Annotated in this window: 74 protein-coding genes and 3 pseudogenes; 28 read left to right on the top strand and 49 right to left on the bottom strand. The window is 63.5% G+C overall.

The window, feature by feature from the left end; genetic code table 11:
* Positions 1 to 107: 107 nt before the first annotated feature.
* Positions 108 to 830, bottom strand: a complete 723-nt coding sequence (locus tag A39O_RS0118555) for a Crp/Fnr family transcriptional regulator (protein ID WP_020506166.1) — start codon at positions 828 to 830, stop codon at positions 108 to 110.
* A 222-nt stretch (positions 831 to 1,052) separates the two neighbouring features.
* Here A39O_RS0118555 and A39O_RS34185 point away from each other — a divergent pair, with 222 nt between their 5' ends.
* The 4 genes from A39O_RS34185 to A39O_RS34195 are packed head-to-tail and all read left to right on the top strand — an operon-like array spanning position 1,053 to position 3,259.
* Positions 1,053 to 1,601, top strand: a complete 549-nt coding sequence (locus tag A39O_RS34185) for a TolC family protein (RefSeq protein WP_211211629.1) — start codon at positions 1,053 to 1,055, stop codon at positions 1,599 to 1,601.
* Positions 1,598 to 2,386, top strand: coding sequence for an efflux RND transporter periplasmic adaptor subunit (locus A39O_RS34190; protein WP_157640251.1), 789 nt, complete (start codon positions 1,598 to 1,600; stop codon positions 2,384 to 2,386). The genes A39O_RS34185 and A39O_RS34190 overlap by 4 nt, the downstream gene beginning before the upstream one ends.
* A gap of 41 nt (positions 2,387 to 2,427) precedes the next feature.
* Positions 2,428 to 2,637, top strand: a complete 210-nt coding sequence (locus A39O_RS43615) for a hypothetical protein (RefSeq protein WP_407635656.1) — start codon at positions 2,428 to 2,430, stop codon at positions 2,635 to 2,637.
* Positions 2,540 to 3,259, top strand: coding sequence for an FtsX-like permease family protein (locus A39O_RS34195; RefSeq protein WP_407635655.1), 720 nt, complete (start codon positions 2,540 to 2,542; stop codon positions 3,257 to 3,259). Before A39O_RS43615 ends, A39O_RS34195 begins: the two co-directional genes overlap by 98 nt.
* Positions 3,260 to 3,615: 356 nt before the next feature.
* Here A39O_RS34195 and A39O_RS43620 read toward each other — a convergent pair whose 3' ends face one another.
* Positions 3,616 to 3,711 (bottom strand): hypothetical protein, encoded by a 96-nt coding sequence (locus tag A39O_RS43620; RefSeq protein WP_083924772.1) that lies wholly within the window; start codon positions 3,709 to 3,711, stop codon positions 3,616 to 3,618.
* A gap of 487 nt (positions 3,712 to 4,198) precedes the next feature.
* Here A39O_RS43620 and A39O_RS0118580 point away from each other — a divergent pair, with 487 nt between their 5' ends.
* Positions 4,199 to 4,465, top strand: a complete 267-nt coding sequence (locus A39O_RS0118580) for a GlsB/YeaQ/YmgE family stress response membrane protein (RefSeq protein WP_026199523.1) — start codon at positions 4,199 to 4,201, stop codon at positions 4,463 to 4,465.
* Positions 4,466 to 4,796: 331 nt separating this feature from the next.
* Here the strand turns inward: A39O_RS0118580 and A39O_RS0118585 are convergent, their stop codons facing one another.
* The 11 genes from A39O_RS0118585 to grxC form a co-directional block, all read right to left on the bottom strand.
* On the bottom strand, positions 4,797 to 13,517 hold the full coding sequence (locus A39O_RS0118585) for a glycoside hydrolase family 94 protein (RefSeq protein WP_040528183.1): 8,721 nt from the start codon (positions 13,515 to 13,517) through the stop codon (positions 4,797 to 4,799).
* Positions 13,518 to 13,561: 44 nt separating this feature from the next.
* The gene (locus tag A39O_RS43210; protein ID WP_020506172.1) at positions 13,562 to 13,687 is read right to left on the bottom strand and encodes a hypothetical protein; all 126 of its coding nucleotides are present in this window, start codon (positions 13,685 to 13,687) and stop codon (positions 13,562 to 13,564) included.
* Between the two features lie 379 nt (positions 13,688 to 14,066).
* The gene (locus tag A39O_RS0118595) at positions 14,067 to 14,357 is read right to left on the bottom strand and encodes a sll1863 family stress response protein (protein ID WP_020506173.1); all 291 of its coding nucleotides are present in this window, start codon (positions 14,355 to 14,357) and stop codon (positions 14,067 to 14,069) included.
* Positions 14,358 to 14,814: 457 nt separating this feature from the next.
* On the bottom strand, positions 14,815 to 14,937 hold the full coding sequence (locus A39O_RS43215) for a hypothetical protein (protein ID WP_281170095.1): 123 nt from the start codon (positions 14,935 to 14,937) through the stop codon (positions 14,815 to 14,817).
* Between the two features lie 18 nt (positions 14,938 to 14,955).
* On the bottom strand, positions 14,956 to 16,029 hold the full coding sequence (locus A39O_RS0118605; RefSeq protein WP_020506174.1) for a DUF2333 family protein: 1,074 nt from the start codon (positions 16,027 to 16,029) through the stop codon (positions 14,956 to 14,958).
* Between the two features lie 59 nt (positions 16,030 to 16,088).
* A complete protein-coding gene (locus tag A39O_RS0118610; RefSeq protein ID WP_020506175.1) occupies positions 16,089 to 16,307 on the bottom strand; it encodes a hypothetical protein in 219 nt (72 codons plus the stop codon).
* Between the two features lie 41 nt (positions 16,308 to 16,348).
* The gene (locus tag A39O_RS0118615; RefSeq protein ID WP_026199524.1) at positions 16,349 to 16,537 is read right to left on the bottom strand and encodes a Thivi_2564 family membrane protein; all 189 of its coding nucleotides are present in this window, start codon (positions 16,535 to 16,537) and stop codon (positions 16,349 to 16,351) included.
* Between the two features lie 317 nt (positions 16,538 to 16,854).
* On the bottom strand, positions 16,855 to 17,064 hold the full coding sequence (locus A39O_RS0118620) for a DUF2061 domain-containing protein (protein WP_020506177.1): 210 nt from the start codon (positions 17,062 to 17,064) through the stop codon (positions 16,855 to 16,857).
* 239 nt (positions 17,065 to 17,303) lie between these two features.
* Positions 17,304 to 17,780, bottom strand: a complete 477-nt coding sequence (locus A39O_RS0118625) for a hypothetical protein (protein ID WP_020506178.1) — start codon at positions 17,778 to 17,780, stop codon at positions 17,304 to 17,306.
* 17 nt (positions 17,781 to 17,797) lie between these two features.
* A complete protein-coding gene (locus tag A39O_RS0118630; protein ID WP_020506179.1) occupies positions 17,798 to 18,193 on the bottom strand; it encodes an RNA-binding S4 domain-containing protein in 396 nt (131 codons plus the stop codon).
* Positions 18,190 to 18,444 (bottom strand): glutaredoxin 3, encoded by a 255-nt coding sequence (gene grxC, locus A39O_RS0118635; protein ID WP_020506180.1) that lies wholly within the window; start codon positions 18,442 to 18,444, stop codon positions 18,190 to 18,192. The genes A39O_RS0118630 and grxC overlap by 4 nt, the downstream gene beginning before the upstream one ends.
* A 160-nt stretch (positions 18,445 to 18,604) precedes the next feature.
* Here grxC and pepN point away from each other — a divergent pair, with 160 nt between their 5' ends.
* From pepN to A39O_RS0118650, 3 genes are all read left to right on the top strand, one after another.
* Positions 18,605 to 21,247 carry an aminopeptidase N gene (pepN, locus tag A39O_RS0118640; RefSeq protein ID WP_020506181.1) on the top strand — a complete coding sequence of 881 codons (2,643 nt, stop codon included), beginning with the start codon at positions 18,605 to 18,607 and terminating at the stop codon, positions 21,245 to 21,247.
* A 187-nt stretch (positions 21,248 to 21,434) separates the two neighbouring features.
* Positions 21,435 to 21,878: a DUF29 domain-containing protein gene (locus tag A39O_RS0118645; RefSeq protein WP_020506182.1), complete on the top strand. Its 444-nt coding sequence runs from the start codon at positions 21,435 to 21,437 to the stop codon at positions 21,876 to 21,878.
* 162 nt (positions 21,879 to 22,040) lie between these two features.
* On the top strand, positions 22,041 to 22,898 hold the full coding sequence (locus A39O_RS0118650) for a DMT family transporter (protein WP_020506183.1): 858 nt from the start codon (positions 22,041 to 22,043) through the stop codon (positions 22,896 to 22,898).
* A 108-nt stretch (positions 22,899 to 23,006) separates the two neighbouring features.
* Here A39O_RS0118650 and A39O_RS0118655 read toward each other — a convergent pair whose 3' ends face one another.
* From A39O_RS0118655 to tssA, 11 genes are all read right to left on the bottom strand, one after another.
* Positions 23,007 to 24,350 (bottom strand): tetratricopeptide repeat protein, encoded by a 1,344-nt coding sequence (locus A39O_RS0118655; RefSeq protein ID WP_051088851.1) that lies wholly within the window; start codon positions 24,348 to 24,350, stop codon positions 23,007 to 23,009.
* Positions 24,351 to 24,459: 109 nt separating this feature from the next.
* Entirely contained in the window at positions 24,460 to 25,008 is a 549-nt protein-coding gene (locus tag A39O_RS40965; RefSeq protein ID WP_157640253.1) for a hypothetical protein, read from the bottom strand.
* Between the two features lie 643 nt (positions 25,009 to 25,651).
* On the bottom strand, positions 25,652 to 28,393 hold the full coding sequence (tssH, locus tag A39O_RS0118670) for a type VI secretion system ATPase TssH (RefSeq protein WP_020506187.1): 2,742 nt from the start codon (positions 28,391 to 28,393) through the stop codon (positions 25,652 to 25,654).
* 74 nt (positions 28,394 to 28,467) lie between these two features.
* A complete protein-coding gene (gene tssG / locus A39O_RS0118675; RefSeq protein ID WP_157640254.1) occupies positions 28,468 to 29,604 on the bottom strand; it encodes a type VI secretion system baseplate subunit TssG in 1,137 nt (378 codons plus the stop codon).
* Positions 29,568 to 31,457, bottom strand: a complete 1,890-nt coding sequence (gene tssF / locus A39O_RS0118680) for a type VI secretion system baseplate subunit TssF (RefSeq protein ID WP_020506189.1) — start codon at positions 31,455 to 31,457, stop codon at positions 29,568 to 29,570. The genes tssG and tssF overlap by 37 nt, the downstream gene beginning before the upstream one ends.
* Before the next feature lie 10 nt (positions 31,458 to 31,467).
* Positions 31,468 to 31,971 carry a type VI secretion system baseplate subunit TssE gene (gene tssE / locus A39O_RS0118685; RefSeq protein ID WP_026199525.1) on the bottom strand — a complete coding sequence of 168 codons (504 nt, stop codon included), beginning with the start codon at positions 31,969 to 31,971 and terminating at the stop codon, positions 31,468 to 31,470.
* On the bottom strand, positions 31,964 to 32,800 hold the full coding sequence (locus A39O_RS0118690) for a type VI secretion system accessory protein TagJ (protein ID WP_020506191.1): 837 nt from the start codon (positions 32,798 to 32,800) through the stop codon (positions 31,964 to 31,966). Before A39O_RS0118690 ends, tssE begins: the two co-directional genes overlap by 8 nt.
* 108 nt (positions 32,801 to 32,908) lie before the next feature.
* A complete protein-coding gene (locus A39O_RS0118695; RefSeq protein WP_020506192.1) occupies positions 32,909 to 33,394 on the bottom strand; it encodes an Hcp family type VI secretion system effector in 486 nt (161 codons plus the stop codon).
* Positions 33,395 to 33,502: 108 nt separating this feature from the next.
* Positions 33,503 to 35,005, bottom strand: a complete 1,503-nt coding sequence (tssC, locus tag A39O_RS0118700; RefSeq protein WP_020506193.1) for a type VI secretion system contractile sheath large subunit — start codon at positions 35,003 to 35,005, stop codon at positions 33,503 to 33,505.
* A gap of 4 nt (positions 35,006 to 35,009) precedes the next feature.
* On the bottom strand, positions 35,010 to 35,549 hold the full coding sequence (tssB, locus tag A39O_RS0118705; protein WP_020506194.1) for a type VI secretion system contractile sheath small subunit: 540 nt from the start codon (positions 35,547 to 35,549) through the stop codon (positions 35,010 to 35,012).
* Positions 35,550 to 35,619: 70 nt separating this feature from the next.
* Positions 35,620 to 36,663: a type VI secretion system protein TssA gene (gene tssA / locus A39O_RS0118710; RefSeq protein ID WP_020506195.1), complete on the bottom strand. Its 1,044-nt coding sequence runs from the start codon at positions 36,661 to 36,663 to the stop codon at positions 35,620 to 35,622.
* Between the two features lie 600 nt (positions 36,664 to 37,263).
* Between tssA and yjjJ the strand changes: the two genes are divergently transcribed.
* On the top strand, positions 37,264 to 38,646 hold the full coding sequence (gene yjjJ / locus A39O_RS0118715; protein WP_020506196.1) for a type II toxin-antitoxin system HipA family toxin YjjJ: 1,383 nt from the start codon (positions 37,264 to 37,266) through the stop codon (positions 38,644 to 38,646).
* A 51-nt stretch (positions 38,647 to 38,697) separates the two neighbouring features.
* Here the strand turns inward: yjjJ and A39O_RS0118720 are convergent, their stop codons facing one another.
* The 5 genes from A39O_RS0118720 to A39O_RS34200 all read right to left on the bottom strand — a co-directional run bounded on the left by A39O_RS0118720 (position 38,698) and on the right by A39O_RS34200 (position 42,831).
* Positions 38,698 to 39,105 (bottom strand): VOC family protein, encoded by a 408-nt coding sequence (locus A39O_RS0118720; RefSeq protein ID WP_020506197.1) that lies wholly within the window; start codon positions 39,103 to 39,105, stop codon positions 38,698 to 38,700.
* A 200-nt stretch (positions 39,106 to 39,305) separates the two neighbouring features.
* On the bottom strand, positions 39,306 to 40,091 hold the full coding sequence (locus A39O_RS0118725) for a DUF2272 domain-containing protein (protein WP_020506198.1): 786 nt from the start codon (positions 40,089 to 40,091) through the stop codon (positions 39,306 to 39,308).
* Positions 40,092 to 40,175: 84 nt separating this feature from the next.
* Positions 40,176 to 41,963 carry a hypothetical protein gene (locus A39O_RS0118730; protein ID WP_020506199.1) on the bottom strand — a complete coding sequence of 596 codons (1,788 nt, stop codon included), beginning with the start codon at positions 41,961 to 41,963 and terminating at the stop codon, positions 40,176 to 40,178.
* A gap of 401 nt (positions 41,964 to 42,364) precedes the next feature.
* Entirely contained in the window at positions 42,365 to 42,562 is a 198-nt protein-coding gene (locus A39O_RS0118735) for a hypothetical protein (RefSeq protein ID WP_020506200.1), read from the bottom strand.
* Positions 42,550 to 42,831, bottom strand: coding sequence for a type II toxin-antitoxin system Phd/YefM family antitoxin (locus tag A39O_RS34200; protein ID WP_020506201.1), 282 nt, complete (start codon positions 42,829 to 42,831; stop codon positions 42,550 to 42,552). Before A39O_RS34200 ends, A39O_RS0118735 begins: the two co-directional genes overlap by 13 nt.
* Positions 42,832 to 42,980: 149 nt before the next feature.
* On the opposite strand from A39O_RS34200, the gene A39O_RS0118745 reads away from it, so the two are divergent.
* Together A39O_RS0118745 and A39O_RS34205 are read left to right on the top strand one after the other, a co-directional pair.
* On the top strand, positions 42,981 to 43,250 hold the full coding sequence (locus tag A39O_RS0118745; protein WP_026199527.1) for a type II toxin-antitoxin system Phd/YefM family antitoxin: 270 nt from the start codon (positions 42,981 to 42,983) through the stop codon (positions 43,248 to 43,250).
* A gap of 4 nt (positions 43,251 to 43,254) precedes the next feature.
* A pseudogene (locus tag A39O_RS34205) lies at positions 43,255 to 43,557 on the top strand (type II toxin-antitoxin system RelE/ParE family toxin); the annotation flags it as partial.
* 151 nt (positions 43,558 to 43,708) lie between these two features.
* Here A39O_RS34205 and A39O_RS38785 read toward each other — a convergent pair.
* The 3 genes from A39O_RS38785 to A39O_RS36835 form a co-directional block, all read right to left on the bottom strand.
* Positions 43,709 to 43,981 carry a transposase gene (locus tag A39O_RS38785; RefSeq protein WP_083924774.1) on the bottom strand — a complete coding sequence of 91 codons (273 nt, stop codon included), beginning with the start codon at positions 43,979 to 43,981 and terminating at the stop codon, positions 43,709 to 43,711.
* 387 nt (positions 43,982 to 44,368) lie between these two features.
* On the bottom strand, positions 44,369 to 44,764 hold the full coding sequence (locus A39O_RS36830) for a hypothetical protein (RefSeq protein WP_157640255.1): 396 nt from the start codon (positions 44,762 to 44,764) through the stop codon (positions 44,369 to 44,371).
* A gap of 878 nt (positions 44,765 to 45,642) precedes the next feature.
* Positions 45,643 to 47,709, bottom strand: coding sequence for a S8 family serine peptidase (locus tag A39O_RS36835; RefSeq protein WP_020506205.1), 2,067 nt, complete (start codon positions 47,707 to 47,709; stop codon positions 45,643 to 45,645).
* A gap of 172 nt (positions 47,710 to 47,881) precedes the next feature.
* On the opposite strand from A39O_RS36835, the gene A39O_RS0118765 reads away from it, so the two are divergent.
* Both A39O_RS0118765 and A39O_RS43625 read left to right on the top strand, forming a co-directional pair.
* Positions 47,882 to 48,118, top strand: coding sequence for a hypothetical protein (locus tag A39O_RS0118765; protein WP_169338462.1), 237 nt, complete (start codon positions 47,882 to 47,884; stop codon positions 48,116 to 48,118).
* Positions 48,119 to 48,486: 368 nt separating this feature from the next.
* A pseudogene (locus A39O_RS43625) lies at positions 48,487 to 48,693 on the top strand (winged helix-turn-helix domain-containing protein); the annotation flags it as partial.
* A 31-nt stretch (positions 48,694 to 48,724) separates the two neighbouring features.
* Here A39O_RS43625 and A39O_RS40975 read toward each other — a convergent pair.
* Both A39O_RS40975 and A39O_RS38795 read right to left on the bottom strand, forming a co-directional pair.
* Complete coding sequence (locus A39O_RS40975; RefSeq protein WP_020506207.1) at positions 48,725 to 49,027, bottom strand: DUF2252 family protein; 303 nt, start codon at positions 49,025 to 49,027, stop codon at positions 48,725 to 48,727.
* A 206-nt stretch (positions 49,028 to 49,233) separates the two neighbouring features.
* Complete coding sequence (locus A39O_RS38795; RefSeq protein WP_157640257.1) at positions 49,234 to 51,000, bottom strand: transcriptional regulator; 1,767 nt, start codon at positions 50,998 to 51,000, stop codon at positions 49,234 to 49,236.
* Positions 51,001 to 51,680: 680 nt separating this feature from the next.
* Between A39O_RS38795 and A39O_RS34225 the strand changes: the two are divergent.
* Positions 51,681 to 53,010: pseudogene (locus A39O_RS34225) on the top strand (IS701 family transposase).
* A gap of 451 nt (positions 53,011 to 53,461) precedes the next feature.
* On the opposite strand, the gene A39O_RS42770 reads toward A39O_RS34225, so the two are convergent.
* The gene (locus A39O_RS42770) at positions 53,462 to 53,644 is read right to left on the bottom strand and encodes a type II toxin-antitoxin system TacA family antitoxin (RefSeq protein WP_245561931.1); all 183 of its coding nucleotides are present in this window, start codon (positions 53,642 to 53,644) and stop codon (positions 53,462 to 53,464) included.
* A 144-nt stretch (positions 53,645 to 53,788) separates the two neighbouring features.
* Entirely contained in the window at positions 53,789 to 54,211 is a 423-nt protein-coding gene (locus tag A39O_RS0118795; protein WP_020506211.1) for a DUF29 family protein, read from the bottom strand.
* 301 nt (positions 54,212 to 54,512) lie between these two features.
* On the opposite strand from A39O_RS0118795, the gene A39O_RS0118800 reads away from it, so the two are divergent.
* On the top strand, positions 54,513 to 55,259 hold the full coding sequence (locus A39O_RS0118800; protein WP_020506212.1) for a DUF2202 domain-containing protein: 747 nt from the start codon (positions 54,513 to 54,515) through the stop codon (positions 55,257 to 55,259).
* A 72-nt stretch (positions 55,260 to 55,331) separates the two neighbouring features.
* Here A39O_RS0118800 and A39O_RS0118805 read toward each other — a convergent pair whose 3' ends face one another.
* Genes A39O_RS0118805 through A39O_RS0118820 form a run of 4 tightly spaced genes read right to left on the bottom strand, consistent with a single transcriptional unit; the run spans position 55,332 to position 59,559 of the window.
* Complete coding sequence (locus tag A39O_RS0118805) at positions 55,332 to 56,666, bottom strand: sigma-54-dependent transcriptional regulator (RefSeq protein WP_020506213.1); 1,335 nt, start codon at positions 56,664 to 56,666, stop codon at positions 55,332 to 55,334.
* A gap of 5 nt (positions 56,667 to 56,671) precedes the next feature.
* Positions 56,672 to 58,249, bottom strand: coding sequence for a sensor histidine kinase (locus tag A39O_RS0118810; RefSeq protein WP_020506214.1), 1,578 nt, complete (start codon positions 58,247 to 58,249; stop codon positions 56,672 to 56,674).
* A complete protein-coding gene (locus tag A39O_RS0118815) occupies positions 58,239 to 58,616 on the bottom strand; it encodes a hypothetical protein (protein ID WP_020506215.1) in 378 nt (125 codons plus the stop codon). Before A39O_RS0118815 ends, A39O_RS0118810 begins: the two co-directional genes overlap by 11 nt.
* 10 nt (positions 58,617 to 58,626) lie before the next feature.
* Complete coding sequence (locus tag A39O_RS0118820; protein ID WP_169338463.1) at positions 58,627 to 59,559, bottom strand: hypothetical protein; 933 nt, start codon at positions 59,557 to 59,559, stop codon at positions 58,627 to 58,629.
* Between the two features lie 591 nt (positions 59,560 to 60,150).
* On the opposite strand from A39O_RS0118820, the gene A39O_RS0118825 reads away from it, so the two are divergent.
* The 5 genes from A39O_RS0118825 to radC are packed head-to-tail and all read left to right on the top strand — an operon-like array spanning position 60,151 to position 68,181.
* The gene (locus A39O_RS0118825; protein WP_020506217.1) at positions 60,151 to 62,148 is read left to right on the top strand and encodes a type I restriction-modification system subunit M; all 1,998 of its coding nucleotides are present in this window, start codon (positions 60,151 to 60,153) and stop codon (positions 62,146 to 62,148) included.
* Positions 62,145 to 63,272 (top strand): PDDEXK nuclease domain-containing protein, encoded by a 1,128-nt coding sequence (locus A39O_RS0118830; protein WP_026199528.1) that lies wholly within the window; start codon positions 62,145 to 62,147, stop codon positions 63,270 to 63,272. Before A39O_RS0118825 ends, A39O_RS0118830 begins: the two co-directional genes overlap by 4 nt.
* Complete coding sequence (locus tag A39O_RS34235) at positions 63,272 to 64,603, top strand: restriction endonuclease subunit S (RefSeq protein ID WP_083924776.1); 1,332 nt, start codon at positions 63,272 to 63,274, stop codon at positions 64,601 to 64,603. Before A39O_RS0118830 ends, A39O_RS34235 begins: the two co-directional genes overlap by 1 nt.
* Positions 64,596 to 67,514, top strand: a complete 2,919-nt coding sequence (locus A39O_RS0118840) for a DEAD/DEAH box helicase family protein (RefSeq protein ID WP_020506220.1) — start codon at positions 64,596 to 64,598, stop codon at positions 67,512 to 67,514. Before A39O_RS34235 ends, A39O_RS0118840 begins: the two co-directional genes overlap by 8 nt.
* Before the next feature lie 4 nt (positions 67,515 to 67,518).
* A complete protein-coding gene (radC, locus tag A39O_RS0118845) occupies positions 67,519 to 68,181 on the top strand; it encodes a RadC family protein (protein ID WP_020506221.1) in 663 nt (220 codons plus the stop codon).
* Positions 68,182 to 68,194: 13 nt separating this feature from the next.
* Here radC and A39O_RS0118850 read toward each other — a convergent pair whose 3' ends face one another.
* The 4 genes from A39O_RS0118850 to A39O_RS0118865 all read right to left on the bottom strand — a co-directional run bounded on the left by A39O_RS0118850 (position 68,195) and on the right by A39O_RS0118865 (position 72,342).
* The gene (locus tag A39O_RS0118850) at positions 68,195 to 68,767 is read right to left on the bottom strand and encodes a hypothetical protein (protein WP_020506222.1); all 573 of its coding nucleotides are present in this window, start codon (positions 68,765 to 68,767) and stop codon (positions 68,195 to 68,197) included.
* Positions 68,768 to 68,990: 223 nt separating this feature from the next.
* Positions 68,991 to 69,644: an RloB family protein gene (locus tag A39O_RS34240; protein ID WP_051088852.1), complete on the bottom strand. Its 654-nt coding sequence runs from the start codon at positions 69,642 to 69,644 to the stop codon at positions 68,991 to 68,993.
* Positions 69,634 to 70,908: an AAA family ATPase gene (locus tag A39O_RS0118860; protein WP_020506224.1), complete on the bottom strand. Its 1,275-nt coding sequence runs from the start codon at positions 70,906 to 70,908 to the stop codon at positions 69,634 to 69,636. Before A39O_RS0118860 ends, A39O_RS34240 begins: the two co-directional genes overlap by 11 nt.
* A gap of 240 nt (positions 70,909 to 71,148) precedes the next feature.
* Complete coding sequence (locus tag A39O_RS0118865) at positions 71,149 to 72,342, bottom strand: dicarboxylate/amino acid:cation symporter (RefSeq protein WP_020506225.1); 1,194 nt, start codon at positions 72,340 to 72,342, stop codon at positions 71,149 to 71,151.
* Between the two features lie 165 nt (positions 72,343 to 72,507).
* Between A39O_RS0118865 and A39O_RS0118870 the strand changes: the two genes are divergently transcribed.
* The 3 genes from A39O_RS0118870 (at position 72,508) to A39O_RS0118880 (ending at position 76,943) form a co-directional block, all read left to right on the top strand.
* Positions 72,508 to 74,361, top strand: a complete 1,854-nt coding sequence (locus A39O_RS0118870) for a L,D-transpeptidase family protein (RefSeq protein ID WP_157640258.1) — start codon at positions 72,508 to 72,510, stop codon at positions 74,359 to 74,361.
* Between the two features lie 383 nt (positions 74,362 to 74,744).
* Entirely contained in the window at positions 74,745 to 75,170 is a 426-nt protein-coding gene (locus A39O_RS0118875; RefSeq protein WP_020506227.1) for a hypothetical protein, read from the top strand.
* 54 nt (positions 75,171 to 75,224) lie between these two features.
* Positions 75,225 to 76,943 carry an LruC domain-containing protein gene (locus A39O_RS0118880; RefSeq protein ID WP_020506228.1) on the top strand — a complete coding sequence of 573 codons (1,719 nt, stop codon included), beginning with the start codon at positions 75,225 to 75,227 and terminating at the stop codon, positions 76,941 to 76,943.
* A 463-nt stretch (positions 76,944 to 77,406) separates the two neighbouring features.
* Here the strand turns inward: A39O_RS0118880 and A39O_RS34245 are convergent, their stop codons facing one another.
* From A39O_RS34245 to A39O_RS0118895, 3 genes are read right to left on the bottom strand one after another with little or no spacing between them, the layout of a single operon-like run.
* On the bottom strand, positions 77,407 to 78,585 hold the full coding sequence (locus tag A39O_RS34245; RefSeq protein WP_020506229.1) for a DUF4340 domain-containing protein: 1,179 nt from the start codon (positions 78,583 to 78,585) through the stop codon (positions 77,407 to 77,409).
* Between the two features lie 3 nt (positions 78,586 to 78,588).
* The gene (locus tag A39O_RS0118890) at positions 78,589 to 81,534 is read right to left on the bottom strand and encodes a Gldg family protein (RefSeq protein WP_020506230.1); all 2,946 of its coding nucleotides are present in this window, start codon (positions 81,532 to 81,534) and stop codon (positions 78,589 to 78,591) included.
* Positions 81,527 to 82,498 (bottom strand): ABC transporter ATP-binding protein, encoded by a 972-nt coding sequence (locus A39O_RS0118895; RefSeq protein ID WP_020506231.1) that lies wholly within the window; start codon positions 82,496 to 82,498, stop codon positions 81,527 to 81,529. Before A39O_RS0118895 ends, A39O_RS0118890 begins: the two co-directional genes overlap by 8 nt.
* A gap of 405 nt (positions 82,499 to 82,903) precedes the next feature.
* Here A39O_RS0118895 and A39O_RS0118900 point away from each other — a divergent pair, with 405 nt between their 5' ends.
* The 3 genes from A39O_RS0118900 to A39O_RS34250 all read left to right on the top strand — a co-directional run bounded on the left by A39O_RS0118900 (position 82,904) and on the right by A39O_RS34250 (position 86,918).
* Complete coding sequence (locus A39O_RS0118900; protein ID WP_020506232.1) at positions 82,904 to 84,421, top strand: multiheme c-type cytochrome; 1,518 nt, start codon at positions 82,904 to 82,906, stop codon at positions 84,419 to 84,421.
* Positions 84,422 to 84,966: 545 nt separating this feature from the next.
* Entirely contained in the window at positions 84,967 to 85,662 is a 696-nt protein-coding gene (locus A39O_RS0118905) for a DUF6088 family protein (RefSeq protein WP_020506233.1), read from the top strand.
* A gap of 212 nt (positions 85,663 to 85,874) precedes the next feature.
* A complete protein-coding gene (locus A39O_RS34250; RefSeq protein WP_020506234.1) occupies positions 85,875 to 86,918 on the top strand; it encodes a nucleotidyl transferase AbiEii/AbiGii toxin family protein in 1,044 nt (347 codons plus the stop codon).
* An 806-nt stretch (positions 86,919 to 87,724) separates the two neighbouring features.
* On the opposite strand, the gene A39O_RS0118925 is transcribed toward A39O_RS34250, so the two are convergent.
* Positions 87,725 to 88,345, bottom strand: a complete 621-nt coding sequence (locus A39O_RS0118925; RefSeq protein WP_020506237.1) for a Uma2 family endonuclease — start codon at positions 88,343 to 88,345, stop codon at positions 87,725 to 87,727.
* A gap of 79 nt (positions 88,346 to 88,424) precedes the next feature.
* Complete coding sequence (locus A39O_RS0118930; RefSeq protein WP_211211630.1) at positions 88,425 to 88,712, bottom strand: helix-turn-helix domain-containing protein; 288 nt, start codon at positions 88,710 to 88,712, stop codon at positions 88,425 to 88,427.
* Positions 88,713 to 89,258: 546 nt separating this feature from the next.
* On the opposite strand from A39O_RS0118930, the gene A39O_RS40985 reads away from it, so the two are divergent.
* A complete protein-coding gene (locus tag A39O_RS40985; RefSeq protein ID WP_157640260.1) occupies positions 89,259 to 89,438 on the top strand; it encodes a hypothetical protein in 180 nt (59 codons plus the stop codon).
* 73 nt (positions 89,439 to 89,511) lie between these two features.
* Positions 89,512 to 90,678 carry a hypothetical protein gene (locus A39O_RS40990; RefSeq protein WP_157640261.1) on the top strand — a complete coding sequence of 389 codons (1,167 nt, stop codon included), beginning with the start codon at positions 89,512 to 89,514 and terminating at the stop codon, positions 90,676 to 90,678.
* Positions 90,679 to 90,773: the final 95 nt, after the last annotated feature.

Here is a 90,773-nt window from a genome sequence, read left to right on the forward strand (position 1 = left end):
CCCGCAGGGCGGTGTCTGGCTTTGGGCGGGGGCCACCGGCTAAAGCCTCGGCCTCCAGTTTGCAGCCAGTCACAACCGGAGGCCGAGGCTTTAGCCGGAGGATGCCGTCATTCCGCGGTGGCGTCGGGGAGTAGGCGGGAGAATTCCTTGCGGACCACCGCGTAGCACTCGCACACCCGCGCTTCCAGACCCGGCCGATCCAGCATGCGGATATGACCCCGGCTGTATTCAATCAAGCCGGCACTCTGCAACTTGCCGGCGGCGTCGGTCACGCCTTCGCGTCGCACGCCCAGCATGTTGGCGATCAACTCCTGGGTCATCGTCAGTTCGTTGGAGGGTAACCGGTCGAGACACAGGAGCAGCCAGCGACACAGTTGCTGGTCCACCGTATGGTGCCGATTGCACACCGCGGTCTGCGCCATCTGGGCCAACAGGGCCGAGGTGTAGCGCAGCAACAACCGCTGGAAGGCACCGGAGCTGTTGAACTCCTGCTTGAACACGGACCCCTTCAGCCGATAGGCCTGGCCCGCACTCTGCACTACGGCCCGATTCGGCATGGTCTCGCTGCCCAGGAACAGGGCGATGCCGACGAGACCGTCGTTGCCGATGACGGCGATTTCGGCGGACGCGCCGTTCTCCATGACGTTCAACAGGGACACGATGGCGTCGGTGGGGAAATAGACGTGGCTCAACCGGCCTCCGGATTCGTAGAGGGCCTCACCCAGCGGCAGCTCGACCAGTTCCAGGCGGGGCACCAGGCGCTCGAGGACGGCCGGGGGCAGCACGGCGAGCAAGTGGTTACCGCGTGGGCTGGGGGGGCCGGACGTCATGAATTGGAGCAGCCTGCAAAATGCGTTGGGATGGGCTCTATTTGGGGGGCACCGCGCGGTGCTTACAGTGCCCCGCCGCACAGACCGCCCCAGCGGTCAGCGCGCATCATACGTCGATCAACGCGCTGGGGTGAGGCCAACGCCGTGCATGCGGCAAAGCACTCGCGCGTGCAACAGTATAACACTAGCCGCCGGCCTGCCCGGAGTGCCGCGGTCGCCCTCGTGGCTCAGGCCGAGGCCGCGCGTGCACCGAACTTCACGATCAGCGGCTCGCTGGGTCTGAGCGCGCTGACGCTGGCCGCGCTGACCCACGGTGCCTCGTCGGTCAGTGTGTTGTTGGGCAGCGTGACGCTGCCGGTGTTCGACGGCGGTGCCCGGCGCGCCCAGGTGCGCGCCCAGCAGGCCGCGCTGGATCAGGCGGGTTCCGTCTATACAGCCACGGTGTTGACGGCGCTCAAAGACGTGGAAGACGCGCTGGTCGCGTTGCGCGGGGATCGCGAGCGTCTGGCGCACCTGCGGCTCGCCGCCGAGGCGGCCGCCAACTCCGCCATGCTGGCGCGTCAGCGCTACAGCGGCGGGGTCATCGACTTCCAGACCGTGCTCGACACCCAGCGCACCCAGCTCAGCACCCAGGATAGCGTGGTCACGGCCGGCGTCGACCTCAGCGCCGACCATGTGCGCCTGTACAAGGCGCTGGGCGGCGGTTGGCGCCCCGGCAGCGACGCGACTTCCGCCTCAACCGCCGACGCACCCGGAGTCCCCCGATCATGAGCACAGTCCCATCCCCCGTGGCCGTGCCCACGCTCGGCCCGGATGCCGAGGACGAAACCGCGATCGACCTCGCGACCTTGCTCGACGAGCCCGTCGCGCAACCCTGGTACCGCCGCCGCATGCCCTGGGCCATCCTGCTGTTGGCGGCGCTTGCGGCTGCCGGCTGGTGGTATTGGCAGACCGGTAAGGCCGCCGATACAGCACCCGGCTACACCACGGAGTCAGTGGTTCGCGGGAATCTGACGCTGACGGTCACCGCCAACGGGACCCTGCAACCGACCCGCTCGATCAATATCGGCAGCGAACTGTCCGGCACGGTGCTGAAGGTCAATGTCGACGTCAATGATCAGGTCAAGCAGGGCCAGGTACTGGTCGAGCTGGATACCGCGAAGCTGCGCGACCAGATCCTGCGTTCGCAAGCCACGCTGGCCGGGGCCAACGCCAAGGTCGCCCAGACGGTGGCGACGGTGAAGGAGGCGCAGGCCAGTCTGACCCGGCTCGACGAGGTGGCACGGCTGTCGGGCGGCAAGGTGCCGTCCAAGACCGAACTGGACATCGCCCACGCGGTGGCGGAGCGGGCAACCGCGGACGCGGCCAGCGCCCGCGCCAGTGTGGATGACGCCAAGGCGGCGCTGTCGACCGACGGCATCAACCTGACCAAGGCATCGATCAGCGCCCCGTCCGACGGCGTGGTGCTGACGCGCAGCGTCGACCCCGGCAACGCGGTGGCGGCGTCACTCTCGCACTGCGTTCGATCCGGCGCAACCTGCTGCGCTCCTTTCTGACCATTCTCGGGATCGTGATCGGCGTCAGCGCCGTAATCACCATGATGACCCTCGGCAACGGCGCCACCCAGGCAGTGCAGACCCAGATCGCGGGGCTGGGCAGCAATCTGCATCATCGGCGAGACGGTGCGGCGCGAGATCTATGGCGGCGCCGTGGGCACCAACGGCCTGGGCGAATACCTGCGTATCAAGCAGTTCTCCTGCGAGGTCATCGGCATACTCGCATCAAAGGGCCAGGCGGCGATGGGTAACGACCAGGACGACACCGTGCTGGTGCCGCTGCATACATTGCAACGCCGCGTCACCGGCAATCAAAAGGTCGCCACACTGCTGGTCTCGATGCAGGACGGCACCGACAGTGCCCGGGTCAAGGCCAGCCTCACCCAACTGCTGCGCGAGCGCCGCAAGCTCACCAACGCCGACGACGACAACTTCAACGTGCTCGACACGCAACAACTTGCCGAGACCCTGTCGGGCACGACGCAAGTCATGACCACACTATTGGGTGCCGTGGCCGCCGTGAGTCTGCTGGTCGGCGGTATCGGCATCATGAACATCATGCTGGTCAGTGTCACCGAGCGCACCCGCGAGATCGGCCTGCGCCTGGCCATCGGCGCGCTGGAGCGTGAGGTGCTCATGCAGTTCCTGATCGAAGCGGTCGTCCTGGCCGCACTCGGCGGACTCATCGGCATTGTCATCGCGACCGGCGCCTCCATCCTCCTGGCCGGCGTGATGGGCGTACCCTACCTGTTCAATCCGACGATCAATCTGCTGTCCTTCCTGTTCTCGGCCGCCATTGGCGTGCTATTTGGTTACTTTCCGGCCCGGCGGGCGGCGCGGATGGATCCGATCGAGGCGCTAAGACACGAGTGATTGGTCTGGGGGCAGCATAGCCAACTCACCTCGCTGGAAAACGCTTGCTGTGCCTGACATGATATCGCCTTCTCACCTGATATCCAGACAGACCCTTGGTGTAGGGGCGGGTTTGAAACCCGCCCCTAGCAGCCTGTCGGACTTTAGGCGATTTCCGAATAAGACGCTCCGTAGGAGCCCGCTTGCGGGCGACGTGACCTGCCGGAATCGCGTCATTGTGCCCCCNCCCGTCGCCCGCAAGCGGGCTCCTACGGGTTGGATTTTTCGCGGAAATCACCTTACGTTAGATTATGGAGCAACAAAAAGCCTTTATATTGACTCATGCTCTTATCCTAGGGGCTAAGTCCGACAGGCTGCTAGGTCTCAGGAAAATGCTCCTCGTCCAGCCCTGTTTCATTCGCTGCGGCGATGACAGCAGACGGGTAAACATCGGCGATGGACTCCGCCACCATCGATTTCAGACTGGGATTTTCCTGCAAGAGTTACCGTGAAAGTCGCGCAACGACCCTGTGGGAGCGGCGTCCCGCCGCGACGGGGCCGGGCGCGTAGCCCTACCGTTCGAGGTCACCGCGGCACCGCATCGCGGCGGGACGCCGCTCCCACGAGGGACACTCATCTTCCGGGGTGGCTGATGTTCCTTCCATGGCCGTTAACCGGACCAGGGCCGCGCCGGCGCGATGTCGACCCGCTAGAGACGATAATCAAGGCCGCACTGGTCCATGGTGCCTGGCATCGGCCCGACATGCACCTGGGTCAAAGTCTCAGCCAGGGACCTTGTTCTTGGCCGCATCAGGCAGGCAATCGTGCGCTACCGTACCGACACCACCTGGTCTTGCGGGTACACCGTGATGGTGTCCGTGATGTTTGGCATGGCGATGGAATGGCGCCCCCGACCATCACGGTTCTGTCCGACCTGTGTAACCTATGGAGGATGAGTCCATGTTTTCTTGGACAATCTTGATTTGGATCCTGATCGGCGCTTTCGCCGGTGTCGCTGGCCGTAAGCTGATTGGCGGGGACCCGCCTTTCGGTATGATCGGAGACGTCATTCTCGGCATGGTCGGCGGTGCCTTGGGCGGCACGCTGGTCGCCCTGGCCGCGGACGCGGCGAGCTTTGTGTGGTTCGTCGGCAGTGTCGTGACCGCTCTGCTCGGGGCCGCGCTGCTGATCTGGGTCGCCAGCTTCATCAAGCGTAAGCCCGTTTGAAGGTTGAAGGTTGAAGGTAAACCGAGGTGAGGCGCTGATCGCTTGGGTGGCTTCGGAGCACCGGAGACCACCCACCATCGGCTCGGATGCCGATGCGACTGCAGTCGCACCGACTCGGACGCAGGTACGACTGAAGTCGCACCTACACTGACCGGTATCCAAATTGTCGGAAATCGCCTTAGCCTTCGTAGGGTCGGGTTTGAATTCCGCCCCTACATACGAATATTGCAGTTTACGTCTATTCAACCGGCTATCAACCGCTGCGCGGTCGTCGGTCCACCACCACGGACCACGGAGTCAGGTCGCGTCTGCGGAACAGAAAAGGATCCGCTCACGGCCGGCCGGAACCATCCTCAAGGCCCACCCGCACCTCGACCGCATGTTCCCGGCCGTCGTCCACCAACGCAATCGACAGGTCATCACGCGCCGTGCCGTCGACGGTCACTCCCGGCTCGCCCTGCCCGGCGGAAAGCTGGATCACGACAATGTGGTAGAGCGTCTCGCGGTAGCGGTAGTGCACGGTGAATCCAGGCCAATCCGCGGGGATGCAGGGCGTCAGATGCAGCGTGTCGACGTCCAGACGCAGCCCCAGGATCGATTCGAGGATCAAACGGTACATCCAGCCCGCCGAGCCGGTGTACCAGGTCCAGCCGCCGCGGCCGCCATGGGGTGAAACCGCATAGACATCGGCCGCGACCACATAGGGCTCCACCTTATAGGTCGCAATGGCGTCGGGTGATTGTCCATGATTGATCGGATTGATCATCGAGAACAACTCCCAGGTCCGCGCACGGTCGCCCAGGGCCGCGAAGGCCATGGCCGCCCAGATTGCCGCGTGGGTGTATTGCCCGCCATTCTCCCGTACGCCGGGGACATAGCCTTTGATATAGCCAGGGTCCAACGCGGAGGTGTCGAAGGGCGGGTCCAGCAATTGGATCAGCCCCAGGTCGCGACGCACCAGGTGTGCGTCCAAGGCTTCCATGCCCAGCCGGGCGCGCTGCGGATCGCCGGCCCCCGACAGCACTGACCAGCTTTGCGCAATGGAGTCGATCCGGCATTCCGGATTGACCGCGGACCCCAACGGCAGACCGTCATCGAAGTAGGCGCGTCGATACCAGCCGCCGTCCCAACCGTGCTGATCGAGGTTTTCGCGCACCTGCGCCGCCGCGCTGCGGCACTGTTCGACGAAGGCCGCGTCGCCTTGTTGGCTTGCGATCGCGCTGAAGCGCATCAGGACCTCATAGAGGAAGAAGCCCAACCAGATACTCTCGCCCCGGCCCTGAATGCCCACCAGGTTCATGCCGTCGTTCCAGTCGCCCGAGCCCATCAGCGGCAGGCCGTGCTCGCCGAAGCGCAGGCCGTGGATGATGGCGCGTACGCAGTGTTGGTAAAGGCTTACGGTTTCGTCTGAGCGGCCCGGCAGATCGTAGTAGGAGTCGTCTCCCGCATTGACATAACGTCCTTGCAGGAAGGCCATCGGTTCATTCAGCACAGCGGTATCGCCGGTGCTCTGGACATAGCGACAGGTCGCCAATGGCAGCCACAGGTAATCGTCCGAACAGCGGGTGCGCACCCCGCGGCCGGTCGGCGGATGCCACCAGTGCTGCACATCGCCTTCGGGGAACTGGCGGCTCGCGCAGAGCAGCAGTTGTTCGCGCAATAGGCCTGGTTCAGCATGGATCAGCGCCATCACGTCCTGAAGCTGGTCGCGGAAACCGAAGGCTCCACCCGACTGATAGAAGCCGCTGCGCGCCCACAGGCGGCAGGCCAGCGTTTGGTAGAGGAGCCAGCCATTGGCCAGGCAGTCGAGTGCCGGGTCGGGGGTTTCGATCTGCACGGCGGAGAGCCGGTGTCGCCATTGCTGCTGCACGGCCGCCAGCACGTCGCGCGCGGCAATCGCGCCGCGGCGGCTATTGACCGTGTTGCCGGGGTCATCCGCGCCGCGGCGATCAGCCACGCCGAGGCGGAACACGATCTCGTGCGTCTGCCCGTTGTTCAGTTCGAAATAGACCTGGAGTGCAGTGCAGGGGTCCAGGGCCGCACCAACCTTGCCTGACAGACTCGTGCGCGCCAGCGCGGCCGGACTGTGCAGTGACCCGTTGCGCCCGATGAATTCGGTGCGGTCGCCGGTCAGCGTCCGGGTCGCGTCGTCCACATCGAAGAAGCCGATCCGGTGGGCGAATTCGGTGTTGTATGGGTTGCGCGCGAACAGTGCACCACTGACGGGGTCGATCTCAGTCACGATATAGGGCGTGGTCTTGGGTCGCAGGTCGCCCAGCACCCATTCCACGTAGCCGGTCGCGGAGAGCCGCCGCGTCTTGCCCGAGCGATTGCGCACCTTCAAGACCGTGAACTTGATGGGTGCGTTCGGCGCCACGTAGACCCACAATTCCGACTGGATGCCATCCTCGGTATGCTCGAAGCAGCTATAACCGAAGCCGTGTCGGGTGGTGTAGGGCGTGGTCCCGCGGCGGGGCAGCGGCGTAGGTGACCAGAACGCGCCGCTGTCTTCATCGCGCAGGTAAAAGGCTTCGCCGCTGCCGTCGCTCACCGGGTCATTGTGCCAGGGCGTGAGACGGAATTCGTGGGCGTTATCGCTCCAGGTGTAGGCCGCGCCGCTCTCCGAGACGATGGTCCCAAAGTGCGGGTTCGCCAGAACATTCACCCAGGGCGCGGGGGTCTCCTGAGTGGGTTTGGTGATGATGACGTATTCACGGCCGTCGGGGGCAAAGCCGCCCAGTCCGTTATCGAACAGGAGGGCCGGCCGGGCGTTGCCCGCCATGGCGGTCGCCGGTCGTGCGTCGGGCTGCTCTGGGGTGTCCCGCACCCAGGAATCGCTGTCGATCGGCCGCAGACGCGGCAAGCGTTTTTGCACGGGGGCGCGCCGATTGAGCTGTTCCGCGAGCGTCCCGCGGCTGTCGCTGAGGATGGCGCGTGCCACCGTTTGGAACAGGATACGGTCTTCGTTGGAGATTTGATCGGCCGGTCGAATGAAGATACCGCCGGGTCGATCCAGCACATGGGCACCGACGCCCGCGGCAATCAGGCCCAGGATTTGTTCGTGGAGCTGCTGCCGGTAACCGGCGCGGTCCTCGTTCCAGATCATGAGATCCACGGTCAGCCCCTTCAGGCGCCAATACGCATGCGCCTGGACCAACTGATGGACGAGTTCGATGTTTTCCGGGTCGGTGATCTGCAACAGCACCAGCGGGACATCACCGGAGACCGCGTGGCTCCACAGTCCGGATTGCCCGCGGCGGTTCTGCATCAGCACGCTCGCCTCGGCGCGCAGTGCGTCGTTGGCGTAGAGAATCGAGCTTGCCAGGTGACAATAGAGCTGGGCGTCGGCCGCCGTGGCATTGAGTTGGCGCAGGACCACCTGGCTGTGGGTCCAGGCCAGGTCGAAACAGCGGTCCGCCAGCCGTTGATCCTGATACTTCGCGATCAACTGCAAGGCACTGTCGCGGGTGTCGCCGATGCCGCAGACCAGATCGAGTGTGGCCGCCTGATCGGGTTCCAGGGTCAGGCAGTAGCGGATGGCGACGATCGGGTCCAGCACGGAACCCGCGCTGCCGCCAAGCGGCCCCTTGGTACTCAGGGCCTGGGGTGCCGCGACCGTGTGACCGCGGCCGACGAAGCGCAGTCGGTCCGTTTCGAAGGACGGGGGTGCGCATTGCGCTCCGCGCACCACCATCAGGTGGAACATCCAGGGCGACTGTTCGTCATGAGAACGCGGTCGGCGGTTGCAGAGGATCGCCGGCAGCGGGCTCAGGACTTCGGTTTGCACGAACAGATTGCTGAATGCCGGGTGCAGCGCGTCCGCGGCGGCCGGGGCGAGCACGACCTCGGCGTAACTGGTGACCTCGATGACGCGGCGCGTGCGGGAGCGGTTGGTGATGCGCACCCGGCGCAGTTCGATGTCGTCCTCGGGCGAGAGGACGATCTCGGTATAGGACTCGATCTCCAGATCGCGGCGGCGAAACTCCGCGCGGCCTTCCGAGAAGATCGCCTCGAATTGATCCGGCTGCTTGAGTGTCGGCTGATAGGTCGTCGACCAGAAGGTGCCGCGTGCCAGATCGCGGATGTAGCAGAAACTCCCCCAGTGGTCCCGCGTACTGTCCTCGCGCCAGCGAGTGACCGCCAGGTCCTGCCAGCGACTGTAGCCGCCACCGGCGTTGGTGAGCATGACATGGTAGCGGCCGTTCGAGAGCAACTGGACCTGGGGCAACCGGGTGTTGGGACTGGCGAAGACGCGCACCGGCGCCGCTGGAGTGCCGCCGGCAAGGCCGATGTCAGTGACATCGTCGCCGGTTTCGGAACGGAAGGAGGGGGTCTGGGGAATGCGCTCCTGGAGCAACAGCACCGTGGCCTGGAACAAGGGTGCCGCGGTGAAGCGCCGCTGCATCGGACGGTTGAGCAGCAGATAGGCCAGCGATAGGAAGGTCATCCCCTGATGGTGCGCCATAAATGACCGCACCAGGGCGCGCGTCTGCCCGCGGGGCAGCCGGGAGGGGGTGAAGTCGACCGCCTCGTAAAGGCCGAACTTGCCGGCGAACCCGCTGGCCGCCAGGCGCTGCAGATTCACGCAGGCCGCCTCGGGGGCCACCATCAGCGCGAGCGCACTGGCATAGGGCGCAATGACCAAGTCCTCGGCCAGTCCGCGCTTGAGCCCCAGCCCCGGCACCCCGAAGGCGCGGTACTGGTAGTTGAAGTGGGCGTCGACGGCGTTGTAGCCGGATTCGGACACGCCCCAGGGCACGTTGCGTGCGCTCCCATAGGCGATCTGTCTCGCAACAGCCGCGCGATAGGTCTGGTCGAGGATGGTGTTGTCGTACGTCGGCATCACCAGCAGCGGCATCAGGTACTCGAACATCGAACCGCTCCACGACAGGAGCGTCGGCTCGCCGGCCGCGCTGGTCAGCAGGCGCCCCAAGGCAAACCAGGATTCCTGCGGCAGTTGGCCTTGGGCGATGGCGACGAAACTGCCCAGGCGGGCCTCCGACGCGAGCAGGTCGTAGTAACTGGCATCCAGCCGCCGATCGGTCACGTTGTAGCCGATCGCCAGCAGATGACGGGCCTCGTCGTACAGGAAGTCGTAATCCATGCGGGCCAGTTCCCCGGCTTGCAGCGTCAGGAGTTCGAGCGTGCTGATCCGCTCGCGGGCGCGGCGGCAGCCTTCCTGAAGCAGCGGGAGCGCCGCATCCCCATGTGCCGAGAGCGGGGCCGGTGCGCCGTCCTGAGGCGCGGCGCCGGCGGTGCTCGCGGCCAACGCGCGCAGGGTTGGGATGCCATTGAACGGCGGTGCGTCGGGAAGGTCGGTCGGCACGCTCGGCAGGCCGAGCCAGGGTGCCAGATACAGCAACTCATCCAGCAGGGCGCGGCAGTGTCCGGCCAGCGCCTGCCCCCAGTCGGTGGCGGCGTTGCCATCCAATCCGCCGGATACCGCGGCCTCGGCCATGATCGCCAAGGTCTCCAGGCACCGGTATGCCGTCGTCAGTGTCGTCGGCGGCGCCAGCGCACAGGCGTCCAGGGATTGCCGAAACTGCATGAGCGGGGCGGGCAGGGCCGCCGGTAGCGCCTCGCACAGGCAGTGGAAACTGTCCCTGATGCCGTCCAGCCAGCGCGCGCTGAGGATCGGGTCATCGGCCAACGCGACCAGTCCCGGCTGCAAGGTCAACAGGTGGCCGGCGAGGTTGCCGCTGTCCACGGAAGAGATGTAGAGCGGGGCGAGCGGTTGCAGCGACTGGGTGTCGTACCAGTTGTAGAAGTGGCCGCGGTAGCGTGTCAGGTCCGCCATGGTGCCCAGCGCGTTGCCGGTGCGCTCGATGAGTCCGCCGGCGGGAAGGTAGCCGAAGTCGTAGGCGGCCAGGTTTGCCAGTAACGACAGGCCCATATTGGTCGGTGAGGTGCGATGCGCGATCGTGACCGCCGGGTGCTCCTGGAAGTTATCCGGCGGCAGCCAATGATCCGCCGGGCCGACGAAGGTCTCAAAGAAAGACCAGGTTTTGCGACTGAGCAGATGCAGGAAGCGGGTTTGGTCCGCACTCAACTGGGCGGGACGGCGCCGCAGGGGGCGGCTGATCCACCAGGCGACCGCCGGTGAGGCGAACCAGAGCAGTAAGAGCGGTCCGGCAGCGGTGAGGGCGGCCGGATTGACGGCCGCCAGGCCCAGTGCCGTGACCACGGCCAGTAGGGGGGCCACCCACATCTGGCGGTAGAAACCAAAGAAACCCCGCCGGTGATGCGTGTCGCCCGAGGCGGTCCACTCCAGCAGTCGGCGGTGACTGACCTGCATCCGCCACAGCGAGCGGACCATGGCGTCCAGACCAACGAACGCCTCATAGGGGAGGCAGGCGATGGTGAAGAGCGCCTGCGTCAACTGCCGGCCGGCCGAGTGCAGCGCGGCGGCCAGGTGTTGGCGCCACCGCACATCTCCCGCTTTCTGCAGCCCGTTCAGTATCGATGTCAGCAACGCAGGAATCAGTGCAATGCCGAGCACCGCGAGGGTCCATAACCAGGCCGGAGACACCAGGGCCCAGCCCAGCACGAACAGCAGCGTGACCGCCGCGGGCACCAGACTGCGCCGCAGGTTGTCAAAGAGTTTCCAATGCGACAGTTTCGACAGCGGATTCTTGCGTTGGATGCCGTGGAGGCCGGGGACCCGCGGCAACAGCCAGCCCGCAATTTGCCAGTCCCCGCGCATCCAGCGGTAGCGCCGACTCAGGTCCGCGCTGTAGCAGGCGGGATGCTCCTCGTATAGCTGCACGTCGGTGAGCAGGCCCGAGCGTGCGTAGCAGCCTTCCAGGAGGTCGTGGCTGAGGATTCGGTTCTCCGGCAGGCGCCCGGCCAGCGCCTGTTCAAAGGCCGCAACATCGTAAATGCCTTTCCCGATGAACGAGCCTTCCTGAAACCAATCCTGATAGACGTCCGAGACGACTTGTGTATAGGGGTCGATGCCGGCGTCGCTTGCATAGAGCCGGGCGTAGCGCGACCGGTTGGCGCCGGGCAGGCTCGCTGCCACGCGGGGTTGCAGGATGCCGTAGCCTTCGACGATGCGTTGGCGGTCCGCATCCCAGCGCGGGCGATTGAGCGGGTGCGTCATGGCGCCAACCAGTTCCAGCGCCGCGTCACGCGGGAGTTCGGTATCGGTGTCCAGCGTGATGACATAGCGGACGTTGGCGAGGATGGCGGTGTCGCCGACCACGCGCGCAAACGGGCTGATCGCGCCCTCCGGCAGGAACTCAGGCGTACTGCCGCGCAGCAACGCGTTGAGATCGGACAGCTTGCCGCGTTTGCGTTCGTAACCCATCCAGACCCCCTCTTGCGGATTCCAGCACCGCGGGCGGTGGAACAGGAAGAAGGTGTCGCCGCTGACCCGCGGGTATTTCTCATTGAGCGCCGCGATCCGTTCAGCGGCCAATTGCACCAGACCGGCGTCCTGCGGCAGCGTCTCGGCCGGCGCATCCCGCAGATCGGTCAGCAGACCGAAGTGCAGGCTGTCGTCCCGATTCGCCAGAAAGCGAACCTCCAGTGCCTCCACCAGGGTCTCGATAGTCGCGTCGCCGGTCAACATGGTCGGCGTCACGACCAGGGTGCGCGCCTCCACCGGAATGCCGCGGGACAGGTCCATCCGCGGCAGCGGCTGCGGCGTCGCCAACAGGGTCGCAAACCAATTCACCAGCGCCATCGCCAACTGACTGGTGCCCAGCACCGCGGGTACACAGAGCAGTGCGAGCAGCCAGCCAGGCCAGTTGTCGGCTGCCGCCTGTGTCAGCAAGCTCACCGTGAAGAGTGCCGTCAAGACCAGGATCGCGCTCAGATACAGGAACAAGGGGAAGCGCCGCCCCCGCCGTTGCAGGGCATCCGCCACACCCAGACGCGCCTGCGCCCGCCGTTCGAGCAGTGCCAAGCCGCGATCGATCAGGAAATAACCGACGTGCGCCGACCGCGTGTCGCCGCCGGGCTGGCCGACGCGATCCTGCGCCAGCTCAAGCGCGTGGCGCGCCACCTCGGCCTCGGAGAGTCGGCTGTGCTTGGCGATGCGCTCCACCACGTGCCGGTAGCGGTCACGGGTGGCAAAGTCCATCCGGCCGTAGGTACCGCCCGGGTCCTCCCGTAGCGTCCATTCGACCACGCTCATGGTCTCCACGAACTCGCGCCAGTCCATGGCGCCGAGAAAGCGCAGACTGCCGATGCTGTTACTGATGGACACCTGGTCCGCGGCCTGTTGCTGATTCTCCACCTGAACCAATTGGTCGATGGTCAGGCTCGTGTCGGCCAGATGCTGCTCGATCCAGGTCAGCGGCAAGGCCAGGGCGGAACTCTGGCCTTGCAGTCGGCGCGCGAACTCCGCCACAAAGGCGCTCGACATCGGCGGCTGCGACCGCGCCATATCCGCGATCACCAGGATGAGATTCTTCGGGTTACTCTCGGCCATGGCCACCATCTGATCGGCCCAACCATCGGCGAGGTTGTGGCCGGTTCGGCTGCCGGCGATGCGGGCCGCGACGCGGCGGAGATTCTCGATCAGCGCGAGTCGCAGCATGATCGGAATCGCCCATAGTTCACCCAGCTTCAGTGGGGTGACGCTCTGGTAGGCCGCGACGAAGCGACTGAGATTCTCCGGGTCGACCCGGCCGTCGCCGTGCGCGATGATCTCCAGTGCGATGTCATAGACGCGCGGTAATCCGGCCGATGGGCCGTTGCGCAATCGCGGCAGTTCCCGGCTGTAGTCTTTGGGAAGATGCCGCCGGGCAGTACGAATCTGTTCGTCGATCAGATAGAAATTGTCGAGCAGCCATTCTCCCGCCGGGGCGATACGGCGGTCTTGCTTCACGGCTTCCAACAACAGGGCACAGACATCGACCAGCGTCAGCTCATTCGCGTTGAGCCGCACCAGGAGCTGATCCGGAACATGGTGCGGAGCCAGCAGGTGGGCAGCAGCGAGACCCTTGCCGTGTTGCTCCATCTGGACCGCGCTGAATAACTCCGCGCGTAACGGCTGCTCGTCGCCGATATAGGTCTTGGCTAAACCATTGCCCAGGATCCGCATCCGTACCTGCAGCAGCGTTTCACGAATCGCTCGATGCCCGATGATCACTTGACCTGAATCTCGTTGATGACGGATACCACGCCCGCGGCCGTATTCGCCGCTTGTCCTTCCTCCGCGTCGGCGTATGACGATTCAAGCAACAGGGTCGCGAACTGGTTGAGTAACGGCATGATGGGACTCCGGTTGAATGTCAGCCTTAGGGACGGTTCACTAATAGGTTAAACAAGTCCAATCAGGGACGCTACTTGTGTCGCCGTCGTATTCGTTGTCGTAATCGCAATCGTAAGCTTAATCGACTTGACGATCCCCACAAGGACGCGTTGCTCCTGCACGTGCCAATCGAACCCTTTCAAACCCTTGGCAGCCTTGCCCGCCCAAGTTGTGTAGCGAATCGAAACCCGAGAGACAGCGGGCTGCTCATGCCAAACGCGAATCGTTTATCCGATTACGACAACGACAACGCTTGTATTGTTTGACGCCCCGCGGTCGGAGTTGGTGTTCCGGCCACGGGCGTCGCTGCCGCCAATCAAATCAATGGCGGATATCTGCTCAGGCCTTGTAATGGGTCTGGAAGGTATGCACGGAATCCTTGAATGCCCCCCAGAATTTATCGGCCTCCACCTTGACCTGCTCCCAGGCCGTCTCGCTGGCTTCGCGCATCTCTTGGAGCTTCTTCTCGCCTTCCTCGCGCTTGACGCGCAACGCGCTGAGCTGCTCTTCATATTTTTCCTTGACGTCATCCTTGACTTCGTGCGCCTTCTCCTGCAACGCATCGATTTCGACGCTCCATGCATCGAGCTGGGTCTTCATGGTTGCCACGTATTCGTCTTTGGTCGACATTGCATTTTACTCTGGTTACTGGTAGGTGATCCGGCGCGATGCCGGGGTTTCGCTGGTCTTGCCGCGGTCGTTGCTAGCGGAGGAATCCCGGTGACTCCTGATACGACCTCCGCAGCACTTTACCGCGTGCAGAGAGTGCCGTCTGTTCGCCAGCACACGGATGCGCAAGCGCACTCAACAGCCCGTCTGCCGGGAATCCCGCCCGAGGAATGCGGCAGAGACCGCGGCATTTTCCGACCGGACTCAGATCGCCATTCTGTATCTTTCCGGGATAACCGATTTCGGCCGACGAAAGTCCCCAGCCGGCAGCGATGATCAGTGCGACGGCTAAAATCTCGACTGCATTCATCACTCGATTCCATCGTATGAACAACATTGTTCGACCCGCCATCACGGAAGCCTTGATCGTCATCCCGGCCAGCGGCGTGCGTCGTCAGGGCTTCCAGCCCTGACGGTGTCAGGCCAGGATGGCCTGACTACGCACCCGGCGAGCCCAGGTGGCCGGAATCTTGATCGAGGCCATGGAGACTCCGATGCCCGCCTGGCCCGATCCTGATCTGTCGTCTCTCGCGCTAGCCATGGTGGCGGGTCACCGGGCTCAGCCGGTCTCGAGCAAACTGCGCAGGTCGGCAATCGCGGCGTTCACCCGCGAGATGTAGGAGGCCATCACCAGCGAGTGGTTGCTCATTGGTCCGAATCCGGTGCCATTGAGGATGAGCGGACTCCAGACGGTGTTCTGCGTATTCTGCAATTCGCGGTTGATCTGTTCCAGGGACACCAGAGCATTCTTATCCTTCAGCACGGGTTCAAAATCGAATCGCATCGCCTGCAGTGTGGCCAGCAGCGCCCAGGTATAGCCGCGTGCCTCGTAGAAAATGTCGTCGATCTTGAGCCACGGTGTCTTGGTGTTCGATTCCTGTGCGACCGGAGTCGACCGACGGGCGTTGGGGTCGCCGGCCAGATCCGTATTGAGACGCGCCTGGCCGACCGCATAAGAAAGGCGCTGGGCCAGACTTCCGAGCCGCTTCTCGACAACCAGCAGGTAAGCCGTCAGATTATCCGCACGCGCGAAGAACTGACCATCCTGTGCCTTCGCGTCGGTGAGTCGGTCGAAGTAGCGATGGAGTGCAGCAATGCCCTGGCGATACTCCGACTCGGTGGACGGCAGGATCCAGGAGTTCGCGTTGTAGTTGAACTGCGGCTGTGCGGTTTCCAGGTCGACATCTTCAACCGACTGGGATTGGGCGCGGCTGAAGTCGTTGCGCAGGGCGAGTGTGAGATCACGCAATTCGGTCAAGACACCGAATTCCCAATTCGGGATATTATCCAGATAGATACCTGGCGGACCGATGTCGTTGGACAGATAGCCGCCGGGTTTATCGAGCAAGGTCTCGGCGATGCCGAGAGCGGCAGCCGTGGTTGCGGTACCCGGCACCAGCTTGCTGGAGTCGTTATTGACCAACGCCAGTCGTTCCTCAGTCACATTGAGCATATCCGGCGTTCGTGACCAGATGATGCCGAAGATGAGGATGATCACCGTCGCGGTGATCAGAAACAGACCAGTGGTCCACCAGAAACCTTTCTCTTGCCAGATTTTTGGATTGTAGTAGTTGGCGACATGGCCTATCTTGGCCTTGAAAGTCGGCTTTTTCGGGAATGCGAGATCATTCATCGTGTTCTCCTGTAATCCCTCCCGAAGGAGGGAGCGGAAGTGCCCGTCGATGCGGGTCACTAGCTGGTTTTCGGCACCAGCAGCAGGAGCATGCCAGCCGCCAATGCCGCCACACCGGCCCATACCGGAATATTCACGGTCTGCCGTTCTTGGACCGTCAGTTCAATCGGGCCGAGCTGTGCCTGCTGTGTCTCTTTCGTATAGCTGAAGCTGCCATAGGCAAGGCCCATACCACCGGCGATGATCAGGGCGATAGCGACGATCTTCAAAGCGTTCATCTGGAATGTTCCTCCGAGTTGGCTGTGATGTATGGGAACCACTATCCGACGCGCAAATTGCCCAGCGAACCAAGCACCCCAAAGGCGGCCAGCAGCCACATGACGACAGCGATGACGACGACCACATTCAGGATCGTTTTGATCTTTCCATCCATTGGTACGTAGTTATTGATCAGCCAGAGGCCGACACCAACGACAACCAGGGTGATAATCAAAGAAATCAATGGCATTTGTATTCTCCAGTCAGCTTGCATTGACCGCATCGACGCGTGGGAATTTTCTGTCGCGGAACGATGCGGGCCAGCGCTCGGAGGATCGAGCGATAATGCAGAATCTACGCGCGGCTGTCCCTGCCGGTCTGTACGCCATCGCACGTAGAACAGCACGCGGTCTATACTCTGAAAGGCCAACCCACCGTCCGCGGAGGCCCGCCAACCGGCCCGGCAACTCCACCAGTTCTTTTCACATGATGGCGTTGAAAGGTGCGGAGATCCGCATGCCACCCATCCCGGGCGTTGCGTCGGCCATCCGCACGCTGCTCCAGATCTCAGGCAGCGAACCCAAGCGTGCTTGGGGCAGCGTCGCGGCGGGCGCGCCACCGTGCCCAGATTTTTTCATGGAAGTGATACGCGACCGTGTTGACGGCCGGTTCCACGAGTGCCAAGGTGCCGCCCACGACGATGTCTCCGGTCAGGGCGTAGGCGACACTGAAGGCCACGCTGAAGTGCATGAAGGCGAAGGACAAGGTCTTGGTCATGGCGGGCTACCCGTGCGCTGTTGGCGATGACCGAGATGATAATGATTCTCGATAATAACAAAAATGGATTGTTCTTACCAGAGTGATAGGTGGAGCCGATAGAGGGGTGCGGGTTACCGCCTGACCCGGTGGATTTCGCCAAGGGGTTCGTGAAAGCGTCGGCCTCCGGTCTCGTCGCCCCGGTCGCCGTAAGGTCGAACCGGTGTGGTACGAAGTGCTTCGGAAATCGCCTTAGCGCATCACTTGCGCGTCTTTAGTCCTCGCCGGCGGCCCTGGTAGGCGGCGATCTGTTTGATGATGTCCTGAAAGGGCAGGGCGTCCAGCCCACCGAAACGGGCCAGCGCGGTGCGGACGGTGTCGCGGATATCGGCGATGCGCACGGGGACGGGTTGGTCCGGCGTCAGCGCCGCCTGGAGTCCGCGCAGGCCGCCGACCTGGATGCGCATGGCCTTGGCGTGAGGCAAGGCATCGGCGCCGGGCGTCGCGTCCGCGGCGATGGTCTTGAGGGTGAAGCGCGCCTGGCGCCGCAGGGTGGTCAGGAGTTCGCTGCAATCGGCCAGGGCCGCGTCCGCCCCGCAGCGGACGCCCTCGCGCTCGGCGATGCAGAACTTTTGTGCCAGCGAACAGGCGCCATTGTTGGTGAGGATGGTTTTTTCGAACACACAGGCCCTGGTGTTGACCGCTCGGTAGGTGTCGCGGAAGGCGTCATTGTCCATGGCGGTTCCGGCTTCCGCTAGTCCGCGCTGGTGAAGCGCTGGATCTGGCGCCGATCGCGCTTGGTGGGCCGCTCGCCCGTGGTATCGACAGGTCCCGCCTCGCGCCGCCGGCGCAGCAGGTCCTGGCGCCGCAGCACGCTGGACTCGTCCTCTCGGTACAGCAGCGCGGCCTCGCCGGCGGGGCGGCGTTGATTGCTGACCGCCAGCACCTCGAGGTCCCAGGCAAAGGTGTCTTTGTGGATGGAGAGCCGGGTGCCGGCACGGATGCCGTGTCCGGGCTTGGCGCGTTGGCCGTTGACCTGGATTTTGCCGCCGGTGATGGCCTCCACCGCCAGGCGGCGCGTCTTGAAGAAGCGCGCGGCCCAGAGCCACTTGTCCAGGCGGACCTCGTCGGGTGGCGCGGCGCTGTTCATCGTCCGAGCAGCTGATCCAGTTCGCCCCGCGCATCCAGCCGGACCAGATCGTCATAGCCCCCCACGTGCCGGTCATCGATGAAGACCTGGGGAACCGTGCGGCGGCGGCTACGCTCGATCATGATCCGCAACTGGTCGCGGTCACGGTCGACCCGAATTTCGGCGAACTCGACCCCTTTGGCATGCAGCAGTTTCCGGGCGCGGGTGCAGTAGCTGCATAGCGCCTTGGCATACATCACGATCTGGGGCATCGAAGCGCTCCCTGTCGTTGCTTCTTGGTTGATGGTTCGTGGTTGCATGTTGAGCGGCCCGCGCCGGCATTTTGTCCTGAATCTTGAAATCTGGTTGCCGCGCCCGGAATACAATTGTCCCAAGGCAGACTGTCTCTGCCAAGGACCATACGAGTGCAGCATGTATCGAGACGCCCCCCACCCGACCCGCCTGGAAGATTATCGCCCGCCGGAGTTTCTGATCGACCAGGTGGACCTGCACTTCGACCTGGACCTGGATCTCACGCGGGTTGCGGCTGAGCTGACGATCCGCCGCAACCCGGCGGCGACCCGCGGCGACGGCAGCCTGACCCTGCAGGGTGAGCAGTTGGCGCTGGATCAGGTGGCCATCGACGGGCATCTCCTGACTCCGGCGGAATATCGGGTGGACACCGAGTCCCTGACCGTGCTGCGGGTGCCGGATCGCTTCCGCCTGCTGACCCGGGTGCATATCCATCCGGCCCGGAATACCGCGCTGGAGGGACTTTACCAGTCCGGCGAGATGTTGTGTACCCAGTGCGAGGCGGAGGGCTTCCGGCGCATCACCTATTTTCTCGATCGGCCGGACGTGATGGCGCGCTATACCGTGACCATCGACGCGAACCGTGTTCGTTTTCCGGTGCTTCTGTCCAACGGGAATCCGCTCGAGGCGCGTGATCTCGAGGGCGGCCGGCATCGGGTCCGGTGGGAGGACCCGTTTCCGAAACCGAGTTATCTGTTTGCGCTCATCGCCGGTGAACTGGGCGTGGTCGAGGAGACCTTCACTACCGCGTCCGGCCGGTCGGTCGGTCTGCGCATTTATGTCGAGCCCCAGAATCTGGACAAGTGCGATCACGCCATGCGTTCGCTCAAGAAGGCGATGCGCTGGGACGAGGAGCGCTACGGCCGTGAGTATGACCTCGATCTGTTCATGATCGTGGCGGTCAGTCATTTCAACATGGGGGCCATGGAGAATAAAGGGCTCAATGTCTTCAATGACAAGTTTGTCCTGGCGCGCCCGGAGACCGCGACCGATCAGGATTTCCTGGGTGTCGAGGGGGTCATTGCCCACGAGTATTTCCATAACTGGACGGGAAATCGGATTACCTGCCGCGATTGGTTTCAATTGAGTCTCAAAGAGGGCTTCACCGTCTTCCGCGATCAGGAGTTTTCGGCCGATATGGGCTCGCGGGGAGTCACGCGCATCAGTGACGTCCGCACCCTGCGTGCGGCGCAGTTTGCCGAGGACGGGGGTCCGATGGCCCACCCGGTACGACCGACGTCCTATATCGAGATCAACAATTTCTACACCTCGACGGTGTATGAGAAGGGCGCCGAGGTCGTGCGGATGCAAGCGACGCTGCTTGGCCCCGAGGTCTTTCGGCGGGCGACTGATCTTTACTTCGAGCGGCATGACGGTCAGGCGGTGACCACGGATGACTTCGTGACCTGCATGGAAGACGCGAGCGGTCGGGATCTCACGCAATTCCGGCGGTGGTACGCGCAGGCGGGAACGCCCCAATTGCGGGTGAAAGGGGAGTATGCCGCGGCGGACGGCAGCTATACGCTGACCGTGCGTCAACACACCCCGGCCACACCGGGTCAACCTCAAAAGGGGCCGCTGCACCTGCCGCTCGCGGTCGGACTGCTGGGTCGCGACGGTGAGGCTTTGCCATTGCGTCTCGATGGCGAGGACGAAGCCGTCGCCACGCGCGGTACCCGGATACTGGAAGTCCGCGCCGCACTGGAGCGGTTCCGTTTCGTCGGACTCCAAGAACGCCCGGTCCCCTCCTTGTTGCGTGGTTTCTCCGCCCCGGTCAAGCTGCAGTGTGACTTCACCGACGACGACTTGCAGTTCCTCATGGCGCATGACACCGACGGTTTCGCCCGTTGGGATGCCGCCCAGAGCCTGATGCAGCGCATTCTGCTCGGCTTGGTGGCGAGCCCGCGTAAGTCGGTACCGACGGCCTTCTTTGCGGCATTTCGTGACACCTTGCTGGACGCCCGGGGCGAGCCGGCACTGCGTGCCGAAGTGTTGACTCTGCCTGGGGAGTCCTATCTGGCGGATCAGATGGCGGTCGTGGACGTCGACGGTATCCACCGGGCCGGCGAGTCGTTGCGCCGTCGCATCGGAGAAGAACTCGCTGCGGACCTGCTGTCTGTTTACACCGCCCAGGCGGAGTCCGGACCCTATGCCTTCACGCCGGCGGCCATCGGTCGGCGTGCTCTGAAAAATCTGACACTCTCCTATCTGATGGCGGCCGATGCGCCAAACGCCGTGACACTGTGCCGCGACCAATTCGCCGCCGCCCATAACATGACGGATGTGATGGCCGCGCTGCGGCTGCTGGTCGACCACGGCGGTGCCGCGGGAGAGGAGGCGCTGGCCGCTTTCTACGATCGCTGGTCCGCGCAGCCACTGGTCATCGACAAATGGTTCAGTATCCAGGCGACCAGCAGCCGCGCGGATGTTCTGGAGCGCGTGGTGGGGTTGATGACGCACGCTGATTTCTCGATGCGCAATCCCAACCGGGTGCGCAGTCTCATCGGCGCCTTCTGTACCGCCAATCCGGTGCGCTTCCACGCCGCTGATGGGGCAGGTTACCGTTTTCTCGCTGACCGTATCCTCGAATTGGATCCGCTGAATCCGCAGATCGCCTCGCGACTGCTGAAATCGATGAGTCGCTGGCGGCGCTATGACCCGGCTCGTCAGGCCCTGATGCGCGCCGAGATCGCGCGTATCCTCGCGGTCGATGCGCTGTCGAAAGATGTCTATGAGGTGGCGGCAAAGACCTTGGAAGACTAGCGAGCGGGTGAGGATGCGGTCTTATAGTATTCGGATGTGATAACCGGACGTAGGGGCGGGTTTCAAACCCGCCCCTAGACCAAGGGTCCGTCTGGATATCAGGTACGAAGGCTATAGCAACGCGTCAAGAACAAGCCACGCTCAATCGTTGTCGTAATCGTAAGTGAAAAGCTGTTTGGAGGCAGGCATGACAGCGACGGCACGCTATGAAACAGATTTCCACGCGTGGGCGCTGCACAGCGCCCGGCTGCTGCGTGAAGGCAAGCTGACTCAACTGGATGCCGAGCACATTGCCGAGGAATTGGAAGGCATGAGTGCGAGTGAACGTCGCGAGTTGCTGAACCGCTTGCAAGTGTTGCTCTTGCACCTGCTCAAGCACCAGTATCAGCCTGAGCGCCGCAGCAAGAGCTGGCGATTGACCATCAATCACCAACGCACGGCCATCGAGCGTTTGTTGGAACAGTCGCCGAGTTTGAAGACCTTACTCAATGCTGATTCGCTCGTCAAGGTCTATGGTAAAGCGGTGCGCGATACGGTGATTGAAACGGATCTGGAGCAGCATCTTTTTCCGGTGCTATGTCCCTATCGCCTTGAGCAAATCCTGGATGAGGAGTGGTTGCCGGAGTCTTGATCGCGGGGCCTGCACCCTCAATGCGGAAATTGCTCATGGAGAATTGGTCGCGCTGTTTCGAATCCTTGCGCGAGGGCATGTTCGCCTCAGCGGTAAAAGTCACCATTCCCGTGCATCCGATTGCACGACTTGTCCCGCACATCGGCGCAGGCCCTCGTCCCCATGAAACATCTCCCCGCCTATCTTGCCGCCCTGGCGGTGGTCTGTGTCTGGTCCGGGTGGATCACCATCTCCCGTTACGGGGTGCAGACTGAGCTGCAACCCGCCGACATCACCCTGCTGCGCTATGTGACGGCGCTGATCGGGGTCTTGCCGCTGGTTTTGCGGCACGCGTGGCGGCGGTTTTCGATTGGTCAGTATCTGGTCGTCGGACTGGGCGTCGGGTTCCCCTACACACTGTTTTCTTTCTATGGACTCAAGGTCATCGGCGCGGCCCATGCCGGGGTTCTGGTCAACGGGCTGCTCCCGGTTTTCGGCGCGCTGGTGGCATGGCTCCTCTTTCACCAGACGCTCTCGCCGATCCGCTATCTGGCGATCGGCATCATCTTTGCCGCCAATCTGATGATGGCCGGCGGCGCTACCTTTTCCGCCGCGCATGCGCTCGGAATTCTGTATCTGCTGGCGGCGGCGCTATTCTATACGGGGCATATGACCGGTATACGACAATGGGGCTTCGGCTGGCGGGACGTGCTGGTCACGGTGCCGGTGGTCAATGTCCTGCTGTTTTTGCCGCTAATGGCCTTGTTTCCCACGGCGCTGACCCAGGCAGCGCCGGCGGATATCGCCATCCAGGCGCTGTACCAGGGAGTGATCGTCAATATCTTCGCGTTGATGTGTGTAGCCTACGCCATCAACCATCTCGGTACGATAACCGTCTCATTGTTTATGTCCTTTGTGCCGGTGACTACCGCCATACTCGCCTGGGTACTGCTCGGCGAGGTCCTGAGCATCAATCAAATTGCCGGTATCGTCGGCTGTTCACTGGGGCTGATGCTGTACGCGCGGGGGCGCTGGTGGTGATTGCTGGGGCGACGGTGGAAGATTACGCTGACCAAATGATTCTCGCTGACGGAGATTTTGTCGCTTCCTGCTTCCAGACCTGACTCCATCCCTTCCTTATCTTGCTCGCTAGACGGGCTTCCGGGCCAGGACCAGCCAGCCGGCGACCGGCTCGCCGCCCTCGCGGCGCGGTGACTTCTGCTCGATCTTGATGAGCGACAGACCCGCCGCCCCGAGTGCGGTCATTACATATCCCTCGGAATGGGCATAGCGTCCGTGATGGCACAACTGGTAATCGGTCGTCGCGTTCTCTGCGAGCGCCTCGAGCGTGAAGCACAGGTGACCCGCGGGGCGCAGTGTGCGGGCCGCGGCGCGCAACGCATCGTCGATTGCGCCGAAATAGATCAGGGCATCCGTGGATACGACCAGATCATAGCAATTCGGGTGCTCCTCCATAAAGGCGGTCAGTTCGGCCTGGTGTAGCGCGTCGTAGAGACTGCGCCGACGGGCCTGGCCCAGCATCCCGGAGGAGAGATCCACGCCCTCCAGCGTGGCCGCGTAGGGCCGCAGGAGGGCCGCGCACAGACCGGTCCCGCAGCCGGCGTCGAGCACCGCCAGGTCTGCGGCCGCGGCGCCGATGCAGGCGGCGACCATCTCGCCCGCCTGGGTCGGGGCAGCGTATTCGAGCGACGCCAAGCGCGAATCGAAGCTCTTGGAAAAGGTGTCGAAGACGGTTTGCACATAGGCATCGGATGCGCGCACCGGGACCCCGACACCGGTGCAGGCTGCCAGGAGGTGCGCCGGCTCGGGGTTGTCGGGTTCGATCGCGAGCCAGTCGCGGAAGACCCCGGCAGCCTTGTCGAGAAGCCCGAGCCGGATATAGGCCAGGCTCTGGATCCCGCGTGAACGGGCGTCCTGCGGCCGGCGCTTGAGCACCTTATCGCTGTGCTCCAGGGCTTCCTCGCTCCGCCCGGTCTGGGCATAGACGCTGGAGAGCGTGATGCAGGCGTCGGTGAAGTCCGGTGCGATCTGGATGGCCCGCAGCAGGCATCGCTCGGCCTGCGCATAGAGGCCGAGCGCCTTCAACAGCACCGCGTAATTATGGAGCGTGTCGGGCCTGTCCCGATCCAGCGCGAGCGCGGCGCGATACTCGCGGTCCGCATCCGCGAAGCGCTCGTTTTCGAGCATCAGGTTACCGAGATTGTTGTGAAAGACCGCATGGTTGGGGACCAACTCGACGGAACGGCTCATGAGTCGCAGCGCCTCGTCGGTGCGTCCCTGGGCATGGGCGACCATCCCCAGAAAATGGAGCGCGTCCGGATGCTCGGGCACCAATTCGAGGACGCGCCCGTAGATCGTGGCGGCAGGCCCGAGTTCGCCGGCCTCATGCAGCGCGCTGGCCAGCCCCAGCGCTTCGCCCACGCTCAGTTCTTGGATCGGTTCTATTGTCGGCTGAGCCGCGGTCGGTTCCATCGGAGCCAGGCCTCGAGTTTGTGTTTGCACCATAGGGTATCGGCGAGCGGCGGATAAAGGTCAGCCACGGACCCGCCGAAACTAAGATCAGGGACTCACGGGACATCGATCATCGTTCCGGTCGGAACCGAGCTAACGTCCGAAGCGTCCTTGGAACAGGTGCCCAATGCCCAAGGCGGAATGGATCCAACGCGCTAAAAAAAGTGCCCTGCATGTTTTGCGCCGCCCAAAAACTCGACGCACCGGAATACACACTCATGCAGATAAACACATTGGCGACATTACCCGCCACCCCGGCTACATTTAAGGGATTGTTGCCACCATGCCCGTGCATCAGATATGTCCAAAGCACCTGCCCGGCCGCGTTGATTTCGCACGCACAAATGGGAACGCAGCCCCCGGCGGCAAGTCGAGTAAATAGAGGAACCGTCGGGGGAGTGTAGATTATCCCGGTTTGAAACATGAAGTATTCCACGCCGTTTTGAATACTCTCTGGCGCGATCGATGGATAAACGGCGGGATAGCCTGGCAGATTGATCGGGACCGGCCCGCCTCTTGGAGTCACGGCACCAGCAACATTCAGAATTCTTCCGAAAGCATTTGCCATCGCACGATAACCTCTCTTTTCCTGAAAAAAGGGTCGGTCAGGAGGGGTCACCAGGAGAGGGGTCCAGTAAAGAGGAAAGGAGTCAGAGCCTATTGTCTGCTCTTTTCCATACTTTTTCTAAACCTCTTCACCCCCGACACGCCGAGCAAAGATTCAAGACCCTGAAGTCTCGCCGAAGCAGCATCCGCCCGGCACCGGTTACCTACCGCCAATAAGATAACGCCCTTGAGTCTAGACGATGCCCGCATGTTTGCAAGGTAGGCTCCGAAACGAATGGCGCCAATTTATTCTAACAGACTGAAAATAATAGGGGCGAACCCGTACGAATGGTAGGCTGAAGGTTGCGACACCCAACCCATCACCCCTGCGAGCCAGCCCCCATGCATCCTAACCAGCGCGCCGCGACGCAGCAATGTGTCCTCGATGAGGCCGGTCGGATCGACACCGGCGGATTCTTCAATTTGTTGACCGGCCCGCATCATCAGATATCGATAAACCAATTTGTGATCAAGAGTTGCGCAGTGCCTTCACCAGCGCACGTGTGAGGGGCAGTTCTCGCATCGCCGAGCGATGAGCCTTTCGGCGGACTGGACCGCCTTGCGCTCCGAGCAGTCGATGGCCCGCTCATTCCAAGCTTCCGCGATGCCCGCCCGGTCCGCGCCGGCACGCATGGCAGCGAATGCGTAGGTGCGCTTCAACCGTCGAAATCGTAGGTGAACCCCGAGTCCGCTACCCCGATCGCAATCCGCAAAATCGCCTTTCCCTCCATGGTCCGATTCAGGATCTCCCGGCTGATTGCCGGCAGCACCGTATTGGTGAGAATGGCATCCACCACCCGCGCCCCGCTTTCCACCTCGGCGCAGCGCTTGGCAATCAGATCCACCGCCGCCTCATTATAGCTCAGCACGGCGCGATGATTGTCGGCGATCCGTCGCACGATGCGGTCGAGCTGGAGCCGGATGATAGTCCCCAGCATCTCATCACTCAGCGGGTAATAGGGAATGGTGACGATGCGGCCCAGGAGCGCCGGGGGGAAGGTCTTGAGCAGCGGGGTGCGCAGGGCTTGGGCCAGCCCTTCGACATCGGGCATCAGGTCCGGGTCCTTGCACATGCTCATGATCAAATCCGTGCCGGCGTTGCTGGTGAGCAGGATGACGGTGTTGTGGAAGTCGATATAACGGCCCTCGGCGTCTTCCATCCAGCCCTTGTCGAAGACCTGGAAGAAGATCTCATGCACGTCGGGGTGGGCCTTCTCCACCTCGTCCAGCAGGACCACGCTATAGGGTTTGCGGCGGACGGCCTCGGTGAGGATGCCGCCTTCGCCATAGCCGACATAGCCGGGGGGTGCGCCCTTGAGGGTGGAGACCGAATGCGCCTCCTGGAACTCGCTCATATTGATGGTAATGATGTTCTGCTCGCCGCCATAGAGTGCCTCGGCGAGTGCGAGTCCGGTCTCGGTCTTGCCGACGCCGGAGGGGCCGGCGAGCATGAAAACGCCGATCGGCTTGTTGGGGTTGTCGAGCCGGGCGCGGGAGGTCTGGATGCGCGCGGCAATCATGTCCAGTGCGTGGCGTTGGCCGATGACCCGCTTGTTGAGTGTCTCGGCGAGGTTTAGCACGGCTTTCACCTCGTCCTTGACCATGCGGCCCACCGGGATGCCGGTCCAGTCGGCGACCACCGAGGCGACCGCCTGGGCGTCGACGCTGGGCAGGATCAGGGGGCGCTCGCCTTGCAGCGCGGCAAGTTCAGCCTGGAGTGCGGCCATCTTCTCCAGTGCGGCGGCGCGCTCGGCCTCGGTGAGCGGCGGCCCGGCCTCCGGGGCGGCGCCGGTCGCCGAACCGGCGGCTTGTTCAAGGGCGCTGCCGGTGCCTTCGACCGGGGCCGTGGTGCCCCGCAATTGGGCACGCAGTTCCAGGATTTGGTTGACCAGGGCCTGCTCCGACTCCCAGCGTGCCTTGAGCCCGGCCAGACGCTCTTGTTCGACGGCGAGCTTCTCGTTTGCTGCCTGGGCACGCTCGGCGGTGGCGACACCGACGGCCGCCTCGCGGCCGATGATGTCCAGTTCCGTGGTCAGTCCTTCGATCCGGCGTCGGCAGTCTTCCACTTCGGGGGGCTCGGACGACTGGCTGATGGCGACCCTGGCGCAGGCGGTATCGAGCAGGCTGACCGCCTTGTCCGGGAGTTGGCGCGCCGGGATGTAGCGGTGTGAGAGTCGCACCGCCGACTCCAGACCTTCGTCCAGAAGCTGGACCTGGTGGTGTTTCTCAAGCGTCGAGGCGATGCCCCGGACCATGAGGATCGCTTTCTCCTCACTCGGCTCGTCGACCTGGACGACCTGGAAGCGGCGGGTGAGGGCCGGGTCCTTCTCGATATATTTCTTGTACTCGGCCCAGGTCGTGGCGGCGACGGTGCGCAGCGTTCCGCGGGCGAGCGCGGGTTTAAGCAGATTGGCGGCGTCGCCGGTGCCGGCGCTGCCGCCGGCGCCGATCAGGGTATGGGCCTCGTCAATGAAGAGGATGATCGGCTTGGGCGACGCCTGAACCTCCTCGATCACCTGGCGCAGCCGGTTCTCGAACTCGCCCTTCATGCCGGCGCCGGCCTGGAGCAGGCCGACGTCCAATGTCCGCAGCGACACCTCTTTGAGCGGTGGTGGCACGTCCCCGGCGGCGATGCGCAGGGCAAAGCCTTCGACCACCGCGGTCTTGCCGACGCCGGCCTCGCCGGTGAGGATGGGGTTGTTTTGGCGGCGGCGCATCAGGATGTCGATGAGCTGGCGGATCTCCTCGTCTCGTCCCACGATGGGGTCCAACTCTCCTTTGCGGGCGCGCTCGGTGAGATCCACCGAGAACTGCTTGAGTGCCTGCTGTTTGCCCATCTGGGCCGGGGCCATGGCGTCGCTCGCCTCACCCGGAGCGGCACCGCCGCCCAGGTGAAAGCCGTCGCTTGCGGCCATGCGCTCCTCCGGAGAGCCCGCGCAGATCTCGGCAAAGCTGTCGGTGAGTGCGTCCGCTTGCACCTTTTCGAATTGACGGGAGATGCCGACCAAACTGCTGCGCAGCCCTTTGGTCTTGAGGATGCCCACCATCAGGTGTCCGGTACGCACCTGTGACTCGTTGAAGAGCAGGGTGGCGTAGGTCCAGGCGCGCTCGGCGGCTTCTTCCACGTCGGAGGACAGATCCGAGATGGAGCGGGAGCCCCGCGGCAGACGGTCGAGCGACTCGGTGAAGTCACGCGCCAGGCCTGCCGGGTCGAGTTGGAAGCGGCGGATGATCCGGTGCAGGTCCGAGTCCTGGCCTTGCAGAATCTGATTGAACCAGTGCACCAGTTCCACATAGGGGTTGCCGCGCATCTTGCAGAAGACCGTGGCGCTTTCGATCGCCTTATAGGCGAGCGGGTTGAGCTTTCCGAACAATGCCGCGCGGTTGATCTCGGACATGGGCTGGCTCCTGGAGCGTTGGGCTTAAACAGCGGTCATCGGTCCTCAGCGACCCTCGGTCCGCGTAGCGGACCCTACGGGCGCTGGGCATGCGGATCGAGCTTGAGATCGTCCCCGTCGCGGCCGAGTGCGCCGCTGCTGAGCCAGGTGGTCCAGCCCAGGCGGCTGCCGACACCGAGTCCCAATCGCGGGATGTCGGATTGCGCCAGGACCGGGTTGAGATCCCATTCGAGCGCGTCGCCCGCATAGTTGCGGACCACGGCCTTGACGCGTGCCAGGGCCGTGCCGCCGGGCAGCAGGTCCAGATACGCGGGGAGCCGCAACGGCCCGACACGGACACGAAACTTGGATTGATGGTCCCAGACCCGCCCGCCCAGTGTCGTGGTCTGGCCCAACGCGGCATTGTCCGGCGTCTCTCCCAAGCGCAGCCGGCAGTTGTCGGGCAGCGTCAGCCAATGGCCGATCCACTCATCGATGCGCACCGGTAGACCCAGGAGGACGCCCAGGATGGACTGAAGCCCTTGGGCATGGCGCGTCTGGCAGGAGAGATGACCGGCGAAATGGCGCTTGGCCAGATCCGGCATGGCGTCGCGGTCGCGACAGGCGGGCAGGCCGGTCCCGCTCAGGGTCCCCAGATAGAAACCGAAGCGATCTTCGTGCGGACGGTCGAAACTGACCGCCGGCTGGGCCTGGGCCCAGGCCCGGTAGAGCAGGGTGAGCATCCGGTGATTGAATGTGTCGAGGAACCGCGCTAGGGTCGGATCGGCGGCGTGGCGTTGCCGCTCGCGCACATACTCGGTGAGGTGCAGGGGCAGCGGGCCGTTGGGTCCGAGCAGACCCATGAAATAGACCAGCAGGCGCGGCGGCAGCCCGGCCGCGGATTGGTGCAGGGCGGCCAGTTCGGCTGGGGCAAAGCGCAGTGACGGCTGTTGTCCGAGGCGCACGGGGTCATCGGCGGCGCGCGGCGAGGCGCCGATCCGCGGACGATCCGGCTGGAGGCTGTCGAGCCGCCGCAAGGTGTGACAGAACCCGTGATTCCATGGCGCTTGGGCCAGGCCGGCCAGCAGTTCGGCGCGTTGACGCGCGTGCTCCCGTGCCGCCGGGTCGGGCGCGGTGACCGGTGCGGACGCTGTTTCAGTTGCCCGTTCGGTCGGCGGACCGCGGTCCGGTTCGCTCACAGAAGTGGACGGCGGCCGATGGTCGCTGGCCATCGCATCAACTCCCCGCGGTCGGAACGCAGGACGGTCTCGGTGAAGCCGTTGATGGTGCAGTAGCGGGCAAAGAAGCGCTCCAGCACCGCCCCGAGCAGGAAGGCGCCGGTGCCTTCAAAGGCGGCTTCATCGCAATCCAGGGTGATCTCCAGCCCACGCGCATAGGTCACCGGGCGCACGCCCGGCAGGCGCCGGACGATGCCCTGGGATGAGACCCGGCGGATACCCTCCACCTGCTTGCGTCCTTCGGCGCTGGCAATCGCGCCGTACAGCGACAACAGTTCGCGTAGGGCCGCCGCGCCCGTGCCGCCGTCCGAGTCGGCGATCGACAGATAATTCAGCGACAAGTGATCGATCAGCCGCCAGGCGGTGTCCGCGTGGGCGTGGGATGGCCGGGGCTGGGTGGGTCCGGCGCGGACGCGCACCGCCCGCACCGGTGCACCGGATTCCATGTTGAAGTCGGTCTTGGCCGAGCCGATCGGCAGGTACAGCGGCAAGTCCCGATTGGTACAGAGCCCGGTCAACGCGAGCTGCCGCAACTCGGGGGACCAGGGGGCGTCCGCCGCATCCGTGAGGTTCACGAATAACTCGCTGCCCACATAGCTGGAGCGAGGTCGTTGGTGTTGCGGGGTGGAGGATTGGCGACGCGGGACGCGCTGCACACTGTAGTAGGCCGGTCGTTCGTCCCCCGGACCCGGTGCGGCTGGAGCATAAAACGGCCGAAATTCCCGTGCGACGGTCGTACTCGATCCCAATCCGGTGACACTGTCCACCCGATAGACCTCGAAATCCGTCGGCCGGGTGCGGTCCGGAACGACGTGGTAGTCGGGGCCCTGGTCGTTGATATGGATCCGATCGAAACGCTTGGGAAAGAGGTTGATCGCCGGGGTGCAGTGGAGTGCGAAATTGGTGGCGTCCAACACACCATCCAGAGTCGGGGAGCGCTGGCTCAGAAGCAGGATCAGGTCGATTTCCGGAGCGTTGAGGCGCGCCACGGCGGGTCCCAAGTCGTCGATGGCGATGCTCAAAAAGCGCTGTGGAAAAGCGAAATATTCGTGGAGGTGGCGATACCCTTGGAATGACGCCGGGGCACTGGGTAACAGTGCCTCGTGCTCAGCGAACCCCAGCGGGCTCAGCACGCTGGCCGGGAGGGTCTCGATCCAGGGCACCGGTCGGGCGGTCGGCTGCACCAGCACCCCGACCGTGTCGCCCAAAAGCTGAGCGTAGAGTTCGAAAGGTAAGCGGTCCGCCCCCTGCAGGAACAACACCAGTCTGAACCGCTCCGGTCGGCCGGGGGCCAACTGGGAGAAGGTCAGATTTCCGGTGGTGCGCAGGCGCAGCCGGATGCCGGCCTTGCTGCGCTTGAGCACGGCGAGGTCGGCGCGGGCGACGGGTCCGGTGTGGCTGAAATACTCGGCCGCGGTGATCTCCATCGGCCAGAGCCGCACCGCGTGGGCGGTCCGGTACTCGCACGGCGTCTGCTCACCTTTGCCGAGGTTGCCGCGCAGCACCGTGTCGCGCGGGACGTCGAACCCCTCGGCAAGTGACCCTTCGTCCAGGTCGGGTTGCAGCTCGACCACGGTCATCGACGGAGTCGGGGCCAGATAATGCGGATAGATGACTTCCAGCAGATGCTGGGTGAAGGTGGGAAACTCGGCATCGATCTTGAGTTGGACCCGTGCCGCGAGGAAGGCGAAACCTTCCAGCAGCCGCTCGACATAGGGGTCGGCGCACTCGAAGCTTTCGAGCCCGAGCCGCCCGGCGATCTTGGGGAATTCACGGGCGAACTCGCCGCCCATCTCGCGCATGAAGCGCAGTTCGCGGTTGTAGAATTCGAGCAGACGTGGGTCCATGGTGCCCGCCTCAGCCGCCGTCGCTGATGACCCGAATGTCACCGATGTCGAGGTCGATCTCGGTCTTGAGATAGAGCCGCAGCGGTACCGGCTGCGCCCACAGATCGCCCTCGATGAGGAAGGTCATGGCGTTATGGCTCATCTGCTGCTCGTTGACCTCCAGGCGGACTTTGAGCGTATGGCGCAGGATGCGCGGTTCGAAGTCGATGATCGCCTGGCGCAGGGTCCGTTCGAGTGCGCCGGCGTCGGTCCCCGACAGGGTCATGCCCGACAGGTCCGGCATGCCGAAGTTGAGAACCGAGTTGCTGACCTGGGGGTAGGCGTCGAGCGTCTGCCCAGCCGCCAGATTCGTGGTGTTGAGCAGCCACCCCAGATCGCGCAACACCGCCTCGCGCAGTCGGGTCTGCCCGAAGACGCGCTGCTCTCGCGACTCCTGTGTCTTTTCGGGCTCGAGGTCAGTGAGCCGGTCGAGCAGCGAGGGTTGCAGCCGTTCTTTGTGCGACAGCTCAGCCAAGGGTGCTGTCTGCGTCCGCGACGCCGTCGGCATCCGCCGCGCCGGATGTCAAGACGATGGTGCGCACATCCAGCAGCGGATACTCCCCACCGTCGGTATAGAACATGCGTTGTCCCTGACCGAAATAGGTCTCGCCGGGTTGTTCCAGCCAGGCGGTCTTGCGGCCCAGGCGCAGCTCCGGGTCCGGCGAGGCCTCCGAGCCGGGGTAGCGCGTCGGGATCAGACCCACGGATTCGCCGCCGTTGGCCCAGGTAAAGTAGGCCGGGGTCCAGACCAGATCGCGCAGGTCTTCCGGTTTTTCGACACGGATCGTGTGGATCCGTTGGAAAGGAATCCAGTAATAGCGTCCGTTGACGATGGCCTCCAGCACCGGTCCCAGACGGGCGTCGCCGTCCATGATCCACTCGAAGGGTACGCCGTCGATCGCTCCCGGTGTGCCCGGTGCGTCCGCCAGGGCACGTTCACGCACCTCTCTTGCCTGTTCGCCGGCGCCCTGCGCGTCCAGGCGCTGGGCTTCGATGAGGAGCGCGAACCAGGGATCCGGTTGGCCGAAGACCAGGGGTGAGCGCCGTCCGGCGAAAATTTCGCCGCGCAGCACCTCACAGTGCAGGGCTTCACGGTAGGTCTGGACCATGGCCAGGTTCGCGGCATCCAGTTCGCCGGCGACATTGAGCTGATTCAGCGCCCGCTCCCACTGTCCCGTGAGCGCCAGGAGTTGGAAGAGGAAGACGCGATAGCGCGCGTTTGCAGGTTCTTTGCGCACCTGCTCCTGAAGCTGACGCAAGGACGCGTCCGGGTCGCCCTCGCGCCACCGGTCTTCGGCTAGCATACTGTTCTCTCCAGGCAGGTGCGGGGGCCAACCCATGACCCTGCGCGTTCGCGGAACCCCGCGAACGGCGGCACGGATCGGTACACTGGGGCAGGCCGTGCCCCGCGGCTACTTCTTGAGGTTCTTCGCGATGTCCCAGCCGTACTTGATCGCGGCTTCCGCGGTGCCGTCCTGCTTCTGCGGTGTGTAGTCCACATCGACTTCGGCGAAGTTGAGGCTGATGTTCTCGGTCAGCAGATCCTGACCACCCGAGCCGCCCGTGCTGTAGGAGGTCACGATCACCTCGGTCATCTTGATCAACAGGTACTCCACGGGGCTGTCGCCGCCGGCCTTGCGTACGGTCAGCAGGCCCTCTTTGAACTGTTTCCCGCTTGAACAGTACATCATCAGAACCGGTGATGACTTGTCGATATATTTGGTGATCGACAGGTCCTGAATCGAGACCTTGCCGGCACCACCACCGCCGCCAACGTGCATCGAGCCGGACTGGCTCATGCCCCAGGACCAGGCAAGAACATCGATTTCTTCCGAGTGCTTGGAGTCTTGGGACTCGCCCTTGACGCCTTCGAGCTTGAGAAACATGTCGACAGCCATCTGTTCGCTCCTCTATCAGTTGCTTGATCGAACCGCGCACCCGCATGTCGCGGGTCCACCAACCGCCGAGCCGTCATCGCATCGTCCGAGCCGATGACGGTATTTTGCCTAACCGCCCTTCGCCGACGGCAGCTTGGAGACCAACCGCAGCGAAACGGTCAGGCCTTCGAGCTGGTAGTGCGGGCGCAGGAAGAACTTGGACGTGTAGTAACCTGGGTTTCCTTCCACTTCTTCGACCACGACCTCGGCCGCTGCCAGCGGACATTTGGCCTTGGTGTTTTCGCTCGAATGTGCCGGATCGCCATCCACATATTTGAGGATCCAGCTGTTGAGCCACCGCTGCATGTCCTCGCGTTCCTTGAAGGACCCGACCTTGTCCCGCACGATGCACTTGAGATAGTGCGCAAAACGGCAGGTCGCGAACAGATAGGGAAGACGGGCCGCGAGGTTGGCATTGGCGGTGGCGTCCGGGTCGTCGTACTCGAAGGGCTTCTGCAGGGACTGCGCGCCGATGAAGGCGGCGAAGTCGGTGTTTTTCTTGTGCACGAGCGGCATGAAACCGTTCTTCGCCAGTTCGGCCTCGCGTCGATCGCTGATGGCGATCTCGGTCGGGCATTTCATATCGACACCGCCGTCATCCGTGGGGAACGTATGGCTGGGCAGCCCTTCCACCGCACCGCCGGACTCGATGCCGCGGATGCGCGAGCACCAACCGTATAGCTTGAAGGAGCGGTTGATGTTGACCGCCATGGCGTAGGCCGAATTTGCCCAAGTATACTTGCCGTGCTGTGCCCCCGCGGTGTCTTCCTCAAAGTCGAATTCATCCACCGGATTGGTCTTGGCCCCGTAGGGCAGGCGGGACAAAAAGCGCGGCATGGTCAAACCGATGTAGCGCGCATCGTCGGATTCGCGCAACGAGCGCCAGGCCGCGTAGTCCGGCGTCTGGAAGATCTTGGTCAGGTCGCGCGGATTGGCCAACTCCTGCCAACTGTCCATTTGCATGACAGTGGGCGAAGCGGCGGAGATGAAGGGGGCATGGATCGCCGCGGAGACCTTGGCGAGTTCCCCGAGCAGTTCCACATCGGGCGGGCTTTGGTCGAAATAGTAGTCGCCGACCAGACAGCCGAAGGGCTCGCCGCCGAACTGGCCATATTCCTCTTCATAGAGCTTCTTGAAGAGCGGGCTTTGATCCCAGGCGGTGCCTTTGAATTTCTTCAGGGTCTTGTGCACCTCCTGCTTGGAGATGTTCATGACCCGAATCTTCAACATCTCGTCCGTTTCGGTGTTATTGATGAGATAGTGCAGGCCGCGCCAGCTTCCCTCGAGTCGCTGGAAATCGGCATGGTGCAGAATCAGGTTGACCTGCTCGGTGAGCTTCTGGTCGATCGCCGCAATCATCGATTCAATGGTGCGAACCGCATCGTCTGAAATGAGCGTGGTCTGAGCCAGCGCCTGGGAGGCGAGGGTGGCGACCGCGCCTTCGACGGCTTCGCGGGCGCGGTCGGTGCGGGGTTTGAATTCCTGATTGAGCAGCGAGGCGAAGCTGTCGACCTCGATGGTGCCGGTCTGGCCTTGCGCGCCGCCCGCGGTTTGGGTGTCGGTCTCAGCCATCGGGTCAACCCTCCGCCGTCGGCGGTGCGGATGCTGCGTCGCCGGCATCGGTCGGTTTGGGTGCGGCCGCCAGGGCCTGCAGCAAGGTCGGATCTTTCAGCACCTTGGCGATCAGTTCTTCGGCGCCGCTCTTGCCGTCCATATAGGTCAGCAGATTGGATAACTGACCGCGTGCCTGGAGGAGTTTGTTCAGTGAATCGACCTTGCGCGCCACCGCTGCCGGGGCGAAGTCCTCCATCGATTCGAAGGTCAGCTCCACGTTGAGATTGCCCTCGCCGGTCAGGGTATTTGGTACCTGGAAGGCGACGCGCGGCTTCATCGACTTGAGTCGCTCATCGAAGTTGTCGACATCGATCTCGAGCATCTTGCGATCCGCAACCGGCGGCAGGGCCTCCGCGGGTTTGCCTGACAGGTCAGCCAGGACGCCCATCACAAAGGGGAGTTGGACCTTCTTCTCGGCTCCGTAGAGTTCGACATCGTACTCGATCTGCACCCGCGGAGCGCGATTGCGGGCGATGAACTTTTGACTGCTCTCTTTCGCCACTGGGCTTCTCCTCTAAAGGTCGTCTAAAGGGGCGTGGTCACCGCGCGGGCAACCCGGTTTGTCGCGCTGGTTATGGCTTATCGGCGATCCCGCATACCTTCTCGATCTGCGGCAGAGCATCGGGAGCGAGATCACGTAAAATGTCCACGAAATTCCCGGTCGCCAGTCGCCGCGCCCGCTTGAGCAACAACGGCACCGGACTCGACGGCTCGCAACGTGAATAGTAGTCGCAAATGAGGTCGAGTGTGCGCACGACATCGTCGCGGTTGCCGATCTGCCCCGGGGCGCGCGCTGCCGGTGCCGCTGTGCCTGAGGCGGTCGGATCCTCGGGATTGATCGGCGCCGGTGCCGCCGCCTCCGCGTCCGGCTGGCGAGGTGCCAAATGGGTTTGAAGAACGGCATGGATCTGCGTCAGCAGACCGGCGAGCGGCGTTAGATCGGGAGTTTGCGAGGCGTCGACCTGTGCGGCCAGATCCTGGTTCAAAGCGCGCAACGTCGCACGGGCGGCGTCGGCGGCCGCGGTCACCGCGGCCAATTCGGCGAGGTCACATTCCTGAAAAGCGCCGTCGATCGCGGTCCGGTCCAGCGGTTTGGTATTGGGACGGGCCTTGACGCGACCCTCCGCTACCTCAATGTCCCGCCAGGCGATCGGGCCGAATACGCGTGAGCGAATCAGGGGCGCAGCGCGTAGCTGGGACAGCAGGGTGTCCGGGTGGGCGAGATCCGCCACCACGTTCATCCGTTCCATCGGGTCATTATTGTCGCCGGCATCCAGTGCAGGGTAGAGATCCGCCCAGAAGCGGTCGACCAGTCCCCGCATGAGTTCAAGCCCGGCGTTCAGCCCCGGCAACCCGTCCTTCTCAAGCAAGCCGCGGGTGATCAGTACGGCAACCCGCAGGTTCTTTGAGCGCAGCATCAGGGCCTTACCCAAGGCCAGGACCTGCCGCCAGTCCGGCTCGCCGGCCGGCACCAGGGTGCCGCCCATCTGCTGCTCGGGAGTCCCGGTCGCCGCCTCGGTGAGGGCGCGAAAATCCGGATCGTATTCCAGGTCTTCCCCCGCGGGTTGGGCCGCGGAGACCGCTCCAAGCAACGACTCGATGTCAATAGTGCTCATGTTCGGTATAGATGACCCCATTACCGGTGCGGTAGTCGTAACATGACGCACCTGCCGTGTGTAATGCCGCTAAAGTGTAGCCGCAGTGACGCGGTTGTGCGTCCCCTGATGGCTGAACTGATGCGCCGACTGTGACGTGTCGCTCATAGGGGTCAGGTATAGCATTCGGACGTGATAACCGGACGTAGGAGCGGGTTTCAAACCCGCCCCTACACCAAGGGTTTGTCTGGATATAGCCTTCGGACGTGATAACCGGACGTAGGGGCGGGTTTCAAACCCGCCCCTACACGAAGGTCTGTCTGGATATCAGGTGCGAACGCTACATCAGGTACTAAGGCTATACAGTGCCATCGACTGGGATAGTACGCTCCGATCCGGTGACGTTCAATCGCTCGGACGCGTAGGAAACCGCCTTGCCGACCTGTAGGAAGCGGCTTACCATCGCCGTCATGGTGTCCCGTGGCGTGCCGATCCTTGTCCTCGATAAGGCGATTTCCGTCAATCGCCTGAGGCCGCGCTGGGTCGTCCGCCGCGCTGATGCCGGGGTGGCCGGGGTTATGATCAATGCCCCCCAGGAACCAGACATCGCACCAGGCTCCCGTGACCAACAAGCAACAACTTGCCCGTGACCGCCTGGCCGGAGTGCTCGGACGCCAGGCGGCGGTCAGGGCCGCGGACCTGGCGCAGGCGCTGGGTGTCAGCGTGCCCACGCTGCACCGGCTGCTGCAAGAACGCGCCGAGCCGATTCTGGTTGCGGGTAAGGCGCGCCGGACCCGTTATGCCCTGCGGCGCGCCGTGCGCGGGGACCCAGGTGAGTACCCGCTCTATGCCGTCGATAGGTCGGGACTTGCGGTGCGGGTGGCCCGTCTGACAGCGGTTGCCCCGGCGGGGTGTTGGATGTCACTGGACGGGACGGACTGGCCGTTGGTCGACGAGGCGCGCGCGGGTTGGTGGGAGGGGCTGCCCTACCCGTTGTACGACATGCGCCCGCAGGGCTACCTGGGCCGTCAATTGGCGCGCGCGGTGCATCGCGCGTTGGCCGTGCCCGACAACCCCAACCATTGGAGCGATGACGACATCCTGTTCGCACTGAGCCGCATCGGGTCGGAGATGAGCGGCAACCTGATACTGGGCGATGGCGCCTGCGAACGCTGGCAACAGGAGGGTCTGTTCGAGACCGAGCCCTTGTCCGAGCATGGGACGGCGGCCGCCTATGTGCAGTTGGCTGCGCAGGCCGTGGCCGCAGGGGTCCCGGGATCGAGCGCGGCCGGCGAGTTTCCCAAGTTTCCGGCCCGGCGCGAGCTGGCGGGCCGCCCGACGCCGCATGTCCTGGTCAAGTTCTCCGGCGCGGATGATTCGCCGGCGGTCCGGCGCTGGTCGGACCTGCTGGTATGCGAGCACTTGGCCTTGGAGTGCGCGCGTACCCTGCCGCAGGTCGAGAGCGCCTATAGCCGCATTCTGATCCAAGGCGGTCGGACCTTTCTCGAAGTGGAACGATTCGACCGGCACGGCCCCCGGGGGCGCAGCCCGCTGTGCAGTCTGGAGACACTCAATGCCGCACTGCTCGGGATGGGCACCCAGGACTGGGCCCGCCTGGCCGACGGCCTGGCGGCGGCGAACCTGCTGGGGCCGGAGGATGTCGAGCGCATCCACCATCTGTGGTGGTTCGGGCGGCTGATCGCCAATACCGATATGCATCTGGGCAATCTCAGCTTCCGGCCGTCGCGCGGGCGCCTGAATCCGGCGCCCGTTTATGACATGTTGCCGATGTGTTATGCCCCGCTGCCGGGCGGGGAACTCCCCGTGCCCGAGTGGACAGCGCCGCTGCCGTTGCCTGGCCATCGGGACCATTGGCTGGTCGCCTGCCGGGCGGCGGTGCGCTTTTGGGATCAGGTCGCCGCGGATATGCGCATCGGGGCCGCCGTGCGCGGCTTGGGGCTTGCGCATGGTCAAGGGTTGCGTGAGTTGGCGGAGCGGGTCTAGCCGATTTCAGTCACCTCCTGTCCGGCCTCGCCCGCCTTCCGCGGCGCACCTTCAGTCGGTGTTGACGCTGACCATCCAGGAGACGCCGAACCGATCGGCGACCATGCCGAAACAGGGGGACCAGAAGGTCTTGGCCAGGGGCATCTGAACCTGCCCGCCATCCGACAACGCGTTGAATATCCGCTCTGCTTCGGCCGCGTCGGTGAACGCGAGCGAGAGTGAAAAACCTTGGAAAGCGGCTGGCCCGGTGCAGGCGCCATCGGAGGCCATCAGCCTGGCGCTGCCGATGCGAAAGTTGGCGTGCATCACGTTCTTCTCGGTCCCGGGCGAGCACATCTCGGGTTCTGGGCTTTCCTCGTACCGCAGGAGCATCGTCACCTCGGCACCGAGCGTCTGGCCGTAGAACGCGAGCGCCTCCTCGCAACGGCCCTCGAAGAACAAATAGGGTTCGACGTTCATACTGATTTCCTCCGTCCGGATCGTTGGTGGTCTACTGCTGAATCATGCACGCGGTCTCGACGCACGGCAACTGTGTGGGCGTGTGGGAGCGGCCTCCGGCCGCGATGCGGTGCCGCGGCGAACCGCGATGTTCAGTATCCCGCGAAGCCTCATCGCGGCCGGAGGCCGCTCCCACGGTGCGGGCACAGGGGAACCGGGGGCTAAAGTCGGTTCTCCATGATCAGAAACCAGGGGCGTCGAGGCACCGGCTGTAAGCGGCCTTGGCCGTCCAGTTCGAGGGTCGTCCTGGATACTGAATTGCGGACGTTGCCGCCGATGACGTCCAGGGTCTGGCCGCTGCGGCTGACGGCCAGGTCACAATGCAGGTTGGCGCCCTCGAGCGCGCGCGCACTGGTGTAGCCGCCGATCGTCGCCGGGCGTGTGAAGCCCCGTGAGGCGCAGACCAGATCGCCCGGTCGGGGGCTGTAGTCCGCGATCCGCCGGGGAACGAACCAGCGGCCGGGAAAGTCGGCCTCGTCGATCATACTGGCCAGGTAGACCCAGTGCGCGGAATCGCGGCGGAACTGGGCTTCCGGGACACCGGCGTTCTGCATGACAAAACTGAGAAAGGCGGCGGACCAGGGCTGTTTGCAATCCATCCCGTTCAACCCGCCTTTGCCGGCGGCACGCCAGTAAGCGGCGACCCGTTCGCTGCTGCTGGTATCGTCGTCCTCCCAGGTGCCGACATGCGGGATGCTCTCCTCGCTTCCCCGTAGCAACACGGTTTGACGATTGAAATAGTCCCACTCGCGGGTCGCGCGTGCGATGATCGATTGCCGCAGCGCCGGGTTGGCGCGCGGCGGTACGCCGATGCGGCGTCCGTTCCAGGTCCCGGCGTCACCGCCGTCGGGCCGCTGGGGGGGGGCTCCGCAAGCAGCCAGGAGCAAACTGAAGACCAGGACCGCGGCCAGCTTGGGCCGGATCTGGGCGATGGTTGGGATCGGCACGAGAAAACTCCTGTTGAGTAATGCCGAGACTTCGTGTGCGCTGAAGGACGCGGCAGGTGAAGCACCGGGCAGTGGCGGTGAACGCTAGCGCGGCGGCCGGCGGGCCTCCTGGAACCAGGGCCGGTACTCCTCCATCCGCGCCCGTTGCTCGGCGGGCGCCTGACGACGGCAGGTGGCATAGTCCGGGGTCTGGGGCGTTGCGCCCCAGCGCCGTTCGATGCAGTCGTTGGGGTTGTACGCGACCTCGAGCCCCGCGCGGCGGGCATAGATGTCACGCAGACTGAGCCGCCAGGGGCTGCCGTCACCGCGGGTGTAGTTGGTGAACTGCTCATCAAGGCGGCGGTCGTGGATCTGCGCGATCCGCGCGGCGGCGCCGGACGCGCTGTCACCGCGCAGGACATAGAGGTCCGGATAGCGGCGGATACGCTCGGGCAGTCCCGCCAGCACATTCATGGCGATCAACAGGCGCATGTCACGCGACGGGGTGGCAAAATCCTCCCAGGGGCCGGTGGTCTCGAAGATGGCGGGGCCGCTGGGCATGGGGATGACGGTGCCGGGGTGGGCGCGCATGTAGGCCTCGCCCTTGTCCACCGAATCCACACGGGTTTGCAGTTGCTCCATCAGGGCCGCCAGGGTGGACGCATAGGCGGCTTCCGGCGCGAGTCCGTCCGGGTTGATGAGCCGCTCCATCCGGGCGTAGAAGTCCGCGGGCGTGAGTCCCGCCTGCTCGGTTGAATAGGGCGGCAGGCCGTCGCGGCCGGTGAGCGCGTCGTTGGACAGCAGACGCGCGCCCCCCTGGGCGGTGCCGGTGCGCACCAGCGGCCGGAACTGCTTGAAGCCGGGGCCGGCGCTCGGCGTCTGGGCGAACAGGAAGGTGCCTTCCCAGAAGCGTTTGCGGGCGACCGAGTTGTCCGGCTGGGCGTCGACCGCGAGCAGCAGTCCCGGCTGTCCCGGCTGCTGCGCGATCCACTTGGTCAGGACCATGACGTGTCCGTAGGGGTCCGCGTAGACGGTTCCGGGCCAGAGCGCGGAACGCTCCAGCGGGACCGGGTAGAAGTCGGTCGACTCGTCGCGCAAGCCGGTGCGCCCGCTGCCCGAGTGGACCGTGTCCATGATCCGCCGCGTGACCCCGCCGAATGCTTTTGCCGATGCCGGCGCGCCGGTGAAAGCGCTATCGATCTTCGGACTTTCGCAGCGCGGCGCACCGTTGCGGCTGCCGCGGTTGCAGGGTCGATAGGCGATCGGCAGACCGAGCTTCCAGGCGAAATAGGCGCGCAGGAAATAGGGCAGGTCCGCGCAGTCCGGTTCGGCGGGCAGGCGGTTGTCCTCAGCCGTGCCGAGATAACCGTGCAGGAAATTACGCTCCGGGTCACGCAGTACCGGGGCGAGCGAGTCGAAACTCAGTGACTGTTCCGGCGGGCCGTCGAACAGGCGTTCGATCCACACGGCATAGAGGGCCTGGGTCGCCAGGTCCCAATCCCCGGTTCCCTGCTCCGCGGCACCGCCGCCGACCTTGATCTCGGCACAGGCGACACCCCGTCCGCCGCGCGTCGCCTCGACCCGATAGGTTCCGGTCTTGGGCCGAAACACACCGCCATGCAGCCCCCAGGGCGGTCCGCCGTAACGGACCCCGCGCAGGGTGGTTTGGCTGCCCGCCGGGTCAGTGACCAGGAGTTGATCCAAGGCCCCATCGGTCGCGACCGCCAGGACCTCGAACGGCTCCCCGGCCGCGGGCCGCAGCGGGGCGGTCCAGACCCGCGCCTGATCGCCTGGCCGGCAGGCGGTCGCCGCCGTGACCGGATCGGAGCACAGGAGACCGGTCGTCGCCAGGGTGACGGTCAACAGGGACAGGAAGAGTGAATGTGGTGACATCGCAACCAAGGGTGAGCCGTGCCAAGGTCTGGTGAGTGTATCCGGTCGGCGCCGCCGGTGCGACCGGGCGGGCGCGACAGTGGGGGCAATCGGCGAGGAGTCGGTCCGAGTTGTGGCAACGCGTCGCCAACGTTGGTGCAATAAATGATGGTAAATCACCTAAGCCAGACAACCACAACGGCTGCGGACCTGACCCCGCGGCGGGGATTGCGCAGATGTTCAAGGCAGCCGGCTAGGTCGGCGGGCAGGAGTCCTTCTGCGAGATCGTCGGTAGTCACCAGGCGTCGATGACCATTCGCCGCGCCTGAGCGGGCTCGCACCTCTGGTCGAGACGTCCCAGGGTGCGTCGTCAGGCCATCCTGGCCTGACACCGTCAGGGCTGGAAGCCCTGACTACGCACATCAGGCGGCCCGCAACGGGGCAATGTCCTCGGCTGTCAGTGCGGGCGCGTCGACACTCGCGAGGACTGCATTGATGTCCGCGATCGTTATCTTTCCCGGTGCCGTGATTTCGATACCGATCGGTTTTCCCGCTTCGGTCTGGTGCCCGATCACCACGGACAGGATGTTGGTGTCGAGCAGGAACCTCAGTCGGTCCAATCGAAGACCCTCCCCGGGGAGGGGTCGCGCCGCCCGTCGACCTCCTCAGGCGTCAAATCCGGCCAGTAGAAAGCGGCCTGGGTGCGCCAGTCGACAATGGCCTCCCACAGACCCGGCCGCGTCTGGTTGGGATGCATGGCGGCATAGTCAGACTCCGACATGAACACGGCCACCGATTTACCGTGGCGCGTGAGATGCACGACCTCTCCGCCCTCGACCCGATGGATCAGGCCGGTCAGTCGGGTCTTGGCCACTGAGATCTCAGTCATTTGGAATCACCCTCCGCGGGCTAGGGCTGTGGTGCGATGACCACCGGCATGGTCATCTTAGCCGGGCCGGCTCGGATCGAGAAGCCGGGTTGGCAGACCACTTGACAGGTGCTACTGTCCGCACCAACCAAGCCCAGCGACAGGCGTCCATGCGCGTGAAATTCTCCGAAGACGTGGTCCCGTTAGCGGACCTCAAGGTCAATCCTGGTCGCGTGGTCCAGCACGCGGCCGAGGCCCATCGGCCCGTGCTGCTCACCAGCCGAGGGCGCGGAGTCACCGTCATGCAGTCCGTGGCCGACTACGAGCAGGCCGCCGAGGAGCGCGCCTTCATGCGTGCCGTGGTTGCGGGATTGGCCGACTTGGACACGGGCCGCGAGGTCTCTCTCGCCGAGGCCAAGGCCAGATTCGGCGTGGCTTAGGGGCGTGGCTGTCGCCAGGATTCGCTTCGCCGAGTCCGCACTCGGCGACTTGACGGGCATCCAGGAGTGGTACGCCGACGAAGGGGTGCCGGAGGTTGGCGACCGGCTTGTCGCTGAAATCTTTGAACGCGTGGAGGTGCTCGCCGACCACCCGAGCATCGGGCGTATCGTTCCGGAGTTCGGCCAAACCTTCCTGCGCGAGTTGATCCACCCTCCTTTCCGGATCGTCTATCGCCTCGACGCGCAGCGCGTTCGTAGCGTTCGTGTGTGGCGGAGCGAACGGTTGTTGCGGCTGCCGGCATCGGCCAAGGCACAGCATGTACCCGTCTCGGCCGACCCCGATTTGGCTTATCTCGCATCCGGCAACGATGCGGCAGTTTGGGGCGGGAGATCCGGGGGCGTTTTGTTTATCTGGCCGCAGCCTAAAGATACCGAATTGAGTAAACTGTCCCCAGAATTCAGGCGTGACCCCGTGCTCCCGTGTAGACCCCGTTCAACTGCCGCATCCCTTTCGACAGGTTCGCATCCGGCGTTTCGATGATGAAGTGGTAGTAATTGGTCATCTGGCAGCATCCGTGGCAACGCCAGTGGAAGTAGTCACAGACATCGCCGAACAGCCTCAGCCAAGCCTCGCGATCAACATCCCGACGGTAGATCGGCTCGCGCCGATCACCGCGCGACGTAACGTGATACAGCCCGCCCGTCAACTCGATGCGTAGAGGTCTCGACATGCCTTCGGTCTAATCGATCGGTGTCGTATTGCAAGACCTGACCCCGCGGCCTCTGACCCCGCGGCCTCTAAGACCTCGAAAGCGCGGACCGAAGAAAAGCGATCGCAGCAATCAATAAAGTGATTCAGTAAACTGTCACCGTAATTCGCTGTCACCGTAATTCGCAAGCAGAGTGGGTGATCGCCAGGCCTGGATTACGATCACATTCATTTTCAGCCGCTTACAGCGACCGCGGTTGTGTAACGTCCTGCTCCGCGGGAAGCACTGAATTGATCGTTTGTCCTGTGAGAGAACGGATGTACCCCGCGCTCCACTGCCCGAACACGCTAGCTATGAAGCACTGATTCGTAACGCGATTGCATGGTTTTCGTCATTTCCGAGCCAGGCTCAGCATCCACTCTCTCGCTGCGCATTACGAAACGAGTCACCGGCAAAGCGGGTCACGGCGGACTCGTAGGTGTTGGCTATCTCACGACACAGCTTCCTATGTGCCGCGTGCCAACGGCTTGTATAGGCGCGGTTGCAGGCTCCTCGCATCTCGGAGCCGAACACTCGGTCGCAATCCGCCTTGGCGGCACCACAGGTCTCGTAACAGCGGTCGTGGCTACGACACGCTGGCGTAAAATCCGCGTTGCCCCAGGTATCGCGCACCCATTGCTCGTTGCGACCGTTTCCGCACGCACCGGACGGCGTGATGCCGTCGATGTCCGATTGGCCGCTCTCCATGGACCGGACCGTGGCGATGCAAGCCGCGTCCTTCAGCATCAGCGCTGGTAGTCGCATCAGATCACCTCCCTCTCGCTCTTGGTTGAATCTCGTGCGGCCGAAGGATGGCTCCGATCCCGCCCCCGGCAACATCACGCAGGCGCAGGACTCGTGCCCTGAGTCCTGCAATTTCTCCAGCGTTCTCGGGGAGTGACGCTGCGACGACACCGGCAGCGCTACAAACCCGCTAGCAACTGCCGAGGCAGGAAGCTTGTGCCCCGCCGCAGGCGGCGATGCAACCGGCAAGCCCAGCCCCCGCCGTCGCAGCCGTGCAAGCCGAAACACAGGCGGCGGTCGCCCAATTGCACTTTGCCCGACACCCCTCGTTTGACCAGTTCTTCGGCTGCCACCACGCCTTCGAAGGCATGACCCCATCGCCACGGCGAAGGCCCATCGCGAATAGGCCGACGCCCGCCGCCATCCCGCCCTGTTCTGGAAGTCGCATCTTGATCACCTCGCTGTCTATGGTTGGATACCGAACTACCTCTTCACCCGGAAGCGGCGCCGTGCAAGCAGGCTCGCGAACACGCTTCGCAATTCTCATTGATCGACGCTCGCGAATACCTGGAGGCAAGCCCCGCACAGATCCGCGCGGAGCCGGCCTTATCGCTTACCGCCCGCGGGCTCCGCGTCCACTCGCCGGCGATTCTCATCCCCAGCGGCAGCGCTCCTCCTTGCAGCGCTCAACGCACTGGAGGTCGTCACCACAGAACCTGTAGCAATCCCCGCAGTGGACCGCAGCGACGCTCTCAATCGGATATTCCGGCTGGGATGGCGGATATTCCGGCAGCTGGGATGGTGTCAGCCCGTCCGCGCGGATCGCCGCATCGCAACGCCGATCCGGGATCAAGTTGAGACTGGGTATGCGCATATCGTTCACCTCTGACGATGGAATGCTAGAGGAACTTCGGCGTTCCGTAGCTGATCTCGCTGCTGCCGTCCAGGTACGGCTTCGGCGTGGACACGTCGATACGGAAGGTCTTGCAGTAATTCGCATTCCTGACGTTCTCAGTGTCGAAGTACGCGGCAGTAATCTCGTACACGAGAGCACCCGGCTGGCGCGATTCTACTCGAACTGGCGCGTAGAGGCCTTTCAGGGCGATGCGGCGACCGTCGACCAGGTCGTCTAAAGCGAACTGAACCGCAACGCTCGCCAAGAAGTTGACGGCACGCGCCTCCGGGGTATCGCCCTTCGGATGGACGAACGCGTATAGGGCGGCGGCTGTCCTGCGGTACGCAGCGACGCGCTCTTCATCAGCCATGTTTAGCAGAGCTTTCTCTTCCAAGTCCTTGAGCACCGAGTCCAAATTCCAAGAGTCCGTAAGATCATACTCCGGGGTGAGGATCGGAACGGTTTGGCCGGTCTCGGCGAGCACCGCCATCTGCCCCGTCACGTATCCAGGAACGGCGAAGTGGTCTGGACGGTCCTTCTTGTTCAACGGCGTATCGGCCTTGCCCAGCCGCAACTTGCGGTGTGCGTCGGCAAGTCCCTGCTGCTCCATGTAGTCGAAGACCAGGCTGGTCAGGTCCGTCGCGGCGGACAGCCCGGTGGGCTGGATCACATACTGCGGCACCCCCGCATATTCCAAGACCCAGTGAACGCGGGAGGCCTCTTGGAGGTTCAGCTCACCCGGCCCGGTGCCATCGGGGTTAACCCGGAAAAGATGCCGCATGAAGCATAAGTCATCCTGGATGACGGGCCGTTCTTCGCCCTTCATGCGACGACGAATGTCCTCCCTGCGCGCAATGGATGGGAAGTCGTAGGCGAGTGTCCCGACCGCGAACACGGGTTTGGCCGCCGCTGCGCCACCGCAAGAACAGCCCCCCGATGGCTGCACCCCGGACTGCCCGGCCCCTATCGTTATGAACGCGGGCGGCGCGCCGACCGCGGGCACCGGCGTCACGAGTTGGTCCGGCATTGCGGACACGCCAGCGGTCGGGGTGAGGAGATGGACTTCCGGTGGAGAAGACGCCGTCTCCGATGCGGTGGCGGTGGTGTCTGTGGTCATTGGGGGCAGTTCCTCCCGTAGCAGGGTCTCAACGGTACGTGAAATCGATAGCCTTCCGGCCAGGAGCTTGCGACAGTCGTTCGCGGCTTGGATGTCGCAACCTGTTGCAGAGCCGATGATCGCGCTACGCACCGCGGCGGCGGACGGCTTGATTCCGCGCCGCAATTGCAGGCTCAGCAGAAGGGCGGCAATCCCGGCGACAATGGGCGCCGCATAGCTCGTGCCCGAGGCGATCGCGGTCCCCCGCGTGGGGCTGGCACCCAAGATGTTCTCGCCGACGGCCAAGACCCCCTGCGTCAGGTAGGCATCGCCCCAGTTGCTGAAGTCCAGGGGCTCGCCGTTCGGCCGCATTGCGCCGACGGCTAAGACCGAGGGGATCGCGCCGGGTACGTGAAGGCAGTTGCAGCCTTGGTTGCCCGCTGCGGCGACGATCAGAACCTTGTCCTGATCGCAGTCGGCGATGGTGCGCGCGAGGACGGGGTGTGCCTCGCCGGATTGCGAGAATTGCCCGCCGCTGATGTTGATGACCAACGCTTCGGCGTCGTGCTGGACGGCATAGTGCGTCGCGCGCTCGATCGCGGCAGCGAGGTGGACCTGCGAGCAGGGGATTACGCCCCCGGTCGCGTCGGATTTGAAGACGGGAATCACGAGTCCCGAGCACCCGGGGGCGATCCCATGGACCGGGCCACCGTCCTGCCCGAAAACGATGCTCGCAATGTGCGTCGCGTGCTCGGCGGCGGCATCCGACGGCGAGAGGCCATCCTCCAAGACCTCAAGTCGCTTTCCGAGGAAGGCCGGATGGCTGGTGTCGACCGGACCGTCGATGATCGCCACGAATACCCTGCTATCTCCGCGTGTTTCCCCCCAAAGCTCACGCAATCCTACCAGCGCCGCCACGTCCATCGCGTGGTCAGGCGTGGCGGTCAACACTGAAGCTGTCGAGAAGCGTTGCATATTTCGGTTACGTGCTGGATTAAGGATAGGGTCTCGATGGCAGCGCTTTTGCAGGTCGGTAGGGCCCGAGAGACGGCCACATCAAAACTTTTGCTTAACATAGCACTCGGTTTGGTAGTTGCACCCGACAGCCGAGCTAACATTTAGCGAAGAAAGTCCGAAGGAGGCGATGATGATCCGAGCGATGCACGCAGATTACCCGTTGGACGACGCTGGCATCGACGGTCGGGAGATGCACAGCCCGGAGGCGGTGCAGTTCGACGTCTGGGAAGCCGTCCCGACGCTGAACTTGCAGCAATGCTGTGGAAAAGAGATGCGCGTGGAGCCAAAGGCCATGGAGTCGCTGGTGTATCTCGCTCGGCACGCGGGCACCGTCGTGTCCCGGAGGAAAAGGGGCAGGCTCAATTGAGGCACCCACCTAAGGCCCGCACAATACGAATTAGTCAGCCTCATACGGTACAAGCCCTCTCCTGGTTGCCCAGGCGTTTCCGTTCGAAGGAACTGTTCGGTCCAACTGGACCGGATTTAACTTCACCCCCTGTGCGTCGGCCATATTAGGTGCTTACAGATCGGCCACTTGTCCGCGCAAGCGAAATACCCGCGGAGATTGGGCATCTCCACCCGAAGAAACCGGCTAACATTGGGCGAAGAACTGCCGAAGGAGCCGAAGATCACCCGAACGAAAGACGAAGAACGTGGTTCGGAGAACGTATCCGGGGCGGGTGCGGACGCGCCTGCCGTTGACCTGATTCGCGGCTGCGCCGGGCAGAGCAGAAGATTCGTCTTGAGCACAGGGTGATGGAGATCCTGGTCTTCCTCTATCGGCACGCTGGCGCGGTGGTGTTCCGCGATGAGCTGTTGGCGAAGGTCTCGCCCAGGGTCGCAGCCGGGGACGCTGCTGTGACCCAGGCTGTTTTCAAGCTGCGCAAGTCATTAGGCAACGATCAGCGGGCGCGGCGCGACATCCAGACGGCGCCCAAGCGTGGTTACCGCTTCGTTGGCCCGTCAATTTGCCCTAAACGCGCACGGCTGCGCCAACCGATCGTCCTCGAGATTGGAACCGCAAACGCGTCTGGCTATGGCCCACGGCAGTGGCGGCAGCAATCGGCACCAGGGCATCGAAGGTGGCCTGCTGCGCCGGATCGAGAAAGGTATACCCGTTGGGATGGCCCTGCCGCTTGGCGTCGAGAATGCGCTCGCACTCATCGGTGCGGTCGTGGACCAGCAAATAGAACCGGGATGTACCCAGGGAGCCGGTGCCGACGCCCAGGCGGCGGGCGCAGTCGAGCATGCCTTTGCGGTTGGACTCAGCAGCCACTGAGTCCAGAAAGCGCCGCGGTAGAACGTGAATCGCGAGGCCGCCATGCGCAGGTACTCTGCCCAGCCCTCCGCGGGCAGGAGTTTCGCGTGCATGCATTGAGGGCCTCGATGGCTGCCGCGGCGCGTTCGCCTTCGGCGGGCACCTCCAGAGGGTCGTGCGCGGTTCCTGGTCTCCTGATCGTTGACCAGGCTGTATGGTTCATATTATAGATTCAGCGAGCCCAACGCGGTTGTTAGGCGCTCGATCTGCTCGGCATCGGTCATCGGATAGGTGTCGAGCCAGGTACGGATGCTGAAATCCGGTGCCAAGGTCCGGATCTCCTCGGTCTCCCACTCGGCGCCGTCGCGATCGCCGCTGTCCAGCAGCGTCGCGGCGAGATAGACGTGGGCTTCGAGATTGGCGGGATTGCGGGCGATGGCCTCATTGAGATTGATCCGCGCCTGCTCGTCATCGCTCAGAAAGAAATAGGCACGCCCAAGCAGCAGGAAGTAGAGATAACCGGCCGTGGGCTCCAGCCGCATCGCATTGCGCAGCAACGGGATCGATGCACTCGGCTCGCCGACGTAGGTCTTGATGCCGCCCTTCAGCGCATAGGCATCCGCAAAGCCTGGCGCTACGGCCAAGGCGCCATCCAGGTGAGACAACGCCTCGTCGTGGTGTCGACGTTGCGTGCTCACATAGCCGAGTACCCAGTGCGCCTCCGGCATTTGCGGGTCGATCTGCACCGCGGCCTTGGCCATGTCCTGCGCACGGCTGAGGGCCGCGGCACCATCCGCGGCCCACTGGTTACGATAGTCTGCCGCGTGGATCAGCGCGAGTCCGCCATAGGCCCGTGCGAAGGCGGCATCGAGCCTGATCGCTTCCCGATACAGGTCCTTCGCCGTGTCGTTCGCATCCTCGGTGGGGACCAACAGCGCGGCCTTGGCCCGGAGAAATGCGTCGTACGCAGCCACCGAGCGACTGTAGCGACCAGCATCGCGCTCCAGCTTGGCCCGGCCGAGCTGGCTCGATAGGGCCGTCGCGACTTGAGCCTCGATCTCGTCGCGAATGGCGAAGAGGTCGCCAAAGGGTCGATAGTAGCGCTTGGACCACAGTTCCCGCCCGGTCGCTCCTTCCACCAACTGCACCTCGGCGGCGATCTGATCCTGCGTGCGTTGGACGGCACCGAAAACGCGAAACTCCGCGGCCGCGACCTCGTCCGCCGTGGCCGACCGCTGTGCGGCATCGACGCGAATCACGTCCAATTCCGAAATCCGTGACAGATCCATCGCCAACTCCGACGCAAGTCCACGCGCAAGGTAGCGCTGTTCCGGATGCTCGCCGAGCACGTCGAACGGCATGACCGCAACCGCCGGGCGGTGAGCTTGTGGTGGTTGCGTGGCGGCTGCGTTTGCAGGGGAGATCGCAACCGCGGTGACGGCCTCGACAACAGGCGGCGACGGCCCGGCACGGCGATGCAGCGCGACCGCCACCACCAGCATGCAGCCGATCGCCGCGGTTGCAGTCGCCGGCCAGAGCCAGGCCCGCGTCCTTCCGGAATTCCTCTTCCCTGCTGGGAGTCGGGCCACTGGCAGGGTATCGCCGACAGCGTCCGGCGTGCCGATTCGCGCCACCAAGCGGTAGCCACGCTTCGCCACCGTCTCGATGTAGAGCGGTGCGCGCGCATCATCGCCGAGCGCCTTGCGCAGCTTGATCACCGCCTGTGTCAGCGCATCGTCCCCGACCACCACACCCTGCCACACCGTCGTCAGCAGAACATCCCGGGGCACCACCTCGCCGACCCGCCCGATCAGGAAGATCAGCACTTCCATCACCTTGGGTTCCAGGCGAACCTGCTGCTCGCCCCGCCGCAGCAGGTTCAGCTGCGCCTCGACATACCAGTCCCCCAGCCGGATCAGACACATACCGGCCGTATCCGCGCTCCTGCCGAGAGCTTCCAGACCGCGATCATCGTTGTTCGTTCGGTTCATCGGCGGCTCCAGCGGCGGTTCTTCGTCCAATCTTAGCCCGTTCGGCGGGCGGAGGCGGCTGGTCTTCCCCAACCTGTGGTTTGAGCAGCGAGACGCTGCGCGGGGCCTGCGCCCCGCGCCATGCGGCGGAGGGCAACAACAGGCGCCCGGGACAAACGGCACCGAGCAGTCCGAGTTTGACGTCGAACCACCCCGACCTTCGCTCCTCGACGGCGACCCTAAATTTCACCGGCAATCAGAAACGGCCGCTGTTGGCGTCGGCGTCGCCAAAAAGATGCTGCGCCGCTCATTGCCGCGTGCCGTCTCGTGATCCCGCGTGCCGGCGAACTCCAGCCGCAAAGGCCCGGCCATGGTTTCACTCCCGCCATTTTTCACCGCGGCAAGCCTAGAACAAGGTCGGAGGGTGTGCAATGTGAGACCCCGTTTTTCTTAACTGAAGTTTCCTACTATTAATTAATGGGAAATACACAGTATGCAACGCGAAAAGCGATATACTTATCGCGTCTCCAACTAGTGGTAGCTAATATACGATATCAGCCGCTCAACGGCCTCGCTGAGGGCGCGGAATAGCGGCCTATTGCGATGACATTTCAGCGACTTAAAGGTGAATGAGGACTCTGTTCAGGGTATAATCGAAGGTGCCTAAACCGTTGATTAAAAAATAAACGAGCCCGCATTCCATGTCGATCTTACCCGCTCTTGCCGTGCAGTTCCAAGCCCTCTTTCCGGCGACCGCGCATGGCCAGCGGCGCAGTCGCTGGTTCATCCTGACGCTCCAGGCGATCCTGGTCCCGATCACCGCCTCGCGCACCTCCAACTTGTTGCGGGCGATTGCCACCTTGTTTGGCGTGGTGATCGCCCAGTCGCGGTACTACACCTTTATGGCGTCGGTGAAATTGCCCTGGAGGCGGGTCTGGGAGATGCTGTGGCGGGCCATCCCCGACCCGCTGACCGCGGGACGCTTGCTGCTGGCGCTGGATGATTCGCTCAACCCGAAGACGGGGCGCAAGGTGTTTGGCTGCCAGACCACCTTTGACCACGCGGCCAAGGCGAATCAGAGTCGGTATCCCTGGGCGCAGACCATTGTGACGGTGGTCCTGCTGAAGGTGATTCACGGCCGGTGGAGTGGCGTGCCGTTGGCCTTCGCGTTCTATTTACGCCGGATCACGCTGCGCGCTCACTGCATTCGCGTGCGCGGCGACGCCGTGCGGTTTCAGACCAAGCTGGCCCAGGCGGTCGCGCTGATCGCGCGGATCGGGGCGGTCTTCCCCACCGTCCCGGTGCTGGTGGTGTGCGACAGTTGGTTCGGGGACAAGGGGTTGTTCAAGCCGTTACGGCAGGCGTTGGGACCGCGCGCGCAGTTGCTGTCGCGCCTGCGCACCAATGCCGCATTGTATGATCTGCCGACCCCCACGCCCGGGCGCGGCGGGCGTCCGTGCACGTACGGCGAGCGCTTGGGCAACGCGGAGTCGTTGGCCACCACGCTGCGGCCGAGTGCGCAGGCGTATACGTTGAACCTGTATGGCACGCTGCGCACGGTCATGGCGGTCGACCGTGTGGTGATGCTCAAGACCCTGCGCTGCCGGGTGCGCGTGGTGTGGGTCTTCCGCACCACCCAATGGGTCGCCTTGGTCACCACGGACTTGGACCTCTCCGTCACGCAGATTATTGAATATTATGGCGCGCGCTGGAAAATTGAAGCCGGATTCCGAGAAATCAAGCAGGAGATCGGCAGTGCCGAGACGCAAACGCGCAACCCCGATGCCGTGACCAATCATCTGAATTTCTGCATGGCGGCGACCGCCATCACCTGGATCTACGGCGCGCATCTGGAGCACGCGCCGCCGCGCCGGTATTCGACCACCAAGCGCACCGAATATGCCTTCGCCGACCTGCGGCGTCGGCTCGCACAGGACCTCGGCGGGGAGGGTTTTGGTATTGATTGCGGGGGGGGCCAACAAACCGACGCAAAATCCCCTGATCGCCGCGGTGATGCGGCTCGTGGCTTAATTGAAAACAGGAAACTTCAGAACATAAAGGCTTTTTGTTGCTCCACAATCTAACGTAAGGTGATTTCCGCGAAAAATCCAACCCGTAGGAGCCCGCTTGCGGGCGACGGGTGGGGCACAATGACGCGNTTCCGGCAGGTCACGTCGCCCGCAAGCGGGCTCCTACGGAGCTTGATTCTTGATAGCGTCTTATTCGGAAATCGCCTAAAGTCCGACAGCACGTAGGATGGGCAGAGCGAGAGCGATGCCCATCCGGCCACCGCGACGCTTGAGGATGGGTATCGCTCTCGCTCTGCCCATCCTACCGAGAGGCCCGGCCCCATCGGTTCTGATCACACTCGCCGCGACCTGGTCGGCGATCCACACCGCCCCATCGCCGAGGGCATGGACCTGGGTGTTCGTCCCCCAGCCCGCCGCGATAGCACAGGCCAGCGGACGGATACGGTAGCCGGTCATTGCCTGACTTGTTCGGTATGACGGTCGAAAGCACGGGCCAAAGCCGCGCGGGGCTCGACAGGTCCATCAAGGGCAGCGAGAAAGGCTTTAAAATCCATGGCTGTCAGGGTCATCGACTCATTCGCCTGCACGACTTCCGCGGCCGCAGCCAAGGCGTGGGACAGCACGAAGTCAGACACGCTGGTCTGGGCGTAGGCGGCTGCCTTGTCGAGTAACTGCCGCGCACGGGAGAGTCGCAGCGGATGTTGAGGCGGCCGTCTTTGGTCGTGGTGGTGCTCATGCGAGACTCCAGACTGGGATTCATTCGCATCTCAGGTTCAGGGCTAAGCGCTGATGATCGACAGCGCGTCTTGTTTCAGTTCGTCTATCTTGAGTTGCGCAGCGAGCTCGGCCTCGTCGTGTCGGCCCTCGAAGGCCTCCAGGGAGGCTTGGCGTAGCGCGGAGGGCAGGACCTCGTCGATGGCCTCGGCGAGCTCCGCGTCGTCCAGGTAGATGCCGCCGGAGCGGCGGCGTTTGTTGACGCGGCGGATCGCGTCGGACGCATTGCGGATCGAGACGTCCCAGGAGCGGGTGGTGCGGTGCTCCACTCGCTGTTTGATGAGGTGTAAGAGCAGGACCTGGAGATAACTCTCGATCTTCTGGATCTTGTCGTCACGGCTCATCTCGTCCAGCTCCCCGATCAGGATCAGGGCCTCGGCATAGCGGCCGTGTTCGATGTGTTCACGCAGTTGCAGCAGTTCGTCCATCGCGTCCCCCGCCGAATCGCCGGGAAGTCCGGCGGCAGTACGCGCAGATCTTAGGCGATTGCCGGAATATTCTATAGCAGATCGCGAAGGATTAGCGTCTTCCTTAGCGCTGCGACGTGCGGCTCGATGCGCATGACCACGCTTGGCGCGGTCGACATTTCTGTCGAGCCTGATCGTCTTCGTCGAGGTCCAGGCTTGGCGAAAAACCATAAGTGATAGAAATAAATTAGTATTTTTTGTGGTACGGATCGTGCTTAGAGGCTCATGACAGCATCTCGCTGCACCCCACGAGGACTCTGTGATGAACCTGAACTACCGTCTGCTCCCGCTCGCCCTGACCGCTGTCCTGGCCGCCGCGCCCGCCCTGGGTGCCGGTCCGCGCGGCACCCGCCCGGTCCTGCCGACCGTCGACGCCGGCGAAGCCGCGTCATTGACCTTCATGCGCGAGGAGGAAAAGGTGGCGCGTGACACCTACCTGGCCATGGAGGCGCGGTGGGATGCGCTGCCGTTCGCGAACATCGCCCAATCCGAGCAACAGCATATGGATGCGGTGAAGGCCTCGCTGACCAAGTATGCGCTGCCCGATCCGGTCAACCCGGACCTGCCCGGTGTTTTCGACAATGAGACCTTGCAGCAGATGTATACCGATCTGCTCGCCCGCGGTGAGACCTCTTACCTCGAAGCCTTGCGCGTCGGCGGGTTGATCGAGGAGGTCGACATCGACGATGTGCAGGACGCCATGGACGCCACCGACAACGCGGATCTCAAGACGATGTACGGCAATTTGCTGCGCGGTTCACGCAACCATTTGCGGGCCTTCGCCGCCGCGATCGAAGCCCTGGGCGTGGTCTATGAGGCGCAGCATCTGGAGCAGGCGACCGTGGACGCGATCATCGACAGCCCGATGGAGCGCGGCGGCATGGCGGGCGCGCCGGCAACAGACCGGGTGCTGGCGGCGCTCGATGATCGCGAAACCATGGCGCGCGGCGGTGCCGGCCAGGGGAGCGGCCAGGGCAGCAAAGGCAAAGGCAAGGGAACTTGCTCCTGACGCGCATGCGTCCCGCGGCGGCCGGGTCCTGGTCTGATTCGCGTTCATTCGCAGCGAGCTGTTCCGACAGCATCAGCCTTCAGGCCGCCGAATCCCAAACTTACCCATCTTGTAACGCAGCACCCGCTCGCTGATACCGAGTACGTCGGCGGCACGGGTCTGCACCCAGTCGGTCTGGTTCAATGCCGCGATCAGCAGGTCGCGCTCCAGGCTGTCCAGCCGTTCCTGCAGCGGACCCGGCTCAGTCCCCTCCGCTTGGCGGACCTCATCGGGCAGGTCCGCCGGCTGCAAGCGGCTGCCGCGCGCCAGGGTCAGGCTGCGCTGAATGATGTGTTTGAGCTCGCGCACGTTGCCTGGGTACTGGTAGCGCACCAGCAGGTCCAGGGTTTCGGGTGCGAACTGCATGGGTCGGCGCGCATACCGGGCGACAAAGTGATCGATCAGCGCCGGGATATCCGCGCGCCGCTGACGCAACGGCGGCACGGTGATGTCCAGGACATTGAGCCGAAAATAGAGGTCTTCGCGAAAGGCGCCGGACTTGGCCATCGCCTGGAGATCACGGTTGGTCGCGGCCACCACGCGGGCGTTCACGGCGATGTCGTGCTCGCCGCCGACCCGGCTGATGCGCTGCTCCTGGAGGGCGCGCAGGAGCTTGGACTGGAGCGCCAAGGGGAGTTCCCCAACCTCGTCCAGGAACAGGGTGCCGCCCGTGGCCTGCTCGAAGCGTCCCCGATGGTTGCGGTCGGCGCCGGTGAAGGCGCCTTTTTCGTGTCCGAATAACTCACTCTCGAACAGGTTCTCCGGGATCGCCGCACAATTGACCTCGACGAAGGGCGCCGTGGGCGTCGGTCCGAGCAGGTGGATGAGGCGGGCGATGAGATCTTTGCCGGTGCCGGTCTCGCCCTGAATCAGGACGCTCCAAGGGCTGTCCGCCACCCGCCGGACCCGCGACAGGGTGTCCTGCATCGCGGGGCTGGAGCCGATGATCTCCAGCGGCAGGGGGCCGGATTCCAGTGCCTCGGTCACCCCGGCCACGTCCTCGGCCACGGCGAGGTCCAGCTCGATCTGCTGGATTTTCTGCCGCAGCACCATCAGGTCCACCGGCTTCTCCAGGAAATCGTCGGCGCCGAGCTTCATCACGTTCACGGCAGTCTCCACCGCGCCATAGGCGGTGATCATGATGGCGCGCACCAGCGGGTTGCCGGCCTTCATGCGCGCCAGCACCTGGTCACCGTTCAGTCCGGGCATGCGATGGTCCAGCAAGGCGAGTTGAACGCATTCGCGGCGAAACAGGGTCAGCGCTTCCTCTCCGTCAGCGGCGGCCAGCACCCGATGGCCCTGTTTTTCGAGAAAACCCGCCAGCAGTTCACGCTGCATCGGGTCGTCGTCGGCAATCAGAATATTCATGTTGTTCAGATACGACCTTCGTCGGATGGACGCGACGGCAGCGTGAGATGCACGCGCAGTCGACCGGGCCGCGGCACCTCCAGCGTGAGGCTGCCGCCGTGGGCGAGGATGATGCGCCGGGAGATGGCGAGTCCCAGTCCGGTGCCCGCGGTCTTGGTGGTGAACCAGGGCTCCAGGAGGCGCTCCACATCTTGGGTTGGGACCGCTAAGCCATCATTGGCCAGCGCCAGGTGGGCGCCATTGGCGTCGGGCCAGACCTGGATCTCCAGCACGCCGCCGCCTTGCGCCTCCAGCGCGTTGCGCAGCAGATTGTCGAGCACCTGCCGCAACAGGTCAGGGTCGCCCAGGGCCCAGGTGGCGGGGTTCAGCGTGAGTGCGAGTTGGAGCCCGGCCGCCGCGATCCGCTGCCGGTAGAGGCTCAGTTGATCGGCGAGCAGCGCGTCCAGTGCGATCCGCTCCTGCCGCGGCCGCAGCGGTCGCGCATAGTCCAGCAGGCCAACGACAGTGCCGTTGGTGCGCCGCACCGCGGCCAGCACCAGGTCCACCAGCCGACGGTGCTCGGCGTTCAGTTCGTCCGCCTCCAGTTGCAGGCGCTGGAGGCCCATCGCCATGGCGTTCAACGGATTGCGGATCTCATGGGCGATGGCGGCGGCGGCCCGACCCAGGCCCGCCTCCTCGCGCTGCCGCGACAGCCGTCGCTCATAGTCCAGACGCTGGCGCTCGTGGGTGCGCTGATGACGGATCAGCACCCAGGTCCCGACACCTCCGGCCAGCGCCAATACGACGACAAACCCGAGGAACTCCCACCACAGGCGGGCGCGTCTGGCCAACAGCGGTCCGGCATCCAGCTCCAGGACCAGACGTGCGCCGGCGACCAGGGCGCTGGCTTGGGCCACGCTGGTTCCGTCCGGACGCTGATGCAGGGTGACCGGGAGTGGGTCGGCGCCGGTCGGCGGCGCGGCATCGTGCGGCTTGCCCTCCAGCCGCACCGTCATCACGCCGGGCAGGTCGGCGACGGCCGCCAGTGCCTGGGGCAGTCCGACAGCCGCTTCCAAGGCTTCGGTCTGGCGACTGTCCATGCCGACCAGAACACAGCCGCGGTTCGCGTCGGGCGCGACCCCGAGCACGAGCGTGTGCGTTTCGGCCAGGCGGATCAGGCGGTCCAGGCGGGTGCAGTCCAGCGTCTCGCCCGGCTGCCAATCCTCCGGGCCCTGAATTGTCGTTCCATCGACGCGGACGATGCGGATCACGGACAATCCGGCCTGGTCGGCGAAGGCGCGCAGCTCATCGGGGCGAAAGGGGGCGATTTCGTCCAGGTAATCGACGAAGTGCGCCGAATTACCGAGAAAGCGCATCAGGATGGCGGCGGTGACGTCTTCCGCGATCAGCGCGCCGCGGGCGTGCAGGATCACCGCGTCGGCCAGCAGGTGGGCACGGACTCCGGCATCGTCGAGAAAAAGGCGCTGCGCCTGTCGGGTCTGCACAAAGAACCAGGCCAGCACCAGCGTGAAGAGCAGGCCGAAGACCAGGAGATGCCCCAGCCAGGGTGGCGGCAGACGGCGGCGGTTGGGTTCAGCGTCCACCGCGTCCTCCGCCGAGGCCGCGTTGCGCGCCGTGCATCAGCCGTGAGCGCACCCCGGTGCGGTCACGCTCGATGCCGTCGCGTTCGAGTGGGACCAGGCGTGCATGCGTCCAGGGGTCCGCGTCCCCAGGCGCGGCGGCAGGCCATAACCGGACCCGTTGGCCCACCGTGATCCCAGGTGGCAGGCGCTCCTCTCCAAGCGGGATGACCACCCGCCCGGCGGTGTCTCCCGTGGGCTCCTCCAGGGTCAGGATCACCTGATCGGGCGCAATGGACAGCACCCGCGCCAGCACCGGGTCCGGTGCGCCGGCGGCGGGTCCGACGAGGGTCGCCGTGGCGAACCACAGGCCCAGCGCGGCGTGCCGCATCAGAGTAGGGTTAAAAAGACCAGGAGAGGCCACACTGGGTCACCTGCTGTCGAAACGCCCGCGTGGCGATCGTGGATTGGCTGTTGATCCAATCGAGACTGCAAAATAACGCGGCCTGATCGATGGTGCGCCGCAGGGTCAGGCCGGCGGCGAGTTCGTTATCGACCCGTTCCTGTTGCTGCGGTGCCCGGTCATAGGCGGTGCGCGACCAGCCCAGACCCAGTTCCAGCGACCAATCGACCGCCGGTTCAGCGCGGATCTGAAATCCCGCGCCGCTCCGGACATAGGCATCGACTGGGACCGGCGAGTTGCACCGGGTGATGGCGGCTGACAGAACGCTCGTCAGCGTCGGCGACCAGGCGTGGGTGACATCGATTCCCAATCCGGACAGCAGGTCGGTGCGGCGCACCGCCAGGCCGCCGCGTGCCCGCCCGGACTGGCTCGCCGCCGGGAGGCTGGGACCGGACCCGGGCCGTCCGGCCCAGGGGAGCGATGGATAAATGTACGCGAGTTGGCGGATCTCGGCGGTGAGGTTGAGCGAGTCGCGGGCGGTCAGAATCCGCTCATAGCGAAGCGTCAGCGCCGCCTCATTACGCGCATCCGCCGGCACCAACGCATCGCGGTAGGCGGCCACCGCTGCCGATAAGGTCATGACACCGCTGTCGTCGGGCCATGTACCAGACCAATCGGCGTTCAGCGCGAAGCGGTAATTGTCGTTGGCCGCCTCGTAGTCGGTATAGAAGCCGCTCGCCCCGAGACTGACATCGGCCCCGCCCAACCCGATCGGCTGCACTGCCGCGAAGACATAGCGCGCAAAGGCCAGCCCGGTTGCCTCATGGCTCTGCGCGGGGTTCGAGTCGTAGCCGGCGGAGACGTCGCCCTCCAGCTCTCCGCTCAGTGGAGCGGCCAGGATTGGCCCGGCCGCGAGCAGCGCCAGCGGCAAGGTGCAGCGCCGCGCGTGCGTGCGACGGGCGGCGTTTCGGTTGGATTGCGCGCGCTGCGGCACGTGAGTCCGTGTCGCTTAGCAGCCGGCTATCGACGGGGCCGAATCGTTTCGACTGCACTCACAAACGATCAGCAGGCGCCGTTTCGGGTTCTTGCTTGGGACACGACGCGCCGCGCCTCGGTGTCGGCCGCGGCGTTTGTTCTCCATCTGCTGGGGGTCGTGCTGCAATCTACGGGTTCGCAAAGTAGGAGAAGAGACTTAACATTTTAATATTAAAAGATTTTCATGTCAATGACCCGGTTGCCCGATGGACCCTGCGCAAGGTGATTTCCGCGAAAGGTCCAACCCGTAGGAGCCCGCTTGCGGGCGACGGGTGGGGGCAGAATGACGCGATTCGGGCAGGTCACGTCGCCCGCAAGCGGGCTCCTACGAAGTGCGTGCGGGCGCGACGGGCCTCGTCAACGTCCGAAGCGTCGCCCGCGGTGATCGCGGCCGGGCCGTGACGCGCCCGACGCGCTAAGATGGTCAGGCCCCCGTCGCGGGTGGTCGAATGTATTCTCCGTCGTCCGTCACTGATCGCGCATCCACATGGCCCTCTCGCTCAACAAGCTCAAGCTCGACAATCTTGCCTCCGATATTTGGAAGTCCGCCGAGCGCCTGCGGGGTAAATTCAAGTCCTACGAATACCAGAGCGTCATCCTGCCCATCATCGTCATTCGCCGGCTGGAGTGCGTGCTGATCGACTGGCGCAAGCAGAAGTCCGCCGAGGTGCGCACGAATCGTCCCAACCTGACTGCGGACGAAGTCGCCAAGTGGGTCAAGGGGCTGGAACTGAACCCCCAGCAATGCCCGTTCTCGAATCATACCGACTGGACGCTGCGCTTGGTCTTTGACGAGAACCAGACCCGGCTGGAGGACAACTTCCGCGCCTACATCAACGGCTTCTCGCGCAACGTCGATGACATCATCGAGCACTTCAATTACCGCGCCACCATCGGCCTGATGGTGAAGAACAATCGGTTGGCGCCGATCCTGAACCAGTACAAGGAACTCGCGCTGGGCCCCGGTGACCTCTCCGGGCTGGAGATGGGCTACATCTACGAAGAACTGCTGCGGCGCTTTTCTGAGCAGAGCGGTGACGAGGCCGGGGAGCACTTCACGCCCCGCGAGGTCATCCGCCTGATGGTCGAATTGCTCGATATCCCAATCCCGGACCGGCATCTCTCCATCTACGACCCCGCCAGCGGCACCGGCGGCATGTTGTCCGTGGCCAAAGAGCACCTGCTGGAGCGCGCCGAGACCCCGGAGGAAAAGGCGCGGGTCGACAACTACGTCACCGTTCACGGCCAGGAGTTGTCACCCACCAACTACGCTGTCTGCCAGGCCGACCTGCTCATCAAGAACGACCGGCAGGCGACCGTCCACCTCGGCAACTCCCTGATCCCGGACGACCCCTACAGCAGGGAGCCCGGCGACCAATGGCCGGAGACCAAGTGGCGCTTCCACCGGATGCTGAGCAATCCACCCTTCGGCGTCACCTGGGGCGGCAAGGACGGCTATGAGAAGGAGGCCCGCAAGCTGGAGCGGACCCGCTATAAGGCCGGGATGCCGCGCGTGAACGACGGCGCCCTGCTGTTCTTGCAGACCATGCTGGCCAAGATGGCCCCCGTCGCGCAGGGCGGCAGCCGCATCGCCATCATCTTCAATGGCTCGCCGCTGTCCAATGGCGATTGCGGGAGCGGGGAGAGCGAGATCCGCCGCTGGATCTTGGAGCACGATTGGCTCGACGCGATCGTCATGCTGCCCGACCAACTCTTCTACAACACGGGGATCTTCACCTACGTCTGGCTGCTGCGCAACGACAAGCCGGTCAGCCACCAGGGGCGCGTGATGCTCATCGACGCCCGCGGACAGTTCGAGAAGGAGCCGAAGTCATTCGGCAACAAACGCAACCGCATCACCGACGCCCATCGCGCCTGGATCGAGGCGCGCTACCGCGACGGCTGGGCCGATGACGATACCGATGAGCAGGTCAAGGTCTTCGCGCGCGAGGCATTCGCCTATCACAAGGTCAGCGTCGTCTTCTGGCAGACTGATGAACACGACCAGCCGGCCGTCCTCACCGAGCCCTACCTGAAGACCTTCAGTGCCGCGAACCTCAAGAAAGAACAGGAGTTCCACGCCAGCGACCTGAGCTTTCGCGTGCGGCTGAAGGTGAAAGGCGAGGAGCAGACCGTCGCGTTCACCATCACACCCAAGGACAACGCCGCCAAGAAGTTCAAGGAGGCACTGGCCGGCGCCGAGGAGACGCTGGCGGTCGAATGGACCCACCGGCACTATGTGCAGGACGACGAATACATCCCGCACGGCGAGGACATCGCCGCCTTCCTCGAGCGCGAGATCGCCAAGCCGATCATCCGCTGGGAGGAGACGAGGAAGGACGGCAAGCCCATCCTCGGCTACGAGATTTTGCCGAACAAGTATTTCTACCGCTACCAGCCGCCCAGGCCCGCGAAAGAGTTGCTGGCGGAGTTTTGGAGGCTGGAGAAAGAGGCCGAGAAGATGCTGGAGGGCCTTGCTCAATGAAAATGCCGACGGATACCAACCTGACGAGCGATGCCGACTACCGGCGGTTCATAGAAGAACTGAAGGCGCGCGTCGCGAACGCCCGCATTTCCGCGGCAAGGAAGGTCAATCACGAACTGATCATGCTTTACTGGGATATCGGGCGCGGGATCGTGGAGAAGCAGCAGACACTGGGCTGGGGCGAATCGGTCGTTGAGCTGGTAGCCAAGGATCTCCAGACTGCATTTCCGGGCACAACCGGCTTTTCCGTGCAAAATGTGTGGCGGATGCTGCAATTTTACCGCACACACACCGCTCCTGAATTTCTCGCACAGCTTGTGAAAGAATTGAGAAAGGAGAAGAAAACCGTGCCTGCCCACGAGAATCTCTCACAGCTTGTGAGAGAAATGGTGGCGACGGTGCCGTGGGGACATCACGCAAATGTCATGGCAAAACTCACCGACCCCGCCGCCCGCATCTACTACCTTCGCGCCACCGCGCAATTCGGCTGGTCACGCAATGTCTTGCTCAATCAGATCAAGGCCAGCGCCTACGAACGGGCGGTGACCGAGAAGAAGACCCACAATTTTCCGCTGGCCATGCCGGAATACCTCGCCGAGCAGGCGGATGAAATGCTCAACAGCTCTTACACTTTGGAGTTCCTCGGCCTGAAACGGGCCGTGAAGAAACGCGAGTTGGAGGACCGCCTCGTCTCCCGCCTGCAGGCCTTCCTGCTTGAACTCGGCTATGGCTTCTGCTTTGTGGGGCGTCAATACCGGCTGGCGCTGGGCGAAAAGGAGTATTTCATCGACCTGCTCTTCTATCACCGCTTCCTCAAGGCGCTGATCGCCTTTGAACTGAAGGTCGGCGCTTTCGCGCCGGAGCACGCGGGGAAGATGGATTTTTACCTCAATCTGCTCAACGACAAGGAGCGCGGCCCCGGGGACCAGCCATCGATCGGCATCATCCTCTGCGCCGAAAAGGACGACGTGGAGGTCGAGTATGCGCTGCGCACCAAGGGCAATCCCATCGGCGTCGCGGTCTATGAATTACAGTCGCAATTGCCGGGCGAAATGAAAGGCAAGCTGCCCACTGCCAGGCAACTTGCTGATGTGGTACGGGAGGAGATGGAGGGAGGGGAGTAATGAGCCCGCAGACCAGTTTTCTAAAAGATATCCCAAAGGATTGGCGATCCGACCGCATGGGCAATGTTACCGAGATTCTTTTCAGCAACGTAGATAAGCATACGTTCGATTCCGAGATTCCTGTTCGCCTTTGCAACTACGTCGATGTTTACAAGAACGATCGAATCACGTCCGAAATCGAATTCATGGAGGCATCTGCGGAGCCGCGTGAGATAGCGCGCTTTCAAATTCAGATAGGGGATGTCCTGGCGACGAAGGACTCGGAGACTCCAGACGATATAGCGATCCCAGCTTTGGTGGCGGAAACCTTGCCTGGCGTTCTCTGCGGTTATCATTTAGCACTGATTCGCCCTAGGGCACATCACGTCTATGGACCGTATCTTGCCTGGCTTCATTGCAGCAAAGCGTTCCGCTCCCACTACGAGGCCCAAGCCGTAGGTGTCACCAGATTTGGGCTTTCGCAGGCGGTCTTCAAAGATGCGCGCGTCCCGCTTCCGCCACTGCCGGAGCAACAGCGCATCACCGACTACCTGGATGCGAGTTGCGCGGCGATTGACGCGGCGGTTGCTGCCAAACGCGGCCAACTTGGAACCCTTGGTTGCTTGCGAGAGACCGTCATTCAAACAGCGGTTTGCAATGGGCTAAACCCCAAGGTGAGAATGGCCGGCTCCGACATTGCTTGGATGCCATCGATCCCTGAGCATTGGAAAAGGGTTAAGCTGAAGCGCCATGTCGAAATGCTGAGAGGTCAATTCACTCATCGCCCGAGGAACGACCCTGCATTTTATGATGGTCCTTACCCATTCATTCAGACAGGCAGCATCTCAGCGGCGGGGAAGTTTATCACCGAGTATAGCCAAACGCTAAACGAGTTGGGACTCTCGGTTTCAAAAATGTTTCCATCAGGCACAATCGTAATGACGATTACGGGCGCCAAGATTGCGGAGGTGGCAGTGACTACTTTCGACGCGTGCTTTCCAGATAGTATTGTCGGATTCGTGCCAGATCACTTGCTTGACAAGGATTACCTTTTCTATGTCCTCATGGCCATGAAGCCGGCACTTCTCGGCGCCATGATCGTTACCACCCAGCCCAACATCAATTATGTGCAGATCGGCGGGAACTACATTCCCCTGCCGCCGCTTGCAGAGCAGGAAGCCATCGCCAGTCACATTGAGAGTGAGATGAATCGAATTAACGCAATTCGGGATTCTCTCGAAGCCCAAATCGCCACCCTCACCGCCTACCGCAAATCCCTGATCCACGAATGCGTCACCGGCCAGCGGCGGATCACCGACGCCGACATCAACCGGATCCAAGCCCATGGCTAAGAAGAAGTCCCCGGAGCTTCGGTTTCAGCAGGACATCGCGGACTACCTTACCCGCGAGCACCGGTATGCCGTGCTGCAACAGTCCGATATCACGGACACCGTGAATTTTATCGCCGAGGACCATCTCTGGGCCTTCCTCGAAGCCACCCAGGCCGACCAGATCAAGAAGCTGGCGGAGGATTACGGCACGGACGCGCGCGAGGCGATCTTCAAGGCACTGCGCAAAGAATTGGAGCACACGCCACTGTGGATGCTCTTCCGTCATGGCCTCAAGGTGCGCGGTCTGGAATTCCACCTCTATTATCCGAAACCACGCTCCGCGGCGAGCGCCGCTGCCGACCAGTACGCCAAGAACCGCTTCAGCTTCCGCCCGCATTGTTATTTCGGCGACGCCAATCACGAAATCGATTTCGTCCTCTATCTCAACGGCCTGCCCATCGTGGCGCTCGAGCTGAAACACGAGCTCAATGAGAACGTCCATGACGCGGTGGCGCAGTTCACCAAGCGCGACCACCGGCACAGGATCTTCCGGCATCCCTTCCTCTACCTCGCCGCCGACACCAGCGACCTGATGGCCGCCACGGACCCGCGCCAGGAAGAGAACTTCCGCTGGCACAATCGGGGGCTGACCAATGCCCCGACGAATGCCGATGAGTATCCGGTCGAGTTTCTCTACCGCGAGGTGCTGTCGCCGGAGCATTTGCTGGAGGCGCTGTCCTTCTTCCTCCTGCGCGTGCCGGAGCGGGAGGCCGAGGACGACAAGCCGGCGCGGCCGGCCTTTACGATCTTCCCGCGCTATCACCAAAGCCGGCTGGTGCGGCGCGTAGCAGAGGACATCAGCGCCCACTTCGCCGCGACCGGTGACATCGGCAAGAAATATCTAGCCGAGCATTCCGCCGGCAGCGGCAAGACGTTTTCCATCTGCTGGCTTGCCGACCGGCTGCACAGCCTGTTCCAGCCCGGTACCAACGAGAAGTTGGTGGACATCACCTTCATCCTCACCGACCGCAAGTCGCTCGACACCAACATTCGCGAGGACCTCGAAAAGTTCACCCACCTGAAGTCGGTGGTGGGCATCGCGCGCAAGTCCGATGACCTGCCGCGCTTCCTGCGGGAGCGTAAATCGATCATCGTCACCACCCAGCAGAAGTTTGCCTGGGTGTTGGATGAGATCCGGAACAACCCGGTATTGAAGACGCTGCGGGTGGCCTTCCTGATCGACGAGGCCCACCGCTCGCAGGAAGGGCAGATGGGCGCGGCCATCCGCCTGCCGTTCCGCGCGCCGGGGGAGCCGGACAGCGAGGCACCGGAGGAGGACCCAGAAGAGCTGATCGCCCGGGTGATTCGCGAGCACGACTGCAATCAGTTGTTCGTCGCCTTCACCGCCACGCCGGCACCGGCGACCGTCTCCATGTTCGGCCAGCCATTCGACCGCTACACCGAGGCCGAGGCCATCGCCGAGGGCTACATCGTGGACGTGGCCGCCGGCATCATCTCGTACAAGACGCTCTATCACCTGCATTGCCCCATGGTTCCGACGCCGGACGAGGAGCGGCTCTATCCCAAGGGCGTGGTATCCAAGGTGCTGCAGAATCTGGCCTTTCAGGACGACGGGCTGATCCAATACAAGGCGGAGGTGATGCTGCGGGTCTTCGAGAAGGAGGTGGCGCCGCTCATCGGCGGACGCGCCAAGGCGATGATCGTCGCCTCATCGCGGGTGGCAGGGCTGCGGTATTTCACCATTATCAAGGAGAAGCTCAAGGAACGCGGCGCCGGCTATCAGGTGCTCTATGCCTTCTCGGACTTTGTCCATCCGGAGACGAACGCGGCCATCAGCGAGCACGCGGTCAATGGGTTACAGACGGGTGAACTGATCGAGGACCGCTTCGAGGGCGACGACTACCGGCTCATGGTGGTGGCAAGTAAGTTTCAGACCGGTTTCGACCAACCCCTACTCGCCGGTATGTTCCTCGATAAGCCGGTGCTCGGGCGCAACGCGGTGCAGACGGTCTCGCGATTGAACCGCTGCCACCCCGGCAAGCGGGATGTGGTGGTCGTGGACTTCACCAACAACGCCAAGCAAATCCTGACGGCCTTCGCGACCTATCGGGTCGGCACGCCGTTCGAGCCGCAGGAGCCGGATCAAAACACCTGCCTCGCCCTGCACGCGGAGATCCTCGCCGCGGGGGTCTTCACCCGGAAGGACGTCGGCGACCTGCTCAGCCTGATCGAGCACGGGACCGATGCGCGGGTGCAGTTCCAGGTGAATGCGCTGCGCACGCGCTTTCAGGCGCGGCTGGCCGATTGGGAAGGGCGCAAGGCGTTCGTGGCCCTGCTGGCGCGCTTCGTCAGGAGCTTCCATTTCCTCACCTGTTTCTTCACCTACCCGGCGGCGATCGGGGAGTTCGCCACCTTTGCCGACTATGTCGGTCCGCAGCTCGTCAAAGCAGGGAGCGTGTCGGAATTGATGCAGCAGGTGCGTGCCACGGTGGTCACCAAGGCAGCGGTGCAGTTTCAGGGCGTGACGACCAGTGGCGGCCGGGTCAGGCTGAAGCCGGGCAAGGGCGCCGGCGGTGCCGGCCCGGTGCCGGTGAAGGTCTCGGTGCAGGATGTGATCGCACAGATCCGCGCAACCTACGACATCACGGATGAAGAGGCGCTCTATATCCGGCAGGTGACAGAGGAGAAGATCGCCGATCCGGTCATCCGCACCACGGTCCAGGCGCACCGCGGGAATGTCATCTATCTGGAGGGCGCCTATCGCGGCCAGGTCAATGGCGAGATCCAGTCGGCCTACAACGCCCACGGACGTTATGAAGAACTGACCGACCACAAATACACCGACACCGGCGGTATCTTCGATATCATGGCGGTGACGGTCATTCAGGCCCAGTTGTCCTTGGCGGCCTGAGGCGATGGGCAAGCGCATCCACGAAATTCCGGCGGCGGAGCGTCCGCGCGAGAAGCTGCTGCGCAAAGGGGCGCGGGCCTTGAGTGACCAGGAATTGCTCGCCGTGCTCCTGGGCCAGGGCACGCCGGGCCTGGACGTGCTGGCCCTGGCCGCGAAGCTCGCGCGGCTCATCGACCAGAAGGGGCTGGACGTCAAGGCCGAAGACCTGTTGCCGTTCGCGGGTGTCGGGGACGCCAAGGCGACCTTGATTCTCGCGGCCATCGAATTCGCCCGGCGTCGCATCAAGCCGGAGGGTGCGAAGATCGAGACCCCGGCCGACCTGTTGCCGCACATCCACCATTACGCGGACCGTAAGCAGGAGCATTTTCTCTGCGCCAGCATCAATGGCGCAAATGAGATCCTGAACATCCGGGTGGTGTCGATCGGGCTGATCGACCGCAGCCCAGTGCATCCGCGCGAGGTCTTCGCCGACGCACTCGCTGACCGGGCGTCCGCTGTCATCGTCGCCCACAATCACCCCAGCGGCGGCCTCGAACCCTCACCGGGTGACCTCGCCATCACCGCGCAACTCAAGGCTGCCGGCGCCATCCTCGGCATCGAACTGCTGGATCACATCATTTTTAACCGGGCTGGATATTTCAGCTTCCTGGAGGCGGGAACGCTGTAGCCTCAACCATTCCCTAAGACGCGTTGCCCTTCAGGAGCGTACCCGCGACGAGCAGCAGCAGGCTGACCGCCATCCCCGCCAGAACCCATCTGGTGGAGGCGTAACCGCGTTCGACCGCGGCCCCGATCGCGGCGAGATGCTGCTGTTGGGCCGCCTTCAGGTTTTCCAGGTCGCGTTGCAGGAGTGCGAGTTCCAGCGCCTTGCCCGGGTTGGCGACGATGATCTGCTCCAGCCGCTCCTGGCGTTCCGCGAGGTCTTTGAGCAGCTTCTGGCTCTGCTGCTGTTGGAGCGCCTGCTTGGTGTCCTTCGGCAGGGCGGCGGCAGTACGCAGGTCGGCTTGGAACGACTGCAGGTCGGCGGCAAGCTTTTCAGTCTGGGCGCGGAGACCGGCTATTTCGGCCTGAACCTGCGCGGGGGTGGCCTGGCCGTCCATTGCGGCGACGCCGGACAGGTCGATGCCGCGCACGACGCCGATGAGCGCGACGAGGGCGACGACGAAGGCGAGGACTCCGGCAGCCAGACTCAGTTGCTGGGAACGCGGGCGATTTTTCAGCGACGTAAGCGTTGCGACGATCGCAGAGGCCATGATTGCACTCCTTTCGGTGGTCCGGCTAAGAGACGCGCCATGCGCCCGCGGCGATTATACTGAATCAGGATCGGTCGTTGGTGTTCGGTGGCCGTGCGAATGCTCTGAAATGAAATGTACCAGACCAATCGGCGTTCAGCGCGAAGGTGCAGCGCCGCGCGTGCGTGCGACGGGCCGCGATTCGGTTGCATGTCGCGCCCCGCGGCATCTGCGTCGGTGCGGCTTAGCGGCCGGCTACCGACGGGGCCGAATCGTTACGACTGATGGATTCGGTCAGTCGGAAGACGCTGGTCGTCGGATTGCGGTCGGGCTCGCCTTCAGCTTGGGCATCCTCGTGCAGACGGCGCGCCCGCCGGGAGGCGTCTGTGAAGCCCTCCGAGACCTGATCAAAGTGAAGATGTTTATCGTAGTCGGGAAGGTGATCACGGACCATCCGTTGCAGGTCGTGACGATGACGCGCGCCGGGACTATCCCGGAAATGTAGCCACAACCAAAGCTCGAAGCAGGGATTAGAGACCGCGAGTTCAATACCGCGTGCAGCCGCGAGTTGACGGGCATCATTCAGGTTCGGGTGCTCGTCTACATCAAACGCGCACCAGACCTCGTCGAAGGAGAGGAAGGGGTCATCCTCTCGCTTCGCGTCGGATTCGGCGTCGTACTTGAGCTTTTCTGCCCGGCGAACCAGTGTCAGCGGTACTCCATGCTGGTTGGGGATGACGATCTCGACGGTGTTGTTACGTGCCCAGCGCTCGAATCCTCGGAAATAATCGGGTTCCGTCACTTTGCCTTCACAGACGATCAGTAGACGCCGTTTCGGGTTCTTGCTTGGCGCACGCCGCGCTGGGTTTCGTTTTCGATCGCGGCGCTTATTCTCCATCCGCTGGGTTCCTGGATTTGACCAGATCCCCGAGAAAGGGGATGGCCCCGTAACGGCCCTGCAGGTAACCGCGCTCAAGGTTCTCGGATGGCTGCGGCTTGTAATCGGTCAACGGGTAAAGGCAAGTGGCGCCCTCGGAATCCTTCTCGGTCAGCCAGACCTGATCGCGTCGCAAGGGCGCATCCCCGAGCATAGTCCCGAGCAAGTGCGTGTCGTGAGTCGTGAACAGGATCTGCGCGTTGTGGGAATTCGTGCTCGTGTCGTTGAATTGGCGAAGAATCTGGAGAGCAAGGATGGGGTGAAGGTGCGCTTCCAACTCGTCAACAAGCAGCAGGCCGCCATTCCCGAGAACATCCAGCAGTATGTTGCCCATCTGATAAAGCGTGCGTGTCCCTTGGGACTCTTGCTCCAAGGGGAGCCACGTCTCTTCCGCAGCGTTGCGATGTCGCAGCAGGACCCGAAGACGGATCTCACGGTGTCCACCGTTGAAAACGCCCGAGCCTTGGTCCGTCTCTTCGGTCTTAAGGTCCATTATTCCAACATCGGCCGCGCGCAGCAGTTCGACGAAGCTCGCCAGGCGTTGCGGCAGGGGCTTGTCTTTGGAATCGCGTAACTCCAGCACCATCCGGTACTCGGACCCTCTGTCGGCGGGCTGGACACGGCCTCCTTTTTCGATATTGACTGCCTGTAAGTTACGAAACCAGCCGTAAAGTGGGCCGAGCTGCTGGTGTCGGAGCTGAACGGCAGCGGAAAGAAACAGGGCGTTCGGTCGGGTGACCTGTTCGATCAGCCGGTTCTCCCCAAGCAGTTGGTCGCCAAAGCTGAACCGGTCGTCGTCTCGCACGAACCAACTCTGCTCTTCTTCCCCATTCGACGCGTAAAGCCATTCCTCAACAAAATGTAGGTCATCTGCTAGGAAGCCGTATCGGTAGCGTACATCCGCGATCAGGAGCGTCACCTCGAACAGCGAAGGCTCGGAAGACTGGCCGCCCCAGGCGAAGGGGTCGCGCGGCACTCCACCCTCCGGCGGCCAGGCGCGCTGAGATTCAAGGACCGCATCGCGCATGAACCCGAGCGCGGAGAGCACATTGCTTTTGCCGCTCGCGTTAGCCCCATAGAGCGCAGCCGCCGGAAGCAGTCTTCCGCCGAAGCCCGAGACGTGCCGCGGACGTGGGTCGGCTGGGTCAACGTCGTCCGCCTGCATGGTGAAGGCCTGTTCATCCCGGATAGAGCGGTGGTTTGCGACCCGGAACTCGATCAGCATGAGGGTTTCAAGGCTCCAATATCGAACAAGAAGGTATCCTTGTTTTCCGGCGCGCTCTGGGTTGTCTCAAACAGACGGCGCGTCTAAGAGATTACGCTACCCTTGCGAACGCATCGCGCCGCAGGCCTCGATCAAGATTCCGGCCACTTGGTTTCGCCGGGGTGCGTAGTCAGGCCATCCTGGCCTGACACCGTCAGGGCTGGAAGCCCTGACTACGCACGCCGCTGGCCGGGATTACGATCAAGGCCGCACCGCAGTATCGCGCCGCAGTTCCCGATCCACAATGGCCGCGACCACCAGATCGCCCCACACATTGATGGCGGTGATGGGGTAGTCGAAGAAGCGGTCGACGATCAGATACAACGCGAGATAGGTCGGGGGCAATCCAAGCAGATCGAGCATGAAAGCCATCATGGCGATACCGCCGCTGGGAATGCCGGCGGTGCCGGCGGAGGAGGCCATGGTCAACAGTACGATGAAGACGGCCTGGAGCGCAGTGAGTTCGACCCCGGCCAGGTGTGACATGAAGATCAGCAGGATCGCCTGATAGAGCGCCGAGCCGTGCATGTTCAGCGTCGCGCCGAGCGGCAGCGCCAGGCTGGTGACCCGCTCGCTGACGCCGAAGTCTTCCAGCGCGCGCTTGGAGACCGGATAGGTGGCGTTGCTGGAGGCGGTAGACAGCGCGGTCAGCAGCGGCTCCCGACAGGCCGCGACCAGGCGCCAGGGGGAGCGACGGGTCCGCACCCAGTAGAGCCCCGGCATGAGCAGCAGGGCGTGCAGCACGGCGGCCAGCGCGACCGCCCACACGAAGCTGCGCAGTTGGAAAACGCCCGCCCAATCCATGGTCGCGAGGCTTCCGTAGACCAGGGCGGCGATGCCCACCGGGGCGATGGCCAGCACGCCGTTCAGCGTCTGCATCAGCAGTGCGTCCAGGGCTTGGGCCCCGCTGATCAGGGTTGCACGCTGGTCGGCGGCAATGCGCCGGGCGGCGAGGGCGGCGATCACCGCGACGAAGACGATGTGCAGTACATTGCCTGCCGTGAGTGATGCGAACAGATTGCTGGGGATGAAGTTATCGATCAGCCGGTCCAGGCTGAAGGCGGCGCCCGTCGTCTGGACTTGCCCCAGACTCAGCAGGCCGGCGGGCAGGCCGTGCGCGAACGCGAGCCCGAGCAGGGTGCCGATGGCGGCGGCGACTGCCGAGGTGCCGACATAATAAAGGAAGGTGCGCCCGCCGATCTGTCGCAGTTCGGTGCTCCCCGCCAGCGAGGCAAAGATCGAAACCAGGATCAACGGCAGGATCAGCAGCTTCAGCAGCGAGATGAAGATCTGTCCCAGCCAGGCGACATAGGGCGCACCCGCGGGGAACAGCAGGGCGGCCGCGATGCCGAGCAGCAGGCCGACGGGGACGCAGTAGAGCTGGCGAAGGGTCATCGCGGGTCCTTACAATGCAAACTGGTTGGAATCTTTCGCGGAAGGTTCGGATATCATACGACGGAGCCAAGCGGCGAACCGAACGGTTCTCTCATCGCCTGGCTGATCCGCGCTCGATCCTTTCGCGTTGCGTCTTGATGCCCTTATTCGTTCCAGGAGCAGGAGATGATTCCCGCAAGCTTTTTCAGGCACCTGTTGCTGTCCATCTCCCTGATCCCGGTCGCCCTGCCAGGCGTACTTGCGGCGAGCGACACCATCACTGTTGCGCCACCCGGAGCAGCGCCGCCGGTGACTGCAACGACCGCCGACTCTGCGGCAATGAATCCGCCGGCGGTTGCCGTGCCGTCGCCGCCGGTGACCGCCGATCAGACCGCGGTCGTCGCGGTTGCGGTTTCCGAAACCAACCCGTTGCTGCGCGCGACCGCGGAGTCGATCCGCGACCAGGGGGCGCTGACGATTGATGGGGTGCCGCTGGAATCCGGTCGCGTGCTCGCGGGCTTCTATGCTGCGCGCGGTTATCGGCTGGCGTGGCTGCAGCCGGCACAGGTCGAGGCGCTGCTGCACGCGGTGGAGGCGGGGCAGGCCGCCGGTTTCCAGCCTGCCGACTACCATGTCGCCACCTTGCGCCGGCTCAGCAAGCCCGGTCATCTGGATGGCCTGGCGCCCGCGGCGCGTCTGGCCGCGGATCTTCAGTTGAGCGATGCTCTGCTGCGTTACACCTATCACCTGCGGTTCGGCCGCATCGATCCGGCGGCGGTCAACCGCTTTTGGAATCACCGCAAGGCGATTCCCGCGGAGACCCTGATTCGCTCCATGGAGCAGGTGGTCTCAGCCGCGGATACGCGCGGCAGTTTGGGCGATCTGGCAGCGAAACCGTTCTTCTTTGCCGATCTTGAGCACGCCCTCCGGAATTTCGGTAGTTCCCGCCCGCTTACCGCATCGCCGCAGATTCCCCAGGGGAAAAAGCTGGTGCCGGGTCGCCGTGACCCGCGGGTCGTCACGCTGCGGGAGCGGTTGCGGGCGCTCGGTGACGAAACCCCGGCTCCGCAGGACCCGGAGCTGTTCGACCCCGCGCTGCGTGATGCCCTGATGAAGTTCCAGCAGCGCTCCGGCCTCAATGCGGATGGGGTTGCCGGTGCGGCGACGATCACGGCACTCAATCAGCCGTTCGACGAGAAAAAGGCCGATCAGATCCGCATCAACCTGGAGCGGATGCGGTGGTTCTACGATGATCTGTCGGCGGATTACGTCCTGGTGGACGTGGCGGGCTTCATGGCGCATGTCGTACGTGACGGGCGGATCGACTGGAGTACGCGCGTCGTCGTGGGCACTCCGAAGGATCAGACGCCGAGTTTCCGTGACGAGATGGAACATGTCGTCTTCAATCCGACCCGGACAGTCCCACCGTCGATCCAGAAAAAGATGCGCGGTGTTTCGAGCCGCTTCAAGGTGGTGGATCGGCGCACCGGCCGCGCGGTCAGCGGCGCCAACGTGAGTGATCCGCGGCGTTACAGCATCGTCCAGGGGCCTGGGCCATCCAACGCCCTGGGGCGTGTCAAGTTCATCTTTCCGAATGACCATGCGGTCTACCTGCATGATACCCAGAGCAAGGGACTGTTCAGCCAGAGCGTCCGGGCCTACAGCCATGGCTGTGTGCGGGTGCAGGACCCGTTGAAGCTGGCCGAGGTGATCCTGGGCGAGGCCAATTGGGATCGGCGCCAGATCGACCGTGTGATCTCGACCAATAAGACGCGGTATGTCATTCTGGATGAGCGGCTGCCGGTCTTGCTTTACTATCTGACCGCCTACGCTGACGAGGACGGCAGGGTCGGATTCCGGTCGGACATCTATGGGCGCGACGCGGCCCTGCGTCAGGCGTTCAAGGGTCCGGCCAGCGCATTGCGGATCGCGTTCCCCGCACCCCGCCCGTTGGCGGACCCCGCCGCCCCGCAGACGAAGCCCGTCGCGGGGCGCACCGCGGCGACACCGGTTCCGGCGCCTACCGGGCCGGGTGCGTGAAGCGGCGATCGGCAATCGTCCGGATCTTTGTCACTTGGTGACCCCGTGGAAGCGGCCTCCGGCCGCGCCGCCGACCCGACGGAGTTTTTCCCGGTCGTCTATTGACCGTGAGGGCGCTTGCGCCCTCCGCCCCCTGCTGCTGAGAACGCCGCCGTCTCCTTAGGCGCAACCCGGTCGCTGCGCCCCCCTCGACCAACATCCCAGGTTGTGAACCCGGTCACAGGTTGCCGGTCGTGACCCTGTTATATATTACCCTGTTCGTATCGGTTTCTTAACGAATGATCCAGGTCGAGCTCCCGGTGGCGGCGATACGATCAGGCATCTCATCGCGGGCGTCGTCCCCGCGCTTCGAGCCGGGGCCTATCATGAACGGAAAAAGCAAAATGACGCGCAAGTTTGGTCACTTCTTCCTGTTGGTCTTGCTGAAACTGCTGATGCCGGTCGGCTGCGCCCAGGCCGGCGATACCACCTCCAAGACCAGCGGTCCACTCAATCAGGTGGTGCAACCGGATCAGGCCTTTGGCTTCGATACCGAGCGGGATCTCTGGGTCGAAGTGAGCGTAAACGATGTCGAAGGTGCACCCGCGGGACAGCGCACGGTTGAAGTCCTTGAACCGATCGACGGTGAGGACGGCGGTTTTCGTGTGATCGAGCGCGGACTAACCGACGAGTGGGGCAATTTTGACCGTCAAATCCGCGTCCCCAGTTCGGTCAAGAATGTCTTGATTCGGGTGGGCGTATTCGGTATCGATAATTCTGCGCTGGTGCCGGTCGACGCGACCCTCAATCTGCATCACGAGTTCGGTTGATCCAGCATGCACAACCATTTCAGAAAGACACCAGCCATTGATCAGGTGACAGCCATGAAGCACCGCGACCACGCGCTCACCCGCCGACTCACCCTCGCGGCGGCAGTCGCCGGGGTGCTGGCCGCCACGACGGCTACCGCGGCGGTATCGGAACCAATCCAGTATCGATTCCTGTTCGGCGACGGTTACGGGGCGGCAGTCTACAAGGCCAACTACGATAATCAGGGCATTCCCAAGAAGATGGACCTGACGCCTCAGCCGGTCAGTGCCGATCTCATGGAACGGATTGCGCAAACCCTGCCGGAATCGAAAGACGTGCGGGTGACCGGGGCGAGCGCCTTGATCGCCGACAGTGATTCATCGACACTCAATCTCACCAAAGATGCCGATATCTGGATGACCTTCCTGCACGAGGGAGCGGGTTACCAGAACGCGATCGGCTATTATGCCTATCCGGCCAAGAGCCCGCCGCAGAGCCGCGATGAGGTGGAGTACACCGTGGTGTGGCCCAATACCTCCTACTCGACCTCCGGTGGCAATTCCCTTGGACTCAAGACCGGCCAGCAGGTCTATCTGGGCCGCTTTCCAGCCGGAACCAAGATCGGCTTCTTTCTGATCGCCAACGGCTGGGATGGCAGCCAGGGGGTGACCGAGCGCTATCCGGGTTGGGTCTGGCACAGTCTGCAAAGCCTGAATATGGAGACAAACCCGTTGCTGCGCGCCCATATCATCCTGCTCAGGGACGAGACCAACGAACAATTGGTCCTGGGAGTGGAGGATATCAATCGCGAGAAGAGCAATTGCGACCAGGATTTCAACGACGTGATGGTCAGCATCCAGGCCAACCCCTTCGAGGCCATTTCCAAGGAAAAGATCGCGGAGTTGGTTGATCCCGCCGACCCGGACAAGGACGGGGTGATGAACTCGGATGATGACTATCCACAGGACCCGTTACGCGCCTCGCGGGTGACCTACCCGAGCAGCACCGGCCGCGCCCAGTTGGCGTTTGAAGATATGTGGCCGATCGAGGGCGACTATGACCTGGACGATCTGGTGTTGGCCTATACCCTGACCGAGGTCCGCGATGCCGCGGGCCTGATCCGCGATCTGGAGGGCAGCTTTCAGATCAAATCGCGCGGGTCCGCGTATTCCCAGGGGTTTGGCTTGAACTTCCCCAATCTGCTTCCTGAGGATCTGGCGTCCGGGAGCCTTTGGGTCGACGAGGCGGCCAGCCGGCCGCTGACCGCCGAGCCGGAGCAGCGGTCGCTGACCCTGCTGTTGATTGACGACTCCAAGAAGCTGGCGGATCGCAATCCCGGCAGTCGGACCTGTTACGCGGCCAAGTTCAATGCCGAGCGCAACTGCCCGGAGGTGAAAGGACCCACCGTGCATTTCCAGGTGACCTTCAAGGAGGCGCTGACCCGCGACGCACTCGGGGCCGCACCCTATAACCCCTTCATCTACATCGTCGGGGATCGGCCGCGCGAGACGCATCTTCCCGATCATCCGCCGACCGATAAACATAAGACGTGGCTGTTCGGTTGGCAGAATGAAGGCAGCGACCCCAAGATCGGCCGCTATTTCAAGACCAAGGCTGGACTGCCCTGGGCGATCAATCTGCCGGATGAGTGGCAACAGCCGCTGGAGAAAAACCCGGTCAACAACTGCTATCCCGGCTTTGTCAACTGGGTCAACACCGCCGGTGCCAAGGATGCGGACTGGTACAAGTCTCCGGTGGCGGGCTGTGTGTTTCCTTATCCGGCGCCGAAATAGCGTCCGGGGCTCGGTTGAAGATCGCGCGGTCGGCCTCGATCAAGATTCCGGCCACTTGGGCTCGCCGGGTGCGTAGTCAGGCCATCCTGGCCTGACACCGTCAGGGCTGGAAGCCCTGACTACGCACGCCCCTGGCCGGGACTACGATCAAGACCGCGCGGTCTGACCTAAGGCGATTGCCGGATTTGACGGCAATCGCCTTGGTTTATCGCCTTCGGACGTGATAACCGGACGTAGGGGCGGGTTTGAAACCCGCCCCTACACGAAGGTCTGTCTGGATATAGCCTTCGGACCTGATTACCGGACGTAGGGGCGGGTTTGAAACCCGCCCCCAACACGAAGGTCTGTCTGGATATAGCCTTCGGACCTGATTACCGGGCGTAGGGGCGGGTTTGAAACCCGCCCCTACACAAAAGTCTGTCTGGATATCAGGTGCGAACGCTATAACGGCCGGGCGACCGTCCTATCGCGCTGGGTCTGATCCCGGCTGGGGCTGAGTCACGTCATCCGCCACGGGGGCTTGCTCCGGAGTCGGTGGTGGTTCCGCCGTTTCCTCCAGCGCCGGGGGGGCTTCGTCCTCGATCGCCGCTTCACCGCCCGCGGGAGGGCTCGCCGCGTCCGGTGGCGAGGCTTGCGGCGCCGCGGCCGGGGCCTTCCCGAGTAACTGGTCACGGGTCACATCGGCTAATCCCTCCAGGTCCATGTCGGACAGCTTGAAGTACCAGGGCCGGTCCGCGGCCTTGAGTACGGAGTCGGTGCCGTCCTTCATCTTGGAGATGCGGTACTCACGGGCGCTGCCGTCCGCCAGTTGCAGACGCAGGTCCAGGGTCGGCGCGGCCTGGTTGTACTCGGGCTTATCCTGCGTGCCCAAGATCCCACGGTAGCTCAGGCTGCTGATGCGCCCCAGCAGGTTGATCACGGCCGCCGCGTCCGGTTTCTCATCCGTGCCTTCCAGTTGCCAGCCGTCCTGACCCTTGATCAAAGTCCAGTCGGCGGTGCTGATGCGCTTGATCTGCTCCTGGTCGATCTGCAACTGGTCACGGGTGAGCCAGTCGTCATGCCGGTTGGACACTTCGAAGAGCGGCAGTTCAACGTCGTAGACCGCCGACTCTCCGCCGACCCGGACCAACTGGCGCTTGAAGCCGGGCGAGTCACCGAGCAGCAGGGTCGCGACCGGCGTATCGCCCGACTCGAGCGTGATCTTGCGCTCGAATCCGTCGTCCGCCACCTTGTGCCGCTTGAGTGCCTCGCGGCTGGTCGCCACCGGCAGCGGACGCTTGAGCACGGCCAGCTTCTCCACGAGCTGATCGATCTTGGCCCCGTCGGCCGGGAAGTCACCCAGATCGGCGATCAGCCAGCCCTGGTCTCCACGGGCCAGGAGCACGCTCTGATCGCCGCCCTCGATCCGCACTGCCGTGACGGTCTTGGCGTCGAACGGCAGCAGCGCGGTGTCCGCGGCGCTCGGGTTCAGGGTGCCGCTGCCGCCCGCACCGAGCAGGAGTGCCGCGGCCAATTGCAGGCCCAGGAGCAACGCGAGTCCGAGCGTCATGGGCGCCAGCAGGGTGGCGGTCCACTCCTGGAGACGCGAACGGGCTGGGAGGCCTGGTTGCAGGGTGCCTTGTTTCATGCTGGTGTTCTCCATGGATCAGCCCTTGCCTTGCGTCGACGCCGGTTCGAGATAGCGCGCCAAGGCCCGATCACGCCGCTGCCGCGACCGGCGTGCCAGCCAGTAGAGGAGCGCCAGGCCACCCAGGGCCAGGGCATAGTTCAGGTACTCGTAGGCCATCCGCCCCTCGCGGCTCAGTGGTTCGAGCAGCCGGCTGAACTGGCCGCGGCCGCGCAGGGTTAGCAAGCCCCGGTCCTCCAGTGACCACTCGACGGCGTTCTGCACCAGTTCGATGGGTTTCAGATAGCGGCTCTGCGTCGCCTCGCTGGCCAGCGTGATGGCGGTGTCGGTCAGGAAGCTGTCCGAGCCGAGCAGGATCAAGCGCGCCGCGGCGGGGGAGGATTCGATCACCCCCGGGGCGACCGGCGGTTTAGCCGGCGGCTTGGCAGCGGTTGGCGTCGCCGCGTCCGGATCGTCCGTCTGCGGCTGCGCCGTGTCGGCCGCCTTCGTCTCCTGGTCCGCCGGGTCAGGCAGCAAGGGTGATGGCTTGCCGATGAAGGCCGAGCTGAAACGTCCCTCGACTGCCACCGCCAGCACCTTGGTGCCTTGGTCGTCGCCAATCGGGAAGCCCAGGTCGCCATGGGCGCGGAAGTCCGGCTGCATCTCGGTCGAGTCGCTGGTCCAGGCGTCACTGGAACTGCGGATGAGTTCGGTGACGCGATGGTTTGCGGTCTTCTGCGGATCGACCTGAATGGGCGAGGACCAGTTCATGGTGATCTGACCCAGGTTGGCGGTGATCCCCGATTCGTTGGAGAGGCCCTCGGCCCGTACGTCCGGGAAGTAGGGGTAATCCAGCATCTGGATCTCTTCCACCATGAAACCGCCCAGATTGCGCTGTACCGGGATCGGGAAGGGCGTGTTCTGCGGGTCGAGCACCAGTGACTTGCCCAAGCTCAGCCCCTGGGCCGCCAGCCAGGACTCCAGGCCCGTGTCCTGGGGTTGCGCGCTGATCGCCCCGCGTCCCAGTTCGACATGGAAGCTGGAGGCCGCAACCAGGACGGTGCCGCCCTGCATCAGGAACTGATCCATGGCGAATTGCTGCTTCTGGTCCAGATCCCGCGGTCCCAGCACCAACAGCAGGTCCGCGTCAGCCGGCACCTGGCCGGTTTTCAGATCGGTTTCCAGCAGATTGAAACCGTCGCGCAATTGCGCCTGGAGCATGCCATAGTCCGGACGGGCCGCCGGCATGCCGAACTCCCCGCCGGCCTGGGGCGGGGTATAGACCGCCAGGGTGCGCAGGACACCGGGGGCGAAACGCTTGATACCCGCCTCGATGGCGCGTTGCAGACCCGCCTTGTCCAGTGACTCGGGCAGGGGCACCGCCTCGGCGCGCGTCCCGGACTCCAAAACCAGGTAGAAATAGAAGGGCGTGGGGTTGAGCAGGTCGATCACCAGCGGCTTGAAGCCGAAGCGGTCCTCGACCTCCCGGGTCAGCGCCTGATTGGTTGCCGGGTCCTCGATGCTGAAGCTGAAGCGGTCGGCGGATTTGGCCTGCAAGTCACCGAGCAGTCCCTCCAGATCAGCCCGCAACGCGGGCAGCGGCTCGGGCAGTTGACCCGGCGCCGAGACGAACGCGCGCAGCTTGATGGGCTGACCCAGGCCGGTGAACAGGTCGCCGCCGCCCTGATAGCCGTACAGCACCTTCTTGATCGCCCGGGTGATGTCGTACTCGGGGTTGCGCAGCCGCACATCGAGATCGTTCTCGCCGCGGACCTTGACCTCGATCAGATCCTGGAAGCCCAGATGCTCGAACTGGTCGCCATACTTCACCACCAGGTCGAAGTAGGAGTTGACGACCCCCGACTGGTATTTGCTCGCGGTCTGGAAGGCCACGGGACGGATGCCGAACTGTTCGCCGGCCTCGCGCTCCAAGTCCGGATGGTCCGCCGGGTCGACGAACTCCACCCGCACCCGGCCGCCGCCGGCCACCTGATATTCGCGCAGCAGATCGCGAATCTGCGGGACCAGGGGGGCCAGCAACGGATGGGTCTGGGCGCTGAAATAACCGCGGATCAGCAAGGGTTCCTGGATCTGGTCCAGATAGGTCCGGGTGGCGTCGGAGACGGTGTAGACCTGGCCCTGGGTCAGGTCGGTGCGCGCCCCGTCGACCTCGTGCAGCCACAGATTGGCGGCCAACAAGTTGGCGGCGGCCAGCAGGGTGATCAGGGTGAGGCGGCGATGACCCGCCGGCCGGTCGCTGTCCGGCGCCCAGCGCAGCCGCTCCAGGCTGTAGACCGTGAGTGCCAGGAAGACACCGACGATGCTTGCATAGTAATAGAGGTCGCGCAGGTCGATGACGCCGCGGGTGATCGAATCGAAACGGGACCCGCTGCCGAGCAGGCGCAAGAGTTCGCCGCCGCGATTGCCGACCAGGCTGGTCAGGGCCTCGGAGCCCAGCAAATAGAACAGGGCACAGACCAGGACGCTGCCGATCAGGGCGACGATCGGGTTATCGGTTCGGGAGGAGACGAAGAGCCCGATCGAGAGATAGGCCGCGGCCAGCAGCAGAGTCGCCACATAGGCCCCGATGACCGGACCCCAGTCCAGCGGACCCAACAGCGAGACGGTCACCGGCAGCGGCAGGGTCAACGTCAGGGCGATGGTGACCAGAGCGAGCGCGGCCAGGAACTTGGCCGCCACCAGCCGCCAGGTCGGCACCGGCAGCGTCAGCAGGATTTCCAGGGTCCCCGCCCGGCGCTCCTCGCTCCACATACGCATCGTGAGCGCGGCACACAGAAAGATCAGCAGCACCGGCATCCACTCGAACAGCGGGCGGGCGTCCGCGATATTGCGGGCGAAGAAGGCCTCCACCCAGAAGAACACGAACAGGCACACGGCGAGAAAGGTGCCGATGAAGATATAGGCCACCGGAGAGCCGAAGAAAGCGGCCAACTCCTTGCGGGCGATACGCAGAATGTCAGACATGGGCGGTCTCCGTGACGGTCTGGGCGGATGGCGCGTCGGCGGGGGTCGCGGCCCCGGAGACGGCGCGGAACAGGGCCTCCAGGTCGCGCCGCTCCGGTTCCAGTCCGAACAGATTCCACCCCTGATCGGCCATCGCGCGGGCGACGGCCGGGGCTGCTGCTGCCGCATCCTCCAGACTGAGCGCGAAACAGTGGCGCCCGGCCGGCTCGTCCACCAATTCCACGCCGGTCACCCCAGGTAGGGCGCTGAGAACGGGCGCCGCCTCCGCCGCGGGGCGATCCAGGGTGACCCGCAGCCGCGGATGACGGCCGATGGCATCGCTGCTGCTGTCGAGCGCCAGACGCCCGCCGCTCATGATGAGCACCCGGCCGCAGATCGCCTCGACTTCTTGCAGGATGTGCGTGGAGACGATGATGGTGGCGTCCTGCGCCAACTCCTGGATCAAACCGCGCATGTGCTGGATCTGGGTCGGGTCCAGGCCGTTGGTCGGCTCGTCGAGGATCAGGATCTTCGGACTGTGCAGGATGGCCTGGGCCACCCCCAGGCGCTGGCGATAGCCGCGCGACAGGGTCGCGACCGGGGCGCTCGCCTTGGCGGTCAGGGCGGTGCGTTCCACCGCCTGACGGATGGCTGCCGGCCGCGCGTGCCGCGGGATGTCGTGCAGGACGGCCTGATACTCCAGCGCATCCAGCACCGTCTGCTCCGGGTAGAGCGGACAGTTCTCGGGCAAGTAGCCGACGCGGCGCTGGGCCGAGCGGCGGTGCTCGGCCAGGTCCAGCCCGTCGATGCGGATGGTCCCGCTGCTCGGCTCCAGATAGCCGGTCAGCATTTTCATGATAGTGGTCTTGCCGGCCCCGTTGTGGCCGAGCAGCCCGACGATCTCACCGTGGCCGATATCGAAGGAGACCCCCGACACTGCCTTCAGCTCGCCGTAACTCCGACTGAGCTCGCGAACCTCGATCATGCGTGACTCCCGTGTCTGCTGTGGTTGGTTGATGATTGGAACCGCGACGCGCTCCGGATCGGCCGCGCGCCGACGGTGCCGGTGCGGGCGGTAGAGTCAACAGTGCGGCGGTTGTGGTCAAGTGACCAAAAATTCAGATTCATCCGTGTTCGTTGCGTTGGAGCGGTCGCAGCGCACCATTCACGGTGCGGAAAAGTGAGGTCGCGTTTGACTTGGATCAAGGCCCTTGGGGGCCGCTCTCGGCAAGGTTGCTGGTGCAATCCTTCCAGGAAGCGCAGTCAGCGCACAGCCGTCAGCTGTTGCTGCGCCAGCGCTCCCAAGGCCGTGTTCTACACTCAAGCTGATGGCTGACTGCTCATGTCAGGATTATCCAAACCGCCAGAAAGCAAGAGAGAGGAGTACATCATGCTGCATCACCACTGCAACCGCCGACCGGCCAACGGCGCCGGCCTGGGTCGCTGTCTGTGCATCGTCGTTGGTCTGCTGGGTTTGCTTCAGACGGCCCAGGCCGAACGTGCCGTGGGTCAGCCCGGAGTCGACTGGGGCGATCCGCGCGGGCAGGACTGCGTGGACTGTCACATGACCGAGAGCCCCGCATTGCATCTCGAGTGGAACCGCAGCAAGCACGGACAGGCCGGGGTCACCTGCCTGGATTGCCACGAGGCCAAGGAAGGCGAGATCGACGCCTTCAAACACGAGGATGCGCTGATTTCCATCGTCGTGACCCCGAAGGACTGCGCGCGCTGCCACAACACCGAATTCCAGCAGATGGACGGTTCACACCATGCCAAGGCGGGTGACATTCTGGCCTCGCTGGACAACCTGCTAGGCGAAGTTCTCGGCGGACCCGAGGCGGTGAACGCCGGCTGTCGTCAGTGTCACGGCGGGACACTCGAGTTTGTGACCGAGGGCAAGAACAAAGGCCGGCCCTTGCCGGGCAGTTGGCCGAACACCGGCATCGGCCGCATTAACCCGGACGGCTCCAAGGGCTCCTGTTCCGCCTGCCATGGCCGTCACCGGTTCTCACGCGCCCAGGCACGTACCCCCGACACCTGCGGCAAGTGTCATGTCGGGCCGGATCATCCACAAATGGAAGTTTATAACGAGTCCAAACACGGCATCATCTACCGTGCCCAGATCGCCGAGATGAACCTGGATTCGGACAAGTGGGTCGCCGGCGTGGACTATTCCGCAGCCCCCACCTGCGCCACCTGCCACATGAGCGCCGGCCCCGGCATCGGCAAGACTCACAACGTGGGCGAGCGCATCTCCTGGACCCTGCGTCCGCCGATCTCCACCAAGATCAACCTGGTGCGGCTGGAGAACGGGCAGGAGTTCGATGTTCCCGAGGGCAAGCCGATTCCCGCGGTGGGGGATGCCGCCCAGGGCTCCAAGGTCGTCGAAGTGCTGACCTGGAAGGACCGCCGCGCCAACATGGAAAAGGTCTGCTTCGGCTGCCATTCCACCAGCGTCATCGAGGGCCACTATGCCCAGTTCGACGGCGTCGTGGACCTCTACAACGACAAGTTTGCCAAGCCCATCGCCGCGGTAATGGCTGAGTTGAAGGACAAGGGCTACATCACGCCCGCGCCCTTCGACGAGAAGATCGAATGGACCTGGTGGGAGATCTGGCACCACGAGGGCCGCCGCGCCCGCCATGGGGCCTCCATGAGCGGTCCGGACTACACTTGGTGGCACGGCATCTACGAGGTGGCCAAGAACACCTACTTCGAGTGGATACCGGAACTCAACGAGGTCGTCCATAAGAAGGATGGCAACGAGAAGTTCGCCAAGGCCCTGCTGACAAAGCACTTCAAGCCCATCCCTGGCCATGATTGGTACTTCAGCGGCATGAACAAGGACGCCATCGACAAGGTTCGTGCCGGCTTTGAGGATCGTTACGGTAAAGGATCGCTAAAATAGGGGCGATGACCAGGGCGCCCCGCGCTTCCCGGTCGCGCGCCGCGTCGCGGGCCTTGGTCATAAACCCGGCCACCGCGCGATCTGCACCGTCGTCGGTCCGCACAGCGGACCCTACAGGTCACGGTGTCACCGTAGGGTCCGCTGCGCGGACCGTCCAACTGCCGTTCTGGCTCCCACGCTCCTGCGTGGGAGCACGTGCGGGCGCTCCGCGTCCGGCGCCAAGACCGGACGCGGAGCGCCCGCCCGGCATTCCCACGCGGAGCGTGGGAACGAGAAGCCGCGTCGTCCGCGCTTAACTTAATGGCAGTGAGGGTCCGCTGTGCGGACCGTCCGCGGACGGTCGAAACGATGATCAAGGCCGCGTCGCCGCTCGAGAAACCGGACTTGCCGAATCGGTGTTTTCGGCTTCCTGCCCTTGATCATTCCAGGAAATGATGGATTACGGGTTTTGGCCAGAACCGTGAACTGGTGAGCCTTACCTCAGGGTCTACCCCCGATGATTGTTGAGCTTGCCTTTGTCAGAAAAACGTACTATTTTTTCTGACATGACCACGACCAAAGACCCGCTGTCCCTCGCCGAGCAGATTTGCGAGCGCTTCGCCGGTGCAGCGTCCGGGCAAGTGCTCACGCCCCGCGATTTTCTCGATCTCGGCAGCCGCGCCGCCATCGATCAGGCGCTGACCCGCCTGTGTCGGGATGGGCGCCTGCGCCGGGTCGGCCGCGGGCTCTACGCCTTGCCGCGCGAGCATCCGCTGTTCGGCGAGCTGTCCGTCACCAGCGACGCGGTCGCCGCAGCCCTGGCGGGCCGCGATGCGCTGCGCCTGCAACCGGCCGGTGCCTATGCCGCCAACCAACTGGGTCTGACCGAGCAGGTCCCGATGAAGCTCCTGTTCCTGACCGACGGCCCGACCCGCATGCTGCGCCTCGCCGACGGTCGCGAGATCGTCCTCAAGCAGACTACCCCGCGCAACATGCAGACCGCCGGGCGCATCAGCGGTACCGTGATCGCAGCGCTGCGCTGGCTCGGGCGGGACGCGGTGGATAGCGACATTATCGGCAAGCTGCGCCGGCGATTGTCCGACCAGGACAAAGCCACCCTGCGCGAGGATGCGCCATGCGCGCCGGCCTACTGGCTTACAACCGCGCTGCGCCACATCGCCGACGAGGCCGAGTCGGGCTTGTCGCCACCCGTCAAGGGTGCGTCCGTGCTCGCCAATTCAACACGCCGGATGGGCGGATAGTTGGCTGGAGCACCCCCCCCATGGAGTCGTCCGACCGAGCTAAGCCAGGCGACCGGGGTGGGGTTGCCTTATTGCGCAGCAACAAGCCCCCCCACGAAGCATTGGCCGCGCTAGTCCAGTAAATGTGCTCAATGGGGGGAAACTACGTTGTACGGTGTTTGCCCCCAAGGAGCAGTGACCGCTCGAGTCCATGACGACGGAGACCACGACCCTTGGATCAGTTCCTAACCCTGTCCGCCGCGGATCGCGTCGTCGCGTTCCAGCAGGCCGAAGCCCGGTTGCGCCTGCCGGCCGCCAGCATTGAGAAAGACTTCTGGGTCTGCTTTACGCTGCGAGCCCTATTTTCGTTGCCGGACTGGCAGGACCATCTCACCTTCAAGGGCGGCACCTCGCTCTCAAAGGCCTGGGACCTGATCCAGCGCTTTTCCGAAGATATCGATCTGGTCATCGACCGCCCATTCCTCGGTATCGAAGGCGACGCCGCGCCGGAGAACGCCCCATCCGCGAAGCAAAAGCGCAAGCGGGTCGAAGGCGTCAAGGAGCGGGCACGGGCCGCGATCCAGGAACGCCTGTTGCCGACGCTCGAACAACATCTCGCCACGGTCATCCCGCCGGTTCTCCACTGGAACCTCGTGGCGGATCCCGACGACCCCGATCGACAAACCTTGCTGTTTCACTACCCGGGCGTCCTCCAGCCTAAGGAGGCGAGCCTATCGCCCTATGTCCGCCCGGTCGTGCGGGTGGAGCTTGGCGCCCGTTCCGACACCGAACCGCTGGAGCACTGCGAAATCGAGCCGGACATCGCCAGGGTCTTTCCGGCGGCGGTCGGCCTGGGCCGGTTCACAGTGCGCGTGGTTTCACCCAAGCGGACCTTCATCGAAAAGGCGATGCTGTTGCACGAACAGGCCTGCCGGAAGACGCCCAAGCCACCCAGGGCGCGGCTCTCCCGCCACTACTACGACGTCTACTGTCTGATCGGGGCCGGAATCGCCGACGCGGCCCTGACCACCGAAGGGCTCTTCGCCAACGTCGTCCGGCATCGCGCGATCTACTTTCCGGAATCCTTGCACGATGACCATGGCTACGACGGCCTGACCCCGGCAGGGCTCAGATTGCGACCCGCCCCGGCTTTCCTGTCTGACTGGCGGGCCGACTATCAGAAGATGCGGGAATCGATGTTCTATGGGCCGTCGCCGGATTTCGAGGAGGTCTTGCGCGAGGTCGGGCGGTTCGAGGATGGTCTGCGCGGGCGCTGAATGTTCGCGACCGCCACGTCCATCGGTCGTTTTCCAGAAATCGGACGCGTGGTCCCTGAGGTTGGAGACGTAGCGGTCAGGGAGCGTTTCGTCCATAGCTACCGGGTGATTTATCGAAATCATGAAGCTCAATCGCTTGATTGTGAAAGTCGCCACGCTGGACGACGACTCGGACGACGGATTTGTCGAGGGCTCGTCGGCACAGCGTATCGATTGCGTGTGGGATATTACGGTCGCTCTCTGGTCGGTTGCGACCCGGGGGGAAATACATGCTGAATCGAGACTACGCCGAGATGTTGCAGTGCTTAAAGCAGATCCTGGGCGGCTCGATCTTTACGCAGATCCAGGACCTCGGCAAGAGCGGCCATCCCAATAAGCAGCGCTGAGTACCGACTCCTGGTCGCGGATGGCAACAGTAACGATCAGGCGCTGACCCGCCTGTGTCGGGATGGGCGCCTGCGCACGGCCCGACCCGCATGCTGCGCCTCGCCGACGGTCGCGAGATCGTCCTCAAGCAGACTACCCCGCGCAACATGCAAACCGCCGGGCGCATCAGCGGCACCGTGATCGCAGCGCTGCGCTGGTTCTAACCCTGTCCGCCGCGGATCGCGCCGTCGCGTTCCAGCAGGCCGAAGCCCGGCTGCGCCTGCCGGCCGCCAGTATCGAGAAAGACTTCTGGGTTGCACGAACAGGCAATGGGGTCTCGCGCTTAACTTAGCGCCATTCCGCTCTGGCCCCTTCCCGCTCAGGTTCGGACACCCGATTCAGGACGCCCGGGGCAACGTCCGGGCGCCGGATCAACGGCGCTACGGCGTGGTGCCCCCGGCGCGCAGCGCCGCCTGAAACCCGCGGATGGCGTCGAAGGTGGTCGGGCTGTCGAGGAAGCCTGTCAGGAGTTCCAGGTCCAGGCCCGGCAGAACCTCGCTCGCGGCGATCGGGACATAGTGCTCGCCGCGCAGGGCGTAGGAGGTGATACGGCCCTTGCGCCAGAACCAGACCTCGGCCACCCCGAGCCGGCGGTAGATGGCCAGCTTGTCGATCCGCCCGGCGGTCCACACTACCTCGATTGCGAGCTGCGGGCGCTCCGCCGTCTTGGGATCGCCGAAGAGATAGCTCTCGTCCGGTTCGACCCCGCGCGACTTGGGCTTGGACTGAAGTGTCCAAGAGCCGACCGTCAGGAAGGGGATGCCGCGCTCCAGGCACCAGGTCTCGACCAGGCAGCCGATCATCGACTTGACGGACTCGTGGGTTTGCGAGGGGCTCATGATCTCGACTGTCCCGTGGAGGTAGGCGATGCGGGGCGCGGAGTGGTCGCCGCGGATCGCGAGCAGGCGCTCGTAGTCGGCCCAGGTGACCCCGTGCAGTTGGATGATGTGATCGTCGGTCGGGGAGTCGTCCCGGTCGGTGTACCTGGGTTGCGCGGTCATCGAACCGTTCCTCCGGGATGGGTTTGGCGGGGAGTCGGCGAAGTGTCGGCGCGGTGCCCTCTCAGCGCAAGATCACGGGCTAGATTACCCCGCGCCGCAGGTCCAACCAGGCGGCCAGCTCAACCCGCTGCGCCGGGGTCAGCGCCGTCAGCCTCAGCACCAAGTCGGCCAGCCAGTCGTCCTCGCAGTAAAAGTAGGTCACCGAAACCCCGAGAACCTGAGCCAGCTTGCGGGCCGTCTCAAAAGGCGGCTCGTGTACACCTGTCTCGTAGCGGCTGATCCGGGCGCTGCTGCACCCCTCATCCAGCCCAATGAGAACGCCCAACTTGTCCTGGGCCAGTCCCGCGCGCTCGCGGGCTTGGCGCAAGCGCGCACCGAAGCAGCAAGGCGTCGTTGAGGATTTCTTGACCATGCGGGGATGGTCGCGACATCCCCTTGTATCAACTCTACGAAAAACGTAGACTCTAGCTGCGGTTATTCTTCGCTGGTCGGCAGTGTGACCAGCCCTTGATGCCGACCGGTCTGCGCCGGTGCGGCCGAGTGTTTTTCGCCTCGCTTACTTGGAGGTGGTAGATATGGCGATGCTGGCCCCCCGCCGCTCAGCGGCATGCGCTCCGAACTTTCGTCCTCTGGCTTTGCTAGGCCGACTTTGCCATTGGTCAAGAGGCGAACGGGGTCAGGTCTCACGTCTTGCCTGTCGCCTCACGTCAGGCAAAAGGCAAGACCTGACCCCTTGACTCTGTGACCCCTTGACTCTGGCGCGCCGGGCGCCGTGCCACGACCCGAGATCAGCGCGGCGCGCACAACGGATAAACGCTTATTCGTTAGGCCGTTCATGGTTGTTGGCGATTAACCGTGACGAGCAATTGCAACTGGTCTAATCGTCTATTTTTTACCTTATTAAGAGGTTCATATGTCTGAGCATGAGGTCGTCGAAACAATATATGGAAAATATTCAAAATATGAAATTGTCAAAGAGTCTGGAGGTGTGTTCGGTAGCCCGAAATTCTATATTAGGAAAGATGGCAAACCATTCAAAGGCTCATATTCATCACTTGCCGCAGCAGTAGATGCTGCAAAAAGAGAAGGATAGTCAACAACAAGATGAGCGGCACGACAGATGTACTTGCACTGCTCGACGACTCCGATAACAAGAGGGTGAGAAAATGACTGTTACCGAGTTTTTTCAGAAGATCAGTTGGCGCTCTACCCTACAGATAGCGCTGATTCGCATATTAGTAGCATCGCTTCTTTATACTATACTCTGGATTTTTAACAACGCCGATGGAGAGGCAAGTTTCATGACGCTCAATGTCTGGCTTAATATTTTAAAGTTTTGGCTTGGACTTTCAGTTATATTAGCTGTCGCGATGGCAATTGCAATTCCGGTTAGCGCCTTATCACGAGCAGGCGTGCCTCTCATTGGTCTATTATCACTACCTGCCTGGCTTATCGCGGTTGGCGATCCACTCGTATGGATTGTATGGAGGCTCAAGCCAGAATGGGTGCCAGTTGATCGGTTTCGATTAATTAATGCGCCGGTGCTTTCTGTCTTTATGGCCGATGAAGACGATATACAGGATGACAACCAAAATTCCAATGTGGGCGCTCCATTCAATACGGATACAAGCGAGAACGACAAAGACAATCCAGTGGTCGACTTTCTCATGACGTGTGATAGATCTCCTTCTGAAGGATTGGCGTGGCTTTCACGTCTTGACGAGGGTCTTCAATCGAAACCAGAGATTATGTTCGGCCGATTTATTGCGCTGCGGCACCTTGCCCTTGATGAGAACTTTCTCTCGAAAGGTTCACCGAATATCGGATCTGTTACATCTGCCGAAATTGAGCAAAAAATGACGAGTGAACAGATTTCTTTTGCAGAACAAGCTCTTGTTCAAGTAGCGAAAATTGAGGCTGTTGATCCGAGTTACATCCGCGAGATGTTTTCTGATAACGTGCATTACGGAGAATTGATGGTAGACGATATTTGTACGATTATGGAGCGCCTTGACCCAGGAAAAGTACAGCGTGTTCTAGGTTGGACGAAACTACATTACTTCGCAAATGAACGAGTAGGTTTCACTCCGAAACTATTCGATGACTCTGATCATGAATTTTTGCGTAACGCGATTCGTCAGCGTATCCGGCCAGCCAAGATAGTTCTTTCCGCTCTCTCTTATAAAAAAGGGAAAGATGACAATAATCGCCGTTTCTTCGATACGTTTCTCATGGAAAAGGATTTCAGAACAACACCGACCATGGGTGACGCTAATATGTTGTATTCATTAAGGTTTTTTGAATATGGAGAAGCAGTGATGAGCGACGCTTAGAGAGGAAATAGGGGACGTACCACAGAGGAAATAGGGGACGTACCACAGAGGAAATAGGGGACGTACCACAGAGGAAATAGGGGACGTACCACAGA

The sequence above is a fragment of the Lamprocystis purpurea DSM 4197 genome, assembly GCF_000379525.1.
Lineage (GTDB): Bacteria > Pseudomonadota > Gammaproteobacteria > Chromatiales > Chromatiaceae > Thiodictyon > Thiodictyon purpureum.

Excerpts from the sequence above, each read along its gene's own strand:
- A39O_RS0118555 (WP_020506166.1), bottom strand. The coding sequence starts at position 830 with ATGACGTCCGGCCCCCCCAGCCCACGCGGTAACCACTTGCTCGCCGTG.
- A39O_RS34190 (WP_157640251.1), top strand. The coding sequence starts at position 1,598 with ATGAGCACAGTCCCATCCCCCGTGGCCGTGCCCACGCTCGGCCCGGAT.
- A39O_RS43615 (WP_407635656.1), top strand. The coding sequence starts at position 2,428 with ATGATGACCCTCGGCAACGGCGCCACCCAGGCAGTGCAGACCCAGATC.
- A39O_RS43620 (WP_083924772.1), bottom strand. The coding sequence starts at position 3,711 with ATGGTGGCGGAGTCCATCGCCGATGTTTACCCGTCTGCTGTCATCGCC.
- A39O_RS0118580 (WP_026199523.1), top strand. The coding sequence starts at position 4,199 with ATGTTTTCTTGGACAATCTTGATTTGGATCCTGATCGGCGCTTTCGCC.
- A39O_RS0118585 (WP_040528183.1), bottom strand. The coding sequence starts at position 13,517 with ATGCGGATCCTGGGCAATGGTTTAGCCAAGACCTATATCGGCGACGAG.
- A39O_RS43210 (WP_020506172.1), bottom strand. The coding sequence starts at position 13,687 with ATGCCGTTACTCAACCAGTTCGCGACCCTGTTGCTTGAATCGTCATAC.
- A39O_RS0118595 (WP_020506173.1), bottom strand. The coding sequence starts at position 14,357 with ATGTCGACCAAAGACGAATACGTGGCAACCATGAAGACCCAGCTCGAT.
- A39O_RS43215 (WP_281170095.1), bottom strand. The coding sequence starts at position 14,937 with ATGGCTAGCGCGAGAGACGACAGATCAGGATCGGGCCAGGCGGGCATC.
- A39O_RS0118605 (WP_020506174.1), bottom strand. The coding sequence starts at position 16,029 with ATGAATGATCTCGCATTCCCGAAAAAGCCGACTTTCAAGGCCAAGATA.
- A39O_RS0118610 (WP_020506175.1), bottom strand. The coding sequence starts at position 16,307 with ATGAACGCTTTGAAGATCGTCGCTATCGCCCTGATCATCGCCGGTGGT.
- A39O_RS0118615 (WP_026199524.1), bottom strand. The coding sequence starts at position 16,537 with ATGCCATTGATTTCTTTGATTATCACCCTGGTTGTCGTTGGTGTCGGC.
- A39O_RS0118620 (WP_020506177.1), bottom strand. The coding sequence starts at position 17,064 with ATGACCAAGACCTTGTCCTTCGCCTTCATGCACTTCAGCGTGGCCTTC.
- A39O_RS0118625 (WP_020506178.1), bottom strand. The coding sequence starts at position 17,780 with ATGGACAATGACGCCTTCCGCGACACCTACCGAGCGGTCAACACCAGG.
- A39O_RS0118630 (WP_020506179.1), bottom strand. The coding sequence starts at position 18,193 with ATGAACAGCGCCGCGCCACCCGACGAGGTCCGCCTGGACAAGTGGCTC.
- grxC (WP_020506180.1), bottom strand. The coding sequence starts at position 18,444 with ATGCCCCAGATCGTGATGTATGCCAAGGCGCTATGCAGCTACTGCACC.
- pepN (WP_020506181.1), top strand. The coding sequence starts at position 18,605 with ATGTATCGAGACGCCCCCCACCCGACCCGCCTGGAAGATTATCGCCCG.
- A39O_RS0118645 (WP_020506182.1), top strand. The coding sequence starts at position 21,435 with ATGACAGCGACGGCACGCTATGAAACAGATTTCCACGCGTGGGCGCTG.
- A39O_RS0118650 (WP_020506183.1), top strand. The coding sequence starts at position 22,041 with ATGAAACATCTCCCCGCCTATCTTGCCGCCCTGGCGGTGGTCTGTGTC.
- A39O_RS0118655 (WP_051088851.1), bottom strand. The coding sequence starts at position 24,350 with ATGGAACCGACCGCGGCTCAGCCGACAATAGAACCGATCCAAGAACTG.
- tssH (WP_020506187.1), bottom strand. The coding sequence starts at position 28,393 with ATGTCCGAGATCAACCGCGCGGCATTGTTCGGAAAGCTCAACCCGCTC.
- tssG (WP_157640254.1), bottom strand. The coding sequence starts at position 29,604 with ATGGCCAGCGACCATCGGCCGCCGTCCACTTCTGTGAGCGAACCGGAC.
- tssF (WP_020506189.1), bottom strand. The coding sequence starts at position 31,457 with ATGGACCCACGTCTGCTCGAATTCTACAACCGCGAACTGCGCTTCATG.
- A39O_RS0118690 (WP_020506191.1), bottom strand. The coding sequence starts at position 32,800 with ATGCTAGCCGAAGACCGGTGGCGCGAGGGCGACCCGGACGCGTCCTTG.
- A39O_RS0118695 (WP_020506192.1), bottom strand. The coding sequence starts at position 33,394 with ATGGCTGTCGACATGTTTCTCAAGCTCGAAGGCGTCAAGGGCGAGTCC.
- tssC (WP_020506193.1), bottom strand. The coding sequence starts at position 35,005 with ATGGCTGAGACCGACACCCAAACCGCGGGCGGCGCGCAAGGCCAGACC.
- tssA (WP_020506195.1), bottom strand. The coding sequence starts at position 36,663 with ATGAGCACTATTGACATCGAGTCGTTGCTTGGAGCGGTCTCCGCGGCC.
- A39O_RS0118720 (WP_020506197.1), bottom strand. The coding sequence starts at position 39,105 with ATGAACGTCGAACCCTATTTGTTCTTCGAGGGCCGTTGCGAGGAGGCG.
- A39O_RS0118730 (WP_020506199.1), bottom strand. The coding sequence starts at position 41,963 with ATGTCACCACATTCACTCTTCCTGTCCCTGTTGACCGTCACCCTGGCG.
- A39O_RS34200 (WP_020506201.1), bottom strand. The coding sequence starts at position 42,831 with ATGACTGAGATCTCAGTGGCCAAGACCCGACTGACCGGCCTGATCCAT.
- A39O_RS0118745 (WP_026199527.1), top strand. The coding sequence starts at position 42,981 with ATGCGCGTGAAATTCTCCGAAGACGTGGTCCCGTTAGCGGACCTCAAG.
- A39O_RS38785 (WP_083924774.1), bottom strand. The coding sequence starts at position 43,981 with ATGTCGAGACCTCTACGCATCGAGTTGACGGGCGGGCTGTATCACGTT.
- A39O_RS36830 (WP_157640255.1), bottom strand. The coding sequence starts at position 44,764 with ATGCGACTACCAGCGCTGATGCTGAAGGACGCGGCTTGCATCGCCACG.
- A39O_RS36835 (WP_020506205.1), bottom strand. The coding sequence starts at position 47,709 with ATGCAACGCTTCTCGACAGCTTCAGTGTTGACCGCCACGCCTGACCAC.
- A39O_RS0118765 (WP_169338462.1), top strand. The coding sequence starts at position 47,882 with ATGATCCGAGCGATGCACGCAGATTACCCGTTGGACGACGCTGGCATC.
- A39O_RS38795 (WP_157640257.1), bottom strand. The coding sequence starts at position 51,000 with ATGAACCGAACGAACAACGATGATCGCGGTCTGGAAGCTCTCGGCAGG.
- A39O_RS0118795 (WP_020506211.1), bottom strand. The coding sequence starts at position 54,211 with ATGGACGAACTGCTGCAACTGCGTGAACACATCGAACACGGCCGCTAT.
- A39O_RS0118800 (WP_020506212.1), top strand. The coding sequence starts at position 54,513 with ATGAACCTGAACTACCGTCTGCTCCCGCTCGCCCTGACCGCTGTCCTG.
- A39O_RS0118805 (WP_020506213.1), bottom strand. The coding sequence starts at position 56,666 with ATGAATATTCTGATTGCCGACGACGACCCGATGCAGCGTGAACTGCTG.
- A39O_RS0118815 (WP_020506215.1), bottom strand. The coding sequence starts at position 58,616 with ATGCGGCACGCCGCGCTGGGCCTGTGGTTCGCCACGGCGACCCTCGTC.
- A39O_RS0118825 (WP_020506217.1), top strand. The coding sequence starts at position 60,151 with ATGGCCCTCTCGCTCAACAAGCTCAAGCTCGACAATCTTGCCTCCGAT.
- A39O_RS0118830 (WP_026199528.1), top strand. The coding sequence starts at position 62,145 with ATGAAAATGCCGACGGATACCAACCTGACGAGCGATGCCGACTACCGG.
- A39O_RS34235 (WP_083924776.1), top strand. The coding sequence starts at position 63,272 with ATGAGCCCGCAGACCAGTTTTCTAAAAGATATCCCAAAGGATTGGCGA.
- A39O_RS0118840 (WP_020506220.1), top strand. The coding sequence starts at position 64,596 with ATGGCTAAGAAGAAGTCCCCGGAGCTTCGGTTTCAGCAGGACATCGCG.
- radC (WP_020506221.1), top strand. The coding sequence starts at position 67,519 with ATGGGCAAGCGCATCCACGAAATTCCGGCGGCGGAGCGTCCGCGCGAG.
- A39O_RS0118850 (WP_020506222.1), bottom strand. The coding sequence starts at position 68,767 with ATGGCCTCTGCGATCGTCGCAACGCTTACGTCGCTGAAAAATCGCCCG.
- A39O_RS34240 (WP_051088852.1), bottom strand. The coding sequence starts at position 69,644 with ATGGAGAATAAGCGCCGCGATCGAAAACGAAACCCAGCGCGGCGTGCG.
- A39O_RS0118860 (WP_020506224.1), bottom strand. The coding sequence starts at position 70,908 with ATGCTGATCGAGTTCCGGGTCGCAAACCACCGCTCTATCCGGGATGAA.
- A39O_RS0118865 (WP_020506225.1), bottom strand. The coding sequence starts at position 72,342 with ATGACCCTTCGCCAGCTCTACTGCGTCCCCGTCGGCCTGCTGCTCGGC.
- A39O_RS0118870 (WP_157640258.1), top strand. The coding sequence starts at position 72,508 with ATGATTCCCGCAAGCTTTTTCAGGCACCTGTTGCTGTCCATCTCCCTG.
- A39O_RS0118875 (WP_020506227.1), top strand. The coding sequence starts at position 74,745 with ATGACGCGCAAGTTTGGTCACTTCTTCCTGTTGGTCTTGCTGAAACTG.
- A39O_RS0118880 (WP_020506228.1), top strand. The coding sequence starts at position 75,225 with ATGAAGCACCGCGACCACGCGCTCACCCGCCGACTCACCCTCGCGGCG.
- A39O_RS34245 (WP_020506229.1), bottom strand. The coding sequence starts at position 78,585 with ATGGAGAACACCAGCATGAAACAAGGCACCCTGCAACCAGGCCTCCCA.
- A39O_RS0118890 (WP_020506230.1), bottom strand. The coding sequence starts at position 81,534 with ATGTCTGACATTCTGCGTATCGCCCGCAAGGAGTTGGCCGCTTTCTTC.
- A39O_RS0118895 (WP_020506231.1), bottom strand. The coding sequence starts at position 82,498 with ATGATCGAGGTTCGCGAGCTCAGTCGGAGTTACGGCGAGCTGAAGGCA.
- A39O_RS0118900 (WP_020506232.1), top strand. The coding sequence starts at position 82,904 with ATGCTGCATCACCACTGCAACCGCCGACCGGCCAACGGCGCCGGCCTG.
- A39O_RS0118905 (WP_020506233.1), top strand. The coding sequence starts at position 84,967 with ATGACCACGACCAAAGACCCGCTGTCCCTCGCCGAGCAGATTTGCGAG.
- A39O_RS0118925 (WP_020506237.1), bottom strand. The coding sequence starts at position 88,345 with ATGACCGCGCAACCCAGGTACACCGACCGGGACGACTCCCCGACCGAC.
- A39O_RS40985 (WP_157640260.1), top strand. The coding sequence starts at position 89,259 with ATGTCTGAGCATGAGGTCGTCGAAACAATATATGGAAAATATTCAAAA.
- A39O_RS40990 (WP_157640261.1), top strand. The coding sequence starts at position 89,512 with ATGACTGTTACCGAGTTTTTTCAGAAGATCAGTTGGCGCTCTACCCTA.